Annotated in this window: 106 protein-coding genes and 1 pseudogene (2 of these 107 running past the window's edge); 60 read left to right on the top strand and 47 right to left on the bottom strand. The window is 59.4% G+C overall.

Features of this window, described 5'->3' with window-relative positions; all coding sequences use genetic code 11:
* Window positions 1–1,857: the 5' portion of a DUF6600 domain-containing protein gene (locus DES53_RS07985; protein ID WP_170156943.1), read on the bottom strand. 69 nt of this gene lie to the left of the window's left edge; the window shows 1,857 of its 1,926 coding nt (coding positions 1–1,857); it begins with the start codon at window positions 1,855–1,857; its stop codon lies off the left edge, out of view.
* Window positions 1,858–2,270: 413 nt separating this feature from the next.
* Between DES53_RS07985 and DES53_RS07975 the strand changes: the two genes are divergently transcribed.
* Window positions 2,271–2,747, top strand: coding sequence for a hypothetical protein (locus DES53_RS07975; RefSeq protein ID WP_113957698.1), 477 nt, complete (start codon window positions 2,271–2,273; stop codon window positions 2,745–2,747).
* A gap of 12 nt (window positions 2,748–2,759) precedes the next feature.
* Here DES53_RS07975 and DES53_RS07970 read toward each other — a convergent pair whose 3' ends face one another.
* From DES53_RS07970 to DES53_RS07960, 3 genes are read right to left on the bottom strand one after another with little or no spacing between them, the layout of a single operon-like run.
* Complete coding sequence (locus tag DES53_RS07970; protein ID WP_113957697.1) at window positions 2,760–3,722, bottom strand: acetyl-CoA carboxylase carboxyltransferase subunit alpha; 963 nt, start codon at window positions 3,720–3,722, stop codon at window positions 2,760–2,762.
* A gap of 43 nt (window positions 3,723–3,765) precedes the next feature.
* Window positions 3,766–4,731: a LysM peptidoglycan-binding domain-containing protein gene (locus DES53_RS07965; RefSeq protein ID WP_113957696.1), complete on the bottom strand. Its 966-nt coding sequence runs from the start codon at window positions 4,729–4,731 to the stop codon at window positions 3,766–3,768.
* 17 nt (window positions 4,732–4,748) lie between these two features.
* Entirely contained in the window at window positions 4,749–5,246 is a 498-nt protein-coding gene (locus DES53_RS07960) for a hypothetical protein (RefSeq protein WP_245958117.1), read from the bottom strand.
* Window positions 5,247–5,419: 173 nt separating this feature from the next.
* On the opposite strand from DES53_RS07960, the gene DES53_RS07955 reads away from it, so the two are divergent.
* A complete protein-coding gene (locus DES53_RS07955) occupies window positions 5,420–6,367 on the top strand; it encodes an AEC family transporter (protein ID WP_113957694.1) in 948 nt (315 codons plus the stop codon).
* A 544-nt stretch (window positions 6,368–6,911) separates the two neighbouring features.
* Here the strand turns inward: DES53_RS07955 and DES53_RS07950 are convergent.
* Complete coding sequence (locus DES53_RS07950; protein ID WP_170156942.1) at window positions 6,912–8,147, bottom strand: DUF418 domain-containing protein; 1,236 nt, start codon at window positions 8,145–8,147, stop codon at window positions 6,912–6,914.
* Window positions 8,148–8,228: 81 nt separating this feature from the next.
* Window positions 8,229–9,260 (bottom strand): sugar phosphate isomerase/epimerase family protein, encoded by a 1,032-nt coding sequence (locus DES53_RS07945; protein ID WP_113958135.1) that lies wholly within the window; start codon window positions 9,258–9,260, stop codon window positions 8,229–8,231.
* Between the two features lie 414 nt (window positions 9,261–9,674).
* Between DES53_RS07945 and DES53_RS07940 the strand changes: the two genes are divergently transcribed.
* From DES53_RS07940 to DES53_RS07900, 9 genes are all read left to right on the top strand, one after another.
* The gene (locus DES53_RS07940) at window positions 9,675–10,730 is read left to right on the top strand and encodes a polysaccharide biosynthesis protein (RefSeq protein ID WP_113957692.1); all 1,056 of its coding nucleotides are present in this window, start codon (window positions 9,675–9,677) and stop codon (window positions 10,728–10,730) included.
* Window positions 10,731–10,781: 51 nt separating this feature from the next.
* Window positions 10,782–11,612 carry a sugar nucleotide-binding protein gene (locus DES53_RS07935; RefSeq protein ID WP_147263276.1) on the top strand — a complete coding sequence of 277 codons (831 nt, stop codon included), beginning with the start codon at window positions 10,782–10,784 and terminating at the stop codon, window positions 11,610–11,612.
* On the top strand, window positions 11,609–12,802 hold the full coding sequence (gene wecB, locus DES53_RS07930) for a non-hydrolyzing UDP-N-acetylglucosamine 2-epimerase (RefSeq protein WP_113957690.1): 1,194 nt from the start codon (window positions 11,609–11,611) through the stop codon (window positions 12,800–12,802). The genes DES53_RS07935 and wecB overlap by 4 nt, the downstream gene beginning before the upstream one ends.
* On the top strand, window positions 12,799–14,100 hold the full coding sequence (locus DES53_RS07925) for a glycosyltransferase family 2 protein (protein WP_170156941.1): 1,302 nt from the start codon (window positions 12,799–12,801) through the stop codon (window positions 14,098–14,100). Before wecB ends, DES53_RS07925 begins: the two co-directional genes overlap by 4 nt.
* 115 nt (window positions 14,101–14,215) lie before the next feature.
* Entirely contained in the window at window positions 14,216–14,992 is a 777-nt protein-coding gene (locus tag DES53_RS07920; protein WP_113957688.1) for an ABC transporter ATP-binding protein, read from the top strand.
* A gap of 26 nt (window positions 14,993–15,018) precedes the next feature.
* Complete coding sequence (locus tag DES53_RS07915; protein WP_113957687.1) at window positions 15,019–16,686, top strand: hypothetical protein; 1,668 nt, start codon at window positions 15,019–15,021, stop codon at window positions 16,684–16,686.
* An 80-nt stretch (window positions 16,687–16,766) separates the two neighbouring features.
* Window positions 16,767–17,246, top strand: a complete 480-nt coding sequence (locus DES53_RS07910; protein WP_113957686.1) for a hypothetical protein — start codon at window positions 16,767–16,769, stop codon at window positions 17,244–17,246.
* Window positions 17,247–17,297: 51 nt separating this feature from the next.
* Complete coding sequence (locus tag DES53_RS07905) at window positions 17,298–17,768, top strand: hypothetical protein (RefSeq protein WP_113957685.1); 471 nt, start codon at window positions 17,298–17,300, stop codon at window positions 17,766–17,768.
* 199 nt (window positions 17,769–17,967) lie between these two features.
* Entirely contained in the window at window positions 17,968–18,516 is a 549-nt protein-coding gene (locus DES53_RS07900) for a hypothetical protein (RefSeq protein WP_147263275.1), read from the top strand.
* A 112-nt stretch (window positions 18,517–18,628) separates the two neighbouring features.
* Here the strand turns inward: DES53_RS07900 and DES53_RS07895 are convergent, their stop codons facing one another.
* Together DES53_RS07895 and dhaL are read right to left on the bottom strand one after the other, a co-directional pair.
* Entirely contained in the window at window positions 18,629–19,585 is a 957-nt protein-coding gene (locus DES53_RS07895) for a 3-hydroxy-5-phosphonooxypentane-2,4-dione thiolase (protein ID WP_113957683.1), read from the bottom strand.
* Window positions 19,586–19,672: 87 nt separating this feature from the next.
* Window positions 19,673–20,308, bottom strand: coding sequence for a dihydroxyacetone kinase subunit DhaL (gene dhaL, locus DES53_RS07890; RefSeq protein ID WP_113957682.1), 636 nt, complete (start codon window positions 20,306–20,308; stop codon window positions 19,673–19,675).
* A gap of 80 nt (window positions 20,309–20,388) precedes the next feature.
* On the opposite strand from dhaL, the gene DES53_RS07885 reads away from it, so the two are divergent.
* The 3 genes from DES53_RS07885 (at window position 20,389) to DES53_RS07875 (ending at window position 21,832) form a co-directional block, all read left to right on the top strand.
* Complete coding sequence (locus DES53_RS07885) at window positions 20,389–21,108, top strand: DUF4336 domain-containing protein (protein WP_147263274.1); 720 nt, start codon at window positions 20,389–20,391, stop codon at window positions 21,106–21,108.
* 99 nt (window positions 21,109–21,207) lie between these two features.
* Entirely contained in the window at window positions 21,208–21,486 is a 279-nt protein-coding gene (locus tag DES53_RS07880) for a hypothetical protein (protein ID WP_113957680.1), read from the top strand.
* Window positions 21,479–21,832 carry a hypothetical protein gene (locus DES53_RS07875; protein ID WP_113957679.1) on the top strand — a complete coding sequence of 118 codons (354 nt, stop codon included), beginning with the start codon at window positions 21,479–21,481 and terminating at the stop codon, window positions 21,830–21,832. Before DES53_RS07880 ends, DES53_RS07875 begins: the two co-directional genes overlap by 8 nt.
* A 212-nt stretch (window positions 21,833–22,044) precedes the next feature.
* On the opposite strand, the gene DES53_RS33835 is transcribed toward DES53_RS07875, so the two are convergent.
* From DES53_RS33835 to hisD, 4 genes are all read right to left on the bottom strand, one after another.
* On the bottom strand, window positions 22,045–22,173 hold the full coding sequence (locus DES53_RS33835; RefSeq protein ID WP_281270138.1) for a hypothetical protein: 129 nt from the start codon (window positions 22,171–22,173) through the stop codon (window positions 22,045–22,047).
* Window positions 22,174–22,263: 90 nt separating this feature from the next.
* Window positions 22,264–22,461: a CsbD family protein gene (locus tag DES53_RS33925; RefSeq protein ID WP_170156996.1), complete on the bottom strand. Its 198-nt coding sequence runs from the start codon at window positions 22,459–22,461 to the stop codon at window positions 22,264–22,266.
* A 491-nt stretch (window positions 22,462–22,952) separates the two neighbouring features.
* On the bottom strand, window positions 22,953–23,963 hold the full coding sequence (locus tag DES53_RS07865; protein ID WP_113957677.1) for a dihydroxyacetone kinase subunit DhaK: 1,011 nt from the start codon (window positions 23,961–23,963) through the stop codon (window positions 22,953–22,955).
* Between the two features lie 268 nt (window positions 23,964–24,231).
* Window positions 24,232–25,518, bottom strand: coding sequence for a histidinol dehydrogenase (gene hisD / locus DES53_RS07860; protein ID WP_113957676.1), 1,287 nt, complete (start codon window positions 25,516–25,518; stop codon window positions 24,232–24,234).
* Window positions 25,519–25,646: 128 nt separating this feature from the next.
* Between hisD and DES53_RS07855 the strand changes: the two genes are divergently transcribed.
* Window positions 25,647–26,318 (top strand): suppressor of fused domain protein, encoded by a 672-nt coding sequence (locus DES53_RS07855; RefSeq protein WP_113957675.1) that lies wholly within the window; start codon window positions 25,647–25,649, stop codon window positions 26,316–26,318.
* A gap of 9 nt (window positions 26,319–26,327) precedes the next feature.
* Here DES53_RS07855 and DES53_RS07850 read toward each other — a convergent pair whose 3' ends face one another.
* The 5 genes from DES53_RS07850 to hisC all read right to left on the bottom strand — a co-directional run bounded on the left by DES53_RS07850 (window position 26,328) and on the right by hisC (window position 33,793).
* Entirely contained in the window at window positions 26,328–27,536 is a 1,209-nt protein-coding gene (locus DES53_RS07850) for a saccharopine dehydrogenase family protein (protein ID WP_113957674.1), read from the bottom strand.
* A gap of 127 nt (window positions 27,537–27,663) precedes the next feature.
* Window positions 27,664–29,595: a biosynthetic arginine decarboxylase gene (speA, locus tag DES53_RS07845; RefSeq protein ID WP_113957673.1), complete on the bottom strand. Its 1,932-nt coding sequence runs from the start codon at window positions 29,593–29,595 to the stop codon at window positions 27,664–27,666.
* A gap of 149 nt (window positions 29,596–29,744) precedes the next feature.
* Window positions 29,745–31,118: an MFS transporter gene (locus DES53_RS07840; RefSeq protein ID WP_113957672.1), complete on the bottom strand. Its 1,374-nt coding sequence runs from the start codon at window positions 31,116–31,118 to the stop codon at window positions 29,745–29,747.
* Between the two features lie 214 nt (window positions 31,119–31,332).
* Window positions 31,333–32,685: a tRNA uridine-5-carboxymethylaminomethyl(34) synthesis GTPase MnmE gene (gene mnmE / locus DES53_RS07835; RefSeq protein ID WP_113957671.1), complete on the bottom strand. Its 1,353-nt coding sequence runs from the start codon at window positions 32,683–32,685 to the stop codon at window positions 31,333–31,335.
* 13 nt (window positions 32,686–32,698) lie between these two features.
* Window positions 32,699–33,793, bottom strand: coding sequence for a histidinol-phosphate transaminase (gene hisC, locus DES53_RS07830; protein WP_113958134.1), 1,095 nt, complete (start codon window positions 33,791–33,793; stop codon window positions 32,699–32,701).
* Window positions 33,794–34,120: 327 nt separating this feature from the next.
* Here hisC and DES53_RS07825 point away from each other — a divergent pair, with 327 nt between their 5' ends.
* On the top strand, window positions 34,121–35,143 hold the full coding sequence (locus tag DES53_RS07825; protein WP_113957670.1) for a ThuA domain-containing protein: 1,023 nt from the start codon (window positions 34,121–34,123) through the stop codon (window positions 35,141–35,143).
* Window positions 35,144–35,250: 107 nt separating this feature from the next.
* Here DES53_RS07825 and DES53_RS07820 read toward each other — a convergent pair whose 3' ends face one another.
* From DES53_RS07820 to DES53_RS07810, 3 genes are all read right to left on the bottom strand, one after another.
* Entirely contained in the window at window positions 35,251–35,595 is a 345-nt protein-coding gene (locus DES53_RS07820) for a hypothetical protein (protein WP_147263273.1), read from the bottom strand.
* 241 nt (window positions 35,596–35,836) lie between these two features.
* Window positions 35,837–37,165 carry a polysaccharide lyase 6 family protein gene (locus DES53_RS07815; protein ID WP_113957668.1) on the bottom strand — a complete coding sequence of 443 codons (1,329 nt, stop codon included), beginning with the start codon at window positions 37,163–37,165 and terminating at the stop codon, window positions 35,837–35,839.
* Window positions 37,162–38,544 carry an alkaline phosphatase family protein gene (locus DES53_RS07810; protein ID WP_113957667.1) on the bottom strand — a complete coding sequence of 461 codons (1,383 nt, stop codon included), beginning with the start codon at window positions 38,542–38,544 and terminating at the stop codon, window positions 37,162–37,164. The genes DES53_RS07815 and DES53_RS07810 overlap by 4 nt, the downstream gene beginning before the upstream one ends.
* A gap of 158 nt (window positions 38,545–38,702) precedes the next feature.
* Here DES53_RS07810 and DES53_RS07805 point away from each other — a divergent pair, with 158 nt between their 5' ends.
* The 9 genes from DES53_RS07805 (at window position 38,703) to uxaC (ending at window position 46,269) form a co-directional block, all read left to right on the top strand.
* Window positions 38,703–38,960: a GlsB/YeaQ/YmgE family stress response membrane protein gene (locus tag DES53_RS07805; RefSeq protein WP_113958133.1), complete on the top strand. Its 258-nt coding sequence runs from the start codon at window positions 38,703–38,705 to the stop codon at window positions 38,958–38,960.
* A gap of 77 nt (window positions 38,961–39,037) precedes the next feature.
* On the top strand, window positions 39,038–41,086 hold the full coding sequence (locus tag DES53_RS07800) for a sensor histidine kinase (RefSeq protein WP_113957666.1): 2,049 nt from the start codon (window positions 39,038–39,040) through the stop codon (window positions 41,084–41,086).
* 61 nt (window positions 41,087–41,147) lie between these two features.
* A complete protein-coding gene (locus tag DES53_RS07795; protein ID WP_113957665.1) occupies window positions 41,148–41,837 on the top strand; it encodes a hypothetical protein in 690 nt (229 codons plus the stop codon).
* Window positions 41,838–41,844: 7 nt separating this feature from the next.
* A complete protein-coding gene (locus DES53_RS07790) occupies window positions 41,845–42,525 on the top strand; it encodes a hypothetical protein (protein ID WP_170156940.1) in 681 nt (226 codons plus the stop codon).
* A gap of 9 nt (window positions 42,526–42,534) precedes the next feature.
* Window positions 42,535–42,783 carry a hypothetical protein gene (locus DES53_RS07785; RefSeq protein ID WP_113957663.1) on the top strand — a complete coding sequence of 83 codons (249 nt, stop codon included), beginning with the start codon at window positions 42,535–42,537 and terminating at the stop codon, window positions 42,781–42,783.
* 9 nt (window positions 42,784–42,792) lie between these two features.
* Window positions 42,793–43,230 carry a hypothetical protein gene (locus DES53_RS07780; protein ID WP_113957662.1) on the top strand — a complete coding sequence of 146 codons (438 nt, stop codon included), beginning with the start codon at window positions 42,793–42,795 and terminating at the stop codon, window positions 43,228–43,230.
* Window positions 43,227–43,925 (top strand): hypothetical protein, encoded by a 699-nt coding sequence (locus DES53_RS07775; RefSeq protein ID WP_113957661.1) that lies wholly within the window; start codon window positions 43,227–43,229, stop codon window positions 43,923–43,925. The genes DES53_RS07780 and DES53_RS07775 overlap by 4 nt, the downstream gene beginning before the upstream one ends.
* 53 nt (window positions 43,926–43,978) lie before the next feature.
* A complete protein-coding gene (locus DES53_RS07770) occupies window positions 43,979–44,695 on the top strand; it encodes a hypothetical protein (RefSeq protein ID WP_113957660.1) in 717 nt (238 codons plus the stop codon).
* A 152-nt stretch (window positions 44,696–44,847) separates the two neighbouring features.
* Entirely contained in the window at window positions 44,848–46,269 is a 1,422-nt protein-coding gene (gene uxaC / locus DES53_RS07765; RefSeq protein WP_113957659.1) for a glucuronate isomerase, read from the top strand.
* Window positions 46,270–46,334: 65 nt separating this feature from the next.
* Here uxaC and DES53_RS07760 read toward each other — a convergent pair whose 3' ends face one another.
* The 5 genes from DES53_RS07760 to DES53_RS07740 all read right to left on the bottom strand — a co-directional run bounded on the left by DES53_RS07760 (window position 46,335) and on the right by DES53_RS07740 (window position 50,277).
* Window positions 46,335–46,859, bottom strand: coding sequence for a GNAT family N-acetyltransferase (locus DES53_RS07760; RefSeq protein WP_113957658.1), 525 nt, complete (start codon window positions 46,857–46,859; stop codon window positions 46,335–46,337).
* A 38-nt stretch (window positions 46,860–46,897) separates the two neighbouring features.
* Window positions 46,898–47,422, bottom strand: a complete 525-nt coding sequence (locus DES53_RS07755; RefSeq protein ID WP_170156939.1) for a hypothetical protein — start codon at window positions 47,420–47,422, stop codon at window positions 46,898–46,900.
* 84 nt (window positions 47,423–47,506) lie between these two features.
* Window positions 47,507–48,136: a thioredoxin-like domain-containing protein gene (locus DES53_RS07750; protein WP_113958132.1), complete on the bottom strand. Its 630-nt coding sequence runs from the start codon at window positions 48,134–48,136 to the stop codon at window positions 47,507–47,509.
* A 79-nt stretch (window positions 48,137–48,215) separates the two neighbouring features.
* The gene (locus tag DES53_RS07745; protein WP_113957656.1) at window positions 48,216–48,551 is read right to left on the bottom strand and encodes a hypothetical protein; all 336 of its coding nucleotides are present in this window, start codon (window positions 48,549–48,551) and stop codon (window positions 48,216–48,218) included.
* Window positions 48,552–48,960: 409 nt separating this feature from the next.
* Window positions 48,961–50,277 carry a hypothetical protein gene (locus tag DES53_RS07740; protein WP_113957655.1) on the bottom strand — a complete coding sequence of 439 codons (1,317 nt, stop codon included), beginning with the start codon at window positions 50,275–50,277 and terminating at the stop codon, window positions 48,961–48,963.
* A 442-nt stretch (window positions 50,278–50,719) separates the two neighbouring features.
* On the opposite strand from DES53_RS07740, the gene DES53_RS07735 reads away from it, so the two are divergent.
* The 4 genes from DES53_RS07735 to DES53_RS07720 all read left to right on the top strand — a co-directional run bounded on the left by DES53_RS07735 (window position 50,720) and on the right by DES53_RS07720 (window position 56,986).
* Window positions 50,720–51,658 (top strand): D-alanyl-D-alanine carboxypeptidase family protein, encoded by a 939-nt coding sequence (locus DES53_RS07735; protein WP_113957654.1) that lies wholly within the window; start codon window positions 50,720–50,722, stop codon window positions 51,656–51,658.
* A 181-nt stretch (window positions 51,659–51,839) separates the two neighbouring features.
* Window positions 51,840–52,400: a sigma-70 family RNA polymerase sigma factor gene (locus tag DES53_RS07730; RefSeq protein WP_113958131.1), complete on the top strand. Its 561-nt coding sequence runs from the start codon at window positions 51,840–51,842 to the stop codon at window positions 52,398–52,400.
* Window positions 52,397–54,049 carry a LamG-like jellyroll fold domain-containing protein gene (locus DES53_RS07725; RefSeq protein ID WP_147263271.1) on the top strand — a complete coding sequence of 551 codons (1,653 nt, stop codon included), beginning with the start codon at window positions 52,397–52,399 and terminating at the stop codon, window positions 54,047–54,049. Before DES53_RS07730 ends, DES53_RS07725 begins: the two co-directional genes overlap by 4 nt.
* 48 nt (window positions 54,050–54,097) lie before the next feature.
* Window positions 54,098–56,986, top strand: coding sequence for a PSD1 and planctomycete cytochrome C domain-containing protein (locus tag DES53_RS07720; protein WP_113957652.1), 2,889 nt, complete (start codon window positions 54,098–54,100; stop codon window positions 56,984–56,986).
* A gap of 5 nt (window positions 56,987–56,991) precedes the next feature.
* Here DES53_RS07720 and DES53_RS07715 read toward each other — a convergent pair whose 3' ends face one another.
* Complete coding sequence (locus tag DES53_RS07715) at window positions 56,992–58,014, bottom strand: hypothetical protein (RefSeq protein ID WP_113957651.1); 1,023 nt, start codon at window positions 58,012–58,014, stop codon at window positions 56,992–56,994.
* 135 nt (window positions 58,015–58,149) lie between these two features.
* Here DES53_RS07715 and DES53_RS07710 point away from each other — a divergent pair, with 135 nt between their 5' ends.
* The 3 genes from DES53_RS07710 (at window position 58,150) to DES53_RS07700 (ending at window position 61,475) form a co-directional block, all read left to right on the top strand.
* Entirely contained in the window at window positions 58,150–58,917 is a 768-nt protein-coding gene (locus tag DES53_RS07710) for a FadR/GntR family transcriptional regulator (RefSeq protein WP_170156938.1), read from the top strand.
* A 29-nt stretch (window positions 58,918–58,946) separates the two neighbouring features.
* On the top strand, window positions 58,947–60,536 hold the full coding sequence (locus DES53_RS07705) for a glycoside hydrolase family protein (protein ID WP_113957649.1): 1,590 nt from the start codon (window positions 58,947–58,949) through the stop codon (window positions 60,534–60,536).
* Between the two features lie 150 nt (window positions 60,537–60,686).
* Window positions 60,687–61,475: a hypothetical protein gene (locus tag DES53_RS07700; RefSeq protein ID WP_113957648.1), complete on the top strand. Its 789-nt coding sequence runs from the start codon at window positions 60,687–60,689 to the stop codon at window positions 61,473–61,475.
* A gap of 21 nt (window positions 61,476–61,496) precedes the next feature.
* Here DES53_RS07700 and DES53_RS07695 read toward each other — a convergent pair whose 3' ends face one another.
* Both DES53_RS07695 and DES53_RS07690 read right to left on the bottom strand, forming a co-directional pair.
* Window positions 61,497–63,230 carry a glycosyltransferase family 4 protein gene (locus DES53_RS07695; protein WP_113957647.1) on the bottom strand — a complete coding sequence of 578 codons (1,734 nt, stop codon included), beginning with the start codon at window positions 63,228–63,230 and terminating at the stop codon, window positions 61,497–61,499.
* Window positions 63,231–63,322: 92 nt separating this feature from the next.
* Window positions 63,323–64,156 (bottom strand): helix-turn-helix transcriptional regulator, encoded by an 834-nt coding sequence (locus DES53_RS07690; protein WP_113957646.1) that lies wholly within the window; start codon window positions 64,154–64,156, stop codon window positions 63,323–63,325.
* Window positions 64,157–64,264: 108 nt separating this feature from the next.
* Here DES53_RS07690 and DES53_RS07685 point away from each other — a divergent pair, with 108 nt between their 5' ends.
* The 3 genes from DES53_RS07685 to DES53_RS07675 all read left to right on the top strand — a co-directional run bounded on the left by DES53_RS07685 (window position 64,265) and on the right by DES53_RS07675 (window position 68,217).
* Window positions 64,265–65,098, top strand: a complete 834-nt coding sequence (locus DES53_RS07685; RefSeq protein WP_245958114.1) for a sugar phosphate isomerase/epimerase family protein — start codon at window positions 64,265–64,267, stop codon at window positions 65,096–65,098.
* Between the two features lie 90 nt (window positions 65,099–65,188).
* Complete coding sequence (locus DES53_RS07680) at window positions 65,189–66,340, top strand: Gfo/Idh/MocA family protein (protein ID WP_113957645.1); 1,152 nt, start codon at window positions 65,189–65,191, stop codon at window positions 66,338–66,340.
* A gap of 92 nt (window positions 66,341–66,432) precedes the next feature.
* Window positions 66,433–68,217 carry an acyltransferase family protein gene (locus tag DES53_RS07675; RefSeq protein ID WP_113957644.1) on the top strand — a complete coding sequence of 595 codons (1,785 nt, stop codon included), beginning with the start codon at window positions 66,433–66,435 and terminating at the stop codon, window positions 68,215–68,217.
* A 40-nt stretch (window positions 68,218–68,257) separates the two neighbouring features.
* Here DES53_RS07675 and DES53_RS07670 read toward each other — a convergent pair whose 3' ends face one another.
* The 4 genes from DES53_RS07670 to DES53_RS07655 are packed head-to-tail and all read right to left on the bottom strand — an operon-like array spanning window position 68,258 to window position 70,884.
* Window positions 68,258–69,142 (bottom strand): RNA polymerase sigma-70 factor, encoded by an 885-nt coding sequence (locus tag DES53_RS07670; protein ID WP_113957643.1) that lies wholly within the window; start codon window positions 69,140–69,142, stop codon window positions 68,258–68,260.
* A 45-nt stretch (window positions 69,143–69,187) separates the two neighbouring features.
* Window positions 69,188–69,625, bottom strand: coding sequence for a DoxX family membrane protein (locus DES53_RS07665; protein ID WP_211325481.1), 438 nt, complete (start codon window positions 69,623–69,625; stop codon window positions 69,188–69,190).
* Window positions 69,612–70,037 (bottom strand): cupin domain-containing protein, encoded by a 426-nt coding sequence (locus tag DES53_RS07660; RefSeq protein WP_113957642.1) that lies wholly within the window; start codon window positions 70,035–70,037, stop codon window positions 69,612–69,614. Before DES53_RS07660 ends, DES53_RS07665 begins: the two co-directional genes overlap by 14 nt.
* Before the next feature lie 43 nt (window positions 70,038–70,080).
* Complete coding sequence (locus DES53_RS07655) at window positions 70,081–70,884, bottom strand: SDR family oxidoreductase (protein WP_113957641.1); 804 nt, start codon at window positions 70,882–70,884, stop codon at window positions 70,081–70,083.
* Between the two features lie 123 nt (window positions 70,885–71,007).
* On the opposite strand from DES53_RS07655, the gene DES53_RS07650 reads away from it, so the two are divergent.
* From DES53_RS07650 to DES53_RS07630, 5 genes are all read left to right on the top strand, one after another.
* On the top strand, window positions 71,008–71,985 hold the full coding sequence (locus tag DES53_RS07650) for a DUF72 domain-containing protein (RefSeq protein WP_113957640.1): 978 nt from the start codon (window positions 71,008–71,010) through the stop codon (window positions 71,983–71,985).
* A gap of 347 nt (window positions 71,986–72,332) precedes the next feature.
* Window positions 72,333–72,533, top strand: a complete 201-nt coding sequence (locus tag DES53_RS07645) for a hypothetical protein (RefSeq protein ID WP_113957639.1) — start codon at window positions 72,333–72,335, stop codon at window positions 72,531–72,533.
* A 62-nt stretch (window positions 72,534–72,595) separates the two neighbouring features.
* Window positions 72,596–72,958 (top strand): hypothetical protein, encoded by a 363-nt coding sequence (locus DES53_RS07640; protein ID WP_113957638.1) that lies wholly within the window; start codon window positions 72,596–72,598, stop codon window positions 72,956–72,958.
* A 217-nt stretch (window positions 72,959–73,175) separates the two neighbouring features.
* Window positions 73,176–73,469 (top strand): putative quinol monooxygenase, encoded by a 294-nt coding sequence (locus DES53_RS07635; RefSeq protein ID WP_113957637.1) that lies wholly within the window; start codon window positions 73,176–73,178, stop codon window positions 73,467–73,469.
* An 80-nt stretch (window positions 73,470–73,549) separates the two neighbouring features.
* The gene (locus DES53_RS07630; RefSeq protein WP_113957636.1) at window positions 73,550–73,897 is read left to right on the top strand and encodes a hypothetical protein; all 348 of its coding nucleotides are present in this window, start codon (window positions 73,550–73,552) and stop codon (window positions 73,895–73,897) included.
* A gap of 10 nt (window positions 73,898–73,907) precedes the next feature.
* On the opposite strand, the gene DES53_RS07625 is transcribed toward DES53_RS07630, so the two are convergent.
* The 3 genes from DES53_RS07625 to rpsN all read right to left on the bottom strand — a co-directional run bounded on the left by DES53_RS07625 (window position 73,908) and on the right by rpsN (window position 75,992).
* Complete coding sequence (locus tag DES53_RS07625; RefSeq protein WP_113957635.1) at window positions 73,908–75,356, bottom strand: hemolysin family protein; 1,449 nt, start codon at window positions 75,354–75,356, stop codon at window positions 73,908–73,910.
* A 33-nt stretch (window positions 75,357–75,389) separates the two neighbouring features.
* Entirely contained in the window at window positions 75,390–75,641 is a 252-nt protein-coding gene (locus tag DES53_RS07620) for an FmdB family zinc ribbon protein (protein ID WP_113957634.1), read from the bottom strand.
* 81 nt (window positions 75,642–75,722) lie between these two features.
* Window positions 75,723–75,992 (bottom strand): 30S ribosomal protein S14, encoded by a 270-nt coding sequence (gene rpsN / locus DES53_RS07615; RefSeq protein ID WP_113957633.1) that lies wholly within the window; start codon window positions 75,990–75,992, stop codon window positions 75,723–75,725.
* 310 nt (window positions 75,993–76,302) lie between these two features.
* On the opposite strand from rpsN, the gene DES53_RS07610 reads away from it, so the two are divergent.
* The 4 genes and pseudogenes from DES53_RS07610 (at window position 76,303) to DES53_RS07595 (ending at window position 78,917) form a co-directional block, all read left to right on the top strand.
* The gene (locus tag DES53_RS07610) at window positions 76,303–77,727 is read left to right on the top strand and encodes a class II fumarate hydratase (RefSeq protein ID WP_113957632.1); all 1,425 of its coding nucleotides are present in this window, start codon (window positions 76,303–76,305) and stop codon (window positions 77,725–77,727) included.
* Window positions 77,728–77,889: 162 nt separating this feature from the next.
* Window positions 77,890–78,198, top strand: a pseudogene (locus DES53_RS07605) (nuclear transport factor 2 family protein); the annotation flags it as partial.
* The gene (locus tag DES53_RS07600; RefSeq protein WP_113957630.1) at window positions 78,195–78,689 is read left to right on the top strand and encodes a GNAT family N-acetyltransferase; all 495 of its coding nucleotides are present in this window, start codon (window positions 78,195–78,197) and stop codon (window positions 78,687–78,689) included. The pseudogene DES53_RS07605 and the gene DES53_RS07600, both read left to right, overlap by 4 nt.
* Window positions 78,690–78,725: 36 nt before the next feature.
* Window positions 78,726–78,917 carry a hypothetical protein gene (locus DES53_RS07595; RefSeq protein ID WP_113957629.1) on the top strand — a complete coding sequence of 64 codons (192 nt, stop codon included), beginning with the start codon at window positions 78,726–78,728 and terminating at the stop codon, window positions 78,915–78,917.
* Between the two features lie 278 nt (window positions 78,918–79,195).
* On the opposite strand, the gene DES53_RS07590 is transcribed toward DES53_RS07595, so the two are convergent.
* Window positions 79,196–80,764 carry a hypothetical protein gene (locus tag DES53_RS07590; protein WP_113957628.1) on the bottom strand — a complete coding sequence of 523 codons (1,569 nt, stop codon included), beginning with the start codon at window positions 80,762–80,764 and terminating at the stop codon, window positions 79,196–79,198.
* A gap of 210 nt (window positions 80,765–80,974) precedes the next feature.
* Between DES53_RS07590 and DES53_RS07585 the strand changes: the two genes are divergently transcribed.
* A complete protein-coding gene (locus DES53_RS07585; RefSeq protein WP_113957627.1) occupies window positions 80,975–82,180 on the top strand; it encodes a molybdopterin molybdotransferase MoeA in 1,206 nt (401 codons plus the stop codon).
* Window positions 82,181–82,387: 207 nt separating this feature from the next.
* A complete protein-coding gene (locus DES53_RS07580; protein ID WP_211325479.1) occupies window positions 82,388–82,903 on the top strand; it encodes a VOC family protein in 516 nt (171 codons plus the stop codon).
* Window positions 82,904–83,147: 244 nt separating this feature from the next.
* On the opposite strand, the gene DES53_RS07575 is transcribed toward DES53_RS07580, so the two are convergent.
* Window positions 83,148–84,602, bottom strand: a complete 1,455-nt coding sequence (locus tag DES53_RS07575; RefSeq protein WP_113957626.1) for an alkaline phosphatase D family protein — start codon at window positions 84,600–84,602, stop codon at window positions 83,148–83,150.
* Window positions 84,603–84,905: 303 nt separating this feature from the next.
* Here DES53_RS07575 and DES53_RS07570 point away from each other — a divergent pair, with 303 nt between their 5' ends.
* The 6 genes from DES53_RS07570 to DES53_RS07545 all read left to right on the top strand — a co-directional run bounded on the left by DES53_RS07570 (window position 84,906) and on the right by DES53_RS07545 (window position 90,839).
* Window positions 84,906–85,397 (top strand): SRPBCC family protein, encoded by a 492-nt coding sequence (locus DES53_RS07570; protein WP_113957625.1) that lies wholly within the window; start codon window positions 84,906–84,908, stop codon window positions 85,395–85,397.
* Window positions 85,398–85,545: 148 nt separating this feature from the next.
* A complete protein-coding gene (locus DES53_RS07565; protein WP_113958127.1) occupies window positions 85,546–86,805 on the top strand; it encodes an efflux RND transporter periplasmic adaptor subunit in 1,260 nt (419 codons plus the stop codon).
* The gene (locus DES53_RS07560) at window positions 86,802–87,500 is read left to right on the top strand and encodes an ABC transporter ATP-binding protein (RefSeq protein ID WP_113957624.1); all 699 of its coding nucleotides are present in this window, start codon (window positions 86,802–86,804) and stop codon (window positions 87,498–87,500) included. The genes DES53_RS07565 and DES53_RS07560 overlap by 4 nt, the downstream gene beginning before the upstream one ends.
* A gap of 95 nt (window positions 87,501–87,595) precedes the next feature.
* Window positions 87,596–88,387: an ABC transporter permease gene (locus DES53_RS07555; RefSeq protein WP_113957623.1), complete on the top strand. Its 792-nt coding sequence runs from the start codon at window positions 87,596–87,598 to the stop codon at window positions 88,385–88,387.
* Window positions 88,388–88,457: 70 nt separating this feature from the next.
* Window positions 88,458–89,618 carry an ABC transporter permease gene (locus DES53_RS07550; RefSeq protein ID WP_113957622.1) on the top strand — a complete coding sequence of 387 codons (1,161 nt, stop codon included), beginning with the start codon at window positions 88,458–88,460 and terminating at the stop codon, window positions 89,616–89,618.
* Window positions 89,619–89,651: 33 nt separating this feature from the next.
* Complete coding sequence (locus DES53_RS07545) at window positions 89,652–90,839, top strand: ABC transporter permease (protein ID WP_113957621.1); 1,188 nt, start codon at window positions 89,652–89,654, stop codon at window positions 90,837–90,839.
* 35 nt (window positions 90,840–90,874) lie between these two features.
* Here the strand turns inward: DES53_RS07545 and DES53_RS07540 are convergent, their stop codons facing one another.
* Window positions 90,875–91,210, bottom strand: a complete 336-nt coding sequence (locus DES53_RS07540; protein ID WP_147263269.1) for a hypothetical protein — start codon at window positions 91,208–91,210, stop codon at window positions 90,875–90,877.
* A gap of 125 nt (window positions 91,211–91,335) precedes the next feature.
* On the opposite strand from DES53_RS07540, the gene DES53_RS07535 reads away from it, so the two are divergent.
* Window positions 91,336–91,881, top strand: a complete 546-nt coding sequence (locus DES53_RS07535; protein WP_113957619.1) for a GNAT family N-acetyltransferase — start codon at window positions 91,336–91,338, stop codon at window positions 91,879–91,881.
* A gap of 138 nt (window positions 91,882–92,019) precedes the next feature.
* Here DES53_RS07535 and DES53_RS07530 read toward each other — a convergent pair whose 3' ends face one another.
* From DES53_RS07530 to DES53_RS07495, 8 genes are all read right to left on the bottom strand, one after another.
* Entirely contained in the window at window positions 92,020–93,663 is a 1,644-nt protein-coding gene (locus tag DES53_RS07530; RefSeq protein WP_113957618.1) for an L-fucose/L-arabinose isomerase family protein, read from the bottom strand.
* 633 nt (window positions 93,664–94,296) lie between these two features.
* Window positions 94,297–95,253 (bottom strand): dihydrodipicolinate synthase family protein, encoded by a 957-nt coding sequence (locus DES53_RS07525; RefSeq protein WP_113957617.1) that lies wholly within the window; start codon window positions 95,251–95,253, stop codon window positions 94,297–94,299.
* 7 nt (window positions 95,254–95,260) lie between these two features.
* Window positions 95,261–96,550, bottom strand: a complete 1,290-nt coding sequence (locus tag DES53_RS07520) for an MFS transporter (RefSeq protein WP_113957616.1) — start codon at window positions 96,548–96,550, stop codon at window positions 95,261–95,263.
* Between the two features lie 41 nt (window positions 96,551–96,591).
* Window positions 96,592–98,544, bottom strand: coding sequence for an exo-alpha-sialidase (locus tag DES53_RS33440; protein ID WP_211325478.1), 1,953 nt, complete (start codon window positions 98,542–98,544; stop codon window positions 96,592–96,594).
* A gap of 366 nt (window positions 98,545–98,910) precedes the next feature.
* Window positions 98,911–100,866 carry an SUMF1/EgtB/PvdO family nonheme iron enzyme gene (locus DES53_RS07510; protein ID WP_170156937.1) on the bottom strand — a complete coding sequence of 652 codons (1,956 nt, stop codon included), beginning with the start codon at window positions 100,864–100,866 and terminating at the stop codon, window positions 98,911–98,913.
* A 146-nt stretch (window positions 100,867–101,012) separates the two neighbouring features.
* The gene (locus DES53_RS07505; protein ID WP_113957613.1) at window positions 101,013–102,089 is read right to left on the bottom strand and encodes a sialidase family protein; all 1,077 of its coding nucleotides are present in this window, start codon (window positions 102,087–102,089) and stop codon (window positions 101,013–101,015) included.
* Window positions 102,090–102,120: 31 nt separating this feature from the next.
* Window positions 102,121–104,094 (bottom strand): FG-GAP repeat domain-containing protein, encoded by a 1,974-nt coding sequence (locus DES53_RS07500; protein WP_113957612.1) that lies wholly within the window; start codon window positions 104,092–104,094, stop codon window positions 102,121–102,123.
* A gap of 85 nt (window positions 104,095–104,179) precedes the next feature.
* On the bottom strand, window positions 104,180–104,986 hold the full coding sequence (locus DES53_RS07495; RefSeq protein WP_113957611.1) for a GntR family transcriptional regulator: 807 nt from the start codon (window positions 104,984–104,986) through the stop codon (window positions 104,180–104,182).
* Window positions 104,987–105,213: 227 nt separating this feature from the next.
* Here DES53_RS07495 and DES53_RS07490 point away from each other — a divergent pair, with 227 nt between their 5' ends.
* The 7 genes from DES53_RS07490 (at window position 105,214) to DES53_RS34020 (ending at window position 112,333) form a co-directional block, all read left to right on the top strand.
* On the top strand, window positions 105,214–106,815 hold the full coding sequence (locus tag DES53_RS07490; protein ID WP_113957610.1) for a PA14 domain-containing protein: 1,602 nt from the start codon (window positions 105,214–105,216) through the stop codon (window positions 106,813–106,815).
* Between the two features lie 61 nt (window positions 106,816–106,876).
* Window positions 106,877–108,343, top strand: coding sequence for a DUF7133 domain-containing protein (locus DES53_RS07485; protein ID WP_113957609.1), 1,467 nt, complete (start codon window positions 106,877–106,879; stop codon window positions 108,341–108,343).
* A 28-nt stretch (window positions 108,344–108,371) separates the two neighbouring features.
* Window positions 108,372–108,575 carry a hypothetical protein gene (locus DES53_RS07480; RefSeq protein ID WP_113957608.1) on the top strand — a complete coding sequence of 68 codons (204 nt, stop codon included), beginning with the start codon at window positions 108,372–108,374 and terminating at the stop codon, window positions 108,573–108,575.
* 97 nt (window positions 108,576–108,672) lie between these two features.
* Window positions 108,673–109,464 (top strand): class I SAM-dependent methyltransferase, encoded by a 792-nt coding sequence (locus DES53_RS07475; RefSeq protein WP_113957607.1) that lies wholly within the window; start codon window positions 108,673–108,675, stop codon window positions 109,462–109,464.
* Window positions 109,465–109,654: 190 nt separating this feature from the next.
* Entirely contained in the window at window positions 109,655–110,188 is a 534-nt protein-coding gene (locus DES53_RS07470; protein ID WP_113958126.1) for an RNA polymerase sigma factor, read from the top strand.
* Window positions 110,189–110,209: 21 nt separating this feature from the next.
* Window positions 110,210–111,643, top strand: coding sequence for a YfbK domain-containing protein (locus DES53_RS07465; protein WP_113957606.1), 1,434 nt, complete (start codon window positions 110,210–110,212; stop codon window positions 111,641–111,643).
* Between the two features lie 228 nt (window positions 111,644–111,871).
* Window positions 111,872–112,333: an SMI1/KNR4 family protein gene (locus DES53_RS34020; protein ID WP_113957605.1), complete on the top strand. Its 462-nt coding sequence runs from the start codon at window positions 111,872–111,874 to the stop codon at window positions 112,331–112,333.
* A 48-nt stretch (window positions 112,334–112,381) separates the two neighbouring features.
* Here the strand turns inward: DES53_RS34020 and DES53_RS07455 are convergent, their stop codons facing one another.
* Window positions 112,382–113,673, bottom strand: partial view of a (Fe-S)-binding protein gene (locus tag DES53_RS07455; RefSeq protein WP_113957604.1) — the 3' portion only. The gene runs 85 nt beyond the window's last position; only the last 1,292 of its 1,377 coding nucleotides appear in the window; its start codon lies beyond the right edge, outside the window; it ends in the stop codon at window positions 112,382–112,384.

The following is a 113,673-nucleotide window of genomic DNA, read 5'->3' as shown; positions in this document are numbered from 1 at the left end:
ACCGCCAGCAGCAGCGGGATTGGAAGGTTGAGGCCTTGGAGCTTCAGGGCGCTGAATCTGCTGGGGACGCGGCGCCTCAGGACGTTCGATCTTCTGCGGACGGGCCGATTCATTGCCCTCGGGCCGGCGGCGCATCTCTTCACGCGGCTGCTCGGGTTTCCGAATCTCCGGCCGTGGCGTGGGCACCGGAGCGACCGGAGGCGCGATATTGCGCGGCGCAGGCGGCGTATCGGGCGTGCGGTCGATCTTGCGTTCCGCCTTGTCGGGCTTGGGGGTCCGATCCGGCTTCGGAATCGCGTTTTCACCAGAGCTCGTGTCCGGACGGACGGCACGTCCACGGCGATCCGGGCCTTCGCCCGGCGTCAGGTCCGGCTTGCGTTCCGTGGGAGGCGTGACCTTGCGGTTGCCCTCCGGCGGCACCCCACCGGGACGCGGCACGACGGGACTCACCGTGTTTCCCGCACCGGGACGCACGGATTCGCCTTCACGACTACCACGACGCCCTTCCGGCTTGCCGCGGTTGTCATCATCCTTCGGCTTCATCTCTGGAGGAACGCCCGGACCAGGGCCCACGGGTGGGCGATCCGCCGATTCAGGCACCCGTCCGCGGTTGGTGGAGTCTGGACCACGACGACCGTCGCGATCCTTATTTAGTTCTTCGGTGTCGCCGGGACGGCGGGGGCCGCGAGCACCGGGTGGAGTATCATCACCTGGACGTCCGGGGATACGTGCGTTCGAGCCATCTTCACCGGGACGGCGCATGCCGGGCGTGCGATCGCCGCGACCCGGGGTTTCATCTGTTCCGGGCAGAGCCTTCGGCGCGCGTCCGCCAGGGGTCACCGTACTGTCGGGTCCACGTTCGCGACCACGCGTGCCATCAGGCCCCGTGGGAGCATCCGGCGGGCCGCCACGACCGGGGCGGGTCTTTGCTTCAGCCACTTCGCGGTTCAGCTTCTCACGCACACTGCCCACCTCCTCCTGCTTGAATCCGCGCCAGCCACGGTCCACTGCGGACTTGTCGAGACGGGCTTTGATCTTGTCCGAGGGCGGTGCCTTTCGATCTGCCAGCGTCACACGCGGCGCCGCTACCACGAGAGAATCCCCCTCCTCGCGAATACGCAAGGAGCGGCGATCACGATCCAGATTGCCCGGGTCGAAGGCATCGTCACGGCGCAGGGTCATGCGACGGAGCGGCCGCTCACTGTACCGGTTGATTTCCACATAGTCCGGGCCGCCAATAAAGATGTTCCTCACGCGTACGTCCGACTGCCTGTAGGTGATGTGCGTGCAGTTGTTCGTCCACCGCACATAGTCCACATTGCGGTGCCAGGGCTCCACATATGTGCGCAGGCGAGGGGCGCCGAAATACCTGATGGCAACGAAGCTGTAGTACGCGGGACCGATGTCATAGGTAGTATCCACCGCCACGGAGAATCCCACATCTGGCTGCCATACGGCTTCTGGTGGCAGCGGTGCCCAGCCCACATACTCAGGACTGGATCGCCAGCTCACCCACGCGGGTGCCCACTCATCGCCGGGTACCCACAGCCACACCGTGCCAGCCTTCATCCATCGACCATAGTGATACGTGGCCCATCCAAAATCTTCATTCGATACCCAGGTCCAACCTGCATCCGTATAGGCCCACTGACCATCGGTGTAAGGACGCCACTCAGGGTCATCCACGGTGACGAAGGGCTGGAAACAATATCCATATCCCTCCACCTGCACCCAATCACCATAGGGAGAGAGGGCATCGTAAAAGTAATCGATATCAACGGTGGCATCCGCCCTGGCGGTCGGCATGCATGCACCGAACAGCAAAAGTGCTGTCATTAATGAGGCAAAGATTTTCATGGCTGTGATTTGGTTCGCGGGGGGTTGGACCGAAACGCGCGTCAGCAAATTCAAGGAGATGAAATTTCAGTCGCGAAATTCCTGCAAATCGCCCGACTCCCGGATGACGTTCGTCGTGCAGAATAGGAAGGAACCTGTCAGTGAATCGTTGCAATCTTGGGACACGGTTGCCTGATGATGGTGATAGCGAAACGCCTCCAATGAGACGCTTCACAGGCGTCATGAGTTCATGCCTCCGGAAGAGGCATTTTCGCGGGACACCTTGCTGATACATCATATCACTCCATAGGGTCCCAGTCTCCTGGGTTCCTCTGTGTCCCTGCTGCATCCCACGCACGCGACCTCGCGCCAGCACCCAGGACTCTGCCCCACAAAGGCATTGCACACCACACCACCTTGGACAAATTGCCCGCATGCATTCCCTCCAGCGTCACTCATCCCTTCCTCTCCTGGCCACGCTGCTCGTGACGCTTTGCTCCATTGCCACTCCCCTCCCCGCTGAGGACAAACCCGCCTTGGTGCTCGAAAACGGTGGCCTGAAAAACGTTTACCGCGTTGTCTTCCAGGAATGGGATGAGAAGAACAACTTCGCCCGTGGCGTGGTCGAGGTACAATCCCAGGACTCGGAAGAGCCCGAAATGCGCCTCCCCTTCGCCGTGGAATTGAAACCATCCAAGGACAAGAAGGTCGAGGTGCTGGAAGTGCGCAGCACCGGCTCCTATTTCTTCTTCCCGCCTGCCGAGAAGAAGGATCCCTACCCTCTCCTCACCTGGACACTCACCGGCCGCAAGTCAACCAAGCCAGTACTGAAGGCCAAGATGTGGGCCTACAACGCCGAGAAAGAAATCTGGGCGTTGGAAGAAATGGAATTTGAGAAGCCTGCGAACTAGGCTGGCACGAACTCAGCCGCGCTCCGTGAACTTGCCAAGCGCGCGGAACTTGTCGTACCGCTGCTGCAGCAGCGTATCCATCGGTGTTCCGGAGATCTCGTCCAGAGCTCCAAGGATGGCGTCCTTCAGGGACTGGGCAGCAGCCTGGTGATCATGGTGCGCACCACCCACGGGCTCACGTACGATCCCATCTACGATGCCGAGTTCCTTCAAATCCGGTGCACTGAGCTTCAACGCCTGTGCCGCCTCGGGAGCATGCTGGCGATGCTTCCACAAGATGGCCGCACAGCCTTCGGGGGAAATCACCGAGTAGTACGCATTCTCCATGATGAGCACGCGGTCGGTCACACCGATACCGAGCGCTCCACCAGAGCCGCCTTCACCGATGACCACGCTGACCATGGGCGTGCGGATTTTCATCATCTCAAGGAGATTGAAGGCGATGGCCTCAGCGATGTTACGCTCCTCGGCCCCAATGCCAGGGAAAGCTCCGGGCGTATCGATAAGACAGATGACGGGAAGGCTGAACTTCTCCGCGATGCGCATGAGGCGGAGCGCTTTGCGATACCCTTCCGGATGCGCACTGCCGAAGTTGCGAAGGAGGTTCTCCTTCGTATCGCGTCCCTTCTGCTGACCAATCAACACCACCTTGCGTCCGCCGATGGTGGCAAAGCCTGCGGGCATGGCGTTGTCATCTCCCACATGGCGGTCGCCATGCAACTCCACGAAGTCATCAAAGGCATGTTTCGCGTAGTCCAGCATATAGGGACGCTGGCCGTGGCGCGCGATTTGCACCCTCTGCCACGGGCTGAGGTTGGCGTAAGTCTCTCTTTCAAGCTGATCTACCTTCTTTTCAAGCTCATCCACCGTGGTGGTGATCTTCTGGGTATTTCGCAACTGCTGACGCCGGCGCGCTTCCTCCAGGTCTTCGCGGGCTTTCAGGAGCGGCTTTTCAAATTCCAGAGCTTGTTTCATGAGTGTCGTTCGTCAGAAGTGTGTATGGGATGCCGCCAGTCGCTCAACGTCTGATTTCAACCGGAGTCTGCTGGCGGATGATGGTGTAAAGTTCCTCGATATCTTCCCGGGGAAGGAAGAGGCCTGTAGGGGCAAGTTCGGGCAGTGCCGGTTCATCAGCGGCTGGCTGGGCGCCCTTCTTGCCGGTCTGTTTGCGGTTGCCACCCTGTTCCTTGGTGGGAGGCGCTGCCGCAGTCGTGGCGGCCGGCTGCGCGGGCTTGGCGCGCGGCAGGGAGCGAATCATAAAGTTGTTGTTCCCTTTCGTAGCTGTGAGGGACTTGTCCGCCTCCATGAAATCGGGGCTCAGGGAATCGGCAGGTTTGCCATTGTAGATGGCGGATTTGCCGGAAATCTTCAGCTCAGGGGCTGGAATGCGCATGCCAGGCGGTACTTTCACGTCAATGGCGTTGTACATCTTGAAAGGCGTACCCTTGAGCTTGAGTTGAAGCGTCTTGTCCGAGACATCGATCAAGATCTCGAAATCCAGGGGGAACACGGAGACCTTGTCGCCGGGTTGCAACCGATGGCTCTGCAGACCATTGGCGCGCAGCAGGCACTCGATGGTGGTCTGGTTCTTCGTCGCAATCGCCAGGAGCCCCTGACCCGGCTGCACGATGTAGTCGCGTCGGGCGGTGTTGTCCTCCTTGCTGAAGAGCATGTCCATGTTCATCTCCCCGATGATGCGCCGCGCTTCCGCGGCACGGGAGGAGTCTGGAAAGGTCTTCAACATTTCCGCCAGCGCAGCACGCGCTTCCGGGAAATTGTTTTCATTGAGCAGTTCGACCGCCTTGTCGAAGCGACGCACCCCAGGATCCGGCAGCGCGGTCTTCTGGGTCTGGAGCTGCTTGATCTCCTTCTGGACCTTGGTGTCATGGCCCATCACGCGGGTGTAGTACCAGTAGGCCGCCGCAATGACCGAGCCGGCAATGCCGACGGCCATGAGGAAGATGACGATTTTAAAACGGCTCATTTCCCGCAAAAAGCGCGTCAGCCCAAGAGGCCACGGCGCTTGAAGTCGAAGCGATTGATGTTGTGGGATTTCTCGACCATCTCGAACATGAATCGCAGCAGAGAGATTTCCCAGGTGTCGTCCACGCCATGAATGATGGCGCGCATCGGGTTTCCGCTGGCGCGCTGGTCGCTCAGCAGGCGGTCGCACACGACGGCGAGAGGCTCATGCACCATCTCTTCGCTCACGTCGCTGCGCTTGAACTGGAATCCGTACTTCAGGATGGCGAGGTTGGTGAGGTTCTCCTTCACCCACTGGCCGAATGCCTCCCCTTCCTGGCCGAAGCCTTCGAAGCTCCACTCGTCCAGGGCGTGGGGCTTCACGATGAGGGGCTTCTGCGCCTCGATGCGCCCCGAGCGGACGCGGGAAACGTTGGTGGAATCCATGAGCTCGGTCACCATCTGGAACTCAAACTGGGTACTTCCGAACGTGTCGATACGGCGGTCTGGCTCGTGCAGAACGCGCGTGTTTTCCATGGCGTATTGAAAGTCGAACTCTGAATGCATCAGGGCGTGGGGGTGAAAGGTAGAGGGGAAGACGGCAGAGGAAAGCGGTTTTTCACGCGGAGAAAGGCAGTTCGCACGCCCCGGGCCAAATCTGACCCACGGGGTTGACCGCCGTCGTGATACCGCTGAAATGAGGACTTTCCGTGTCTCTGTCCTTCTTTGACATCTTTCTGGAGGTTTGTGCTCCCATTTTCTTCGTGGTGGGGCTGGGATGGTTGCTGGACCGCAAGTTCCGCCTGCATCTGGAGACCCTGATCAAGTTGAACATCTACCTGCTGGTGCCGGCCTTCATCTTTGCCCGGGTGGTGGATACGGAGCTGAGTGGCGGCGAGGCGCTGCGGATTGTGGGATTCACAGTCGGGACCATTGCCACCATGTTCGTCTGCGCCACGGTGGCCTCCAAGGCGCTGCGGCTGCCGGGCCAGCAAGGGCAGGCCATGCGCCTGGCCACGATGTTCTACAATTGTGGAAACTACGGCCTGCCGCTGGTCACCCTCGCCTTTGGCCACGCCGGGGCCGCCGTACAGGTCTACGTGCTGGCCACCATGAATGTGGCCACCTTCACCGTGGGCCTCTTCCTGGCCCAGGAACGCGGGGAGAAGCCCGGCGCGCACAAGCGGGCCCTGGCCAAGATGCTGCGCCAGCCCACCCTCTACGCGCTCGCCGCTGGCGTGATCACCCGGGCCAGCGGCTGGCAGGTGCAACAGATCAATTTCCTCTGGCAGCCGCTGGACCTCCTGCAGTCCGCGCTGGTGGGGATCGCGCTTTTCACCCTGGGGGTGCAGATGTCCCAGACCAAGCCCGCCCCCTTCGCAGCGCCGCTGTGGAGTGCGCTGGGCATTCGCCTCGTGCTGGCACCGATGCTGGCGCTGGGATTGACGATGCTGTTCGGCTTCCCCAAATCCGTTTCTGCTGCCCTGGTGCTGGTGGCTGGCGCGCCCACGGCGGTGAATACCGCGCTGCTGGCGCATGAGTTTGGCGGGGACACGTCGTTTGCGACGTCAGCGGTGTATTACAGCACGCTCTTCAGCATGGTGACGACGACGGTGAACTTGATGCTGCTGAGGATGTGGATTGGGCCGCTGGGGTAGAAAGCACGCAGCTTCCAGCTTCCCAAAGGGACGAGATTTTGTCGAAGTCCTCAATCGAATAACATTCTCCAATCAAATCCAACCGGGTCTTTCGCAGGTGTCGCAGGAACTTTGTGATCACGTCCTTCTCGATGGCGGTGCATTGTTGCCTGAACTCTGAGTCCCCCCAAAGTTTGTTCAGCAAGCCAACACCAGCCCAGCCAGAATGCACCTGGCAAGGCGTGCGAAGCACGAAATCGACGAGCGTTGGGAAAAGATATTTCATGCCATCCGGCAGCAATTCCGAGAGTGGATCCATGCCTGATACAAACTCCTTTATCGGAAGCGTTACCGGAATGTGCGCATGAAACAGCCTGTCATAGTCCATGCACTCTGGATCTCCATCCGCCACTGTGAAGACTTTGGGCCGAGCTGCCGAGCCAAAAACGGACTCTATTTCCTTTCTGATGCTGGCATCATCTGGAGCCAATTCCATTCATCCAAGTATAGCTCACCTGACAGATGGGGCGCAAACAAAAGCGAGAATGGCTCTCCAGGGCTGTTCCTATACAGCTTGTTTGCCGTAGGTGAGTCTCCGCCAGAGCCATTCGACTGGTCCGAAACGATGGTGCTGCAGCCAGTAGTGACTGAGGCGAAGCTGGCAGAGATACACCAGGATGCCGAGCAAAGTAGCTGTCACGGTGTTCAGCTTTCCAAACAGTCCGAAGCCGTATCCGTAAAAGAGGAAGGAGAAAATTAAGGACTGCGTCAGGTAGTTCGTGACCGCCATGCGACCAGCGGCAGCGAAATAGACACGCCACGCACCCACCGGATGACGCTGTAGGTACAGGAGCATGGCAGACCCATACGCGAGAGCGAGCGGCACTTGGGCGAGGATGCTGCATATCCAAATGTATCTGCCTAGATCCAGTTGGGCAGCTTGGGCGAGCACATCCACAAGAGTGGCGCAGATCCCCACCCCACCACCGCCGATCACCATGCCCCACAACAATCGGTTCCGCGTCCCGGGATGCTGCACTACACCCGAACGCCATGCCGCCATGCCCAGAAGCATGAGGCCAGCCGTGGGAACAAACTGCAGGAAAATCGCAATGGACAAAAAGTAAGGCACCATCAGGAACCGAAACCCCACCAACGCCGCATAAACCGGATGCGCGTACCATTCCGCGAAAGCCTCGATCGGCTCCCGCCACATTTCCTTGTCCATGGCTCCACTGCTGGTCATGCCAAAAAGCACCGGCAGGGCGAGAAGCAGCAGGATGCCAAAGGATACCAGCACCTTGGGTGAAGCCTTCACAAAGAGCAATAATGCGAAGCCACACATGGCATAGAGCATCAGCACATCCCCATCCCAGAGCAGGAGGTAGTGCAGCACACCAAAACAAAGCAGCACAAGCAGGCGCCGCAGGAGGAACCACACCGGCCTGCGTCCACGCGCACGAGCCCTGTCATACTGCACCGCCACTCCCACGCCAAAGAGCAGGGTGAACAGAGCCATCGCCTTTCCCGAGATGAAAATCTCCCGCACGTAGTCCGCCACCATGTTGGCAATGCCCGGATGCGTGTGAAAAGTGAAGTAGTACTCGAATATGCACACACGGAATCCCACGACGAGATTCACCAGCAACACTCCGAAAAGAGCGACGCCACGAATCACATCGAGTGCGGAGTAGCGCTCAACGACAGCCACAGGTGCAAACGTGGCAGCTGAAGAGGCCGGTGGTGGCACAGCGGTCTCTTCAGGTATGGAAGCTTGGGTTGGTGGATCGAGAGGGCTCAACGTTTGCAGGTCTTAAAAAACCCACAGCACCTTTCGATGCTGTGGGTTCACAAGTATTTGCAGTGAAGACTACCGCAACTCTCAGCTCCAGCCGTGGGCTTCACGCACTTCGATCATCTTCTTGAGGATGGTGTTCCAGGTCTGCTGTGTTTCGAGCACGGCGTTCGGGAACATGCACCCATCCCAGCAGATGTGCTGGATGCCGCGGCTGGGGGCGTCCTTGAGCCAGTAGCCGGCACACTTCACGATATCGAGCTTGCCATTGGGATCGTCCGCCTGGCAGTGCTTGCCCGTCTTGTCGTGGGAGCCCGCGCCGTGCACGGTGCCGTCGTTCTGGGCGACGTGGAAGTCGATGGTCCAGGGGCGGAGCGCATCGGTCATCTTTTCGTAAGCGGCGTAGAACTCAGCTTCGCTGTAGCCTTCCTTCAGCAGGGCGTGCTCAGGAGCATTGTAGCCCAGAGTGTAAAGGTAGGTGTGGGCGAGGTCGGCCTGGAAGCCAAGCGACTCCGGCATGCCCACGCCTTCGAGCACGTCCAGCATGTCCTTCCACGAGTGCATGCCGGCCCAGCAGATTTCGCCTTCGGCAGCAAGGCGCTCACCGTGGTCGGCGGCAATCTTGGCGGCCTTCTTGAAGGTATCCACGATACGCGCGGTGTTCTTCGGGGCGTCTTCGCGCCACTTGTTCACGCCGAACTCGGCGGAGTCGATGCGGATGACGCCGTACTTGCGCACGCCGTGTTTGTTGAACACGCCCGCGATGCGGCAGGCCATCTTGACCGCGCTCAGGAACTTTTCCTGGGCGGCGTCATCTCCCATGGCGGAATCACCCACGGTGCCCGGCCACACCGGGGCCACGAGGGAGCCAACGGCAAACCCCTTGCTCGCGATGAGGTCGGCGATTTTTTTCAACTCATCGTCACTCGCCTCAGGATTGGTGTGCGGGAGGAAGAGGAAGTAGTCAATGCCCTCGAACTTCTGGCCGTTCACCTCAGCCTTGGCCGTGAGTTCGAGCATGCGCTCCAGGCTGATCGGCGGCTCCTGGCCTTCGCCATCGCCTTTTCCGACGAGTCCGGGCCACATTGCATTGTGAAGTTTGGGAAGCGGATGCGCCATGATGGTGTTGAGTTGGGTGTCTTGGATTTCGAGTTCGAATAGAGGAAGCGAAAAGCGTCCGTGACAGGAGCGGAACTCCCGGAAACGGCAGGCGCCCATTCAAGGCCGCACGCCTGCCGGACGCAATCAGAAAGTGCATGTCTCCTTCTGTCCGGTCTCCTTTCCTCCCCATCCCCCGATTCCTGCCAGAAGGCGGCTGTGAGGAAGAGGCCACGCCATCCACCGACGAACCCGCTGGACTAGCGGCCAACTTCATCTTGCCACCTTGGGACAATCGAGATATGACCGACGCCGTTTGCAAGAAGAGGTCACACCATCTCCATGTTGTTGTTGTCCTGCGCTCTTGCAGATGACGGCCATCCGTGGGAGGTAGAGCCGACACCCACTTTTTGCACGCGCACAGCCCCCCTGCACATGGCAAAACAAGAAGTCAGCTTTCAGGACAAGACCCTCCTCATCACAGGGGGCACCGGCTCCTTTGGCAATGCGGTGGTGCGGCGTTTCCTCAAGGAAGGAGTCGCTGAGATCCGCATCTTCAGTCGCGACGAAAAGAAGCAGGAGGACATGCGGGTCGAGTACCGCGATCCCCGCCTCAAGTTTTATCTCGGGGACGTGCGTGACTTCAACAGCATCTCCGGCGCCATGCGCGGGGTGCACATGGTCTTCTGCGCAGCGGCCCTGAAGCAGGTGCCCTCGTGCGAGTTCCACCCCATGGAGGCGGTGTACACGAATGTGCTGGGCACGGAAAACACACTGAACGCCGCCATCCACCACGGCGTGGAACACGTGATCGTGCTCAGTACGGACAAGGCCGTGTATCCCATCAACGCCATGGGCATGTCCAAGGCGCTCATGGAAAAGGTGGCCGCGGCGAAATCACGTGACCTGCCTCCAGCTGCCACGACAATCTGCATCACGCGCTATGGCAACGTGATGGCATCACGCGGTTCGGTCATCCCCCTTTTCGTGCAGCAAATCAAGGCAGGACAACCTTTGACCATCACGGACCCGGAGATGACGCGGTACATGATGTCCCTGGAGGATGCCGTGGATCTCGTGCTCTACGCGTTCAGACATGGCAGGGGCGGTGACACGCTTGTGCAGAAGGCGCCTGCCGTCACGATCGGCCAACTGGCGACCGCCTTGAAGTCCATCTTCAAATCCACCAGCCCCATCACGATCATCGGCACCCGCCACGGGGAAAAGAAACATGAGGCCCTCCTGACCCGTGAAGAGATGATCCGGGCTGAGGATCGTGCGGGGTACTATCGCATTCCCTCGGATGCGCGGGACCTCAACTACGCGATCTACACAGATATGGGTGAGCACGCCGTGACCGGGGCTGCGGACTACACTTCGGAAAACACCCGGCGTCTCAGTGACAGCGAACTCGTGGACCTGCTGATGAGCCTGGAATTTATTCAGAATGAGCTGCGCACCATCGCGGATCTGGAGACGCGGGCAGGTTAAAGCTACGTGGCGTATGGCGCGTTCATCAAGCAACCCAGGAGCAATACCAGCGTGAGCGGCATCTTCGTACTTGGCCACCGTGGCATGTTGGGTCATTTGCTGGTGGCATGTCTTCAGGACGCGGGCTTTCACGTGGTCACCAGTGAACATCGGTACACCGGCGCAGCGGATGATCTGCTCTTGGATGCGGTGCGCGAGTCTGGGTGTCCCTGGGTCATCAATGCCTTGGGCGCCATTCCGCAAAAGGAGGAGGATGCGCAGGTCCTCTTCCGTGCGAATACACAGTTCCCGCTTCATCTGCTGCACGCTCTGCGTGATGGACAGCGGATGATTCACGCGAGCACGGACTGTGTATTCGCAGGCACGAGGGGCCAATACCGCACGAATGACTCCACCGACGCAAAGGACGCCTATGGCCTCTCCAAGATGCTCGGCGAAGCAGTGGCCATGGATCCGCGTGTCTACTGTCTGCGCACGTCCCTCATCGGACCGGACCTGGGAAGCGGATGGGGGCTGCTGGCCTGGTTCCTGCAACAACAGGGCACGGTAAACGGGTTTACCAATCACCGGTGGAATGGCGTCACCACGCTCGAATGGGCCAGGACCGCCATGGAAATCATCCAGGGCACGACGTCCTTGTCCCCCGGGGTGACGCAGCTGGGTACTGCGGAGAGCGTGAGCAAGTTTGAGTTGCTCTCACTCATTGCCGAAGTATGGGCCGTGGAGAAAGAACTGCGCCCGACTGCAGCGCCCCAGAGCATCAATCGCACTCTTGTGCCGGATCTGGTGCGCCCTCCGCTCCGGGAACAATTGCTGGAACTGCGGCAGTGGATACTGTCCCACCACCACGACCAGCCACGCCAGAACCAACGACGACCATGAGTGAAAGCGCACGCGCACGATTGAAGGTGATGACCGTGGTAGGCACCCGCCCGGAAATCATCCGGATGAGCAGGGTCATTCCAGTGCTGGACAGCGTGGCGGATCACGTGCTGGTGCATACCGGACAGAATTTTGACTACGAGCTCAACGGCATCTTTTTCGATCAGCTTGAGATTCGCAGGCCGGACATCCTCCTGGAAGTAGCCGGCGCGACTGCCGCGGAGTCCATCGCCAACACCATCCTGAAAGTCGATGCCGTGCTGGAAGAGGAGAAACCCGAGGCGCTGCTCGTTCTTGGGGATACCAACAGCGCGCTGTGCGTGATTCCCGCCAAGCGAAGGAGAATCCCCATCTTCCACATGGAGGCGGGCAATCGTTGCTTCGACCAGCGCGTGCCGGAGGAAATCAACCGGCGGATTGTGGATCACGTCAGTGACATGAATCTCTGCTACACGGAGCACGCACGGCGGAATCTGCTTCGCGAAGGGCTTCCGGAGGATCGGGTGATCAAGACCGGCTCTCCGATGAAGGAGGTGCTGGATCATCACGCTGCGAAAATCCGCTCCTCAGACATCCTTTCGCGTCTGGGACTGGAGCGCGAGCGCTACTTCGTGGTCAGCATCCATCGGGAGGAGAATGTGGATGACCCGGGAAACCTCACGTCCCTTGCCCAGGCCCTGGGCTCCCTGGCGGAGGAGTTTCAGTTTCCCATGATCGTCTCCCTGCATCCTCGAACCAGAAAACGGATGGAGGCGGGTGGGCATACACTGCATCCACTGCTGCGCACCATGCCTCCTCTCGGATTTCCAGACTACGTGGCGCTGCAGTGCGGAGCATACTGCACGCTCTCCGACAGTGGAACCATCACCGAAGAATCCGCCTTGATGGGCTTCCCGGCCGTGACGCTTCGCGAGGCCCATGAGCGTCCGGAAGGCATGGACGAAGGCGTGCTGGTGATGAGCGGTCTTTGCGAACGTCGCATACGCCAGGCGGTGGCCATCACCGTGGCTCAACACCGCTCGGGTTCCAGACCGAGGGTACCGGCAGATTATCTCGTGGAGCAAGTTTCGTGGAAGGTGGCTAAAATCATCTGTGGATACACGGATTACGTCCGGCGGGTGGTATGGCACGCACGGGAAGCCAACGGTCATGCGGAAGCTCCGGAGAACAGCAAGCCGGCCCGGGTATGATTTCCTTCGTCACCGCCTACTACAATCGGAAGACCCTCTTTATCCGCACGCTGGAAAGCATTCTCTGGCATGGAGGGCCGGAGTTTGAGTTTGTCGTGGTGGATGACGGAAGTCGGGAGGAGGAACGCATCGAGGATCTCGTGGAGCGCTTTCCCTTCCTCCGGGTCTACCGGCTCGATCCTGGGCGGAAGTGGTACATGAATCCCTGCATTCCCTTCAACTTTGCGATTCGTCAGGCGAAGGGAGATGCCATCGTGCTGCAAAACCCGGAGTGCCTCCATGTGGGACCCATTCTCCGCCACGTGCATGAGCACCTGCGCAAGGGGGTGTACCTCACTTATGCATGCTACGCCCTGAGCGAGGCAGACACACTTTCCCTGCATGGAGACGCCTCCCAAGTGCAGGCGCAGGCAGGCTCCTTCACTTTCCTTGATAGCGTGCCCGTGGAGATGGCAGGCGAAGGCTGGTACAATCATTCGCGCATTGTCCCCAATGGATATCACTACTGCAATGCCATCACCCGCCACGACCTTGAGGCGCTGGGTGGGTTTGACGAGCGGTATGCGCTGGGATTTGCCTATGACGACGTGGAACTGTTTCACCGGATCCGCATGTCCGGTCTGGAGGTGCGGCACGTGGACAAGCCCTCTGTCCTTCACCAGTACCACTATGTGAACAAACGGGCCGACGTGCCGTGGGACAAATTCCGTCGCAACGAAACGGTCTACCGCCAACTCTCCGAGCCGTCTCCGTGTGTGAACATCAATGGTTCCAACTGGGGGGATCCCTATGACGCCATCCCCAAGGCGGCAAACGAAGCGCTGGACGAGCTTCTGGAAGCCACCGCAAAAATTCAAATCCATCTCGCTGAGGAGAAGCGCCTCCGGGACCACGCCATGCGCCTCGAGTCTCTGTTGACTTCATCCGGTGAGAGCACGGCCGTGTTGCGGGAGGCTGCTCAGGGAGCTTTGCATGTTGTCCGGCGCGTGAAACGGTCGCCCGTCAGCCGTTGGGCATGGCGCAGCCGCCATCAACGTGAACTCCAGCGGATCGCGAAGTGGATGAAGAAGGCCGCCGTGCGCGAATCCCGCCGCAAGTATGAAGAAAGCGGGGACATGTACCTCAAGTCCCTGCGCGCGGCATCCACCCTCCTGTCCGCTGTATCCGCCCGGGTGTGGTGGTGGAAAGGCGACGCCCAGCGATCCGCGAGGAAGATGGAAGCACAGACAAAGGCCCTCGATTCGTGGTGGCAATCCGAAATCGCAAAGTATGCAGCCGCCCAGCAAGTGCAGCAGTAGCATGCTGGGTGGAGACTCTGATTGGGTAAGGGCACGCCATTCTGGCTCCTGCCGATGACTCCGAAGTTGAGGCTGGGGTTGCACCCACGGTAAAACCCGCGCATCGTACTCGCGCATGATCTCCATTCGCGGACTCACCAAGCGTTTCGGCCCGCAGACGGCGGTGGAGGATCTCACCATGGAGGTGCCGCCCGGCATCATCGTGGGACTTTTGGGGCCGAATGGCGCAGGGAAAACCACCACGCTGAAGATGCTCACCGGCATGCTGAAGCCGGATGCGGGCACAGCGATCATCTGCGGTGTGGACGTAGCCGCGGACCCCATCGGAGCAAAGCGGCTGCTGGGATTCGTCCCGGACTCGGGCGCCGTGTACGAGGCGCTCACCGGCCTGGAGTTTCTCCTGATGGTCGGCGCCTTGTATGGTATCTCTGAGCAAGAAGCAAAGCCGCGCATCCGCCAGTTCCTTGATTTTTTCGAGCTCGATTGGAACACTCTTGAGACAAAGCTGCTAGGTGCCTACTCCAAAGGCATGAAGCGCAAGGTGGTGATCACCGCCGCGCTGCTGCACAACCCGCGCGTCGTCTTCCTGGATGAACCTCTGGACGGCCTCGACGCAAACGCCGCGGTTGGCTTCAAGGCACTGCTGGAGACGCTGGCGCGCGAGGGCAAGACCATCGTCTACAGCTCGCATATTCTCGATGTCGTCGAGCGCGTGTGCAATCGCGTGGCCATCATGGTGCAAGGCAGGCTTCTGGTTGAGGGCGATCCCGGCGCCCTGGTACGTGAGCACCAGGCGGGAACACTGGAGCATCTCTTCACACAGCTCACGGGTCTCACGCATCTCGAGGCGCGGGCGCAGGATTTTGCCAAGCAACTCATGGTGAAACACTGAGCAGAAAAAGAAAACCCACGCCGCTCATGCACGATCGCGCCACCAGCCCCGCGCTGTTCGATTCTCCGGCGAAGGTTCTTTCCACGGAGGCGGTGCTGCGACGCCTCTTCTGGAAGCTGCTTTTTCGAGGACGCGCCGCGCAGCACGCTGCCTCCCACCAGGCGCGGAAGCACATGGGACTCGGGATTTCGATGTTGCTGTTCGGAGTGTTCGGCGCCGTGCCCGCCGTGCTCGCTCCCACGCTGGAGACATTCACCTTCGCCAGCGTGCTGCACGCCTGGACGCTCATGTTCGCCAGCCTGACTCTGGCAGCGAATGCAGGCACCATGCTCTTCATGAAGGAGGAGGCGGAAATCCTTCTTCACCGACCGGTGACACCACGGCAGCTCCTGCGGGCGAAGATTGCCGTGCTCGTATGTTTCGCTCTGCTGCTCGCACTTTCCCTGAATGCGATTGGCATGGTGGCAGGACTGTGGAGCAAGGGTGCGACGTATGCCTTCATTCCGGCACACTTCGTTTCTACGGTGCTGCTCATGGTCTTCTGCTCCGCCTGCATCGTGCTGGTGTACAACCTGTGTCTGAAATGGATGGGGCGCGAGCGGCTGGACAACGTGCTGGCGGGCCTGCAATCCCTGCTCGCCGTGGTGATGGTGGTGGGTGCCCAGATCCTGCCACGCGCACTGGGCATGAAGGACCTCACGAGCATCGAAGCCTTCAGCCCATGGGCACTGGCACTCCCGCCAGTCTGGTTCGGCGCGCTCGACTCCGTAGTGTCAGGCTCCGGTGCTTCACCGCGATTGCTCATCGCGGCAGGCACGGGGCTCGCAGCGACAGCACTGGTGAGTTGGTTCGCCTTTGGCGTGCTGGGCTCCGCGTATGGGAAGGGCTTGATGGCGCTCAATGAAATGGCAAACCCGGTGGAGTCCGCCACACAGCCACGCGGCAAACGTCTCAAGCAGCTGCTCAATCTCCCGCTGCTCCGCTGGTGGCTGCGGGACACTACGGAGAAGCAGGCTTTCATGCTCACCACCGCCTACATGTTCCGCGACCGCGAGATGAAGCTGCGACTGTATCCGGGCATCGCCCCTCTGCTGGTGATGCCTTTCATCATGGTGCTGACTTCCAGCAGCGGAGACCGTACGGAGAGGTTTTCCTGGCTGCAGGCCTTCATGGCCTGCTACATGGGCATCATCCCCCTGCAGGCCATGCTCCTGCTGCAGCGCTCCGAGCACTGGCGGGCCACAGCCTTGTTTCACATCGCCCCCCTCTCCCACTGGGCCCCTCTGTTCCACGGCACAAGAAAAGCGGTGCTGGCGCTGCTCACGCTGCCCATGCTGGTGCTGCAGAGTGCGGTGATGGCCGTCATCCAGAAGTCTCCGGTACCACTAGTGATGATGCTGCCCGCGCTCTTTTTCCTTCCCACGTTCTCCCTCACTCCCGCCCTCATGGGCACCTGGCTCCCGCTTGCGAAACCTCCCGAAGAACAGCGCGATCCCAGCATGGGATGCGTGCTCATGCTCGCCGTCACGCTGGTCTCAGCCTTCATCGGTGTCGCATCGTGGTGGACATGGAAGGAGGGGTGGTTCTGGGCATTTCTCGTTGGAGAAGCGCTGGTGATGAGCGGAGCGTTTTACATGCTGAACAGTGTCATTCGCAGGACTCCGTGGGAGGGGCGGGAGACGGAGGGTAACTAGCGCTCGCGTTCGGAAAAGGTTTCCAAATCGTAAACGCATCGAGCGTTGCGTGGTGCAAAGCTCGTGTTAAACACGCCACCATGATGATCAGCGTGAACTTGTGCCGCCGTGGTTTTGTGAAAAGTGCTTCGCTAGCCCTTGCAACGCTGCTTTGCATCTCCCTGCAAGCTGAAGACAAGAAAAAGCCCACTGAACAACCAGCAGCCGCGCCAGACTTCACAGGAGACTGGAACTTCCAAACCAAAGAGAGCGGTTTCGGTTTCGACCTCGTGCAGACCGGCGACAAGATTGAAGGTTATCACAACTCCGTGGTCGGCGGTGGCCGGCGTGTGGATACGGTCTTGAAGGAATTTGGCAGCCCGCCTTCCATCACTGGCACCGTGGTGAATGGCGTGGCCTCGGTAAAATTCAAGAGCGGCTACGGCGATGGCGAAGGTGAAGCCGAGATGAAAATCGTGAAAGGCAAGCTGGAGTGGAAGATCAAGAACTCGACCGGCCAGCACTACTTCCCAGAGGAATGTGTGCTCACGAAACAAAAACCCAGGGCGAAAAAGAACTAGCTCGACACGAAATACGCGTCGTGGTGGAATCGATCCAATAAGGGCACGGCAATGCACGCGAATTTCCGCAGGGATTTCTTCTTCTGGCTGGGTGTGCTGATACTTCCGGTGTTCTGGTCGTGGTTCACCCTTGGGCCAAAACACTCGAAACTCAGCAGGGGTCTGGCCTTCGGTTGGCTGGCAGGATTCACCGTTGTAGTCGTGCTGACATGGCCCGAAATGGTGGGGCACTACCAGTTTGCGCTGGCCAATCTTCAATTCATCTCGATCGCAGTGGGAGGGGGCTTGTTCGCTTGGTTGGTGCTAAGACATATCTACCACACGGGATGCCCATCGTTCATCGACATTGTCGTCTTTTGCTGGGTGGTCGCGGTCTTTACCGGCTCCCCGGCATCCGAACAAGCCTTGGAAAATTTCTGCCAGCAACCACTGGGCTTCGCGCATGCCATGGCGATCCTGGTCCCTGCCTTGTTGCACTTCACACTGGCGCCAGTGCAGAGGGAACTGGGCGATTCTGCTTAGCCATGCTGCCATGACCCCGGCACTCATTCTCACTCCGCGCGACCGCCGCAGTGCTGCGTTCTTCTGGCTGGGAGTCGGTGTATTCCCGGTATTCTGGTCGTGGTTCACATTGGAAAAGCGTTTCGCGAAGTGGCAGCGATACCTTGCTCTTGGCTGGCTGCTGGTGGTCGCATGTGCGTTTGCAACTACCCTGCCACAGATGTCCGAGCGCTACTTCTTGATGTCGCTGGGGCTTCCCGTCATTTGTCACGAGCTTGCGTTCTGGCTCTGGATCTGGCTGGTGTTGCGGATTGTTCCACTCCATCAGCTCCTCTCCCTTTTTGTCGTCCTGATCACACCCATTGCTCAAGTGCGATCTCTTTACTGCCCAGTTGCTGCGACCATCCCTTCCCAGGACTTTTCGCTCTATTGGGCATTCATGCCGCTGATTCCTGCGCTGTTGCACCTGGCTGTGGAGCCAGCCCGCGCCGGTCTAAAACGACTCGACCAGACGCCCATGAACATCCGGCTGTTCTGGATCTTCACCGCGGCTCTTCCCGCTTTTTTTGTGTGGTTCACCATCTGCAGATACTTCACAAGAAGGGAGCGCGTCATTGCCTGGTCGTGGGCCGCAATCCACACGACATTTTTCCTCGTGGTCTACCCACATGCCGTGTTCTTGAGTCCGCTCTCTGTCTTGATGGCTTTTGTGGCCCTCCAGCAATGGTGGTCGGAGCGGTCCAAGGCAGACTCAGATGACAGTGCCTGATGATGGCAGGTCACGGAGTGCCTCAAGGTTCAATTCTCCAAAGAAGAGAGCCGCCCCAAACGAGGCGGCTCTTCATTCAAGTAACTCTTAACCTGTATCTCTAGCGCGAGGCTTAGCGCTTGCCCTTGAGGTCCTGGTACTTCTGGTAGCCCTGCTCGGGGGTGAGGCCTTCGTGCACGACGCCGCGCACGGCCTGCATCATGGCGATGGGATCATCGCTCTGGAAGATGTTGCGGCCCATGTCCACACCGTTCGCGCCCTGCTGGATGGCGTTGTAGCTCATCTTCAGTGCGTCGAGTTCGGGAAGCTTCTTGCCACCGGCGATGACGATCGGCACAGGGCAGCAGCTCGTGATGGTTTCGAAGCCTTCTTCCGTGTAGTAGCACTTCACGACGTTCGCGCCGAGTTCCGCCATGATGCGGGTGGCGAGGCGGAAGTACTGCGCATTGCGAGCCATGGCGCGGCCGACGGCCACGACGCCCATGACGCCGATGCCATAGCGGCTGGCGGCATCCACGAGGTCCGTCATGTTCTTCAGAGACTGGCGCTCATAGGCGCTGCCCACGAAGACCTGCACGGCGAGGATGGAGGCATTGAGACGGATGGCTTCCTCGATGTTGAGCGCGGTGCTCTCGTTGGAGAGAGGCTCAAAGCCGGGGCGCTGAAGCTTGAACTTCTTGTCGCCGACTTCGCCTTCCCACTCTTCCATGGGGCTCACCATGCTGGTGCCGCCGCTGGCGCGGAGGGCGATGGCCTTCGTGGTGGAGGCGGGGATCACGCTGCGCTGGATGCCGCGGGTAAGCATGAGGCAGTCCGCATACGGCTCCAGCGGAAGGATGGTCTGGTCCACGCGCTCAAGACCCGTGGTGGGCCCCTGGAAGTAGCCGTGGTCAAAGGCGAGCATCACGGTGCGGCCATCCTTGGGATTGAAAACCTTGCTGAGACGGTTCTTGAGACCCCAGTCATACTGGTGGGAGCCCTTGAGGAAGAAGCCGGGGGCCTCCTGCGGGATGTCGGTGAAATATTCCTTCTCCTTCTTGTCGGAGGCGCTGGTCTGGATGTCTGCCATGGATGCTTTGTGGTTTGGGTGTTCTGGGGAGACGAAAATAGAGGCTGGTAGTCCGATTAGGACAAGGGACTGGGCGGAACAGGGAGACTACGCGGTGATGTAGTCCTTCATCGCATTGATGATGACGGTCACGGACATGGCGCCGGCATCGGGGAAACCAATCGCGGCTTCGCCAAGGGTCTTGGCGCGGCCAAATTTCGCGACGAGGGCTTTGCTGGCTTCCAAGCCACCTTCCGCGGCTGCGGCTACCGCAGTGATGGCTTCGGGGAGAGCATCGCCAGCGACTTCAGCAGCCTTTACGGCGGCAGGTTCCATCGCATCCACCACGGTCTTGTCACCGACAGCGGCGCCGCCACGGGACTTCACGCCGTCCACTCCGGCCTGTAGGAAGGCGGCGAGGGCTGCGGCATCGAAGGTTTCCTTGCCTGCGAGGGCCTTGCCACCATTGCGGAAGAAGGTGCCAAAGATGGCCCCGCTCGCGCCACCCATGCTGCTCATCATGGCCATGCCCACGGTGGAGAAAGCTTTTTCAACGCTATCGGGCTCAGCGGCATTCAGCTTTTCCTTGGCAGCGGTCATGCCGCGCTGCATGCCGAGACCGTGGTCACCGTCACCGAGATTGCGGTCGGCTTCGGAAAGCTGGGGCTCGGCGGCGATGATGCGCTCGCAGGCCAGCAGCAGCATGGCTTTCACGTCTTCTTTGGAGAGGGAAGTCTTGGGCATAAAACGGGGCGGATTACATGGAGACAGGCGGGCCTTTGTCAAACGGCAAGGTGAATAGCGCAGGGTCTCCGGATTTACCCTTGGCAAATTTCCAGACCCGTCGTTTCGTGCGGACCATGCAGCAGGTCGCGGAGAATCTCTGGGTGGCGCGCTATCCCATGAAGCTTTTGGGAGCGAATCTTGGTCGCACGGTTACCATCATCCGCATCGGGGGGCAGGTGGTGATCCATTCCACGGCCCCCTTCAGCGCGGCGGATGCGGCAGCGATCCGAGAACTGGGCACGCCCGCCTGGATGGTGGAAGGCGCGACCATTCACGACACCTATACCGTGCAGGGACGCGCCGTCTTCCCTGAAGCGGACATGTATTTGCCACCGGGATTCCCTGACACTGGAGGCGGAGTGGCACCGAAGCCGCTGACACAACCGCCTGCGGAGTGGCACGGGCTACTGGAGGTACTGCCCATCGCTGGCATGCCAGGGTTGAACGAGTATGTCTTCCTGCACGTTCCAAGCCGCACCCTCATTGTGGCGGACCTGGTGTTCAACGTGCCCACCACCGCCGGCGCCTGGGTGCGCCTGCTGCTGAAGCTTGCCTCCGGCCTTCAGGGTGGGCCGGGTGTGAGCCGCATCTTCCTCAAAGAAGTGAAGGACGAGGCGGCCTTCAAGCAGTCGCTCACGAAAATGATGCAGTGGGACTTCGAACGCGTGATCGTGGGCCATGGCGACATCATCGAGCGCGGGGGCAAGGAAACGCTGGCCCGGCTCTTCCGGGAGAAGGGGCTGCTGCCTTCCGGGTAGCGCGGCAAAGGCGTATCCACACGAACACGGCATGGGACGCGATTCCACGAGAGGCCCCGCAGTTTCCTCGATTCACCTTCAAGCCGGATACCTGCCATCATGAGCCAAGAGACGCCAGCCAAACCGCTCGGAGACTTCGTCCACGACATCCTGCACGAAGCAGAGACAATGGCTCGGCGCGAACCCGCGAAAGCAGTCGCGGTGGCTTTTGGCATCGGACTTCTCTTCCATGTGCTGCCAAAGCGCTTCATCGTCTCTGCGGCCACCAGCACGGCGCTCACCCTTTTGAAACCCGCTCTGCTCACCTTCGGCATCATGAAGGCGGCGGAACTGGTGCTCGCATCCTCCCAATCCAAGCCCCAAACCGGTCATGAGTGATTCCCTTGAACCAGTTCCGCCCGTTCCGCACATTCCCTCTCCTCACGATGTGCCGCCCCCCTCGACGCTGAAGCAGGTGGAGAACATGATTCGCGAGCATCCTGTGGCCACCATCCTCACAATCGTGGGCGTGGGTTGCGCCGTGGGTATCGTGCTCAAGGAACTGCTCACCCCCCCACCTCCGCCGAAGAGCAAGGCACTGCGGCTGCTGGAGGACATCCAGGCACGGCTGGCGCATCTCACGGAGCGACCTGCCTACAGGAAGGCTAGCCACCTCGCAGAAGATGGTGTGGATGCGGTGAAGCGCGGATTGCATTCGCTGGAGAAAAGATGGGCTGGCCGATGAGAGGAGGTTGGACTTTCCAGTCCGACAGTGGGCGTTAGGCTTTCCAGCCTGACGTGGCGAAAGGACCGTGGCGGATCGCGATACCCTTCCGTCAGACCGGAGGTCTAACGTCCGCTGTCAGGCGAGGACGCCTAACCTCCTTAAAGAAAAAGCTGGCAGATTTGAAGTCTGCCAGCTTTTGTTTTTCGAACTCATGTCGTCGTCGAAGCTACTCACGTGCAACCGCGCAGCAGGAAGATGACAAAGAGCACAGATGCAGGCACGCCCATCAGCCAGAGGATGATGTAGCCAATCTTGCCTTTCGGTTCGAAACGACCAGGGGGTGGTTCAGGGGTTTTCATGGTTTGGTCGGGTGAGGGTTTGGCGAAATGGGACTCTCCATCGCGTATCCGGCCGGAGCGCCGGGTCACGCAGCGAACTCCGAATCCCGCTTAGAGTTCATCGATAATCCGGTCGATTTCCTCGCGAGTCTTCCCGAGGCGTTGCTGGAGACGGCCATACAGCTCGTCTTCCTTGCCTTCCTGGTAGAGGAGGTCGTCGTCTGTCAGTTCGGCGAATTTTTGCTTCAGCTTGCCCTTGGTTTCATTCCAGCTTCCCTTCGCCTTGAGCTTGGAAGGTGAAGCAGTCAGAGTCTCGTTCACTTTCTCCTGACGTTCGGCAGCAGCTTCACGAGCCTCTTCTCGGGCCTCCCGGACTTCTTCACGAGCCTCTTCACGGGCTTCGCGAGCCTGCTCACGGGGACTTTCTTTGCAAGCGGCAAGGCCGAGCATCAATGCCGGGGCAATCAACAGCAGTCGTGTTTTCATGTTGTGGAGTTGGTTTTGTGAGAACGCCTGTGGCGCTCTCATCTCCACTAAGGGCATGATTTGGGCCAGACACCCAAAACCAAGCGCAACACGCTGACATCAAACGCCTTATGAAAACACCGGCCATTTCCATGCACCATGCACACCGTTGCATGGTGCATGGGTTTTTCACATAACAGTGCAATGTTCCCGGTGACTGTGGCGCTTCCGCGTAAGTCCCTCAGCTCACAACAAAAACGGGGCCTGTAAGGGGCCCCGCTTTGGGTAAATGGCCCACCGTTGCAGCGGCAGGCGTTGAACTCTTGTCCCAATGCTTAAAGCTTGGTATATCCCACGCTCTCGCAGGGAAGGTCCCAGAGGGCCTTCAGCTCGGCATCGAGCTTGGTGATGCTGAAGGACACGCCGGCCATTTCCTGGCAGGTCACGATGTTGTCCACGATGGTCTGGTGCACCTTGAGCCCGCGCTTCTCGAGGATGGGCTTCGCCGCGCGCAGAAGGATGAGCAACTCCATCATGTGGGTGCTGCCAAGGCTGTTCACGAAGAACACGATCTCGTCACCTGCGTTCAGCGGAAGGTCGTCGGCAAAGATGAGGTCGAGGATCTTGGGAGCGAGTTCATCTGCCGTGCACATGGGGATGAGGCCCACGCCCTTCTCACCGTGGATGCCCATGCCGAGGCCGATGACGTCATCTGCGAGTTCGAAGGTCGGCTGGCCGGTGGCGGGAATGCTGCCTGGCTTGGTGGAGACGCCGACGGTGCGGGTGTTGTCCACGGCCTTCTGGGCGATGCGGGCAAGCTCATCGAGTGAAGCGGCTTTGGTAGCAGCAGCGCCAGCGAGCTTCACCACCGGCACGAGACCAGCAACACCACGGCGGTTGTGCTTGGCATCCGGGGGCGCGGAAGCCACGTCATCATTGATGATCACGGTCTTCACCTCGATGCCTTCCTCGACCGCGAGTTCCGCGCCGATGTCGAAGTTCATCACGTCCCCGGCGTAGTTGCCGTAGAGATAGAGCACGCCCTTGCCACGGTTCACCGCCTGGGTCGCTTCGAGCACGATGTCAGGGGAAGGAGCCGCAAAGATGTCGCCAATCGCGGCGCCGTCCGCCATGCCCTTGCCCACGAGACCGTGGTAAATCGGCTCATGACCAGCGCCACCGCCGATGAGCAGCGCGGGCGCATCCGGGCGCAGATCGTTCATGACGATGGAACGCGTACCGACTTTGCGGGCCTTGCCATCATAGGCGAGCACCAGGCCTTCGAAGAGTTCGTCGGCACACTTGAGGGGGTCGTTGATGATCTTCTTGGCGGAATTGGAGCTCATGACGGTGTGTAAGGAAGGGTGGTGCTTCTGGTTGCTGCTGCGGTGGCGAAATGCGCCCGCCGTTTTAACGGGGGCGACGGGAGTTGTCAAAATGAAGTGCGCCAGTGTGATCCGCACACTCCATTGTGCGGTCAGGGACGTTGCTTCACGCCTGATACCGCTGCCTGCTGGCGCATTTGCAAAACGGGGTGGGCTTGGAGCTTCAAGGAACGCGCAGGCGTGACCGCACAACGGAGTGTGCGGACCACCAATATGGCGAACCACTTCTCTAGATCGATCTCACACTCACGGAATTCCCGTGCGCGTCCAGCCCTTCGATCTCGCTGAAGATGCGGACCACGGACTCGGATTTCGCGCAGGCTTCCTTGGAAAGGCGGACCATGCTGGTGCGGCGCTGGAACATGTCCACCGTGAGACCAGGGAAGGACTTCCCTGCCCCGCCGGTCGGCAAGGTGTGGCTGGGACCAGCGAGGAAGTCGCCGACAGCCACGGGTGAGTAGTTGCCCAGGAAGATGGCGCCTGCGGTGCGGATGAGTGGCAGGATGTCCTGCTCGCGCTCGGTGATGAGGCTCAAGTGCTCGGGAGCGTAGTTGTTCACGATTTCCGCGCCCTCTTCGAGCGTGGGCACCAGCATGAGGAAGCATTCCTTGTCCAGCACACTGCGCACCATGTCCTGACGGGAGAGCTTGGCCCCCTGTGTTTCGACTTCCTTCAGCACGGCTTCGAGCAGGGCGGCGTCATCCGTGAGGAATCCGGCACCGCTGTCCTTGCCGTGCTCGGCCTGGGCGAGCAGGTCTGCGGCGATGAAGGCCGGATTCGCGCTCTTGTCCGCGAGAACGAGCACTTCACTCGGTCCGGGAAGCAGGTCGACGGAGACAACGCCGAAGGCCTGGCGCTTCGCTTCCACCACGTAGCTGTTGCCGGGGCCGAAGATCTTCGTCACAGGCTTGATGGTCTCCGTGCCGAAGGCCATGGCGGCAATCGCCTGTGAGCCACCGACGCGATAGATTTCCGTCGCCCCCGCCAGCCGCAGTGCGGCGAGCAGATTGGGATTCACCTGGCCTTCCTTGCCGCAGGGTGAGCACACGACGATTTCCGGAACTCCTGCCGCAGCGGCAATGGCCACGGTCATGATGGCCGTGCTCACCAATGGTGCGGTGCCGCCGGGGACGTACACGCCCACACGCTCGAAGGGGTGGAACACCTCGCCTACTTCAGCGCCCTGTTCATTGGTCATGGACCAAGCTTTGCGCATCGACTGCTGGGCAAAGGTCTGCACGTTGCGCTTCGAAGCCTCCATGGCCTCGCGCACGCGGGGTTCGAGCGCATCGATGGCAAGCTCCGCGTCGGCGATGGGAATGGCCAGGGTGTCAGGAGTGAGATCCGCGCCGTCGAATTTCTTCGTCAGTTCCAGCAGCGCGGCGTCGCCACGCTCGCGGATGTCCTTGATGACGGATGACACCACCTCCCGTACGCGGTCAGACGCTTCGGCACGGCGGTCAAGGCGTCGTGATTCGTTGGCGTATTCGGCGTCGGTGTAGCGGATGATTCTCATGGAGGGTGACCTTCGAGGGGTAAGAACGAAGGGGTCGGCACGCTACATGGGATGCCAGAGTTTTCAAATGGTGTAGCGCAGTCGACTTGACTATTGCCAAACGGCCGGTCCTGTCTCTACCTCATTGCATGTCAACGAACGAGAGCTGGGAAGGCTGGTTTGAACGCATTTGGGAACACCGGGAGGATGTCCTCTATCCCAGGCTCTTCGGCGACGTGAACCAAGGCATCTACCCCATTCCCTTCTCTCGCCTAGAAAAGGCTAACCTGAAGGATCCGCGATGGTCCACCTGCGGGGTATTCAAATTTGCCCCGACCAAGCAACGTGAAAGCTGGCTCTATGTTAGCTCAGGCCTTTCCAACGCGTGGTTTGATGATCTCCCCAATCCCGATGGCATCTCTGGTTTCGGATGTGAGTTCACCTTTGAGACAGATGTCGACGCCGATTGGCCCATCCAGCGTTTGCACCAACTCATGGTGCATGAACTTGGCCTTCAGCTCGGACGCCTTGGGGAGAAACCGCCGATGGAATACTTCGACAGGATTCCTCTGGGGAGCGCCATTGATTGGGAGAAGAGCGAACTTACGCACGTCGTTCTCTCGTCCCCAACTGGGTACGACGCGGAGTTCCAGCAAGAAAGTGGGAGTGCCCTTTTTCTTGCTGTCACAGGCATCTCCGCACTGGAACGAGACTATGCCAAGAAGCATGGCAGTCAGGCACTCATTGAGCTGCTGCGAGCAGTCAATGCACATCCGGTGACCCATGCAGGGAGGTCAACCATTGACCTCCCCTCAAGCTGAAGGTCGACTCTACTCCCCCGGCAGCGGCTCGGTCGGCCAGGTTTCCACCCAGGGCAGACCGTACTTATTGAGGTCTTCCATGAAGGGATCCGGGTTGAGCTGCTCCACGTTCCAGACGCCGGGCTGACGGTACTCGGAGGGATTGGTGAGAAGCTGGCGGGCAGCAATCATGGCGGGCACACCGGTGGTGTAGCTCACGCCCTGGCTGTTCGTCTCGGCATAGCAGTCCTCGTGGTCCTTGATGTTGTACACGTAGTAGCGCTTGAACTTGCCGTCCTTGCCGGTGCCTTCGATCCAGTTGCCGATGCAGGTCTTGCCCTTGGTATCGGGGCCGAGGGTGCCGGGCTCGGGAAGCAGGGTCTTGAGGAACTCGATCGGGATGATTTCCACACCCTTGTGCACCACGGGGTCGATGCGGGTCATGCCCACGTTCACCAGCACCTCCATGTGCTTGATGTAGTTGTCGCCAAAGGTCATCCAAAAGCGGGCGCGACGGATATCGAAGTGCTTCACCAGCGACTCCAGTTCCTCATGGTACAGGCAGTAGATGTTCTTCGGGCCGATGCCATCCGGGAAGTCGAAGCTGCGCTTGATCTCAAGAGGCTTCGTTTCGACCCACTTGCCATCCTGCCAGTAGCGTCCGTTTGCAGTGACTTCGCGGAGGTTGATTTCGGGATTGAAGTTCGTGGCGAAGGCCTTGCCGTGGTCGCCGGCGTTGCAGTCGATGATGTCCAGCGTGTCGATCTTGCTGAAGTGGTGCTTCATCGCGTACGCGGTGTACACGTTCGTCACACCGGGGTCGAAGCCGCAACCGAGCAGCGCGGTGAGACCAGCGGCCTTGAACTTCTCCTGATACGCCCACTGCCAGTGGTACTCGAACTTGGCGACATCGCGCGGCTCGTAGTTCGCGGTGTCGATGTAGTGCACGCCTGCTTCGAGGCACGCGTCCATGATGGTGAGGTCCTGGTACGGGAGCGCGACGTTGATCACCACTTCCGGTTTGAACTCCTTCAGCAGCTTTACGAGTTCGGGAACATTGTCCGCGTCCACCGCAGCGGTCTGGATGGGGCGCTTCAGTTCAGCGGCGATGGCGTCGCACTTGGACTTGGTGCGGCTGGCCAGCATGATCTCGCCAAACACTTCCGGAAGCTGTGCGCACTTGTGGACGACGACGCGGCCTACGCCGCCGGCTCCGATGATGAGGACTCTGTGGGACATGGAGGAGAAAGTGAAAAGTTAAATGGGAAAAGTCAAAAGGGAGGATTCATGGGGAGCGGTCCCCGCCACCCATCATGCAGAGGATGATGGGTTTGGGAGACAAAGCCTTGGTGACAGAATCGTCAGATCAGCTCTCGAAGTACGTATAGCCGCGCAGGCCCTCTTCGTAGGCTTCCATGATTTCGAAGCGCTCGCGGGCGGAGATGTGCTTCTTCACCACGGCTTCCTCCGCGAGCACGCGGAAGCGGCGGATGAGTTCCTTGGGTTCGTATTCCACGTACGTGAGCACTTCGGAGACGGTGTCGCCTTCCAGCTCGCGCGTGTACTTGAGACGACCGCCTTCGATGCGGACGCTGACCACGTTCGTATCACCCAGCAGGTTGTGCAGGTCACCGAGGGTTTCCTGATAGGCTCCCACCAGGAAGATGCCGAGCATGTAGTCTTCACCCTCGATCTTGATATCGTGCAGCGGGAGGGTGCTGTGGATGTCCTGGGAGTGGATGAAGCGATCCATCTTGCCATCCGAGTCACAGGTGATGTCGCTCAGCACCACGGGGCGGGTCGGCTTCTCACCGAGACGGTGAATGGGCATCACCGGGAAGAGCTGGTCGATGGCCCAGGAGTCCGGCAGGCTCTGGAAGACGGAGAAGTTCCCGTAGTAGTAGTCCGTCTTCACGGCCTCCAGGCGATCCATCTGGTCGGAGGTATGACCGGCCTCCTGCATCTTGCTGGAGACCCAGGTCAGGATCTCCCAGTAGAGTTCCTCGCCCATGGAGCGCTGGCGCAGGGTGATCTTACCCGAGTTGAACTCGGAGCGGATCTTCTCGCGGTAGTACACCGCGTCATTGTAGATTTCCTGGATGTACTCCCGGGAGGGATTGGCGCCGTTTCCGAGAGCCTTCGCACGGAGATCAAAAATGTTCTTCAGCAGCGCCGGTGGCTTCTTTGGCAGACGCTTGATGCCAGAGGCCTCGTAGCGGTTGATGTCCAGCACGTTGATCACCAGCACGGAGTAGTAGGCCACGACGGCTCGGCCCGATTCCGTGATGATGTCCGGGTGCTCCACACCGGCCTCGTCCGTGACTTCACTGATGGCTTCGATGACGTCCGCGCAGTATTCCTTCGTGCCGTAGTCACTGCTGCCTTCAGAGCCGCTCTTCAGGCCATCGTAGCTGATGGCGAGACCACCGCCAAGGTCCAGGATGCCCATCTTGGCGCCTTCCTGCACAAGGCCTACATAGACGCGCGCGCCTTCCACGGCGGCATTACGAATGGCGCGAATGCTGGGAATCTGCGAGCCCTGGTGGTAGTGGAGCATGCGCAGGCAGTGGAGCATGCCGCAGTCACGCAGCTTATCCACGGCTGCCATGACCTGGGAAATGTTCAGGCCGAAGACGCTCTTCTCCCCACCGCTTTCGCTCCAGTGACCGGCACTCTCGGTGGTAAGGCGGATGCGCACGCCGAGGGCGGGCTCGATGCCGAGCTTCTTGCTGCGCTCCAGGATGAGGTCCAGCTCGCTGGGCATTTCCAGCACCATGAGCACCTGGATGCCCATCTTCCGGGCGTACAGGGCGAGGTCGATGAACTCTTCGTCCTTGTACCCGTTGCAGACGATGTAGGCCTCCGGATCCTGCATGTAGGCCAGGGCGGCGATGAGTTCCGGTTTGCTGCCGGCCTCGAGGCCGTAGTGATACTTGCGGCCGTACTTGGTCACCTCCTCAATGACCTCCTGCTGCTGGTTGACCTTGATGGGATAGACGCCGCGGTACTTCCCGCGGTAGGCCGCCTCACGAATGGCGGTGGCAAAGCCTTCGTTCAGTTCCTCGATGCGCCAGCGCAGGAGATCGCCGAAGCGAATGAGCACCGGCAGCTGCATGCCGCGCTCCTTCATGCCACGCACGATGTCCGGAATGCTGACCGCCTTCGTCTTATTGCCATCGCGAAGGTGTACGACGACCTCTCCTTTGGCGGAGATGTCAAAGTATTGGTTCCCCCATTCGCGAATGCCGTACGTTTCGGCGGATTCCGCGATGGACCAGTCAGGGGCTTTTTTTCTCATGCTCAGGGGAAGGGCGCGTAGGGATGATCAAATCACTGAGCGCCGATAGTGAGCACGTTTTACGGGAATGAAAAGTGAAGTTTCATGAAGAAAGGGCCCGCGCTTGCAGCGACGGCACCGTGGGGCCTGCCCTGTTCCGGTGAGATCTCCTAATCGGGCGCCTTTTCGCGCTTCCCGATTCCCATGAAGAAAAGGATAATCGCCGAGCAGAGCATCGAGCCGCTGAGGTACCAGAGGCCTACATCGTAGGAGCCAGTCATCTCACGCGCCTTCCCCATGACAAAAGATCCCATGAAACCACCGAGGTTTCCGACGGAATTGATCAGGCCAATGCTGCTGGCCGCGGCCGCCTCCACAAGGAAAAGGCTCGGCAGGGACCAGAAGGCGGGCATGTACCCCTTGAACCCAGCGAAGGCCACCATCATGAGACCTACGGTGATCCACACGTTGCCCTTGAGAAATGGCAGGGAGCAGACGGCACAAGCGCCAATGACCAGCGGAACCACGGCGTGGAAGCGGCGCTCATTGAAATGGTCCGAGCTCCATCCGCACGCGAGCTGGGCCACGAGAGCCACCATGGGCGGGAGAATGATGAAAAGCATGAGTGGCTTGATATCCATGCTGTACCACTCCTTGATGATGGACGGCATGAAGAACTCCATGCCGTAGCTGCAACTCACCACGCAGAAATAGGCCAGGGTGAGAAGCAACACCTTGGGATGACGGAAAGCCTCCATGATGCCCATGCGCTTTTTGCCACCTCGCATTTCCATTCGCTCGCGCTCCAACTCGCTCTCCAAGGCCTGGCGCTCCTGCGGTGTGAGCCACGCCGCCTGGTGCGGCTTGTCCGTCAGGAAGAAGAGGACAATGAAACCCAAAATGATGGCTGGAAGTGCCCAGATGATGAAAACCCACTGCCAGCCCGCGAGCCCCATGAAATCCGGTATGGTGACGAGGGCTCCATCCACCTCCCGAGACGTACCAACAGGCAAGATCAGACGCGCGACGAGGGGATTGATCACCTGCGCCGCCGGGGTCGCTACCAGAAAGAGGGACAGCGCGCGAGCACGGTCACGACGAGGAAACCAATGGGTGAGATACACAATCACACCCGGGAAAAAACCAGCCTCTGCCAAGCCAAGCAAAAACCGCACCCAGTAAAACTGGGTCGGAGAGGTGACAAAAGCTGTGAGACCGGCCATGAGCCCCCAAGAGACCATGATGCGGCAGATCCACTTCCGTGCACTCCAACGCTCCACCATGAGACTCCCAGGTATCTCCAGCAGAAAATAACCCACAAAGAAGAGTGCCGCTCCCAGTCCATACACGGCTTCATCGAACCATGGATGGTCATACCTCATGTTCAGCTTCGCCACCGCCACGTTGTTACGGTCGATGTAGGCGATGAGATAGCTGACAAAGAGGATGGGAAGCAACCGCCTGAAGGCCTTCTTGCGAGCGCTGTCGAGCGGGGACAATTCAGGTTTGATCGTCGGGTCGGGAGTAGAGGCTGAGGATGCCATGCGGGGTAAAGGGAAGCGCAAACAACGACTCTTGAGAAGCACTCCTTGCGGAAGCTGCAAGGAAAGTAGTCCGCCGAGCCTCGGCGGTCATGGGACGCGACTCCCGAATTGCGCTTCCCAAGATGAACTCGCCCGTTCCGAGTTGGAGTCCTGCTGCCAAGAGCTTTTCACCCTCCTGACCGCCGAAGCTCGGCGGACTACTTTCTTACCTCCGTCACTTCCCAATGCAGAATGTGCTGAAGATGGCACCCAGCACTTCCTCCACGTCCACGCGGCCGGTGACTTCGCCAATGGCCTGCATGGCTTCGCGCACGTGAAGCGCGACAAACTCGGTGCCAGTGCTGGCACGGAAGGTCTCGGCGGCTTCTCTCAGGGCGGCAGAGGCTCGCTCAAAGCAGGACTTGTGACGGGCGTTGATGGCGACAAGCTGCGCATTTCCGGATGCCGCGCTGCTCCACACCGCATCGCGCATGGCATTGCGAAGTGCTTCCACGCCCAGGGCGCTGGAACACGAAAGCGCCACGGAAGACACCTCACTCCACGAATCATGCGTGCCGAGGTCTGCCTTGTTCAAGATGAGCACATGCGCCTTCTCACGGCCAGCGGGCACAGGAACGCGATGCGCCTCAGCCTGCGGCTTGCTTCCATCGACCACTTCGAGAATCACATCCGCCTGGGAGAGTTCCTTGCGCGTACGCTCCATGCCGTGCTGCTCAATGAAATCGCTCGTATGCTGGCGAAGGCCCGCGGTATCCACCAGACGGAAAGGCAGGCCATGGATGTGCAGCATTTCTTCAATGGTGTCCCGCGTGGTGCCTGCCTGCGGACTCACGATGGCACGCTCAAACCCGGTGAGGAGATTGAGCAACGAAGACTTGCCCACATTGGGTTCACCGCAGATCACGGTACGCGCGCCACTGCGCAGGATGCGCCCGTGCTCGGCGGTCTCCAATAGGGAACGCAGCGTGGTTTGCAACGCCTCCATGCGTTTCAGCATGGCATCTCCCGTGTCCGGATCGATGTCCTCCTCCGGAAAATCAATGTAGGCTTCCAGGTGCGCGAGCAGATGAATGAGATCCTCACGCATCTGCTCGGCGGTGTGACCGAGTCTTCCTTCGAGTTGTTGCGAAGCCGCCTGAAGTGCAAGCTCGCTCTGGGCGTGGATGAGATCCATCACCGCCTCTGCCTGGGTGAGGTCCAGCTTGCCATTCAAGAAGGCACGCTGGGTGAACTCTCCCGGCTCGGCGGCGCGAGCGCCACTTGCGAGCAACAGCTCATAGATCCGCCGCGTGACGAGGATTCCGCCGTGGCAGGAGATTTCCACCATGTCCTCGCCCGTATAGCTCGCAGGACCACGGAAGACGGTGAGCAGCACCGAGTCCACTGTGGCATCACTCACATCCACGATGCGGCCCAGATGCTGCACGCGCGACGGCAACTCTGCCACGGGAGCTTTCCCGCGGAAGATGCTGTCCCCCACCCTCACGGCCTCCGTGCCAGAGACGCGCAGCACGCTGATCGCCGCCTCGCCAAAGGCGGTGCTGATGGCGGCGATGGTGTCTGTCATGAACAGGCGGCCGTTACTTGCCGAGGATGCCGCGCAGCGTGGCGATGCAACGCTTGTTCTGCTCCATGGTGCCCACCGAGATGCGCACCCAGTCGGGCAGCTTGTACTCCGCCATGGCACGGACGATGACGCCCTTGTCCAGCATCTTCTGGAAAACGGCATCACCATCCCCCACCTGCACGAGCACGAAGTTCGCGTGACTCTTCACGAATGGCAGGCCCATCGCAGCGAACTCCTGCTCGAAGTAGGTTCGGCCCTCGTCCGTGATCTGCTTGGTGCGATTCTGGTGCTCATCATCCAGCAGGCCTGCGACCGCGCCCGCTTGCGCGATGGCGTTTGCATTGAAGGGCTGCCGGGTTTTGTGCAGCACCGCGATGAGTTCCTCAGGGCCGACGCCGTAGCCAATGCGCAAACCGGCGAGGCCTTGAATCTTCGAGAAGGTGCGAAGCAGGATGACGTTCCGCCCTTCGCGGACGAACTTCATCGTGTCCTGAGGCTCGTTCACGAACTCGTAGTATGCTTCATCAATCACCACCACCACGTGATCCGGCACCTTGTCCATGAAGCGCTCCAGCGCCTCCATGGTCACCATGGTACCGGTGGGGTTGTTGGGATTTGCGATGAAGAGTTCCTTCGTCTGGGGCGTGATGGCCGCCAGCATGGCATCCAGGTCGTGGACGAAGCCGGGGTCCGGCACTTCGATGGTCTGCGCGCCGAAGAGGGTCGCCATTAGCTTGTACACCACGAAGGCGTGCTCGGCGGTAATGATGTTGTCACCAGGCTTGAGGAAAGCGTGGCCGATGAACTCGATGATTTCGTTGGAGCCATTGCCCAGCACGATCTGGCCGATGCCCACTCCGAACTTCTTCGCGAGGGCGTCGCGCAGCTTGAATCCAAAGCCGTCCGGATAGATGTGCGCCTGGGTCATGGCCTGGACCATGGCTTCCATGGCCTTCGGCGAGGGGCCGAGGGGGTTCTCATTGGAGGCCATCTTGATGATGTCCTCCGGCTTCAGGCCGCGCTCACGGGCCAGCTCCTCGATGGGCTTCCCGGGCTTGTAGGAGACGAGGTCTTTGAGTTGAGGGTTGGCGTGGTTCCAGACGTTCATGTGAACGTCTTCCATCCGCGAGGATGGGCGAATTTGCAAGGGCGCGCCGCCTGCTCAACGCGATAGGCGGGAGGCGCGGAAAGGGATTAGCCGCAAAAAAACGCAAAAGTCTCAAAAATGGAAGAAGCGGACTATGTGATCACACGGCATGGGCGGCCACGCGGTATTGGATGCTGCAAGCTCATTCCTCTTGTGCTTTTTGCGTTTTTTTGCGGCTAACCTTTCAGGCAGTTTCATCGCGCTTGATGTCCAGAAATGCCTTCCCTGCGTTATCACCCCGCTGCTAGAGTTTTCTTCCACGTCCGTTTGTTGATTCACCATTCCCTCATGAAACTTCGCACCCTCTTCACCACTGCCCTCCTGTGCGCCACGGCTGCGGTCGTCGCGCCGGCTCAAGTCACCCTCGAAGGAAAGGACGGTCCCGGCAAAGGGAAGAAGGTCGTCCTGCTCGCAGGCGATGAAGAATACCGCTCGGAGGAAGTGATGCCCATGCTGGCGAAGATACTCGCGGAGAAGCATGGCTTCACCTGCACGGTGGTGTGGAGCATCGACCCGGCCACGGGTGAAATCGAGCCGAAGAACTCGAGCAACCTTCCCGGCATGGAGGCGCTGGACCAGGCGGATCTGTGCATCATGCTCTGGCGCTTCCGCGCCCCGACGGATGAGCTGATGAAGCATTTCGCGGACTATTACCTCGCGGGCAAGCCCATCATCGCCCTGCGCACCAGCACGCATGCCTTCAACTATCCAAAGGACTCCAAGTCTCCGTACGCGAAATACGGCTGGACCAGTCCCGAGTGGAAAGGTGGCTTTGGCAAGAATGTGCTGGGCGAAACCTGGGTCACCCACTGGGGCAAGCACAAGTCCGAGGCGACCAAAGGAGTGATTGAAGAAGCAGCAAAGAGCGACCCCATCCTGCGCGGTGTGACGAATCTCTTCGGTGACAGCGATGTGTATGAAGCCTATCCCCCGGCCGATGCCAAGATTCTCGTACGTGGCCAGGTGCTCTCGGGCATGACAGCAGACACCGCACCCGCTGCCTACTCAAAAAAGCGCGCCACGGACAAAGCGGAACAAGATGTGAACTCACCCATGATGCCGGTGATCTGGACCCGTGAGTACAAGAACGAAGCTGGCAAGACAAACAAGATCCTCACCAGCACCCTGGGCGCCGCCACCGATCTCAAGAACGAAGACCTGCGCCGCGTGGTGGTCAATGCCGCCTACGCCTTCACCGGGCTCGAAGTACCCGAGAAGGCGAATGTGGAAATCATCGGCGACTACGCTGCCACGATGTATGGCTTCGGCACGAATGTGAAAGGCAAGAAGCCAGCGGACTATGTGAAGTAGGCCGCCACGTCATCAAAGTCATTTTCAAAAAAAAGAGGCGGCACCCGGAGGTGCCGCCTTTTGCATTTCCAGCTCGGTACGATTCGATCGTTATAGCCGCATCACCGTTAGAAGATGCGGAAGTAGAAGCCACCGCGCGGGTAGGAATACCGGTACGGGTCGTAGTAGTACGGGCGACCGTAATAGTAAGGCCTGTAGTACGGGCGGTAGTAGTTGTGGTGATGGTGGTGGTGGCCACGGTATCGGTAGCCGGAATGACGGTGGCTGTGGTGGCGGTGGCGATGCTTGCGCTTCACCAACTGGGCATCAGAAGAGTCGCCGTTAAAGAGCAGCGTCTGTCCCTGAGCCGGGGCACCGTTGAATTCCGCCGTACGCGTTTGCAGCGTGTCTGCTGTCGCCGGCAGGGCGAATGCAGAGAGCATCGTGCACAAGGCGATTACTGGCAGTTTCATGGTTCAAGGGGGTTTGGTTTCCGCAAGCTGCGATGTGCTCCGTCACCATGACGGCAGACTGTGGCTTGCTTATCAATTCGACGATCAGATCTCGCACCCCATTCGACCCGTGCGTGACTTCATCCACATTTCCGGGCTGAATAATCCCATGACCTTATTGATGAGAAAAATTGCATCATGCATGGATGCAATCTTCTCGCTTAATCGTGCATCAGGGCCACCCCTACATTGCGAATTGCACCTACTTTCCCAAAGCAGAAATCCATTTCACACCCACTTCAGCACGAGGCAGAGGCCCTGCGACAGCGGTTGGATGTGACGCCTGTCCATCTGTCATGACGATTCCATCATTGGGCGGCAGGCCTGTCTCTCCTCCACCAACCCGGTTGCCAGTCCATTTCACTGCCGCTGCGGTCTCCACCAATTCGATGGCCTTGTCTCCCCGGGTCTGAATGGTGTTCTGTGCAAAGGTGCACTCCGGCGGCATGAGCGCCTGCACATCTTCATCCGCATAACCAATGATGATGCTGTGCTTGCAATCGAGAATGGAATTGCCTGTGATCTTCGCCGCCTTCACCTGGAGGTAGCCATTGGCAGGCGAGTCCTTGATGCCGTTCATGACGCAGATTGCCGTACGGGCGCCATCGCCCTCCAGTCCCTGAAGATGATTCCCCACGACAGCGTGGTGCTCGCCAATCACCCGGATGCCGCCGGTGAATTTGCGGTGCCTGCCATCAAACCAATTGTTCATGACCAGACAGCGATTCCCGTGACGAAGCGTAAGCGTCCCCTGGCACTCGATGAAGGTGTTGCCGGAGTATTCGTTACCGCACGATTTGTTGGAGATGCATTCCACTTCGCCGTCGCATTTCTCAAAGAGATTGCCTTTCACCACACAGGCGGCGTCCTGCATGGACGTATCACTGTCTCCCAGGCGGATGATCTCCCCTCCGTTCTTTCCCAGCTTCGGGCGGGGACCGAAGTAGTTGCCCATGATCTCATGCTTCGGAGGTTCCCCCTCCTTCTCCGGCAGCCAGGCGACCAGCAGTGTTCCCTTGCTCGTCTTTCCCTCAAAGTGGCAGCGCTCCACCTTGTGACCCACTCCGTAGAGCGAGACCCACTTCCGTTCCTTGCTATCCTTGGTCTCCGAGTCCTGGGTGATGGCACAGTCACGGAGCGTGCAGTCGTTTGCCAGCTTCTTCGAGTCTTCGCGGAACATCACCACATCCCACTTCAGAGGGAAACAATTGTGAAACCAGAGTCCCTCCACGACGAGATGGTTGCCTGAGAGCCTCAGACTGCTATCACCGGTAAACTTCACCGTGCCAGGCGTTGCCGCTCGGAGCGTGATGGGTTGGGCTTTGCTGGCCGCTCCCCTGAGTACAAGCGCGACATCCTTCCACTCGCCTGCCTCAAGCAGGATGGCATCTCCCGGCTTGGCAGCGCTCACCGCAGCGTCGAAGGCAGCGACATCGTTTGCTGCAATGCGAGACTCAGCGGCGGTGACGTTTCCACCCACTTGGAGTGACAGGCCGATAACCGCGAGCGACAGAAGGTGCCGCGCTCTCACTTCAGCACCTCCGTGAGCACGCGACCGTCCGCACCCTTGATTTCGACGCCGAGTAGCTTCGCCATGGTGGGAGCCACATCGATGTTGGCCATCTTGTCAATAATCACCCCTTTCTTGATGCCCGCGCCGCTGATTACGAAGCTTGCATCCATCAGTGGGTTTGCCGGGGAGTAGCCATGCGCCCCCTTGGGCGCATCTGCGGCAACCACCAACTCATCGCCACCGACGTCGCCACCGATGACGTATCCATCCTTGGGGGAGAGAATCAGGTCTGGCATGCGCGGGTCCTTGGCTGCTGTCTCCAGACCATACTTGGCGAAGTCCTTCTCTTCAATCACCTCCTCGATGCCTTCGAGCGCTGCGAGCTTCGGAGTCAGGTCTTTCAACAGGGCATCACGATTCGCCTGGTCCAGGATGTAGATGTACGCCACCCCTTGGGCGTGGCACCACACGCGACGCTCGGTGACTTTGTTTCCCAAGGCGGCCTTGATGAGTCCTTCCTTTTTGAGCAGCACATTCGGCTGAATGCGCTTCTTGTAGGTGATGAAGCCATGGTCCGCTGTCACGACGAAGGTCGTCTTGTCCTTGAGACCGGCGTCCTCCACCGCCTCCACCACCTGGCGAATGCGGTTGTCTGAGTCATTGATGGCCCAGTAGGCTTCGGGAGTCTTGCTGCCGTAGCCATGCTGCAGACCATCCACGCTCATGTAGTGCAGGCACATGAGTTTGGGTTTGTGCTTGCGAATGATGTGGCAGGCGAGATTGGCGTACAGCCAGTCGCGCATGGGTTTGCCAGCGGTCCCGGCCTTGCACCACTCATTCTGTTTCTCGAAGGGGATGCCCGCTTCACGACACTCTGCCAACAGTGAAGGCGTGCTGTATTGCTCGAAGGTCGCCTGGTCGAAAACATCAGGAATGGTCCAGTCCCAGGACTTGGCGCCACGGGAGGCAGGCCAGCAGATGCCAGCCGTACTCATCCCGGCATCATGGACCACGTCATAGATGGTGGGTGTCTTGACGATCTCATCCTTGTTGAAAACGGGGTCTGGGATGTAAGCCACCACCTTCTGCTCTTTGCGATCGAAGAAGTCATTGCCTATCACGCCGTGCTTCCCTGCATGCACACCCGTGACAAGAGTGGTGTGGTTCGGCCAGGTGACGGTGGGCAGGGAGGTGGTCATGTGCTTCGCGCGAGCCCCCTCTGCGGCCAGGCGCCGGATGGTCGGCATCTCCGCCTTCGGGTCTTCGAAGTAGTAGTGGGCCAGGCCGTCCACACTGATGAGAATGACGTGCCTGTCCGAGTCGGCACCAGATGAAGAATGGGAAAACCCGAGAACGACGGCACCAATGGCAAGGAGGAGGGAGAGGCGGCGATGCATGCTTCCTCCGAATACGGGGCTGACAGCACCGCACTTACAGCCTCCCCCTCCCACAAAAGGAGAACTTCACGTGATGAGGCCATGTAAAACACGCGAAACGATTCAACGTGGGACCGGATGTCCGGTCAGAGCATGCGATAACCTTATCTACTCCCATGATGGAATTCCTCTGGACACTAATCATCGGCCTCGTCGTCGGGGTCATTGCCAAGTTCCTCACTCCCGGACGCGATCCTGGAGGCTGTATCATCACGATGCTGCTCGGCATCGCGGGCGCGTTTGTCGCGGGCTTCCTCGGACGGCAACTCGGGTGGTATGCGCCCAATGAACCGGCGGGCTTCATCGCCTCCGTCGTGGGTGCGATTCTCATCCTTCTGGTCTTTCGCCTGTTCGCCGGGAAGAAGAGCTCGAGCTAGGCCGCTTCGGCGGTGCCAGTCATCGCACTACCCAGGTGTGGCAGCTTGTGCTTTGGTGGGATAAGAGTTGTCCCACCATGCCCCTGTCTTCGCCAGATTGTCCGCAGGCTCACCGCCGCTGCGCCTCCCTCCACAGGGCGTTGCTCGCGGGTGTCGTGGCTGTGGCAGTACTCTTTGCGCAGCAGGCGGCCGCCCAGACACTCACCACGGCACGCGACATTGCCGCGCATGTGACGCCAAAGGACGGTGACCCAGCAGCGGTTTCTCTGGATGCGGTCGTGACCTTCCTGGACCCGGGGAACACCATCTTCCTCCAGGATGATACCGGTGTGACCTTCATTCGGGCAGCCAAGTCCAATCCGCGACCGGCCATTGGCACGCGCCTTCGGGTAAGCGGAGTCACTCACAACGGCCTGATCATTGGAGGCATCAAGCCTGAAACCATCGAGTTTCTTGGACGGTATGAGCCGCCTCCAGCACCGAAAGAGATCACGCAGGATGACCTGGCCTCCGGAAGGTACCACTACCACTACGTGACCCTCTCCGGAGTCGGACGCTCACTCCATCGGGTGGGAGAAAACGCCTTCACCCTGCGGCTGCTCACCGGCGCGAAGGTGGTGGAGGTACGGTTCGATGAAGTCCCCACGGAACTCCCGCCCTGGGTGGACGCGGAGCTGCGCATCCGGGGTCTCGCCGCAGGTGACATCAATGACCGGCGGGAGCTGGTAGCGCCATACATCCGCGTGCGCAGCATCGACGATGTGGAACTCATCAAATCTGCACCGCCTGAGGCCTTCGAGTCACCACCGATACCGCTGCCCGAGTTGCAACGCGCGATCTCACGGGCCCACCGTGTGAAGGTACAAGGCGTGGCGCTCAGTGCGCCCTTGGCGGGAGGACTTTTCCTAAGGCAAGGCGACGAGAGCGTCTTTGTGCAGACGGATGACACGGGTATCAAGGCTGGTGACGTGGTGGAGGCGCTGGGATTCCCCGAGATGGGCGTCTTCAGCGCTCATCTTACCGAGGCCGAGTGTCGCGTGGTGGGCACTGAAGCGGTGCCTGCACCGACGCCGGAGAATCCTGGTGGCCTGCAGGATGGGCGTGATGCGGAATTGATCACTCTGGAGGTGCAGGTCGCACAGCGCACCGACCGTGACCACACTACGGAGCTGGTGACGCAAACAGGGCCGGTGAGCATCAACGTCACCTCCCCCACCCTTCTGCCACGTGAGGTGCAAAGCGGAGCGCTGCTGCGCCTGACAGGCCTTGCACGAGTGACTGCAACGCGCAGTGACGGCTATCGCGCCAAGCCCACCGCATACCGCCTGTGGCTGCGTGATGCGCGAGATGTGGTGATACTGCAGAGCACCCCGTGGTGGAACTCCGAGCGGATCGGGCTCGCCTTCGGCGGAGCCATGACGCTGGCACTGCTCGCCTTGATCTGGATCGCCCTGCTGCGCCGCCAGGTGTCGCGACAGCTCACAGTGATCGAAGCCAAGGCCCAGCGCGAAGCCATCATGGAAGAACGCCAGCGCATCGCCCGGGAGTTTCATGACACACTGGAGCAGGAGCTCGCAGGGCTGTCCCTGCGGCTGGATGCCGCCCTGCCACGGGTGGCGGATGCGAAGGCTCATGACCTGCTCGACCAGCAGCGCCGTTTGCTCGGGCGATTGCAAACGGACACACGGGACTTCGTGTGGGATCTGCGTGATGCCTCACGACAAGACGCACCGCTGGATGCCTCACTCCGCTCACTGGTGGAACACCTGCAGGTGAATACCACCGTCCCGCTCAAGTTCGAGAGCGACGTCACGGATCTGAAAGTACCGCCTCTCGTACAACACCACCTGCTGCGCATCACTCGTGAAGCGGTGAATAATGCGCTGAAGTATGCGCAGGCTCGAAGTGTCCGTGTCCAGCTCTCCAGAGATGAAGCTGTAGAGACGCTTGCGCTCACCATTTCCGATGACGGCAAGGGATTCGACCTGACTGCAGCCCAGGCAATGGATGGTCACTTTGGCATTCGCGGCATGCAGGAGCGGGCCCGGAAGATTAGCGCGGAGCTGGAGGTGAGCAGCAGACCCGGAGAAGGAGCAAGTGTGCGGGTAAATGTGAATGGAGTGTGAATTGTATGTGAAGGCCCGGTTCCGCCTTGTTCAGCAAAAGGTTTTCTGATGCCATGGAGGCATGCAAGGCAGGTCGAGATTTACCAAGGTGGAGTATGGCGTGGGATTGCTGGCAGTGACGCTGCTGGGAACGGTGGCATGTGACCGAATTTCCGAGCGAAGCCAGATCACCAAGGGCATCTCAAACTGCCGCCAGATCCTGGTGGCATTGCGCATCTATGCCTCGGACCACAACGGCAAGTATCCCGACGCCCACATCAATGGGACAAAGACGGCCAACGCAGCGTTTCGCCAGCTCTTTGAGGAGCAAATCCTCGACAACGAAGCGATCTTCGGGTGTCCGCCCAGTCCTTTCGAGCCCGATGGCAAGATCGAAGACGCCTATATCGGACCTCAGTCCACGAAGTATGGGAAGGCAGTGCAGGCTGGCGAGAATCACTGGGCCATGACCGCAGGGCTGAATGACTCCTCGGCAGGGGCCATTCCCGTGGTTTATGAAAATCCGGTAAACGCCACATGGCCTCCCAAATGGAATGCTGATGTGGAAGAGAAACCCGTCCGTGGTCGCACGTGGAAGAATAACACCGTCATCATCGGAACGAATGACACTGCCGTGGCTTCGCAACCCATGGCTGCCAAGAGTGGCGCAGCCGTGGGGTTGAAGCCCGATGCCTCCAGCGGGAAGGATGCCTTCGAGGCGGCCATCAACCCGACGACCTTCCCGAAGGGTGAGGTGCTGGATGTGGAGTAAGAGCCCCATGAAATCGAAAGCATCGTGCATGCCAGTCATTTTCGGCCTTTTGGTGCCTGCGCTCATCGTCCTGCGGCTTGCTCCCAGCCCTGCAGAAATCATGGAGAAGAACCGTATCCAGGAAGGCGTGTCCAATTGCAGGAGAATCATCTCCGCACTGCGCGCCTATGCCGCGGACCATGGTGGAGACTATCCGGACAAATCTCTGGCAAATCCGCGAGGCTCGAACGAAGTCTTCCGCATCCTGTTCAAGGAGGACATCGTCACCAACGAACGGATCTTTGGCTGCCCCCTCAGTCCATTCGTGCCTGATGGCAACATTGGTGATGACGCCAACCACGCTGAGGCCTTGAAAGCAGGAGAGAATCACTGGGCGATGACAGCCGGTCTCGATGACAGTGCCACCGGATACGCGCCGCTGGTGTACGAGAATCCCGCCATCGCCACCTGGCCACCTGCGTGGAATCTGGACGCCCGAGGGACACCTACGCGAGGCCGCTCATGGAGAGGCGGGGTCATCTTGGGTTCGAATGACTCGAGTGTCTCGCTTCATCCATTGGCATTGAAGAAAGGAACGGAAGTGCCCTTGAGGAAGCACTTCGGCACAGACACGGAAGAGAAGGACTCCTTTGAAGTGACCATGGATCCCGCAACGCTCACGGAAAGTGCGGTGCTGGATGTGGATTAAACAAACCCGATGTTCGAAGAACCTCCTCGCTCAAAGAATCCCTGGTGGTCCATCTTCCGCAATACGGTGGCCTTGGTTGCCTTTGTCCTGGTCGCCAGCCAGTTCATTCCCCGGTGTGGGCAAATCAGCGCACGAGGCAACCTTACCAAGGGCATTCAGAATTGCCGTCACGTGATCAATGCTCTGCGCACCTATGCCGCCGATCATAACGGCAATTATCCGTACGCAGCGATGGCTGACCCGCAGAGCTCGAATTAAGTTTTTCGGGTGCTGGTTCAGGAGAAGATCGTCGATAACGAATCGACTTTCGGTAGTCCTGTCAGCCGCTTTGTTCCCGATGGAAACATCGGAGAAGGACCTCAGTTTGCCCATGCCGTCGAAGCAGGAGAGAATCACTGGGCGATGACGGAGGGACTTTCGGATAGTGCCCCGGGCGAGATTCCGCTGGTCTTTGAGAATCCGGCCAAGGCGACCTGGCCCCCCGTGTGGAACCCCGACGCTCAGGGGACCGGTGTGCGCGGTCGGTCATGGAGCAAGGGCGTCATCATTGGAATGAATGACAGCTCGGTTTCGCTTCGACCACTGGAAACGATGAAAGGGACGGCAGTGCCTCTGAAGAAGGTGCATGGGAAGGACCTTTTCGAGGCAGCGATAGACCCAACCGCCTTTCCGACGGGTGAGATCCTAGATATTGAAGAAAAATGAGTGATGTCATAAAACCGAACCGCTCTCGCTTTGGCTGCCTGCACATTCTGGTGGTCCTGACTGCGGCCTGCCTGCTCGCATCCATGTTCATTCCCACCTTTGGACGCATTTCGAAGAGGGGTAACATCACGATTGGCATCTCGAATTGCCGTCAGATCATTACCGCACTGAGAATGTACTCATCGGATCACGGAGGAAAGTATCCGGATGCCGCCCTGGCCAATCCGCAAAGCTCCAATGAGGTCTTCCGAATTCTGTTCCAGAAGAACATCATCGACAATGAGTTGATGTTGGGCTGCCCCATGAGCCAGTTTGTTCCTGACGGAGACATTGGCAAAGCACCAAGCTTCAAGCAAGCCGTCGAAGCCGGAGAAAACCACTGGGCCATGACGAGCGGACTGTCCGATAGTGCTTCAGGAAGCATTCCGTTGGTGTTTGAAAATCCGGTCATCGCCACCTGGTCACCAAAGTGGAATGTCGATGCCAAAGGAACAAAAACGCGGGGAAGGTCCTGGAGCAGTGGTGTCATCGTAGGGATGAACGACAGCAGCGTGGGGATCCAGCCTCTGGACTCCAAGTCTGGGACAGCAGTGCCACTGAAGGACATGGGCGAAGGCACAAATCTCTTTACCCAGCATGGAGATTCGTCCGTCTCTACGGGGTTCACAATTCTGGACGTGGAAGTGAAGCCCTGAAGAACTGCCAGCCGGAATTTGGCTCCCAAACTCAACAGCAATCCAAAAGACGAATGAGAGAAGGACCGACCACGAGCAGAAAACGGGTGCTCACCTGGCCGGAGATGGTGGCCGGAATCGTGGCGTTCCTTCTGCTCATCTTTCTGATCTTGCTGGCGCTTCCCCTGGTAATCCGCAGTCCACACAACAAGATGGACAAGGGCATTTCCAACTGCCGCCAGATCATCACAGCATTGCGCATCTATTCTTCCGACCATGATGGCAAATATCCTGATTCCTTCTTGAAGAACCCTCGCAGTTCCAATGAAGTCTTCCGGGAACTGTTCAAGGAAGGCATCTTCGACGATGAGAGTGAGCACATCTTTGGCTGCCCGGTGAGCCCCTTTATTCCTGATGGGAAGGTTGGAGCGGCACCCGACTTCCAGCAGGCGCTCGAAGCCGGCGAGAATCACTGGGCCATGACGGCGGGACTATCCGATAGTGCTTCTGGAAGCGTTCCTCTTGTTTATGAAAACCCAGTCGTCACGGCATGGTCGCCCATGTGGAACCCTGACGCGAAGGGAACTGAGACACGCGGGCGAGCCTGGTCCTCGGGTATCATTATCGGGATGAACGACAGCAGTGTGGGAATCCAACCTCTGGACTCCAAGTCTGGGACAGCAGTGCCAATGAAGGACATGGGCGAAGGCACAAATCTCTTTACCCAGCATGGTGAAGTGGGCACGGCTTCCGGGGAATGGAGGGTCCTGGACGTGGAAGTAAAGCCGTAGAATGCAGCCGGTCCCGTCTGCGGGACCGGCGCTCCCAGGGCTGCTGGGTGTGGCAGGTCACCGTGAAAGCAGGTGCGTTCCGGAGGTTCGAGACTGGCTTCTGAAGCACCCCACCCCTTGACCCCGCACCGGGCACGCGCTTAGCTGGCGGCATGTCTCTGATTCACGACGACTTCCTCCTCACGACCAAGGCTGCGCGGCGGCTCTACCATGAGTATGCCGAGAATGAGCCGATCTACGACTACCACACCCACCTGCCGGTGGATGAGATGGCGCGGGACCAGAAGTTTGAGACCATCGCGCACATCTGGCTGGGCGGGGACCACTACAAGTGGCGCGCCATGCGTGCCAACGGCATCCCGGAGAGCCACGTGACAGGCAATGCGCCGTGGAAGGAAAAGTTCCTCGCCTTTGCCAAGACGGTACCGCACACGCTGCGCAATCCTCTCTACCACTGGACGGCTCTGGAGCTGAAACGCTTCTTTGGCATCGATGAGCCGCTGAACGAAAAGACGGCAGAGAGCATCTGGAACCGCTGCAATGAGCAACTCGCCACACCGGAATACTCCTGCCGGAATCTGCTTTCCCGCTCGAACGTGCGCGTGGTGTGCTCCACGGATGACCCCACGGACACGCTGGAGCATCACCAGGCAGTGGCGAAGCTCAGCGACTTCCCCGTGAAAGTGTATCCCACGTTCCGCCCGGATGCCGGCATGCGTCTGGAAGATGTGCCCGCGTGGAATACGTGGGTGGACAAGCTCGCTGGCATCACGGGACAGGCATGCGATACGCTCGACTCCTTCCTGCAGGGCATCCGCCAGCGGCATGACTTTTTCCACTCCATCGGCGGACGTCTCAGCGACCATGGTCTCACGAACATGGACACGGAAACGGCGACAGATGCCGAGGCGAAGTCCATCTTCGACCAGGCACGCGCGGGCAAGGCTCTCTCGGCCGAGGCCATCACGCGCTTCCGCTCCTACCTGATGCTGTACTTTGGCCAGCTCGATGCGGAGAAAGGCTGGACGAAGCAGCTCCACCTCGGGGCGCTGCGCAATACAAATGCCCGTCTCTTCAAGAGCTTGGGCCGCGACATCGGCTGCGACTCGATTGATGATCCCTCGCATGCGCAGGGTCTACGCTTCTATCTGGATACGCTGGAGCAGCGCGGTCACCTGCCCAAGGTGGTGCTCTACAATCTGCACCCGAAGGACAACTACATCTTCTCCACCATCATCGGGAACTATCAGGGCAATGAGAACGGCGTCGCAGGGCGCCTGCAGTTCGGCAGCGGCTGGTGGTTCCTCGACTGCCTGGAAGGCATGGAGTGGCAGATCAATGCGCTGAGTTCCACCGGACTGCTCAGCCACTTCGTGGGCATGCTCACGGATTCACGCAGCTTCCTCTCCCCTCCCCGTCACGAGTACTTCCGCCGCATCCTGTGCAACCTCATTGGTCGCGACATGGAGAATGGCCTCGTGCCGGACGACTACGAGTTGGTGGGCGGCATGGTGAAGCGCATCTGCTACGCGAACGCCCATGCCTACTTCGGCATGGATGTGGCGAGAGGGTGAGGAAGCGAGCGCGCTGAGCGATGGTTGAGCCGTGGTTTGCAATGGATGAGCGTGGTTGTTGAAGATCATGCTTCCTTCATCGGAATCACCAGCTCGACCATCTGCGCTTTTTTGAGGAAGATGTTGAACGACATGCCGTCAGAAGGGCGCACGAAGGAGCGAGCGACTTGGTAGCCGAGGCGCTCGCAAACTTTCCCAGCCCTCTGATTGAAGCTCGCGACCGTCGTCCGAAAGAGCGTGGGAGAAAATCTCCCCATGGCATAGTTCATCGCTGCGGCGATGACATGCTGCCCTAGGCCTTTTCCGGTAAGGTCTGGACGCAATCCTCCACCGAGGTCCAGCGCCTCTCCCTCGTAGCTACCACCTGGCACTTGGGCATCCGGGCCGAAGCAACGGAACGCGATCAGGTCATCGTCCTCATTGAGGACTGCTACGTAGTGCAGGTCGGGGCGGAGCAATTCCTTGATGGCTGCGTGCTGATCCTCCGGCTGGAGACTGTACATGCTGTAGGGAGGCGCGTACCGCCATGAAAGCAGCGCCTCGGCATGCACTTCCTGAAACGGACAGAAGCGAAGCTCCGCGCAAAGCATGAGTCACAGTCCACCCGTTGGAGGATGATGTCGGGGCATCACGGCACGCGGAAGACCTTCCCTGTCGTGGGGTCCTTGGCCATCGAGCCGGATCTCATGCCGGAGACATCGAGTTCACGATAGGGCGGATAGGGGCTCTTCGCGCGACCGGGAGTATTCGTCCTTGTGCCGTAGGGCACCGTGGTGGGGTCAATCTTGGGAGCAGGAGCAGGAGGTGGCGATGGTGCTGGGGATGGCTCGGCATCGGCAGCGCCCTCGTCAGGAGGCATGGTTCCCTCGCTCTCCGGAGACTCTACTGCATAGTCAGGGTCCACTTCACGCAAGTACTGCGTGCGACCGCGACGGTGGCGCTGATAGTCGAATTCGTAGTTTCTGTCCCCTCTGCCCCGTCCGAAGTAGTAGTCAGGCTCTGGTGGAGGTGGCGGCACACCATCGTAGTGATACGGAGGCGGAACATCTGGAGGCGGTGGTGGTCCGCCGTAGTGCTCCGGTGGCGGGACGTAAACACAGCTGCCCAGCAGTGTCGCCAGGGCCAGGCCGAAGAGGGGTTTGTAACTTGCCATGAAGAGAGTCTTCGACCGGGTCACGCGGCGAATCATTCAATCACCTGAGTTTCCATGCAGAACGCCTGTGTGTGCCATGCCTTCTCAGCGGGCAGGTGTGGTACTGGTGCTGGTGCTCTTGAAGCGATCCAGCGCGCTCCCACTCGAACCACTGGCTGCGGCCCCTGCTGCGGGATTGTCCTTCAACGTCTTCTCAATATCCTCGAGTACCTTGCGTGGGCCTACATAGTTGCCGTCCACGTAGGAGTCGGAGAGCACCTTTCCTGTCTCGTCGATGAGAACGAGGCACGGGATGCCACGACCAGAGTATTTCGTCACGGCGGATGAGGCGGAGTCCTTCTTCTTGTCGAAGGCGAGAGCCGGCCATTCCATGTCGTCTGCCTTCATGTACTCAGCCATGTCCTTGGCGGAGCGGTCGCTGCTGACAAAGATGAGCTCGAAGTGTGGGTTCTTGGACTTGTTCCGCTTGTACCACTTGACCAGGTCCGGGGTGAAGGCGCGGCAGGGGCCGCACCAGGAGGCGGAGTAGTAGATGGCGACGTACTTCGCGTCTTTCAGCGCAGCAGCGTCAAAGGTCTCAACGTTTTTCCCCTTGGACTTGACCAGGGAGTCTTTGACAGCGGGATACACCGTGTTTTCGGCACGGAGCGCGGGAGCAAAGGCGAGCACCAGCGCGAAGGCCAGTCCGGCAACGGTGAAGTGCGAAGTCTTCATGGCCTCATCATGAAGGCATGCCACGCGATGCACAAGCCATTTTTGGCATATGCAAAGAGAGAATCAGGAGCAGCTGCAATTACTGTACCATCCCAGCAAAGCTGACTGCGCTCGCGAGCTTCTCCGGCAGCTTCACCGTGGGCTCAGGCTCGAATTTCTGGATGGCCTTCTGCAGCCACTCACGGGAGCAGGTGATGTCCTTCAGCGTGATGTAGACGCCATCCTCCTTCTTCGCGAGCACGTACTGACCCACCTGAAAGTCGATGGGTGACACCTCCCCCAGCAGTTCCACCGTGGCCGTGACGGTCTTGGCCTTGATGTCGAGGTGCAACTGCGTGATGCTGCCAATGTCTGCCAGCATGTGGTTCACGGCCATTTTCACACCGGCACTGATGGCGTTGTCAAAGATGCTCATTGAAGGATGGAAGAAGGGAAGGCTGGGAGAATGATGGAAAGGACGCGTTGCTTCACCCAGAATCGCGGCCCGCACAAGCGGTTGATGCGGAGAGGTGGGAAATCTCCGTGTCCTTGCCTGCCGACCACCTGCTTCTTTACCTCAAGACGCGGAGTCGTGCGTAGCCTATACTTCATGCTTGGACCTGACGCGCTCCCCCAGCTTCCGGAATTCGCGCGAGCCGACGGAAGAAGCTTGAAAACAGGAACACGGCAAAAGGCAAAGAGCCACATCAGCAGGAGTAAGGCGGCCCATCTTACGCGAAGCACCAGCCAATCAAAAGCGCTAGATGCTCCCGATGAGTGATGGAGTGCCACCTGAGTGCTTGGCGGTCTGAAAAGGTGATGTCGGTGCTGATGGTCATCGCATTCTACTCCGCATGTTTCTTATCAGCGCTGGAAGCAATTCGGGTTCCTTTCGCATCGAGCAAGACTGTAGGATATGGAAATGGTGCAGACTCATCCTCATACAACAGTTCGCCGGTTTTCGCATTGAGGTAGAAGCTGGTAAAGGAGGAGCGAAAGCTGGCAGGGGGGAGAGAAAAGGGGTCTTGGGGCACTTCGGGATGGGTCAACTGCTCCTTTTCATCAATGATTGCTTGGGCCCAGTGGCGCAGTTCCGCTTCCTTGGGAGCAGCCCCGCGTGTCTGTTTCAACCACTTCTCCAGTTCAGGGGTATTCCAATGAAGGCGATCGCCAGTGATGCGCAGGCGAATTCCGGTAGCGCCATGCTTAAACCTCTCCGCGACGAAGGGATGTCGCAATACGGAGGAAAATGCCTCCTCAATTTCCTGAGGAGTAATCGTGACTTCAATGTCTCCCTTCTTTGATAACGGGAAGACGGCCTCAACCATGCTATCCCGTCCATAGTCCTTCTTGGGCGTCAGGTTTGCGTCCCAGTTCGTTCCGTGGAACCACACTCCGCTGGTATACCAGTCGTCAGCACTGATTTCCGAGGCTGTGAAATGCTGCTCATACACTGCTCTCCGGGGCCATGTGCGATACAGGGCTTCACCTCTTTCCTGCTCTGCCTTCCGCTCAGCATCCCAGATTTCACGCCGACTCCTGGCGCCAGGATCAGTTTCGGTGGCAAGGATATTGCCCGTCGCCAGGTCGAAACGGTAGGCCGTCTTGTCGATCATCACGAGGTGAAAATAGTCTCCCTGGAGGTAGTCACTCTGAAGGAAGCTCCCTGGAAACAATTCTGTGCTGATGCCATTAGGGACGGTCTGCTGTTCGGGCCGCCACTCATAGTGGCTCGCGGAGAACTCTATGCGATGCGGTTGTTTGACAAGGTCACGCACCTCGTAAGATTTCAGAAGTTTGCCGCGGTCATAGAACGCAACGGCCACGTCGTCGAATTTTTCACTGATGGTAGGCCACACTCCCATGCGCACGAGGTACCGTCCATCATCGGACAGGAAGACCTCAGATGCGTACCAGCCTTCAGTGCGCCACAGCTCCACGAACTCGCCGTTTTCATCAAGCTCGTAGGCCACGCCCCATGCCTCCTTCTCCTTCACAGGTCTGTTGTTCTCATAGTGCCACTTCTCCGGTATCATTTTGAAGAAGCAGCGCCCACCCTGTGCTGTCGTTACATGGCGAAATTCAGGGGCAGGTTGATCTGCCACTGCGAAGGGAGCTGCGCAGAAAAGGAACAGCAGAGTGCAGGCCGCGGCAATTTTCATGGGGGGGGGCCAGGATCAAAGCCAAAACCCGGAAGACTGTCCACCGTTTTGCACATCGCATTGTTGCGAGTGGGCACCTCGTCTGGCTGCCACGTTTCTCAGGCATGATATGTTCACACCTGAATTTTCCACTGTGAACATTCCTTTTCCTTCTCACCCCGAACCCGGGTGCTGAGGGCAATATATATACACACTCCCCTAAAGGAGAGTGTGTATATATACTTCATTACCCTTCAGATCAGTACCTCCCTCCGGTCGGCAGCCGGGCCGGGTTCTCCAAAGGGTGTGAAGATTTACTCTTCTCGTGAGCCAGGGCACCGTGGTGAAATTTTTGGAAGTTCGGCGTCATTTCCGCTCGACGCAGCTGGCCACGGGTGTGCAGTCACCAGCAATCTGTATTGCCATCTGACGCACCATCGTCTTGGTTAGCCGCATCCCTTCCATGAAGTTCCCTCTGCCTGCGCTGCTGCTCGCCACTTGTCTTCTGATGGCCTTCTCCCCCACCCTCACGCTATTTGCTGCCGAGGATCTGGCGACGCCGCCCATCACCACGGCAAAGGCATGGGTGATTGCGGATGGGAATACTGGCGAGGTGCTGGCATCCCACCAGCCCGATGAGAAGCTGAAGTCCGCGAGCACGACGAAAGCCATGTGCGCTCACGTGGTGCTGGGGCTCGCGAAGAAGGACCCCGCGGTGCTGGATGAAATGGTGACCATCTCCAAGCTCGCGGATGCGACGGCAGGCTCGACTGCGGGTGTGAAGGCTGGCGAGAAGATCTCGGTGCGTGATGGCCTGCGAGGTCTGATGCTGCCCTCCGGCAATGACATGGGGAATGCGTTTGCAGAGCATTTCCATGCGCGCCTGCAACCACCCGGAAAGGAGACGCCGGACAGCGTGAAGACACCCGGCTTCCGCACGCGCTGCAATTTCATCGCGGAGATGAACCGTGAAGCCATCCGCCTGGGGATGAAGAACACGGTGTACCGCCAGTCCTATGGTGACGGTGGTGAGGACAAGGACCCCACCACCACGGCGCGCGACCTCGTCATCCTGGCGATCGCCGCGATGAAGGATCCCGCATTTGCTGAGGTTGTGAAGACCCAGAAGTACACCGGCAAGGTCCTGCTCCCGGGGAGCACAACAAAGACCCGCGACATCACCTGGGAAAACTCGAATCAACTGCTCAAGCTTGGCGGCTATGACGGCGTGAAGACCGGCATGACGAATCAAGCTGGGTACTGCCTCATCGCCCGGGGCGAGCAGAATGGCATGCCACTCATCGTCACCATCCTCGGCGCGCCCTCGGAGGAAGTACGGTATGCGGAGGTGCGGAATCTCTTCCGGTGGTGGTGGAGTTCCGGTAGGACGGTGCGACAGTAAGCAGTGCGACGGTGGAAATCATCTGTCGTATAATCTTATCATTCAACGAGTTGTACGCTTTAGAAGAACGTTGCGTGCTCTACCCCGCACGCCAAACAACCACTGCCCCGGTAGCACCGTCCTACCGGACTCCCACGCGATTTGTCGTCCAAAATCGCCCCCACCGGTGGTACACTGGGGCATGCCCGAAGACACTCCTCCCACTCCCCGCATCGAGGCCCCGCCGGAGACCTACGAGGCGTTTGTGCGTCTCTTCGTGGCGCATGAGGGGCGGTTGCGCGGGTTCCTGAGAAGTCTGCTGCCTGACTGGGACGATGTGGATGAGGTGATGCAGGAGACCAGCATCGTGGCCTGGCGGAAGTTTGACCAGTTCGACATGGGCACAAACTTCATGGCGTGGGCAGCAGCGATTGCGCGTTTCGAATCGCTCAAGCACTTGCGCCGCATGTCGCGCGACAGGCTCGTCTTCAATGACGACATCCTCGACCTGCTGGCCGAAGAGTCCCTTGAAGAAACGGACAACCTGGAGGCGCATCGCCTTGCCCTCTGCAAGTGCCTGGAAAAACTCGACCCCCGCCAGAAGGAGCTGCTGCATCTGGCGTATCAGCCCGGCGTGAAATTTCATGAGGTGGCAGAGAAGGCGGGCAAGAGCGCCCAGGCCTTCTACAAGACAATCCAGCGTCTCCGTGCGGCGCTGCTGGAGTGCGCGGAGAAGCACATGCGCAAGGAGGCTCACGCGTGAAGAATCAAAGCAGGACAGACTTCCTCATCGCCGGCTGGCTCAATCAGAGCCTGACGAAGGAGGAGTTTGCGGAGCTGGAACTCGTGCTCCGCAACGAACCCGACGTGCGCAAGAAGCTGCGCCGGGAGGTGAATCTCGACTCGCTGTTGCGTGAACAAGCCGGTGTGGCGGCACTGAATGCGTGGCAACCGGAAGGTGCCCGGAATCGGAATGCCACGAAACGGCGTATCGCGGCATGGGTGCCCTGGGCGGCCGCGGCAGCGCTGGCGGTGCTGGGTATCGCGACCTTTGCCCTCTTGAGTGACAACAGCAACGGTGGTGAACAAACCTTCCAGGTACTGCAGGGCGATAGCATTGCGCCCACGACGGTGGCGGCCACCGCAGAGGAGACGGATCGCGGTTGTGCGATCATCACCAATCAATGGAACACGGAATGGCTGGACAACCCCCCACCCATGCGTGCAGGCGATACGCTGAACGCAGGTCGCTTTGAGCTGGGATGTGGTCTGGCGCAGATTGAGTTCTTCAGCGGAGCACAGCTCCTGCTGGAGGGACCTGCCGTGCTGGAGATCGTGTCACCGTGGGAAGCTGTCTGCACGGATGGAAAAGCCCGCGTGCGCGTGCCACCGCCAGCACAGGGATTCCGGCTGCTGACACCTGGCATGAAGCTGGTGGACCTAGGAACGGAGTTCGGTGTGCATGTGGACAGCGCGAAGGGTGAAGGCGAGGTGCATGTGTTCGAAGGTGAAGTGGAAGCCCATCCTGAAACGGGCAAGATGGTGAGCCTCACGGAGGGCATGGGCCTGAAACGCATGGGAGCGCTCTACTCCCCCATGGATGCGGCCCCGGCGGACTTCGCCAGCATTGATGACCTGAAGGATCTCGCGGGTAAGATGGCGCGCATCCGCTATGACGAATGGGATCAATGGTCCCAAGTGACCCGTAGGGATCCGCGACTGGTGGCGTGCTACTTGTTCCGCCATTGGCACGATTGGGACCGCCTCGTGAACAACGCCGCCGGCAATGACAAGTCCCGCAATGGTGGCGCGGTGGGCGCGCGGTGGACTCAAGGTCGCTGGCCGATGAAGGATGCCCTGGAATTCAAGCGTCCAGGTGATCGTGTGCGCATGAAACTGGATGGCGAATATGAGGCGCTAACCTTCGCCTGCTGGGTGAAGGTGGATGGACTCGATCGCAAATACAACGCGCTGCTGCTCACGGATGGCTACGAGACCGGCGAGCCACACTGGCAGATTCTGGAAGATGGCCGGATGATGTTCTCCATCGCATATCCGGACGAGAAGACTCCTGAAAAGAAGGTGAACCAAATCTACTACTCACCGGTGGTCTTCACGAAGACGAACCTCGGCCGGTGGCACCAGCTGGTGGTGACGTATGACAACTGCAGCGGTGAATCCGTGCAGTTCGTGGATGGCCGCGAAGTGAGCCGCGAGATTTCTCCGCTCTACCAGCCCGGTCGCAAGATTGTCTACGGCGCGTGCGAGATGGGCAACTGGGGGCTGCCGACGAAGGAGCATCAGTTCCCCGTGCGCAATCTCAATGGATGCCTGGATGAATTTCTCATCTACAGCGTGGCTCTGGATCCCTCGGTAGTTCGCCAGATGTTTGAGATCGGAAAGCCGCAATGATTGCGGCAGTGCCTTCGTTACAGGGCGCATCAGACAAGCACTCCAGCCATGATTCCGAGATCCACGGCTTTCCTCCTTCATGTCACCGCACTGGGCTTCGCTCTCCCTGCGGGCGCCGCCACCACTGAGGAGGCGGAGAAGCACTACGCGCAGAAGGTGCTGCCACTCTTCAAGGAGAAATGCCTCGCCTGCCACGGAGAGGATCCGAAGAAGATCAAGGGCGGCCTGGACATGCGCACCCGTGAAGCCATGCTCTCCGGTGGAGACAGCGGTGAGGCCACGCTCGTGCCCAAGGAACCGGAGAAGAGTCTGCTCATGAAGGTGGTCACGCGAGAAGACGAAGATCTCGCGATGCCACCCAAGGAGAATGACAAGCTCAGCGCGGAGCAAATCGAGGTGGTGCGCAAGTGGATTGCCGATGGGGCTCCATGGCCAGATGAGAAGAAGCTGGCGACCTTGCAGAAGCACGCGTGGGAATCCGCCGATGGCGTGCCCATGCAGACGAGTGGCGGACTCTCCGCAGACTGGACAAATCGCCGCTACAAGCCTGAGGACCTCTGGGCGTACCAACCGCTGAAGATTTCAAATCTCGAGCGTAGCGAGGTGCATCCGGTGGATGGGTTCATCAATGCGAAGATGAAGGTGCTGGGCGTCACGCCGGCGCCGCCTGCGGAGCGGAGGACGCTGATTCGGCGAGCCTCGTTTGACTTGCTGGGCCTGCCGCCGTCGCCGGAGGAGGTGGAGGCTTTTGTGAAGGATCCTCTGCCCGAGAAGGAAGCCTTTGCCAAGGTGGTGGAGCGTCTGCTGGCAAGCCCCCACTATGGCGAGCACTGGGGCCGGCACTGGCTGGATGTGGCACGCTATGCGGATTCCTCCGGCTTCGCCAATGACTACGAGCGGGGCAATGCGTGGCGGTATCGCGACTATGTGATTCGCGCAATCAACGCGGACAAGCCATACGATCAATTCATCCTGGAGCAGATTGCGGGAGACGAGATCGCAGAGCGGAACAAAGATGCAGCATCCGGAGAACTGTACATCGCCCCCGGCTTCCTGCGCATGGGTCCGTGGGAGCTTACCGGCATGGAAGTCGCCAAAGTGGCCCGCCAGCGTTTCCTTGATGACGTGACGGACATCGTAGGTCAGGCCTTCATGGGACACACGCTGCAATGCGCGCGGTGCCATGATCACAAATTCGATCCCATCCCCACCCGTGACTACTATGCGATGCAAGCTTGCTTCTCCACCACGCAACTTGTGGAGCGTGCGGCGCCGTTCCTGCCAGCGGAGAACGTGCAGGGCTTTGAGGAAATCAAAACACTGCGTCTGCGTGAGCAGGAGCATCTGGCGACGCTGGCCCGACTGAGTGAGAAGTCCACGGCGGCCGCTCGACAATGGTATGCGGAGAAGAAGCTCGACTCCGCGCCCTTCGAGAAGGCACTGGCTGAGGTGAAGAACCCATCGGCTGTGGAAGCCCCGGGCAACAACAAGAAGGGCAAGGCCAAACGCCAGCGCGGCGGCTATGACGAGGCTCGCAACAAGCTGATGCAGCAGGGCCTTCCCGAAGACCAGCTGCCACCTCGGCACGCCGGGTTCACCACGGAAGACTACGGCATGGATCGTGTGGCTCGCAAAGGTCTGGAGCGCTTGAAGTGGGAAATGGAAAGGTATGAGCCCATTGCCTTCAGTGTCTACAGCGGCCGCACCCCTGACATGAAGTCCGTTTCCGCGCCGCTGCGCATGCCACCCCATCGCATGACCACTGGTGAACTGGAAGAGACCAGCATCCTCGGAGGTGGCGACCCTTTCTCACCCAAGGAAAAGGTGGCGCCCGGCGTGCTCTCTGCCGCCGCGGAGTCATGGGGGCATCGCACCGCCATCACCAGCGACATTTCCGGGAGACGCCTGGAACTCGCCCAGTGGATCGCCTCCCCGCAGAACGCACTCACCTCCCGCACCATGGTGAACCGCATCTGGCAGTGGCACTTTGGCAAGGCTATCGCAGGCAATCCGAACAACTTCGGTGGCACCGGAAAGAAGCCCACGCATCCGGAGATGCTTGACTGGCTCGCGGGTGAATTCGTGGCGAAGGGATGGTCCATCAAAACGATGCATCGCCTCATCATGTCCAGCGATGCTTATCGCCGCAGTTCGCAGCACCCAGATCGGGAGTTGCTTGCCAGGAAGGATCCTGAAGGCATGAGCTATGCCGCCTTCCTGCCGCGACGCCTGCGTGCGGAAGAATTGCGCGACAGCATGCTGTCTGCCTCGGGAGAACTGAATCCGGCCATGGGAGGCATTCCCGTGCGCCCGGAGATCAATCTGGAAGCGGCGCTGCAGCCACGCCAGGTGATGGGCACTTTTGCCTCCGCATGGCAGCCCAATCCCCTGCCCCAGCAGCGTCATCGCCGCAGCATCTATGTGCTGAAGATTCGCGGCCTCGCGGATCCGTTCATGGAAGTCTTCAACGAGCCTTCACCGGAATTCTCCTGCGAGGCACGCGATGCCAGCAACGTGACGCCGCAGGTCTTCAGCCTTTTCAACAGCGAGGCGACCTATGACCGTGCGGTGGCTCTCGCTTTGCGCACACTGAAGGAGACTCAGGGAGACCGCAAGGCGGCACTGCAACGCACCTGCCTGCTCACGACTGGCACGACGCCGGATGAAGCTCGCATGGCCCTGCTGCTCGCTCACTGGGAGCAGATGACTGCGAAACACACAAATACCACGTTGGCCCCGAGCACCCGCCCGAAGGAAATCATCCGTGAAGCAGTGGAAGAGAACACCGGGGAGAAGTTTTCCTTCTCCGAGCGTCTGCATGTGTATGAGAACTTCGTGCCGGACAAGAAGATGAGCAATGTGGATGCCAACACACGAGGTCTGGCTGAGCTCTGCCTCGTACTGCTGAACTCAAATGAGTTCGCGTATGTGTATTGAGGGGCTCACCCCTCATGCTCCGCCGAGATAAGCAGCCAGTCGTCATCCATGCTTTCGTGAATGCGCGGCACCACGTTGCCATCGTCATCGAGAGCTGAGAGGATGTTCAGCTTCGGCGGGATGTAGCCGCTGGCGATGCAGAGGAACTGGTAGAGCAGGCTTCGCTTCGGTGTGTAGGGCTGGTTGTGCCAGAAGTAGCGGCGGTCCTCTTCCTTGGATTGGTGCAGCTCGCGTTCGAGGAGTCTGCGCTCGCTCTCCTGGTGGAATCGCATGTGATCCAGCACGCCCCCGCGCAAAGCACCCAGTTCCCCGCTGTTTGCGCACCAATGGGAGACTCGCTGCCAGCGCTGGAAATCGGGACCGGATTCGTCCGCAGGCTTCGCATCGGCCAGCAGGGTTGGGATGAGCACTTCGTAGAAATCCGGGCGCTTGAAGTCCAGAGCCTCCCAACCGAAGCCGTCAAACATGTTCCTGCCACCGACAATGTTGCCGTACCACTGGCTGGGGATGCCCTGCGGATTCTCCTTGAAGCCTGCGGACTTCAGCGCGCGTTTCTCGGCCTCGGAGAGAGCATTGAGTTCAGGAAAGAGGTCGAAGCGGATGGGCGGACTGACCATCAAGACAGGCTTCTGCTGCTGGCGCGCGACAATGACTTCGTGCACCGTGCCCACGCTGTACGTGTTGGTGGGGACGAAGGCGATGACGAAGTCCGAGAGGTCTGTCATGCGCAGGTCGATGTGCACCGTCTCCCAGAAGTCCCGCTCAAACTGCACACGGGTGGCGGCATTCGTCCAGAAGTCGGCCTCATACTGCTCCTTGTTGGGCAACACGCCCTCCTGGCCATAGTTTTCATGGCCTCGAATGGCGGGCTTGTTCCACGGATCCAGCACGCGAATATGGAAGGCCTTGAGGATGGGAGTGAGCAGCGCGCGCCAGCCGAAGTATTTCTCAATCACCCTGGACCCCACGAAGTCCATGGGGCCGGAGAGGTAGCAGCGGGTCTTTTCGAGGATGTTACTGGCGGGCATCCACTGCTCTAGCACCGGCTCGTGTACTGGGCAATCCAGGATGCGGTGATGAGCGCGACCCCTGAGCGAATGCCCCACCGCACGCGATTTTAATGAAAGTTCTTTGGTCCTACCAATGTACTTTTGGCCATGGTGATGAAGAAGCTCAAACCGGTGGAATACCAACCTCTGAGTCGTCAGGTGCTGCGCAGCCTGCTGGAGAACATCTCCGCGCGGGGACTCGGCCCCGAGGACAAGCTGCCTACAGAGCGTGAACTGGCAAATGACCTTGGTGTGGGACGGAACACGGTGCGCGAGGCGCTGAAATCACTGGAGATGATCGGTGCTCTGGAGCGGCGGCCCAAGAGGGGCTCTGTCATACAGGCGGTGGACCTCTCCCTGCTGGGGGAAGTGACCCAGGCTCTGTGGCTGCGCACGGATGAGGATGCGAGTGAAATGTATGAAGCACGGCGCACCATCGAGCTGGGGGTGCTGCGGCTCGCAGCGGCCAATGCCACGGAGGAGGATTTCCTGCGCATGGAGGAAGCGAATGAGCAGATGGAGCGCGATCACAAACAAGGATTTGCCCCGACCGAAGCCGATGCTGCCTTTCACCAGGCGCTCCTCGGAGCGAGCCACAATCGGTTCCTCATCCAGTTTGGCAGGCTGCTGGAGGAATTCTTCCGGAATGTGCGCCAACGCTACCGGCACGATGCCGCCGTGGCCAGGCGCACGCTGGATGAGCACCGGCAAATCGTCACTGCCTTGCGTCGCGGGCGAGTGGCGCAGGCTGAGCGTCTGATGGAAGCGCACCTCGATCCGCATCGGCAGCCACCAACTCCGGGAGCCAAGTCAAAGAAGGCAACCACTGCCGGTGCCGCTTCAGGCAAGGCTCGCAGGAAGCGCGCTGCCACGAACCGATAGACCACCACCACCTCAGAACCCAAAACCAAATGACACGCATCTCCTCCCTGCTCTGTCTGCTGCTCACTGCGGGCGCTCTTCACACGGCGCGCGCCGATGAACAGGTGTTCTTTCCTTTCGACGACGAGTCGATTCCCTGGAAGCACAACCTGCACGTGGATCTCGTGCAGGGCGAAAAGCATCCGGAGAACCCCGTGCTGCGCACAGGGCCGGAGGGTTCGCCCGATTTCGGCCATGCTGTCCTCTACGGCACCGTGCTGCATGACGGGAAGAAATTCCGCATGTGGTACCTCGGCATGATGCAGCGGAAGATTGAGAAGTACCAGGCTCCGGGATGGTGGAGGCCCATGTGCTACGCAGAGAGCACGGATGGCGTTCACTGGACGAAGCCCGAACTCAATCTCGTGGATCTCAATGGAAACAAGAAAAACAACATCTGCCTCATCGAAGGTGAGCCCTACTCGCTCACGCGGGTGAATGACTTTCTGACCGTGCTCTATGAACCCGAGGATCCGAATCCCGAACGCCGCTACAAATGTGCGTACATCGCACATCCCCCCTTCGAAGATGTGCGTGGCGGGCGCACACCGATTGGTCCCAATGAGTCCCGCTGGGGTGCCTTTGTCTGTGCGACGAGTGCAGACGGCCTGACGTGGAAAGTCGTGGGCGATCGCCCCATGAACAGCGCCGGCGAGCGGTTCGAGGTGAGCGGCCTCTATCGCTTCGGCAATTTCTACTATGCCACCGGACAACTCATCTCGCCGTGGACGTGGCACATGGATGGACGTGACATTGGCCGCGTGATGCTCGCCTACCGCTCACCTGATTTCGAACACTGGTCCCAGGCGAAGGCCACGTCATTCATGCGGCCCATCCAGTATGCGACTCATGAGAAGCCGCTTGAAGGTTCGCAGACGCACATGGGCGCCGGCATCTGGAATCGCGGCAATGTGCTCGTGGGCTTCTACGGCATGTGGCAGCACGGTCCGAAGGAGCGGCCCAAGGACAAGAATTACTTCTGGGGCATGCGCATGAGCCTTGGCATGATTGTGAGCAATGACGGCATCCGCTTCCGCGAGCCTGTGACGGACTTTGCCATGATTCCCCGTGGAGAAGAAGGCAAGGACTGGGACTGCATCTCCCTGTTGCAAGGCCATGCCTTTGCCAACGTGGGAGACAAAACCTACGTGTGGTATTCCCACTGGGACAATGAAGGCCAGTTCCGCAACATGGAGGTCGGCCTCGCCACCTGGCGGCGGGATGGATTTGGACATTTCACCCAGCACGTGCCTGCGACCGCCGCTCATTGTGTCACCAAGACCATTGCAGTCTCAGATGAAGCGCAGCCGGTGCACATCAATGTAGCTGGCGTGACATCAGAGTCCCCCATCACCGTGGAAGTGCTCGATGATCACGATCGTCCCCTGCCCGACTACTCCGGCGCGAACGCCGCTGTCATCTCTGAGGAGTCCCTGCATGGCGCCGTCACCTGGCCGAAGCTGAAGAGCAATGCATTGCCGAAGGGCAAGGCTGTCGCGCTGAGGCTCAATTTCCCAGCGAACAGCAAGGCAAAAATGTATGCATTGTACGTAGGACGCGCAAAACCGGCAGCACCCTAGCCGCCAGTCGTCTCCCGGTGATCGCTGCTCAGCGGAGCTGACCCAGCTTTCACCGGCCGTGGCAGGATGCAGTCTTTTGTCCCCATGCGGATGATTGACTTTTTGTGCTATTGCGGCGCTATTGAAGGAAGGTTTACCCACTTTCCTTCAGTGTCTCTCCTCCCATCTCCAACGGTCTTTGTTTTCAGTCACCCCAATCACGAACTGGCGGTCTACGGACTGGTCCAGCGCGTGAAGCCCTGGATGATTTTCCTGACGGATGGCGGCGGTGAAGACCGGGTGGAGCAGACTCGTCAGGGCCTTGCGAGAATCGGCCTCCTCGACCGCGCCCTGTTTCTGAACCACGCCGAGAAGGAATTCTACACCCGGCTGCTGCAGCGGGATGTCGCCTACTTCCAGGGCGTGGCAGACCAAGTGCGCGAAATCTTGAGAGAGAAGGGACCGGCCTGCGTGTGCTCGGATGCGATGGAGTTCTACAATCCTGTGCATGATCTGGCGATTCCCATCACGCGCTCCGCGCTCGCCGGCCTGAGCGGATGGACCCACTACGAGGTCCCCCTGGTACACCAAGTTCCCACCCGTGATGCGTCAGAGACGTATCTGGTGCAGCGCCTGCCCGTGGTGCTGCAGGATGGGTCAAAGGTGCATGCACTGAACGATGCTGAACTCGAGGCCAAGGTCTCTGCACGAGATGGAGTATACACCATCCTGGCGGATCAGTTCGGCACTGCGCTCACGGATCTCTCACGCGATCACCTGGGACATGAAGTCCTCGGCGAAACTCCTGCCAGTGGCATGCGTGAACCAGGCGCCGCCTACGTGCTGCGCTATGAATGGCGCGCGCACCTGCTGCTGGAGGAAGGCACCATCCGCGAAGCCATCACACTCGATGGTCATTTCCGTCCTGTGGCGGAAGGATTGCTCAGCCGGGCGGCCTGAAGCTTCACCTCCTTTGCCTGCCTAGGAGCGCCCTGCCGAGATCAGCCGGATCACTTCCATGAAGCGTGCGTGAATTTTTGCGGTGCCGAAGTGCTCACGAACATGCTGCCATGCCAGGGCTCCGAGTGTGATGCGCAGTTCCGGCTCCTGGACCAGCCTGTGCCATGCTGCAGCGTGAAGCGCGGGATCGAGCGACTCAAACAGAAGCTGGCCCGGCCCCGCGTGCTCCGTCTTACCGCCGCATTGATATCCCAGAATCGGCTTCCCAAACCAGCCTGCCTCAAAGATGGGAATGCAGGCCGCCTCGGACTCACTCATGGTGAGCAAGGCATCGCAGTGCCTCAGCCATGATGCCACCTGAGTGCGGTTCACTTCCGAAGTGAAGGTCACCATGCCTGCAAGCGCGTGTTCGTCGACCAATAGCTCCAGCTCCTGGATGTACCGCTCATGCAACGCATTCCGCGCTCCCACGAAATGCATGCTGATGCCGTCACCATAGGCGCGACGATAGTGTGCGAGAGCCGCCAGGCAGTGATGCAGCCCTTTGGAAGGCAACTGGCGACCGAGGACGAGAATTTTCAAAGACGCGCTGCTGCGCAGAAGCTCTACAGGAACGGGTCCCAATTGCAGCTCATCAAGTTTCTCCAAATCATGAAGAAACGGCAGATGCAACAGTTTCTCTGGAGGAGCTCCGCAGGCAAGCAGATCGCCCAGCGCTGAAAATGCGGGAGCGGTGAGATGCGTGGCGTGCGGAATGAGATCTGTCGTCTCGAACCGGCCTGCAATGGTCGGCTCGAGGTAGCCGGCAGGATACTTCAGGAACGTCTCTGACTTCGAAACATTGTGGTAGCGGAGCATCTTGCACCGCGCACGGCTGTGCTGCATGAGCCGCTTCCCATAGTCCCACGAAGTGCCGTGGTGGAGAATGAGGATGCCATTCTCCTCACGCACCTGCGCCGTGAGATCATCCAACGACGAGATGTGCTGAAGAAAGGACTCGTGCACCTCCTCCGCAGCAAGGTGTACGCGAAAGCCGGATTGCCTCAGGAGCCTGGCCATGGACAGCATCTCCTCGCTGGTCGGATCGAAGGGGCGGAAGAACTTCACGGCCAGCAGCACCGAGGACGGCGCGACCGAATAGGATGCAGCTCCAATCTGCGGGGACACATCATGGGAAAAGGGCGGCAACTCGGCCAGCGGCGGATGGCACCATCCGGCTCCCTGATGGGGACTCCTCTGCTTTGGCATTCCATCATCGTCATCAGCCGCAGCAACCTTCGCCCCACTTCCCGTACTGAGCCGGGCTACCTGGGCGGAAAGTTCGCGTGAATCACCGGGGGCCGCGAGCACACCGCTGGTGCGTAATTCCACCCGCACCTCCCTGCCCAAGTAGGGCCGGAGGTCGATTTCGGCGGACTGCCATTCAAAGGTGAGCTGCAGCGCTTTCACCTCGTTGCCCTGCACGAGAACGGTGAGCACATTTTGCACCACACCACTGCGAACCTCGATGTTGAGCGAAGGTGCGCCAACCTTCAACAGGAAGTCCGCACGCGTGCTCATCCACCGGATGCGTCTTCCGTCCGGCAGTGTTTCCAGCAGGTGGAAGCCCCTCACTTCGTGGTCAAAAGCGCTGGATTGAAGGTCGACGTACGAGGTTACCTGTTTCTCGCGACTGGCCGTCCACAGAACCTCACGACGCAACTGCCGCACCGCCTCCGGAAGGCTGTTGCTACTGCTGTTTGTTGCCTGATCCATCAAAGCTGCGTGTGGAAAGAAACCGCATAGTTGGCAAAGCCACAGGTCTGGCGCAAGTGGAAGGAGCAATTCCACACTCTCTCCCTGATGAACTACACGCCAAGCTCACGAGGATTTCGCTTCCACTCGCTGGGACTCACTCCGGTCTGTTGGCGGAACCAACGCGCGAAGTAGTTCGCGTCGAGTATGCCGATCTTCTCCCCCACCTCCTGAATGGTCAGATCCTCGGCCAGCAAGGCCACAGCGCGCTTCAGCCGTGTGCGAGAACGCAGCTGTCCCAGAGTGAGGCCACACTCGGTGCGCAGCAATCGATTGAGGTGATCATGCTGGTAGCCCGTGTGCTTGGAGATTTCTTCCAGGCTCACTTCGGCACCATCCTTCGACTCCAGCAGACGCTCCACACGTTTCGAGATGGAGAAATGTCGGGACGTGCTGAAACGATTCACCGGCGTGAGCCAGCCGATGGCCTTGAGCGCCATGTCCAGCACATCCAGCACCACGGCCGCCACGCGGAAGCTCATCTCACGCCGCTCAATCTGCTGATGGCGGAAGAGCGTGCTCAGACGCGCCTTGGTTTCGGCAAGCTGGTCCGCAGTAAGTTGATCGCAGGTGTGGGACACGCCCCGGCCCGTTCCCATTTCCACATCCAGCACCAGGCACAGCGGCGGTCGCGTCGCGTGCTGCTCAAAAGCGTGGGGTTTACCCGGAGGAATGTGAATCACCGTCCCCGGTCCCGCAGTGAAGAGTGTGCCCTCCACTCGCTGCTGGCCTCGTCCGTTCAGGTAGATGAGCACCTGGTCATGCTCATGGGAGTGCTCATTCCAACGTGCCTCGGGAAGATGCCGGTTCAGGCGCAGGCGCAGGATCTTGATGCCCGGCATTTGGAGATTGAGGTCCTGGATGAGTAGAGGACGGTAGTTCTTCATGCGGAGGCGTTCGGCTTAGTCTGCTATAGCACGAACAAACGGGAATGTCGAATTTGTGCTACTGAGTACGATCGCGTTCTACAGGCAGTCCATTAAGCTTGCTATATCATGAAGCCGCCCACACCGCTGTCCCGCTTCTGCATTCATACCATGACGACCAAGCCCTGGTCCCTGGAAGAGTGCGCCAAACACTACCCCACCGCGGGGGCCACCGGCATCACTGTCTGGCGGCAGCACCTGCAGGGTCAGGAGCCGCAAAAGGCAGGCGCCATGCTTCGTGATGCGGGTCTGGAGATTGTGAGCCTGTGCCGTGGTGGTTTCTTTCCCGGTCCCACATCGACACGTCGGGCGGCTGCGATTGACGACAACCTGCGAGCCATCGAAGAAGCACATGCGCTCGGCGCGCCACTGATCGTGCTGGTGTGTGGCGCCGTACCGGGACAACCCTTGGAGGAGTCTCGAAAGCAGATCGCGGATGGCATCGCCCGGGTGCTGCCTGTCGCGGTGCAGGCAGGAGTGAAGCTCGCCATCGAGCCGCTGCATCCCATGTATGCGGACGACCGCTCCGCAATCAACACCACAAAACAGGCCAATGACGTGTGTGACGCCCTCGGTTCTCCTGAAGGGCTGGGCATTGCCGTGGATGTCTACCACGTGTGGTGGGATGACGCTCTGGAGGCAAACATCAAGCACACCGCGGAGAAGAACCGCCTCTTCGCCTTCCACGCATGCGACTGGAAGACACCCACGACAGACATTTTGAACGACCGCGGTCTCATGGGAGAAGGCTGCATCCCGATTCGCAAGATCAAGGGCTGGGTGGAAGAAGCGGGCTTCACCGGACACAACGAGGTGGAGATCTTTTCCACGCGGTACTGGGGCATGGATCAGGGAGAATACCTTGGAATGATTGCCCAGGCATACCAGGAGCATGTTCACTGACGCGGGACGCCGCGGTCAGAGCATCCATCGAGAGACATCACACCCTATCACTCACTCGTTCGCACAACCTTTCATCCTCATTTATCACGCATGGAAACACGTAGAATCGGCATCATCATGAACGGCGTCACGGGACGCATGGGCACGAACCAGCACCTCATCCGCTCCATCCTAGCCATCATGCAACAGGGCGGCCTGAAGGTGAATGATGACCTCACCATCATGCCGGATCCGATTCTCACTGGTCGCAATGAGGACAAGCTGCGTGCACTCGCCCAAAAGCACGGAGTGGCGAAGTACACCACAGACCTCGATGCCGCACTGGCGGATCCCTCCTACGAAATCTTCTTCGACGCCTCCGGCACCCTCCAGCGCGCCGGCTTCGTGGAAAAGGCGGTGAAGGCGGGCAAGGCCATCTACTGCGAAAAGCCCACGGCGGTGGAAACTGCCGAGGCCATCCGTCTCGCCAAGGTATGCGAAGATGCAGGAGTGAAGAACGGCGTGGTGCAGGACAAGCTCTGGCTCCCGGGCATTCGCAAGTTCAAGGTGCTGCGCGACCAGGGATTCTTCGGCAAGATTCTCAGTGTGCGTGGTGAGTTCGGCTACTGGGTCTTCACTGGTCTGGATGAAGACCAGCCTGCTCAGCGCCCTTCGTGGAACTACCGCAAGGAAGACGGTGGCGGCATCATCGTGGACATGCTGTGCCACTGGCGCTACGTGGTGGACAATCTCTTCGGTGAAGTGAAGTCCGTGAGTTGCCTGGGCGCCACCCACATCCCAGAGCGCCGTGATGAACGGGGCAAGGTGTACCCCTGCACCTCAGATGATGCGTGCTATGCCACCTTCGAAACGGATGCTGGGGTGATCTGCCAGTTCAACAGCTCCTGGACCGTCCGCGTGCGTCGCGATGATCTTTTCACCATGCAGGTGGATGGCACGCACGGCTCCGCGATCGTAGGCCTGCGCAAGTGCTGGGTGCAGGCGCAGGGCACGACGCCCCGCCCCGTGTGGAATCCTGATATTGAGCAGCCCATCAATTTCTTCAATGGCTGGCAGGAAGTGCCCGATGCCACCACCTATGACAACGCCTTCAAGATCCAGTGGGAGCTGTTCCTGAAACACGTGGTCACGGACGCCCCCTTCCGCTGGACACTGCGCGAGGGTGCGAAGGGTGTGCAGCTCGCGGAGGCAGGTCTTGAGTCTTGGGAGAAGCGGAAGTGGATTGACCTCCCAGCGCTATAGCCCTCACGAGAAACGTGCAAAGTGCCTGCCAGGCTCAGGTGTTTTCTGCATGTCTCTGAAATCTGAATTTGCGATTAAAGCCACAGGCGTGCATGGAAAATGTTTCCATCGCGCCTGTGGTGCCTTCTAACTCTCAGCCCCACCCTCTTTCGCCCCCTGCTTCCTCATCGCTGTGGAAGCGGGTTGCCCTCGGTTGCTTCCTGGTCCTGGCTGCGCTCATCCTCACGCAGGACCTCACGGGCCGACTGATTGGGAAAAAACATCAGGTTAAACTCGCACCCGCGAGTCCGACGATGCCGGAGATGGCGAAGCCTCGCTACCCCTCGGGCATGCCCCAGGAGACACACCTGCTGCGTCAGGTTCAAATACGGGAAGACGGTAGGCAGCTTCGTGGCCCCTACCGCACCATGCAGGACACGCGGAGTGCCGGCCCCGGAAGCTACATGTTGGGCGACAAAACCTTCTGGGTAGTGCCCTTCAAGACTGAAGGAGACAAGCCTGCCGCGCGTCCACGCTACGAAGTCTGGATCCCCAAACCTGTGCCACATTGGCTGCGCTGGCCGGTGTATCTGGGACTCATCCTGCTCCTGAAGCCCAAGGTGCGGCAGTACTACCAGAACCATCCACTGGGGACCAACAAACTGCCCTATCTGGAGGCACTGCGGGGCATCGCGTGTCTGGTGGTGGTGGTGACCCATTTTGTCTGGCTCTTCTACCGGGAGATCAACCTTCCCATCGTGGAGGGCAAGACCTGGTATGATTTCGTCGCGCTGCACCGGAATGTGCCTTTCGCCTCACTGCTGAATGCCGGCGGCTTCGCCGTGGACACGTTCTTTGTCCTGAGTGGTTTTGTCCTGTTCCTTCCCTTCGCGGGAGCCACTCGGGTGGATGTCCGTCGCATTCTGGAGGCCATTGTGCGTCGTCCCGTGCGACTGCTCGGCGTGATGGCCCTCGTGATGCTGGCCGTCTGGCTTCTCCGGCAGAGCGGCATCTACTTTGAGAACAGTCACGTGCCGCCCAAGCATTGGACAGGCTTCCTGGGAGATTTGTTGATTCCGTACAGCACGGCCTCAGACTACTGCGGTGTCTTCTGGACGATCCGGTACGAGTTGTGGGGATCGTTCTTGATCTATGGATTCGCCTTGCTGCTGGGAGGAAGGTCTTTTCGCTGGTTCGCCTATCCCATCCTCATCTGGCTGCTAAGGTGGGATGGTTATGCGGGATTCGTTTTTGGAGCACTCCTCGCAGATCTTTTCAAAAGCTACACCCTGCCCACCTCATGGAACTGGGTGAAGGTGTGTGCACCCGCCCTGTTCACGGTGGGGTTGCTCATCGGCCTGCAGATGGATCACGACCACCTGCAGCAAGGTTTTGATGCCTGGCTCAGCCAATACATCCCGAATCTTCAACTTCTCTTTCCAAGCCGCAAACAGGGTCTGGTGGGTGCGGTGCTGGTGGTCTCAGCCCTGCTGCTTTCGCCCTGGCTGCAGCGCCGGCTTACGCATCCCTGGCTGAACTCTCTGGGTCGCCAATCTTACGCAGTCTACGGCGTGCACAACGTGATCATCTATGTGTTCTCGTGCTGGCTGCTCCTGGCCCTGGTACCGCTCGAAGCAGCCACTACCTGGTATATCCTGCCGAATGGCGGCTGGTATCATGTGGCGGTGCTGATTACCTTCGTGACCTATCTGGTTGCCACTTGGGGTGTCGCGCTGGCGGTGACGGCATTCGTAGACGAGCCTTGTATCCGGATTGCACAACGCTTCGGGAAATGGGTTGTCCGCAGGAAGGAAGTTCCACTTTCCACGACCGATTCCACCAGGGAAAAATCTACAATGACAACAGTGACAAGCGCAGTGGGAAGTCCAGACCGCTGAATCCCGGAAACACTTGGCAGCAACGCCACCCCACCGAGCTTCACCCACCGCCGGTGCCCTGCTCCCATGCTCCGGCAAGATGCCGAAGCTTCTCGGGATTCAACACAAAATACACCTTCTGCACGCGAAGATGATCGATATCGAAGGCAAAGGCGCCATAAATATCCCCCTGCGCTCGCAAAATCGCTCCCGCACGTCCATTCACTGTGGCAGCACGCCATTCGGTATCCTCCGGCAATCTTGGCCAGATGCCAGCCAGGAAGCGGCTCACGTGGTCGGCACTGCAAATAGGTCGACCCGCCGCCCTCACACGCCCACCTCCATCGCTATACAGGGTGGCGTCTTCTGTAAGCATGGATAGGAGTTCCTCAATCCGCCCCGTGTCCGCCGCGCGGAAGAACTGCTCCACCAGACGCTGCGCCTGCGCATTGGGTGTCAGGTTCGACTGGGGCCGTGCTTGAAGCTGGGCCTTTGCCCGGCGGACAATCTGTCGGCAATTCACCTCGCTCTTTCCAACGATGGCTGCGGTGTCCGCATAGTCGTAGTCGAAGACTTCGCGCAGGAGAAACGTGGCACGCTCCACCGGATCGAGCGACTCCAGCATCATCATGAAGGCCATGGTGAGCGAGTCCGACACAGCCGCGGCCTTGTCCGGCTCATTGCCACTTGCCTGCATCAGGGGCTCCGGCAGCCAGACGCCGTAGTACTCCTCGCGCTCACGGCGAGCCGAGCGCAGTTGATCAATGCACAGACGCGTCATGGTGGAGACCAGCCATGACTTGGGTGAATCGATGGCAGATGCATCTTGCTTTTGCCATCGAATCCAGACCTCCTGAACCATGTCCTCCGCTTCAGAAACACGACCCAGCATCCGGTAGGCAATACCGAAGAGGGTCTTGCGATGCTCTGTGAAGACTTCAAGCATGAGAGTCCAAGAGGACATCCAGACCCGGTCTTGTCCAGCGGCGGCTCATGATTTCATCGCACCCAATGCAAAGGCTGCCGCGGCCGCGGTGAACACCGAATAGTTCAGCGGCGCCTTCACCCCGAGCGCGAGTGTCATGGCCAATGCAAAGCTCAGCAGAAGCAACGCACTGCCGTATGCAGCGAGCCGGGTTTGCCAACCCGTCAACAGCCACAAAGCGAGGATGACTTCCGCTGCTGTCGCAAGAACGGCAGCCACTGACACAAGCCCCTTTGGCAGGAAGAAGAGCAGCGTCCCTGTGTAGTCCACAAACGGCTGCCACGATCCCCAACCCACATTGGGAGCTCCAGCAGGCCCGGTGAGACCGAAACGATCCGCCACCGCGGAGAGAAAGGCCGCTGCGAGGCTGACTCGCAGCGACCATTCGACCAAGGTGCTCACGGAGCGCGACTTCCCTTGCAGCATGGATTCAGTGTTTTCCATGACCTTCCAACGGTGTGGACAGCGGCGCTCCTTTGGGATTCACCACGAAAGCAATCACCACCGTGACGTTCGTGGCATCTGGATTCCTTGCTACCATGTGATAGCTGCCTGGCGGCTCAAAGAAGGTGTCACCGGCCTTCAGCTTGAGCAATGGCTCGTCCTTCAACTGAAACTCCAGCGAACCACGCTCCACATATCCGGTCACCATGCCGGGATGCACATGCGGAGGTGCTGAAGCGCCGGGCTGAAGCTCAATGCGCTTCACCAGCACTTCCTTGTCAGCGAGTTCAGGGTGGGCGCGTTTGAAAAGCTCTTTAATCTCCACGGGCTCTTTGTCCGCAGCATTCACTGCGAGAGGTGTCGTGAGGTTGAGTGCCAGCAGGGTCGCGGCAAGAAGGAGGGTTGGTTTCATAATAGTGGGGTCACTGAGTTTCGATTATCTGGTCGTGATGCATTCACTTCGCTGTGACTGCCTGGGAAGCGAGCCACTCGTCATATCTCACGCTGCCAAGCCTGGCTTCTCCCAGCGGCACCAGAGACTTGTCATCAATCTTCACACCGAAGTATGCTGCATTGGCATCCTCGATGACTTCGCGTTTGTCTCCTTGTGCAGCGAGATGTTTGCGCACGAGTGTGGCCATGCCTACACGTTCCGGTCCGGCGACATCAGAGATGCCATTTGTTGGTCCGGAAAGGGCAGCGTCAGCGACGGCCGCACTTACATCCGCCGCCGCCATGGGTTGGAAGGGCTCCGGCGTGGCGCGAATGGAGTCCCCGTTGGCAAAGGACTGCGCAATGGCGGCCACAAATTCAAAGAATTGGGTCGCACGTACAATGCTGAACGGAATACCCGACGTCTTGATGAGGTTTTCCTGGGCCAGCTTCGCACGGAAGTAGCCGCTTTCCTGAAGCCGATCCGTGCCCACCACGGAAAGGGCCACATGGTGCTTCACCCCTGCGGCAGCCTCCGCAGCGTGGATGTTGCGACCGGCTGTTTGGAAGAACTCCAACACAGCCTTCTCTTCGAACGACGGCGAGTTCGTCACATCCACGACGACCTGGGCACCATTGAGCGCGTTGGCGAGGCCTTCACCAGTGAGAATATTCACCCCTGTGGAGGGAGACGCCACAACCACGTCATGCCCCTTCTTTTGAAGAAGTCTCACCACTTCCTTTCCAATCAGTCCGGTCCCCCCGATCACCACGATCCTGAGCGCCTGTCCATCATTCCCCTTTGAGCTGTCATTTGTAGTGTTCATCACCAGTGCTGACGATCCAGCGCTCCGGCCTGTGACAGAATCCCAAAAAAACTTCGCGCCAGGGATGACGGCTCTGGAATGCGTACATCCAGCCAGCCAGCGAAGACCCGGCGATACCTTGTTATGAGCGAGATGCGCATTGGCATTTCCGGCTGGAGATACGCCCCGTGGCGGGGCGTGTTCTATCCGAAGGGATTGCCCCAGCATCGGGAACTTGAGTTTGCCTCCAGGCAGGTGAACTCCATCGAGATCAATGGGTCGTTCTATTCGCTACAGAGCCCATCGAGCTATCGAAAGTGGCATGAGGCAACTCCTGAGGGTTTCTGCTTCTCGGTGAAAGGAGCGCGATACGTCACCCACATCCTGAGACTCAAGGATGTAAAAACGCCTCTGGCAAACTTCTTCGCGTCAGGCGTGCTATATCTCGGTGAAAAGCTGGGACCGCTTCTCTGGCAGCTTCCGCCCAGCCTCAAATACGATCACGACTTGATAGAGGAATTCCTCAAGCTACTGCCAAAAGATACCGATGCCGCATCCAAACTGGCGAGGCGGCACAATGACAAGCTGAAAACTCGGGCAGTAATCAAGGCACGAGCCAACCTTCCGCTACGCCACGCCATGGAAGTGCGCCATGCGTCCTTCGAATGTGAGGATTTTGTTTCTCTACTCCGGAAATACCAAGTTGCGCTTGTAGTCGCTGACACCGCAGGCAAGTGGCCATTCATGGAAGATCCGACGACTGGCTTCATGTATCTGCGACTCCATGGCGACGAGAAACTCTACGTCAGCGGCTACACGAAATCCGCACTCCGGGAGTGGGCACGCAAAATACGGGGCTGGTCGCGGGGGAAGACGCCTGCCAAAACAAAACTAACAGCGCCTCGGCCTCGTGTTTTATCCCGAGGAAGGGATATCTTTGTCTACTTCGACAACGATGTGAAAGTCCATGCGCCGTTCGATGCCATGAATCTCGCGCACCAGCTTGGAGTATCACACGCATCCTCACCAGAGCACCCTGATGTCTTCGTCAGGGAAGAACCCCGCGAACGCTGGCCCGTCTGGGAGCTGCGCAAGGAAAGAAAGAAAACTGCACGCGACTGAAGCTTCGTGGCGGAATTTCTTTCAACTCCATCCGGCCACACTTCCAGCACGACACGATTTCCCTCCGTTGATTGTCAGAGTTCATGTGTGTGGGCCCGCTGGCGTCGGGAGCGCCAGCGGGCTTTTTTGAGAGGCGTTGATGCAGAAGGTCATCGTCCGATTGGGCGCTTTTACCTAGTACGAGGCTTTAGGTTTTCGTGAAGGCACAGAAACCATAAATGTGAAGAATTTGCCTACCAATCAAGGATTGAAAAATGCGTCACCAGCCGTCATGATAGACGTCCTTCGTCGCGCTTCTTTTGCCTGAGGTGCCGTGCGAGGGAGTCCACTTCTACGAACCGGCATTTATGAAACGGTATCGAATCAAGTATCAGGACAGCATGGCTGTGGATGTGGAGGGAGATCTGGTTTCCAAAGGTGCGGGAGTCTACTGGCTCTGCACCGCCAAGGGCCAGCCCATCCTGGCGTTTGACCTCGAAGAGGTCAGTACCGTGGAAGAACTTCCCACGGAGAACGGTGTTGAAGATAGTGAACTGGCTTTTGCCTGAGGACATCCAGAGACTTCTCTCGTCTTCCATTTTCCCTCAAGGGATCCAACCCCGAAGTGGCCATGAACTTGCCGCCGGAGATCGAGTGCTCCACCGAGCTCGCCCATTTGGAGCAGCTCCTGATGTATGAATACCACGGGCTGGAGATACACCAGCAGCGGGAAGCAGGGCGATGCTTCAGCGAAGCCATCCGTCTGCTGAATGCAGACGAAGACCTGATCACCCGCCTCGGCCGACTCTGGCCACGGGTAGAGGATGTATTCTGTGGAAGCCTCGCGCTACGCTCACGGACGGAACAACTGACCGCCGCCGGACTATTCAGTCAGGCAGAGAGTGAAGTGGAAGCAGCCTATGAAATCGCTACCGAGGCAGTGGAGGCCATTCGGGCATTCCGGCACCGCCTCCACGAGGAGGTCCGCTCCTAGCAAATTCCGGCCCGGAAAAAAAACTCAAAAAAATTGCAGTCCATCCAACCGCGCGATCCGGGAGCAGCGATGAATCCCTTGAGTGGTAAGACCACAGTGTGTTGATGTGAAAGCCCGCCGGTGTGGGAGCACCGGCGGGCGCTTTTTTTGGTAGCAGGAGGGCCATCGCCTTCCGTACGCGGCTTGACTCACCAGCCATCAGCAGCCATGGCAGAGCATGATCTCGCTCCTCGTCACTCTGGAAATCGCGCCTGACCGCGTGGATGAATTTTTGGGCTACATCAAGGAAGAAGCCGCGGACGCACGCACGAAGGAGCCCGGCTGCCGCCGCTTCGAGATCAGCCGTAGTGTGGACCGTCCCAATGTCTTCACCCTTACCGAGGCCTATGACGATCTCGCGGCCCTTGAGGCACATCGTCAGACGCCCCATTTCCTGCTCTTCCGCCAGCGCGCCGATGGAGGTCTCATCCTCAGCAAGTCCAGTGTGTGTGGTGAAGTGATCGATGGCTGACCGGCCATCACTAGGGGGTGAACCCCGGTCATCGCCATGGCGTCGTGCGATTCACTGGGTGAAACAACCCCACGACTGCCATGCATCCCCATACTGCCACAAAGTCGTCTCTGGAGCTTCTCCAACTGGAGAGGCTGTTGCGTCGCGAACCCTCCGGCCTGAATCCTGACCAACAGCAGGAGGCAAAGCACTACTTTTCCAAGACCGAAGAGTACTTGGAGGGTGAGGAAATGATCCTTCAGAAGCTGCATCACATGTGGCCGCTGGTGGAAGCCTGCTTCGGGCGCGAATTCGCAGGCGTTCCGCAGCCAGCCACGTTCAACGGAGATTCGCCCAAGCCAGCAGCGCAGAAGGCTCTGGATGCCCTTGGAGAGATACGTCAGAACCTGGCAATAGCCGAAGGGAGACAGGCGGCCACAGGGCTGTAGCTGTCACCTTTTAGTTCGATTTCGCCGTCTCTACTTCGCCCTGACCGGAGCCTGACTCCGAGCCTTCTTCGTCGTCCACCTTGGGCACACGCTTGAAGTGGAGCTGCGCGATGCGTCGCGCCTCCACTTTGGTAGCGGTGACTTCGTAGTCCTCCACGCGGAGCGTCTCGCCCTGCTTCGGGAAATGGCCGAGTGCATGGGTGACGTAGCCGCTGATGGTCGTAACCTCGTCACTCTCCAGCTCAAGATCCGTCAACTCATTGAGTTCGTAGAGGTTGAGCGTACCTTCCACGTCAAACTCGTCATCATTGATGCGGTGGAATTCGGGCTTCTCAGCGGTGTCGAACTCGTCCTGAATGTCACCCACAATCTCTTCCACGACGTTGTCGAGGGTCACAATCCCCACAGCGCCACCGTACTCGTCCACCGCAAGAGCGAGGTGAGCGTGCTTGTCGAGGAACTGCTTCAGCAGCTTGTCCACCGGCATCATCTCCGGCACGAGCAGCAGCTCACGCTTGATGCGGCGCAGGTCCTTGCCAGAGCTCCCGGGCTCCTGCATGAGCCGGAGCATGTCCTTGATGTGCACCAGGCCGATGCTATGGTCGAGGTGCCCTTCCACCAGTGGGAAGCGCGTGTGCTTGGACTCAATGGCCAGCTTGAGATTCACTTCAAAGGGCTCGTCGACATCCAGGGAAATCACGTCCTTGCGTGGCGTCATCACGTCGCGTACGTAGCGGTCATTGAGCGCCAGGGCATTCAGCACGATGCGCTTCTCCGTTTCCGTCACCTCGTCCGACTCTTCGCTGGCGGCCACGATGTGCTTGAGCTCCTCCTCAGAGTGCACGCGCTCGCTCTCGCCCACAGGGTCGATATGGAAGAGCTTCTTGAGCAGCCAGTTTGCCGTGCCGTTCAGGACAAAGATGAAGGGCTTCAGTGCCACCATGAAGATGTGCAGGGGACGGCACACCCACAGGGTGGTGGGCAGAGACTTGCGAATCGCCAGGGACTTCGGCGTCAGCTCCCCAAGCACCACGTGCAGGAATGTGATCACGGTGAAGGCAATGCCGAAGGCGATGCCGTGCACCACGTTGTCACTCTGCACACCCACCTTGAAGAGCCAGGGCTCAATCATCTGCGCCAGCAGGGGCTCACCCGCCATACCGAGGGCGATACTCGCCAGCGTGATGCCCAGCTGAGTGGCGGAAAGATACGCGTCCAGATGCTTCACCACGGACTGGGCGAACACCGCCTGCCGATTACCCTCTTCGGCTTCCGCCTGGAGCTGGCTCTCACGCACCTTCACGATGGCGAACTCCGCCGCCACGAAGAAGCCATTCAGCAGCACGAAAAACATCACCATTCCGAGCCTCCACAGGACATCCCAAGTAGTGAATTCCCACTCGCGCACCAAGGAGGAGGCGAGCAGCTGGAACGAGGCAGGGTCTGAGAGATCGGTCATGATGGGGAGGCTGGAAACAGCAGGTTCCGCGCCTCAGCGTTTTTCGTAGGAGCCATCGCAGCGCTTCTCCAGAACGGTGAAGCCGGCACTCTTGGCGTCCGAAACAGACAGGGGTTTGGTGATTTTGGGGGTATTGAACGGCTGCAGTACCTTCACCACAGGCTTCTTGCAAAGCGGACAGTGGGTCAGAGCGGGCCGGTCGAGGGGGCGGCGCAGGTCGAAGCCCTTGCGGCAGCGAGGGCAACCCTCCTCAGGTTTTTCGGCGATGTAATGGTAGGTGGGCATTTCGTCCGAAAAAGAGAAGGTGCTGCAAACGCAGCACCTTCGCAAAGTCAAATTGTGGTCACGCCCACCGGAGGTGAGACATTACCAGCTCGATTTCGTCACTCCGGGAATGAGGCCAGCAGAGGCCATTTCACGGAAGGTAAGACGGGACATTTCAAAACGGCGGATGAAAGCGCGACGGCGGCCGGAGACGCGGCAGCGGTTCACCAGACGAGTAGGGCTGGCATCGCGGGGCAGCATGGAGAGGCCCACATAGTCCTTCTTTGCCTTGAGCTCCTCACGAAGCTTGGCATATTTATCAACAGTCTTTTGTTTGCGCTTGTTGCGCTCGAGCCAGCAGGTCTTTGCCATAGAGCCGCGTAGTTTGCTGAGTTCTTCCCTGTTTGCAAGGGGAATTTTCAAAGATGTTTAAGATGCCTTAGGCATCCCCGCCCAATCGAGGGAACCTGCTGGAAACGATACAAGGGTGCGGGTGCCTCTGTTATCTTCAAGGAGGAGCCTCCGGGAGCCTAACTCCTTGACCTCCCTTTCCTCCTCGCTATCCACAACTCTCTTCTCACCAATACCATGATCGCTGGAGCCCTCATCGCCATCTTCTTCCTCGTCGCAGGAATCATCGCCTTCACGTACCTGCAGAAGGGAGCAATGTAATCAATCATCCATGAGTACCCGTCTCGAAAAAGACAGCATGGGTGAGATGCCCGTGCCTGCCGACGCCCTGTATGGCGCCTCCACGCAACGCGCTGTTCTCAATTTCCCCGTCAGCGGTCGCCCCGTCCCCTACCCCATCATTCACGCCTACGGCCTCATCAAGTGGGCAGCGGCGAAGGTGCACCATGACCTGGGCCTCCTCTCTGCAGAGCGCACCAAGCTGATCGAACAGGCCTCGCTGGAAGTGGCCGATGGCAAGCTCGACGCCCACTTCGTAGTGGACATCTACCAGACCGGCTCGGGCACGAGCACGAATATGAACGCGAACGAGGTCATCTCGAATCGCGCCTGCCAGATTGCCGGCAAGGCCATCGGCGCCAAGGACCCCGTGCACCCGAATGACCACGTGAACATGGGGCAGTCGTCCAACGACACCTTCCCCACCGCCATGCACGTGGCCGTGGCCCAGGAGCTGAACAACAAGCTCCTGCCCGCGCTCGAGAAGCTGCAGGCCGCCCTCGAAGTGAAGGCAAAGGCCTTCTGGGATGTGCTGAAGATTGGCCGCACCCACCTCATGGACGCCACTCCCGTGCGTCTGGGCCAGGAGTTCAAGGGCTTTGCCCGCCAGGCTGAGCACGGCGTGGATCGCGTGCACAAGGCGATCAAGACCATCCTTGAGCTGCCCCTCGGCGGCACAGCCGTGGGCACTGGTCTGAATTGCCACCCGGAATTCCCAGCCAAGGCCATCGCCCTGCTCGCGGAAAAGACCGGCATCCCCTTCCGCGAAGCGGCCGATCACTTCGAAGCCCAGTCGGCCAAGGACGGTCTGGTGGAAGCCAGCGGCCAGCTCAAGACGATTGCCACCAGCCTCTTCAAGATCGCCAATGACGTCCGCTGGCTCGCATCTGGACCGCAGTGCGCGATTGGTGAGATCTCCATCCCCGCCACCCAGCCCGGCAGCAGCATCATGCCCGGCAAGGTGAACCCGGTGATGTGCGAAAGCCTCATGCAGGTCTGCGCCCGTGTGATGGGCAACGACGTCACCGTGAACTGGTGCGGCGCGAACGGAAACTTCGACCTCAATGTGATGATGCCCGCCATGGGTGCGGCCATCCTGGAGAGCATCGAGCTTCTCACGAATGCCATCGGCATCTTCACCACGCGCTGCGTCGAGGGCATCGAAGCCAAGGAAGACCGCTGCAAGAACTTCATCGAGTACAGCCTCGCCATGGTGACCGGCCTGAACTCGAAGATCGGCTACGACAAGGCGGCTGTCATCGCGAAGGAAAGCGCGAAGACCGGCACACCTGTCCGCCAGCTCTGCATGGCACGCCTCGACGAACTCGGCATTACCGAAGCCGAGCTCAACGAAGCCCTTGATCCCGCCCGCATGTGCGCGCCAGATGCGAGCATGGTGGGGGCTGGTGGGGGTTGAGCCTCCATTCCTGTCTCACTGACATTTGCCAAAGAGGCGCTGGAGCATTTCGCAAACCAGCGCCTTTTTTCTGGGCTTTGCCCCCCGGCCTGCGTTAACACACCGTTCGGACAACCATGGCACCATCCCACTCACCTGAAACCGTAGTGCAACGCCAGGGACGTTGACGCCTTGATGGCGACCTATGCTGAGGACGCGCAGCACTTTGAGTATCCCTCCACATTGCTGGCCAGTGGAGCGGCGCAATTACGCGAGCGCTTCATCGCCCGATTCAGCGAGCCGAATCTGCACGCAAAGCTCATCAAGCGCCTCGTGATGGGAGAGGTCGTGATTGACCATGAAGAAGTGACCCGGACCTTTCCTGAAGGCACGGGCAGGCTCGAGTTGGTGGCGATGTATGAGGTGCGTAACGGCAGAATCACCGCAGCCCGGTTTATCTCCGGCACGAAGACTCTCGACCCCAAAGTATGACCCAAGCATCCAACTCGACACCTTCAGGCCACGTCACCTTTGCCGTCGTCTCGGCAGCCGATTTCGAAGAACTTGCTGCTCTTCGCATCGCAGCCATGAAGGCCAGTCTGGAGGCTGTCGGCCGTTTCGATCCCGAGCGGGCTCGCGAGCGACTGCGCAAGTCCTTCTACCCTGACCACACGGCCTTCATCGTTGTGGATGGACAACGCATCGGTTTCTACACCTTCCGCCCTGCTGATGAGGGCTTTCAATTGGATCACCTCTATGTCCACCCGAGTTGCCAGTCGCGGGGAATCGGTTCCGAGGTCATCCGGCATTTGCTTTCCCTCGCCGATGCCAGCCAGATGCCAGTTTCTCTCAACGCGTTGCGAGACAGCGCTTCAAACCGGTTCTACCAGCGTCACGGATTTGTGCAGACGGCCGAGGACGAGTGGGACATCTACTACACCCGGACGCCAGGTGTTTCTGGAGCCCAAGCTGGTGGCGCTTGACCGTTGATTCTTGGCTTATCTGTCGTACTTTGAATTGTGAGCTTCGCTTCACTGAAGTCTGAAATTGCCAACCTCCCACTGGAACAACGGCGGGAGTTGATGGGCTACATCGCGGCACTCAATCGCAATGACAATGGTGAGTTTCTGCGCAAGCTTGCGGTCAAGATCGATGACAAATCGCCTGAGCGGTGGTTGACCATCGAAGAAGTGGAAAAGCGTCTCAAGTAGAAGGCTGGTTCCTAGCATTTGGAATACCGGCCCTTGGTCGATATTGAGGTAATTGAGCACCTCGCGAAGTTGAAACCTTCGCTTCGCAATCGACTGATCGAGCAATTCAAACGGATTCAATCACACCCAGGCCACCACGCTGAGTATTCAGAACGCGACGACTCAGGCAGACGCATTGATGTCTGCGTCTATGAAGGAATTGCAATCCACTATTGGGAGGATTTCGCGGACCGGCACGTGAAGATTCTTGCAGTAACGTCTGCAGGCAGCTGAAACCATCACACCCCCAACAACTCCCTCGCCTCCGCCTGTCCCGCTGCAGGCCTGCCGTACTCACTCGCGGTGACACGGGCGAGAGCCACGAGATGCCTCCAGCGGAAGCTGGGGCGCGTGCGGTGGAATTCATCCCACGTGGTCTGGTAGTACTTCTCCGCATGCAGGGCGCCATCCTCGCTGACGGCATAGCGCAGCAGTGCCTGGAAGACAGGCTTCTCAGGGATGCCGAGCTGACCGCACTGGTGCACGATGGCGGCAGACTGCGCCTGAAGGTTGCCCTTGATGGCCTCGTTCAGTTCCGCCAGCAACGTGTCCTGGTCCTTTCCTTTCACGCTGCCAATCTGATACTTGGTGGGCAAGGGAGTCCATTTCAAGAAATCCCGTCCTTCCCCACTGTAACCACGATCGCGCGCCACCTGCCACGCCCCCAAGATGAGGCAGGCGTGAGCATTCCTGCCTTTGGCGATACCGGCAAGGTTACGCCACGCATGAATGGAATCCGACGCATGCACGCCAACAGAGTCGCCATGCACACTTCCCACCGGTTTGCCGGGTGATTCCCAGGCTGGGGGCCTGCCGACGTCACGTAGGACCAGTTGATTCGCTGCCAGTGAAATCGCCTCGCCAATCGCCATGGGATCAAATCCCTCCGCGATGGCGTGCGCCACAGCGCTTGCCGCCTGCTCCGCAGTGCCTTCAAAGATGGTCTTGCTAAGTTGCTCGACGTAATCATCGGTGGCGGTTCTCGTACCCGAGTCTTTCTCCAGCAGCTTATGCTCGTCCAACAGCTTGGTGAGTATGCGGCTGTGCTCCTCCCATTCCGGCTTGCGATATTTCTCAGCCTTCAAGCAGTAGTGCAGCGACTGCCGCAGCATGGTGCTCGCATTCTCCTCGCCCACCACGTCCAGCAGATCCCAGGCGCGGTAGGGCAGCACGGTGCGGTGCACCTCAGGATTCTCCTGCACACAGTAGAGCAACGCATCGAAGGCCTCCTCAGGATCCCGTGAGACCATGCGTGCCATCAGTTTTTCCGTGGCCGCCTCGTCCTTGGTCTTCATCACCTGCAGCAATTCCGTCGGTGATGCTGTCAGACCGGAAGCCTGACCATCCACCTCATGCAGCACTTCATTGCCCCGGCCGCCGTGCTCCTGGATGCGGTTTGTATTGCGATAGAGCACCTTGAAGATGGGCAGGGCCTTTTCCTTCTCGGAAGCCATGTTGCCAGACATGGAGAGCGCGGGGCTCAGGGCCATGAGCGTGTGGAAGCCTACGTAGTCCTCACCGCCGAATGTCCGCGCATTCGCCAGCACGCCTGCAGCCACGAGCTTCTTCAGTGGCACGCCTGCCTTCACCTTCTCCGCGAGAGCAGCCTGCAGGCCCGCGACAGGTGTCTCCTGCATGAAGCACACCAGAGACTCCATGTCCCCGAAGTTCAACGCTTTGGGACCGTCCGCAGCCGAAGCTGAGGGTGCAAGGCCCAACTCGCCGGCGAGAGCAGGACCAATGGTGGCGGCGATGGTTCCCTTGCCGACATTGGACAGGAACGCGCGTCGGGATTGCAGTGCATTCATACGATGACCTCCCCGTGGGTTGTGGTTGCCTGAAGTCTCCCAGTTTCCAGTTCAGGCGTCAATGGGGTTACGCCCGGAATTGCAGCCTCTTTCATCGGGAACCACACACCAACTTCAAGGCTCTTTCTCTGTCCCTGCCATTTGAGGTCGATTTGCGAACATTCGTGTATAAGAGAAGCCGCTCCACCACGCGCTCACCATTCTCCGCCCATGCTCACCGAGCAAGAAGCCCTCGAACACATCCTCTCCTCCGTCACGGCCCTTCCATCGCAGAGCGTGCCTCTTCGCGAAGGGGTTAGGAGCTATGCTGCCAGGGCGATACACGCGACCATTCCCCTCCCCGGCTTCGACAACTCAGCGATGGATGGCTATGCAGTCCGTGCAGAGGATACTCGAACCACGGAGCCCCTGCGTGTCACAGGAGCCATCGCCGCAGGTGATGTGGCCGGTGTCTCACTCGAGCCTCACACCGCCATTCGCATCTTCACCGGCGCCCCCATGCCTCCGGGGGCTGATGCCGTGATCATGCAGGAGGACGTATCCACGGATGCGGAGAAGAAATCGATCGTGTGCAAGGAACCGGTGGAACTCGGGGAGAACGTCCGCGTGCTCGGCTGCGACCTCTGTGTGGGCCAGCGCATCGTGGACAAAGGCGAGCCTCTCAATGCCGCGCGCCTCGCCGTGCTGGCATCCCAAGGGCTCACGCACGTGGACATTGCGGAAGCGCCACGCATCGCAGTCGTCACCACAGGCGATGAGCTCATCCCTCCCGGTGAACCGCTGCTTCCCGGGAAACTCTACAACTCCAATGGCATCATGCTGGAAGCGATGTTGCGGAGCGTGGGCATCTCCTCACCCATCACCTTCCATCATCTGAGGGATAACCTTGAGGAAACCGTGAGCGCATTGCGCGAGTTGACTCGACAGCATGACTTCATCATTCTCTCCGGCGGCGTGTCCGTGGGTGAGCATGACTACATCAAGCCTGCCCTCAAGGCACTGGACATTCCCGCGGAGTTCTGGCGCGTGAAGGTGAAGCCGGGCAAGCCGGTGCTCTTTGCGAAGACAGTCTCGTCCCCTCGCCCTTGTCATCTTTTCGGCCTGCCGGGCAATCCCGTGTCTTCGCATGTGACATTCCACCTCTTTGTGCGGCCTGCCCTGTTGAAAGTCCTCGGCGCCGGCAATGCCTCGCGGAGCCTGCCCCGCGTAAGTGCCACGCTCACCCGTGCCATGAAAAATCGCGGTGACCGTCCGCATTACATCCGCGGTGTTCATGAGGATGGGAAGTTCACCCCCACCGGCGTGCAACAATCTCACGCGCTCTTCAGCCTGAGCCGGGCGAATGCCTTCCTGCGCATGGATCCGGAGCAGGAGCTAGCGGAAGGCGCTACTGTTCAGGCACTCCTGTGTGACTGAGAAGCCGGTCCGGATAAGGCGGATGGTTCACGAAAGGGTGCGGCGGACATACCCGGTGGGATGCGATTCACTTGTCTGAAATGGCCCTCCAAAAAAAGATTGGGGGCGATGTCCTGCGTTCCGTCCCCTGTTCGTCATGGTCATGAACGGTGCAGTGCAACCCTCACCGAATCGCAAGCCCAATACCAACATCCCTCCAAACAAATCATGAGCTCGAAAACCGCTACCAAAGAAGCCTCCGCTACGAAGCCCGTGGATCCCGTGCCGAATGGCATGCACACCGTGACCCCGCACCTTGTTTGTGCCGGTGCCGCTGAAGCCATCGATTTCTATGTGAAAGCCTTCGGCGCTACCGACATCTGCCGCGTCCCAGGGCAGGATGGCAAGCTGATGCATGCCATGATCGGCATTGGCGACTCCCTCGTCATGCTGGTGGATGAAATGCCAGACTTCGGCATCCTGGGCCCCAAGGCCAAGGGTGGCTCATCCGTCACCATCCATCTACAGGTAAAGGATTCTGATGCCCTCTTTGACCAGGCGGTGAAGGCTGGCGCCAAGGTGGTGATGCCCATCACCGAGCAGTTCTGGGGCGATCGCTACGGCGTGGTGGAAGATCCCTGTGGCCACCAGTGGTCCATCGCCACCCACGTGCGCGACGTCTCTCCCGAAGAGTTGCAGAAGGCCGCCGCCAGTGCCTGCTGTGGAGAAAGCTGCGTGGCCTGACATGGCCTGCCCGATATGAATTGCAGACAAGGGTCTGCGTCCGAAACAAACAAGGCGCCCTCCTGCGGAAACGCGGGAGGGCGTTCTTTGTATTCGAGAAAAGGAGGTTAGGGCTTCTGCCCTGACAGTGGATGTTGGACTTTCCAGTCCGACGTTCTGATGCATCGCGGCGCCATGACGTAGGAGGTCAGGTCAGAAGACCCAACCACCACTGTCAGGCCTGAAGGCCTAACCTCCGAGCACGCTAGCTCCTGCCTGCCTTCTTCCTCTCCTGCTCCTCACGCACTTCCATGACACGCTCGCTCTTTGCAATGAGTTCGCGTCCACAGATGGCCTCCCAAGCCAAGGGCGTGGACTCAATCATCCCTTCACCTGCCTGCCACACTTCGTAGCTCACGGCAGGTATCGCTGTCGAGCAATCGATATCCAGCACGGTCCACAGCTTACCTTCGTGATGGAAGGTGAAGGTCTCTGGGGATACCAGGCTCGTGGGATTTTTCGGATTGTCGCTGCCCAAGGGACCCGAGGTGAATTCCACCCACCTGTCATGAATGTGGTACCCTGCGGAGAAGTGTCGATCCCCTGAGACGAAAATGACTCCTTCGATGCCTTCCTGCTGCATCCACGAGAGCAATGCATCGCGCTCGGTCAGGAATTTCGCCCAGCTATCCGGCTGGCTGTAGGTCTGCCACTCGCTGCCGCTGGCGATGATTTTCACCCTCGCCTTGCTGGCCTTGAGCTCGCGTTTGAGCCAGGCAAGCTGCGTAGCTCCGAGCATGGTCTTTGCAGCGCCATCTGGATCCTTGTTCGGGGTACGATGCCAGCGGACGTCGAGCATGAAGAAGCCAACACCGCTGCGCTCGAACGTGTGATAGATCGCAGGATCCTCCTTCTCCGTGATGCGCACGGGATTGGCCCAGTATTCGTGGAAGGCCTGGCGCGACTGCTCCTTGCCCACGGAGGTGGAGTCGCTGTTGTTCGGCCCGAAGTCATGGTCATCCCAGATGGCGTACACGGGGCGCTGCGCGGTGATTTCCCGGAAGCCTGCAAGCTGTCGATGCGCTGTATAGTACAAACGCTGCCGCTCCAACTCAGTGGTGTCGCCATAGTGATTGTCCCCGAGCATGAGAAAGAGGTCAAAGTTCCCACGCGCGGCGAGGTCTCCCCAAGTGGCAGCGGAGTACTCCGGAAGCCGTCCTACGCAGGAGCCGAAGGCCACCCGAATCCTGCCATGCCACACTGAAGGTGACGCAGCCACGAAGGAGGGCGCCGGCATGCTGCTCACGATGCGATCATCGAGGAGCACCTCGTAGTAGTAGCGCTTGTCCGCATGCAGATTATCCACACGCACGGAAGCTGTGCGACCGGACCTTTCATCCACGGGACCGAATGCAACCTCACGCGACTCAGACAGATCGGCATGTTCGCTCACTCGCACCTTCAAGGTGGAGGGCTTGGAAGCCTTGACCCAGATCCACGCCTCCTCATCACTCACATGCCCGAGCATGGGCCCTGCCTCAAGGCATGCCGGACCGGGAATTGGAGTCAGCGGAGGAATCTGGGGATGCGGAGGCTTGGGAGCTGAGGCAGGCTTGGGTTTGGCGTGATTCTTGTCTTTCGGGACCGGCGCCCCCGGTTCTGCCGCAAGCGTGGCAGCAGGCAAAGCGGAAGTGGCGGCGATGAATTCGCGACGTGTCATGCGTGGGACTTCTGAGGTGGTGAGGGTGAGATTTGAGCAAGAACAGTGGACAAATGGCGGAGAACTTCTACCCCACCATGGCCATCTTCCTTTCGTGGCGCGCGGTGGTTTGGACGATACCCCCCGCGTGACAGAATCGCCACATCTCCCCGTCCTTCCCGAAGAATGACTTTTTTCAGAAAAGTATCGTCGAAATGTCCCGCGAGAACTGACAGGTTCGTCATGGCAATGAAAGGCGCAACGCACGGGCGATGACGCCGAACTCAAAAACGAAAAACAAGACCTCCAGCCAATCCAACAGACATGAGCTCCACTACCGCCGCCGCCAACGAAACCATCACGGACCTCGACCTCGTCCTCAAGCGTGTACTCAACACCTCAAAGGAAAAAATCTTCAAGGCCTGGACCACTCCCGAGCTGATGAAGCAGTGGTTCGTCCCCAAACCCTGGACCCTCTCCAAAGTCGAAACGGACGTGCGCGCCGGCGGCAGAAGCCTCGTCGTGATGTGCGACCCGGAAGGCAATGAATATCCCAACAAGGGCGTTTATCTCGAAGTGGTAGAAAACGAGAAAATCGTCTTCACCGATGCCTACACGGAAGCGTGGATCCCCTCCGAGAAGCCCTTCTTCACGGGCATCATCCTGCTGGAAGACGCGAGCGATGGAAAGACGAACTACACCGCCATTGCCCGCCACTGGAAGGCAGAAGACCGCGAGGCGCATGAGAAGATGGGCTTCCACGAGGGCTGGGGCAAGTGCGCCGAGCAGCTCGAAGAGCTCTGCCAGACCCTCTAGTTGCAACGCCGGATCGTCCACCTTTTCCCCATGGGAATGCATGTCACATCGCTGACGGTGGTGCCTAGCCTTGGAATGATGCGTTCGTTTCAGATTGCATTTGATCTCAAAGGCAACGCCTTGTTAGCTGATGACTCCCCCCATTCCCATGAGTGCTGAGAAAGTGTCGCTCGATGGTCTCCGAATTGATCGCTCTGCGATGCCCAAGAAGGAGCGCCCTGCCTGGTTATTGCCCACCATCGTGATTTTGCTTGCAGTTGCAGGTGGAGTCACATGGTGGTTCATGCGTCCAAAGCCCCTCGCCGTCGAGGTGGCTGTGGCCAAGGAACAGTCATCAGGAGGCAACGGAGGATCCGCCCCGTCTCAACGTGCCGTGCTCAATGGCTCCGGCTATGTCACGGCACGCCGTATCGCCACGGTATCTGCCAAGGTCACCGGCAAGGTGATGGAAGTACTCGTGGAAGAGGGCATGAAGGTGGAACAGGGACAGATTGTCGCCCATCTTGATGCCTCCAACACCGAAGCGAGCCTTCGCCTTGCAGAAGCACAACTCGACTCTGCGCGAAAAGCCCTGGAGGAAACCAAGCCCAATGCGGTCTTCGCAGAACAGGAGCTCAAGCGTTTCCGCGAACTGGCTCAATCCAAAGCCGCCAGCCAGTCTGACCTGAACAAGGCCGATGCTGAAACCAAAGCTCTGGCTGCCAAACTCGTGCGCCAGACCGCCGACGTAGTGGTGGCGGAGCGCGAAGTCGCCCAGTGGAAGCAGCAGGTGGATGACACCATCGTCCGTGCCCCCTTCACTGGCATCGTCACTTCCAAGAATGCCCAGCCGGGCGAAATGATCTCCCCCATGTCCGCAGGCGGCAGCTTCACACGCACCGGCATCTGCACCATCGTGGACATGAACTCCCTCGAGATCGAGGTCGACGTGAGCGAAAGCTACATCAACCGGGTACAGGCTGGCCAGCCTGTCGAGGCGAAGTTGGACGCGTACTCCGATTGGAAGATTCCCGCCAAGGTGATCGCTATCATCCCCACGGCGGACCGGCAGAAAGCCACGGTGAAGGTTCGCATTGGGTTCGACAAACTGGACCCCCGCATCCTTCCCGAGATGGGTGTGAAGGTCGCCTTCCATAGTGCGCCACAGGAGCTGGCAGCCTCGCCTTCCGCGGCTGAGAAACCTCAGCGCCTGGTCATCGTACCAAAGGAAGCCGTCCATCAAGATGGCGGCAAAGATGTGGCCTGGGTCGTGAAGGATGGCCGCGTGGAACGCCGGGCCATCACGGTCAATGGCACCGATGCCGAGACCTCCACAGTCACTGCCGGCATCAATGCAGGCGAACGTCTGGTACTGAATGCACCCACCGGCCTGAAGGACGGAACGAAAGTCACGGAAAAGAAATCATGAGCACATCGAACGACATCCTCGTGGACATCAAAAGTGTCTCCAAGAACTTCAAGCGTGGCTCGGAGGAGATTCATGTCCTCTCCGGTCTGGACGTGGAAGTGAAGAAGGGCGAATTCCTCGCGCTCATGGGCCCGTCCGGCTCCGGCAAGTCCACCCTGCTCAATCTCATGGGTGGACTGGATCGCGCCACACATGGCTCGGTGACCATCGGCAGTGAGCGCATCGATCAATACTCCGACGGACAGCTCGCCGCCTGGCGCGCACGGAATGTGGGATTCGTCTTCCAGTTCTACAACCTGCTCCCGGTACTCACCGCAGAGCGCAATGTCGAACTCCCCCTGCTGTTGACCCATCTCTCCAAGGCCGACCGTAAGAAGCACGTGGAAATCGCGCTCAAAGCTGTGGGCCTCTCCCACCGCATGAAGCACTATCCCCGCACCATGTCAGGTGGTGAGCAGCAGCGCGTGGGCATTGCCCGCGCCATTGTGACTGACCCCACGATCCTCCTTTGCGACGAGCCGACCGGTGACCTTGACCGCAAGTCCGGTGATGAAATCCTGACCCTGCTGCAGACGCTGAACAAGGACCACGGCAAGACCATTGTGATGGTCACGCACGACCCGCATGCATCTGCGAGAGCCTCGCGCACGCTTCACCTCGACAAGGGTCAGCTCTCTACGGAGCCGGTGGCGTGAAGCAAGCATTGGTCAGAGGTTAGGAGTTGCAGGTTGGCAGGAGGCAACTCGTAACCGCCAACGAATCAGTCACAACTCTTGCTCCTTCCCCAAGGATGAAACTTCCCGAACTCGTCCGAAATCTGAAGCGCAAGAAATTGCGGGCAGGGTGGACGACCATGCTCTTCATGATGGCGATGCTTTCATCTGGTCCCGTGGCTTGCGACAAGGCAGGCTCCGCCCTGGGCATTGGCACAGGAGACAGCAAGCGTGTCTTCACCCGGCACAAGGTCTCGCTCATTCGAACCCTCCCCACCAGCTACGAGACTCGAATCGCCAAGATACCTGGCGTGACGCATGTGACATCGCAAACCTGGTTCGGTGGCATTTATCGGAACGACCCGAAGAACTTCTTTACCACCCTCGTGGTCGAACCTACCTCATTCTTTACGGTGTTTCCGGAGTTCAAACTTCCGTCCGTTCAAAAGGAGGAGTGGCTGAAAGTACCTCATGGAGCCATTGTGGGAGAGGAAACCGCAAAGCGGTTCGGCTGGAAAGTGGGCGACACCATCTCACTCACTTCACCCATCTGGGGTGAACCTGGGGGAAAAACCCAGTGGGACTTCCAGGTCGTCGGCATCAACACAGGAACCAAGAAGACCACAGACGTGACTTGCGTCTACATCCGCTACGACTTCTTCAACCAATCCAAGCGCCAGCACGCCAAGGATGAAGTTGGATGGTTCGTGATTCGGTGCATCGACAAAGACCAACGCCTGGCCATCTCACAAGAGATAGACAACGAGTTTTCCGGTTCACCGCATGAGACAACATCCGAACCTGAAGCTGCATCTACCGATGGCTCCACCAAACTGTTTGGTCCCGGATCCAGCGGAGGAACTCCATAAGCACACCCGGACATCCTGACGGAGCCTCTCCAACACCCTGTTTTCACTTTCGCCTCCCATCTGATCTGCCATGAAATTCCTCTCCCTCGTCTGGAGCAACCTCAAACGGAAGAAGCTGCGGACTTCGCTGACGGTCCTTTCGATCCTAGTCGCGTTTCTGCTGTACGGATTCCTGGCGTGCATCAAGGCGGCCTTCAACAGTGGTGTGAACATGGCGGATGCGGATCGCCTGGTGACCCGGCACAAGGTCTCTATCATCCAGAGCATTCCCAGCAGCTATGAGTCACGCATCACCAAGGTGCCGGGAGTCACCCTTGTAGCGCCGCAGTCATGGTTCGGCGGCATCTATCAGAATGACTCAAAAAACTTCTTCGCCACCATCGCGGTGGAGCCTGAGTCCTTCCTGGCAATGTATCCGGAGTTCGACTTGCCCGCGGAACAGAAAGCGGAATGGCTGAAGGTGCGCCATGGCGCGATTGTGGGAGAGGTCACCCTGAAACGTTTTGGCTGGAAGATTGGTGACACCATTCCTCTCACGGCACCCATTTGGGGCGAACCCAAGGGCAAGACCCATTGGGAATTTCAGATCGTGGGCGTGTACACTTCCCAGCGGAAGGGCGCGGATCTCACCTCCTTCTACTTCCGCTACGACTTCTTTGATGAAGCACGCGAGCGTGGCAAAGGTGAGATTGGCTGGTTTGGGATCCGCGTGGCGGACAAGGACAAGGCCGCATCCATCTCGAAGACCATCGACGAAGAGTTCGCAAACTCCGCCTATGAGACCAAGACGGAGCCAGAAGGCGCGATGATGGCAGGGTTTGCGGAGCAACTTGGCGACATCGGCACCATCATGTTCGCCGTGGTGAGTGCGGTGTTTTTCACCATCCTGCTGGTGGCAGGCAATACCATGACCCAATCCGTGCGTGAGCGCACCGAAGAGCTGGGGGTGCTGAAGGCCATGGGCTTCACCAACGGCCTCGTGCTGATGCTCGTGCTGCTTGAGTCCTGTGTGATCGCCCTGCTGGGAGGTCTTATTGGCCTCGGTATCGCCTGGGCCATCGGTGTGGGTGGAAGCCCTGCTCCGAGCGTGCTGCCAGTCTTTTTCCTCCCGCAGAAGGATCTCATCATTGGTGCCTGCATGGCCCTCGCTCTGGGCCTGGTGGCTGGAGCGCTCCCGGCCATCCAGGCCATGAGGCTCCAGATCGCCGTAGCACTGCGCCGCAACGGATAATCCTCCCCGGACCGACTCAACTCCCTTTTCAAGATGAACTTGCTTCAGCAAATTGTCTCCGTGGTTGGCTTCAGCATCCGCACGATCCCGGCGCGTCTGGGTGCCTCCACTTCCGCCGCGATCGGCATCGCGGGTGTAGTGGGCACCCTCGTCGGTGTGTTGTCCATAGCAGAAGGTTTCCGTCATGCCATGACGGCTTCCGGTTCTGAAGATGTGGCCATCGTCATGCGCAGTGGTGCGGATAATGAGATGACCAGCAATCTCACCAAAGACGAAGCACGACTCATCAGCGACACTCCCGGTGTGGCGCGTGCCAATGATGCCCCCCTCGCCTCCGCGGAACTCTTCGTCATCATCGACCTGCCGAAGATCACCACGGGCACTCCTGCGAATGTGCCGCTGCGTGGCGTAGAACCGACTGCCTTCGACATTCGGGGAAACATCCAGATGGTGCAGGGACGCCGCATTGAGTTCGGCAAGAATGAAATCATGGTCGGCGCCGGGGCTGCGAGGGCCTTTGGCGGATTGACCGTGGGAAATTCACTCAAGATCGGAGTGAACACCTGGGAAGTGGTCGGGATCTTCACCTCCGGCGGTGGAGCAGCCGAGTCTGAACTCTGGACGGACGCGGCCGTGCTGCAGCCCGCTTACAACCGGCCCAATGCCTTCCAGTCAGTGTATGTCCGCCTCGCCTCGGTGGGTTCGTTCTCCGAATTCAAAGACGCACTGACGACCAATCCGCAGCTCAAGATCAAGGTGCATACCTTGAAAGAATTCTACGCAGAGCAATCCACCGCCACCTCCGACTTCATCACGAGCATCGGCAAGTTCATCGCAGGGATGATGGCGCTCGGTGCTCTCTTTGGTGCGCTCAACACGATGTACAGCGCGGTATCCTCACGCACGCGGGAGATTGCCACCCTCAGAGCGCTGGGATTCGGCTCTCTCCCGGTGGTGATGTCGGTGCTGGCGGAGTCGCTCGTGCTGGCTCTCGCCGGTGGCGCTCTCGGCGCCGGGCTGGCCTGGCTGCTCTTCGATGGCTATCAAGCAGCGACCATGAACTTCCAGACTTTCAGCCAGGTGTCCTTCGCCTTCGCGGTCACCCCTACCCTGCTCATACTCGCCATCATCTGGGCGAGCGTGTTGGGCCTGCTCGGAGGCATCTTCCCTGCCATTCGTGCTGCAAGGCTCCCCATCGCCTCCGCTCTTCGCGAGACGTAAAAAATCACCGGAGGGTCTCGGAGTGACAGGGCGCGTCAGCTATCCGTGTTGATGGAAGCTGCGGCGATCCCGATGAATCCGAGAATCAGCGCGGCAGGCAGGAGGATCAGGAACAGCGGCAACAGCATCAGCCCGATGAGCGGCGCAGCGAGCGTGCAGGCGATGGCGATGGCCGAGTTCGTCGGATGCTTCAGCCAGTCCAGGGCCGGTCCCGCCACTCTGCAGAACGCCTTGAAAATAGGCGCATGCGCAACGGGTTGAAAGGCCTTGGCTTCAAGCAACATCCGTGTGCCGTCTGGGTAGCCGTCTAGAAAGGCGGGCAGCCCCGGCACCAGTCCCGCGCCCTCCACAGTTGAGGAAGTCGAGTTCATGGCAATAGCAGGTTCGTACTATCTTGTCACAATACGTTCAATGGAGGCAAGACTTATCTTTCAATCTCCGAACGCCGCCGCTGTGGACGCCACATCCCCGCTGTGCCATTCGTAGTGAGTCCTTGATGCTCATCGCTTCATCACGTCTCGACCTTGTGCCTTTCACGCTGGATTTCATGCGTGCCTCGCTCGCGCATGACACCGACCAGTGCTCATGGATCCTGGGCGCCACGGTGCCTCCGGAGTGGCCAGAACCCGATTACCGCTATGTATTGGACCTGAGAATCGGCCAGCTCGAGGCTGACCCAAACCTCCAACCCTGGCTCATGCGGGCCATGGTCGACCGCGAGACCCGCACGATGGTGGGTGACATCGGCTTTCACACGGCTCCAGCGCCCGAGTATCTACAGCCCTACTCGCCCTACGCGGTGGAGTTTGGGTTCAGCGTGTTCCCCGAGTACCGACGCAAGGGCTACGCCCGCGAAGCGGCGAAAGCCATGATGCACTGGGCCACCGACAACCATGGCGTCACCGAGTTCATCATGACCATCCGGCCAGACAACTTGCCGTCACAGGCCCTCGCCGCACAACTTGGTTTTGTGAAGATTGCATCGCACATCGATGAGATCGATGGCGAGGAGGATATTCTGGAACTACGGTTGGGAAAGTAATCCGCCGAGCTTCGGCGGTCAGGGCGTCTCCTGAATTTCCAATGACACAACAGCGTTGATGCACCCCAGAAGTTGGGTTGCTGTCATTGGTGCTTGTCACGCACCGCCGAGGCTCGGCGGACTACTTTCTTCCTCAGCTCACCATCCCTTGGTACGGGTCCGCGAGCCGCACACGTTCACCTTGATGCCGAGTTCGCGCGCGAAGGCGGCCTTGGTGAAAAGGCAATGGTCCGCTGCCTTCGCATCATTGGCATAGGCCACCTGAATGTGATTGGCCTTGTGCTTGGCCATGAGTTGATCCCGGCTCACGCCATAGGTCACCGCATGCATGATGGGCCACTGCGGCGTGGTGGCCTGCCAGCGTCGTTCGGTTTCGGCCTTCGGGAGCTCCACCACACCACCACGGCCGATGTCCATGTGCAGGGTTTCGTTCTCCACGTAGATGCGTGACCACACGATCTCGCCCGGCTTCGAGACACCACGCAAGGTGCTGCCGCCATTGGGGAAATACATCGTGGGCTGGCGGTGGCCATCGGCTCCCTTCCATCCCTTGATGAAGTGCGCCGGTGGCGCGGCGCCACTGATGAGCAGCACCCACACGTAGTCATCGCCATACTGCTCACCCCAGCGCACGTCGTGCAGCGTGGATTCCACGGGCTGCCCGAGTGCCTGATGCACGCGGCAGGTCATCAAGCCATCGAGGCCCGCGCATTCGTCCACCTCATTGAAATGGACGAGAGGCTCACCCTTGTAGAGGACATGGGTACCATCGCGGCTGGTGACCGGGGGTCGGTCGGCATTGTTGAGCGTGCCTTCCACGAGGTCACTCGCGGGAAGCAGATCCTTGAGCCCCTGCTGGTACTGGATGCCAATGGAGTCACAGCCGAAATCATCGGCGATGCGCAGGGCGGCGATGTACATCTTGCACTGCAGGAGCACCTGCTCGCGCGTGAGCTCGGTGGCGTGATCCTTGCCGAAGTGGAATTTCATTCCCTTCTTCTCCAGCCACGCGAGCACCGCATGGGCCTCGTCATCTGGAGTCTTCATGGTTTCGTAGAAGAGTGAGGACTGGCTGAGGCGTTCCTTGAAGACACCACACGCGTGCAAGGCGTGGTCCGGGATGATGGCGTTGAACATGCCCATGCAACCTTCATCGAAGATGCCGAGGATGGCCTTCTGAGAGCGCAATTCCTGCCCGAGGTGGGCGCCCAGTTTTGCGGATTGCGCGGGCACCTTTACCTTGTCCAGTTTCTTCACATGGCTGAGGTCATGCGTCACCTTGCCAGTCTTCAGCCACTGGCGCAGCTTGCTCTTGAAGAAGGCGTCCGTGAAATCCAAGCTCCACAGCGTGGAGTAGCGCACTCCGGCCTTGGTGAGGGAGCCATTGAGATTCAGCATGCCCACGAGACCAGGCCACTGGCCGGACCAATTCGCCACGGTGAGGATGGGGCCACGATGGGTGGTGAGTCCTGCCAGCACATGGTGCGAATACTGCCACACCGCCTCTGCCACAATGAGCGGCGCGTCGGGATCGATGCTGCGGAAGACTTCGATGCCCTCGCGCTGGCTGGCGATGAAGCCGTGCTTCTCATCTTCCTTGTACGGATGTGAGCGGACGAGATCGAATCCCTCTGCGGCGAGCGCTTCGCCCAGTGCCGTCTCCATGGCATGCTGCGCCGGCCAGCAGGTCTGGTTTGCGGAGAGACGGAGGTCACCGCTGGCGATGAGTTGCACGGCGGGACGGAGGGATGCGAATGGCTTTTTGCGGCTTGCTTTGGGCATGGCAGAGGAAGGTTAGAAGATGGGGCTTGGAGAAGGAGGCGGCGAGTGAGAGACGAAGGGGCCGAAAAGTCAGAATTTGGCAGAACGAACTATCGTTTTTGGAGCAGTGCGTTGGGTATCAAGGACCGGTGCGAGGCTGTTTGGGGGCCGCATCGTTGGTGGCACATGCCATGATGAGAGGGACGAGTTTGTTCACACCGAATTTGCATCGATACAATTATTGAAACAAGCGTTAAGTTGTTCGTGGTACGGTCGCCAACAATGGCATGCAAAACGAAGTGCGAACCGGTAGGCGGACACGGGTTCGTGATCGCCACGGGTTCGGGTGTCGCTCCGCGACACGATGGGTTTCTGGGGACAACCCGGCCTTGAAAGGCCAGGCTAAGATGCGGTCGTCGCTTCGCGACTGAGTTTCCGAATCGGGAGTGTCCATGTGCGCGCGATTGTGTCGATGTGCCCGTCCAGGATCATCCTGATATTGTGGGTGTAATTCACGAGGCATGACCACCAGTGGTTTGCTGTCCTTACGCAGAAAGACCCGCCTTCCCAAGCCAGCCATACTCGCGCGAGATGCTGATCCCGGTCGGTTGTGGCAGTGATACTCGGATCATGATCACGGGTGGCTTTCGTTGCTCAGGAAACGAGATTGGCTGCCGCAGGCCAGGCACGATCGCGCGTGATGCCGAACTCGGTGAGGAAGGCGCCGACACGTTCACGCTCCTGCTCGCGGAAGCGGTGGAAGGGTTCGGCCAGAAAGTCATCACAGATCCCAAGCACGCTCAGGGCGCACTTCACGCTCTTGATGAAGGCGGAGCCATAGCGGCCCACCTTGTAAACGGTGCAAGAGATGCGCATCACCTGCGCGTGCAGTTCCATCACGCGATGCACGTCGTTCCGCACCGCAGCCTCATAAAGGGCGACATAAAGACGCGGGCAGAGATTTGCTCCGCCACACACACCGCCGTGGCCGCCGAGCAGGACGCTTTCTCCCAGCAGTTCCTCCGGCCCCACCAGCAGACTCCAGTCAGGGCGCTGGGCCAGCTCGCGGACCAGTTGATGATAATACACCATATTGCCCGAGCTGTCCTTGAGCCCCACGACGCCGGGGAGCTGCATGGCGCGGCGCACGGTATCCAGCTCGAAGGTCACCTTCGTATGGCTGGGCATGTTGTAGAGGAAGACGGGCAGCGGCAGTTCCGGCACGAGGTCTTCCACGTACTCCACCAGTTCTGGCTGACCCACGGGGAAGTAATAAGGCGCGGAGAGCACCACGGCCTTCACACCCTGCTCCGCGGAGAAACGGGCCAGCTCCACGCTCTCCACGAAGGACGTGTCTGTGATTCCCACGAGCACCGGAACGCGACCCGCTACCAGCTTGCAGGTGCGCTCCACCATCTCCCGCCGCAGACGGTAGCTCAGGCTCGGCGCCTCTCCCGTGGTGCCGAGGGCAAAGATGCCATGCACTCCCCCACCCAGCATGTGCTCGACGAGCCTCTCCAGTCCGGCGACATCAAGCGTGTCGCGATCTTTGAGGGGAGTGATGATGGGCGGGATGATGCCGCGGTAGGCGGGCGAGGCTGCTTGGGTCATGAATGGGTCAGTTCTGGGAATGAGATGTCTCCGTGTCGCGCGGACGGATCATGAGCACCAACAGCGCAGACAGGACGCACACACCGGCGAAAGCGGTGAAGATGACATTGAGCGGCACATGGCGGTCGCGCATGTAGCCAAAGCTCCAGTCCGCCACGCCGCCGAACATCATGCTCACAAAATTCATGATGCCGTAGCCGGTGGCTCGCAGGTCGGGACGCACAATCTGCGAGAGGATCGGCATGTTGTTGATGTCAAAGAATCCCCAACCCATGCCAAAAAGGATGAGGCCAAAGATGGCCAGACCAAAGGAATGCATGCCGGGAGCATTCCCCACGCTGAAGAGTGCAGGCACGATTAACGCCATGCCGAGCGCGCTCACGTAGATGCGGCCACGCTGCGTGCGGCGCATCCACCTGTCCGCCAGCCATCCGGCGAAGATGGCAGAGACCAGCGCAGCGGCCTGCCAGTAGAGAGCGGCGGAGACGCCCGCCTTGCCTTGGGAGATGTTGAACTCCTTCTGCAGAATGGCGGGCATCCAATCGCGCACCACCCAGGCCGCGATGGCAGGCAAGGTGAAGTAGAGCACGAGGAGGATGAAGGAGGCATTCCCAAAGAGGAGCCGCAACGCCCTGCCCAACTTGCTGAGTTCATTCTCCTGAACGGGCTCCGCAGCAGCCGCAGCATCGCCAGTCCCGAAGCGCGACTTGTCCCTTAAGAAGATCAGAAGCGGAATGGCATACAGCACCCCGACGATACCCGTCACATCGAATGCCCAGCGCCACCCCAGGCTCGGAGCGTCCGCCACATAACCTGCAAAACCACCCACGATGACACCGCAGTAGATACCCATCTGGTGGATGCTCACCGCGCGCGAACGAGTGAGAGTGCTGTGGTAGTCCGCAATGAGTGCCAGGGCGGCAGGAATGTAGAACGCTTCGCTGATGCCCATGAGGGAGCGCGCCCACATGAGTTCCTGAAAGCTGGAAGCATGGCCCGTCCACCAGGTAATCGCCGACCACACAAAGAGACTCGTGCAAATGGTGTAGCGCTTGCTGAAACGGTCAGCGATGTACCCACCGATGGGACTGAAGAAGGCGTACACCCACTTGAACTGCGCCAGCATGTGCCCCCAGTTCTCCTCCGATCCCACCGAAGGGATGTCCTTCATCACGGACACCTTCATGGAGGCAATCATCTGCCGGTCAAGATAGTTCAGCAGCGCAACAGGAAACAGCAGAGCAACGATGATCCACGCGTAGCGAAGGGTGGAAGAAGACGGAAAGGAGGCAGTCATGAGGAAGGTGCGGAGATGATGGAGACAGCGGCGTATTCTCGTCACTCGCGCTTGGCACGGTCAACGGCAGCAGACTGGTCACCTGACTTGACCACAGGCTTGGGCTTGGTGTTTTGCTTGGGAGTCAGGGCTGCCAGCTTCGCCAATTCGTCTTCACTCAAGGCACGGTTGAAGATGGCGAGACCGCCCATGCGCCCATCAAAGAAGTTCCCCCAGGAGCCGCCACGATGCACTGCGCCCACGGTGAAGTCAGCGCCATCCGCACCGCCATCGAACAGACCATCGGGATACGGAAAGGGGTTGTACTGCTCCAGCGAGTCGAGCTTCCCATTCACAAAGACACGCGAGGCCTTGCCATCATAGCTCATGGCGAGGCACTGCCATGAATTGAACGGAATCTCCGTGGCGCCGCTGGAGTAGGTAATGCAGAACTCGTCGCCCGGTGTGGGACCTCCCACTGCGGAGACATGGCCATGGATGCGATTGGCCAGCGGATACCGCTTCATCTCATCCGCCTTCGTGCCGCGAGGCGCATTGAGGAAAAGACAGTACTGCCGCTTCTTCCGCGTCTCATCCCACACGCCGCCGATGGCCTGCCAGGAGGCCTTATCCCCGCGCTTCACCCAAGCTACCACGGTGACCTGAGCATCCTTGCCATGAATATCCAGCGCTCCCATGTCCTTGCGAGGTACCATGAGCCATTGACCTCGTTTGATGCGTGCGGCATACGGACCAAAGACACCATCCTCCACCTGAGCGACCGGGCCTTGCATTTCCTGTAGTGCATAGGCGTGGTCTCCACCCTTCGAGGCTCTGGCTTGTCCGGCGATTTCCTGGAAGTCCCAAAACGCTACGAGATTTGGAATGGCCAGTACCGTCGCGCTGTCCGCGGGTCTGGCAGGCGCGCTGATGGCGACGGGCTGCCGTGCAGGAAGCTCGCCTTTCAGCAAGCGCTCCACATCATCCAGCGAGACCTTCAGCAGCTCTGTGTTGGCCTTGGTGCGCGAGTAAGCAATGTATAAGCTGCCCTCATGCTCGATGACGTGGGGATACTGCAGCGTGGAAGGCTTGTCCTGTGGGATGCCCAGCAGAGCCATGCGGGTGAAGGTGAGGCCATCCTGTGAAACGGCGAGGTGCATCTCACGGCGGCCAATCTTGGGATTGGCATTCGAGACGAGCACGCGGAAGCCCCGGCTGGTTTGCAGGGTGAAGAGTTTGCTGGTCGCATTGGGATAGTTCGTCTTCTCCGGTGCGCTCCAGGTGTGGCCGTGATCACGGGATACCGAACGGAAAAGGCGCAGGGAGCCACCATTGTCACGAATGGCAGAGACGAGGGTCCCATCCTGCTGCTCCCACCACACGGGCTCGTCTGGGCTGAACTTGCTGGTGGCCATGGCTTCTTTGCGATCCACCACGGGAAAGGCCTGCCAGTCATTGAGCGCCTTCGTGCCACCGATGAGCATGGATACGTTAAAACGTGCATCACGGCGGGTCATCATCCACTCCCCGGTGGAGAGCCTCTGCGGGGTGAAGTTGTTGATGGCATTCTCATAGAGCACGCCTTTCTCCTTCCAAGAGTCATCCGCCTTGTTGTAGGCGAAGGCGACAAGCTTCAGGTCTTTGTCCACGCCGAAGGCGCCCTTCCCCTTGTAGCTGGCGGCGAGTGCGAGCAGTTCACCATCCCGCACCCAGAAGCCACGCGCGATGTAAGCTCGACCTTCCGCGGGCGGACCACTCAGCATCTTGGATTCGCTCCACTTCAATCCATCCTCGCTGGTGGCGTAACGCACATGTTGCGTGGGCACATCTTCTACCACCGGCCCATGGCTCCACATGCACCAGAACTTGCCATCATGGTGCAGGAGGTAATTGTGCAGTTGGAACTTCCACTGCGAGTCTGGAGCACAGACGACGGAGTGGGCGCCGCTGAGCAACGGCAGGGTGTCATATTCGATCTTTGACTCATCTCCCTCTGAGCCGGGGAGATGGAGCATGGGAGGCAGGGGCTTCGAATCCTGGGCAGGTGACGACACCCCCAGAATGAACAGAAACAATGGCAGCGACAGGCAACAACGGATGGACTTCATGAGTGCTATCGAGCCGTGTGAAATAGACTGCGCAAAAGAAAGGCGCTGGTTCTGCAATGCTGCATACCGAATTGAACAACTCCGCGACTCCTTCAGAGTCGAGTTCCCTATTGCTGCCCACCCAGGGTGTCGGTCGCCAAGGCTCCCTAACCCTGGGCTGGGCTCCTGCGCCCCTTCAGGGCGCGACCGGAGATAGCTCATGACAACGCGGTGGGTTTGTTCTGCAGGTCGAATATGCAAGGTCATTCGAATTGAATGTCACCGATAAAGCAATCAATCTGCCGGCACGGCAGGCAGCGACTTCAGCCAGGCGAGATTGAAGACGTAGTGATTCTTGCTCGTGATGAGCTGGATGTGGTCATCACGCGTCTGCGTGGCGGCGAGGTAGCCTTGGGGCTCTGCCATGGTATCACTCATCTCGAACATGCCGCGATCGATGGTGTTGAGCGTGCGTTTCTCACCACCCTTCGTGATGAGACGCCGCACCGGCCAGGTCTTGCCTTCGTCAAAGGAAAGCGCGGCAAAGAGACCGTAGCCGGTAAACTCGCCACCGGAGCTGTTCTTGAACTTCATGCCCTTGCGATTCTTCCATTCACGAATCGGGTCGGTGTAGGAGCAGAAGAGCAGAGGTCCCTCCTTCAAGCGCATAAGAACAGGACGCTGCACGGTGCTGATTGCGGGGAAATCAATCGTGTCATACGTCCATGTTTGTCCCCAGTCGCTGGTGTAGCTCACGGATGTCTTGCCTTCATATCTTGCCTGGTCCTTCACATCATCCTGGCGTCCCACGGTCATCAGCCTTCCATCAGCAAGCTGGACGATGGGTGCATGGATGCCCACATGCCGTGCACCACTGCCTCTGCGATTCTGCTTCGACTTCTCAGCAATAACTGGAGAGGCCCAGGTCTTCCCGCCATCACGGCTGATGTTAAAGGTGGTGGACGGCACGTCTGTGGTTATTACCAGGTAGCCCTCTTTCGTGCGGATGGGAGCATTTCCCCATTCGCACACCGGCAGGGTCGTCTGCGCTTTGCTCCAGGTCGCGCCGTTGTCCGTGGAAGTGCGGATGAGGTTTTCGTTCAGCCCACGTGTGAAAAAGTACAGCGTGCGATCTCCATCCCACCAGAGCTTCGGACCATGATCGTTCACATCCGGCCCATCCCAGAAGAGTGACGCAGGTTCCCATTCCTCCGAGCCGAGGCGCAAGCGACTGGCGAGGTTGTTGAGCTCCGTGCCCGGCTCATTCACGCAGGAGTACCAGATAGCCAGCAGGTCACCATTGAGACACTCCGCGATGGCGGGGCTGTGGTTGTGTCTCGTGAAGAGAGGACCATAGCTATCCGGTGGGATCTTCACGTACGGCTTCGGTCCGGAGAAGAAGGGAATGTCGACACGCGCGCGCTCAATCTTGGGGAAGCTCTGACTCACATTCGCCGCATTCAAGGCTGGAGCCGCGAGCGGGAGTGGCTTGCCTGGTGGAGGTTCGCCAAGCACCACGCGGAATCCTGTCTTATCGTTCTTCGTATCAGGCAGCCATCCACCACGGTTGGCGGAGCGGAGCAAGCGTGTCTGCACGGACTGGCTACCGCCACGAATCACGCGAAAGTCTCCATCTGCACGCCCCAGAGGATCTGTCTGCTCACTACCTTCGTAGGGGCCATACCAATCCTCACACCACTCGGCCACATTTCCGTGCATGTCATAGAGTCCCCATGCATTGGCTGGCGTCTTTCCCACGGTGAAATTGGCCGACTCTTCAATCGGCGCATACTCCGCCGGCAGCTTGCCATCCGGGAAGATGAAGCCACGCCCACCTGCATCGCGATTCCACTTGTGGAAACCCGCAGGCAACGCATCTCCCGTATGGAAGAACGTCGTCGTCCCCGCACGGCACGCGTATTCCCACTCCGCCTCGGTCGGGAGGCGGTAGGTGCGGCCTTCCTTCTTCGAAAGCCATGCGCAGAATTCCTTCGCTTCCGTCCAACTGATTCCTATGACCGCTTCGTCGTCATCGCCTTTGCCGAAGCCGGGTTTGAATTCACGATACTGTCCAAGGGTCACCTCCGTCGTACCCAGATGAAACGCCTTCGTGAGCACCACTTCATGCGCCGGCATTTCATCGTAGTCCGCATCATCGAACTTCGTCGGGTCCTTCTTTAGATTGTACTGCGACAGTGGTCCGTCCTGCCCCATGCGGAACTTGCCGGGCGCGATGTGGACCAGCTTCATGCCGATGCTATTCGTCGCCACTCCATCACTCGCAGCATCGGCCGCCCTTAGGCAAGCAGGCTCAACGAGTGCGCAAGAGGCAGCAGTCATGAATGAAACGAAGGAGACCTTCATGGGTGCAGGAGTGTGGCTTGCCATCCAGGCCTTCACTTCGGCCACTCGCCATTGATGATCGGCTTCAGCATCAGCTTCGCGGGATCAACGACCACATGCTTCACCTTCTGCCGCTTCCACGTGTAGGTGATGTGCACCAGTCCATCGCTTGTCTGGATGATGGCTGGGTAGCTGTACTCGCCGGGCTCGCTTTCCAGAACCAAGGCAGCATCCCAATTCCTGGCATCCTTTGACGCTGCCAGATTGAGCGGCGTGCGCTTGCCACCCCACTTCCCCGGGGTGCCTCCGATGTGGTTGTAGATGATGAGATGGGTACCATCCTTCAGGGTGACGGCGTCCGTGCCACTGTTGTTGTTGGGCAATGTGCCAAGCGTCATCTCCCCCCACGTCTTGCCGCCATCGGTGCTGCGTACCTCAAACACGCGGTCCTGGCGGGAGCGCCCCAGCGCGAGCAGGGTGTCATTGCCAAGACTCAAGATGCTGGGCTGGATGGCCTGAATGGTCACGCCATCGTGCACCGGTCCGATTTTCTGCCAGGTCTTGCCGAGGTCGCTACTGCGCTCGAAGTGCACAGACCATTTGCTGGGCTTCTCATGGGTCTCGTTGCTGGTGGGGCTCAGTATGTCTCCGTTGGGGAGTTGCACAGGCTTGTTCTTGATGGGGCCAAGAATCCCTTCAGGCAGCTTGCGTGCCGCGCTCCAGGTCTTGCCACCATCCATGGAGGTCTTGAGTTCGCCCCACCACTGCTCTGGATTTGGACCAACTTTGTAGAACAGCATGAGAGGGCCATCCTTAGGTTGGAAGAGCACCGGATTCCATGTGGGATGACGCGTGCCGTCGGGCTGTACGCCATTCGCCGTCTCCACACTTTCCGTCCACTTCCCCTCCACCAGACGGGAGACCCAGATGCACACATCTGGATTCTTCTCATGCGTGCCTCCGAACCAGGCAGAGACAAGACCTGTGGGAGTCTCGACAATGGTCGTCGCATGGATCTGCGGATAGGGGCCGGTGTCGTAGATGTACTCTTGTTTGAGCACAGCAGGTTCCGCTCCCTGGAGAGAGCATTGCAGGGTGCCAATGGCGAGAGTGAGAAGCAAGCGATTCATGACTGTGATGGGGCGTGCGAGTGCGAAGGGATTATTTGCTGCGAGGATTCTTCATGAAGTAGAAGCGGCCATCCTCGGCACCGCCGAGGAAGTCGGGGATCTTGTCACCATCGAAGTCCACCACGGTCGGACTCACATCATGGCCCTCGATGTTGCGTTCAGCGAGCGTGCCGGCGTTCTTCATCACCCAGTTGCCGTCCTTCTCGCCGACTTGCTTGAGGAAGTCGGCGTTGGAGGAGTTCAGCAGGAAGTCGAACTTGCCATCGCCATCCCAGTCGGTGACACAGAGCTTGCGACGTCCACTGCCGCCGGCGGTCTTGGCATTGAGCTGAAGCGGCTTGCCTGCTTCGTCCACGAAGGCACGGCGCGGAGCCTTCAGCACGAGTTTGCCATCCACCTTCGCGCGCTCGAAGAAGGCGAGGTAACCCTCCTGATCCAGCATGGCGAGATCCAGCAGACCATCCTTGTTGAAGTCATACACCGCAGGGGTGGTGCGCCACTGGGTGACCAGGTCCTTCCCCTTGGGATTCCACCACATCCAAGCGGGCTTGGGAGCAGGACCTGTCCACTCCACTTCGATCGCTTGCGGTGCGGCGAGCTTCGGCTCCTTCCGAGTGCCGACGTTCTTCAGCAGTTCCACCTTGCCCCAGATGCCATTCACGAGGATGTCCGGCAGACCATCAGCATCCCAGTCAGCGACGTTCAGCGTGGTGTAGCCCCACTTCGCCTCGGCAGGTCCCTGGATGCTGCCATTTGGTCCGGCGAGAATGCGGAAGACCTTGCCGCCCGCTTCCAGGCGTTTCGGTGCGGACCACTTGGGTACCGCGACATTTGGACCGCTCAGATTCTCGAAGAACTCGATGTAGCCTGCGGTGTTGCCGGAAACGATGTCCATGTCGCCATCGCCATCCCAGTCAACGCCCACCGGCGTGGCGAGGGCGCCGCATTTCAGCGTATCAGCTTGCTGCTGGAAGTAAGCAGGTGCCTTGAAGACGGGCACGCGCTTGTCAGAAAGCTTGCCTGTGTTCTCCATGAAGGCGACGCGGCCGTCTTCATCACCCACGATGAGATCGAGGTCGCCGTCCTTATCCCAGTCGAAGGCAACCGGCACAATCATCTCCAGGTCCATGGCGAGAGTCTTGCCATCTGCACCCTTGAGCCTCATGCCCTTCGCGTACTTCGGCTCTTTGCGTGTGCCGATGTTTTCGAAGTAGGTGAACTTGTCCAGGAACTCACCGCAGATCAGATCGAGGTCACCATCGCCATCGTAGTCCCCGAAGTTTGGCGAGGGGCAGCCGAAAGTTTCGAGTCGCTTTCCATCCGCTTCGAGGAACTGAGGTTCGGCATACGTTGGCTTCTCCGTGGTGCCGGTGTTCTTGATGAAGTAGACCCAGCCATGCAGCGGACCATTCGTCCACTTGCCCTCGGCATTCCACGCATCATCCCAGCCGTAGTAGCTCCAGTCTTCCACGGCCACGATGAGGTCGGTCACGCCATCACCATCGTAGTCCTCGTAGCGCCACTGGTTGTGGCGCATCTTGGGTCCCTTGGGCTGCTTGCCCTGGGGTTTGTGGAACTTCGCCTCCACGGAAAGTTTCACCTTCTCATCGAGGCCAGTCTTGAGAAAGTTCAGGTGCTCATGCCCAGGTGTCAGCACGCGCATGGAGCCATCCTTCGCGTAGCTCGGCATCACGTAGTGCATGGTCTTGCTCAGGCGCGGGCCGGGCTTGAAGACAGGCATCTTGTTCTTCGCCGTATCCCCCGTTACATTTTCGAAGACGTAGATGCCGTTGAACGGCTTATCTGGGCAGGAGACTATCAGGTCGTAGTCCCCGTCCCCATCCGCATCACACGGTACGGGCCATGCCCAGAGTCCCACGCCCAGGTCCACCGCCAGTCCCGGATTCTTGTATTCCAGGCGATCCAGCGCAGAGACTGCCGAGAATGAAGTGGCTGCGAGCAGCGCACACAACGAGGTGCGTAGAGAAGAGGTGTAGCGTGTCATGATGCAGAATAGGAAGAAGTAGCTGGAAATGATGCAACAGCGGTGGCTGCCTGTGACGAGGGGGAACGGGGCGTCAGGAGCGAACTCAGGCAGCTCTGGGCTTCTGTGGTTTGCGGGGACGGGCGTTGCGCTCCATGCGCTGGTACTCGCTCATCATGTCATCCGGCAGATCCAGTGGCACGGCATCCGCCTCAGCAGCAGCACGCTGCTGGTCATAGTGATCGAGCGATTCCTTCATGCTGGCGCGGATGTGCTCGGCCATCAGCGTACGAGCGACCTCTCCCTTCCCTGCATTCACCGCATCGAGAATCTGAATGTGGTAGCGGTGCGTCTCCTCGATGATGGTAAGGTCGTGCTCCTGGCGGGGCGTGGCGAAGATGCGGGCCAGCAGGCGGCTGTCCGCCACAATTTTCATCATACGACGGTTGCCCGCCGCGCGGATGAGAAGTTGGTGGAAGGCCAGATCCGCGGAGAGCAGGCGTTTCATCATCGCGGCATCGGGCACCGTCTTGCCCTTCCTGCGCAGTTCCTCCGCCACGGACTTCATCTCCCGACAGAGGGTGTCCAGCATGTGCGCATCGGCTTCGGAGAGCTTGCCTGCGGCCTGGGACACCGCGTAGGGCTCCAGAGCCTCGCGCAGTTCATAGAGTTCCACCAGGTCGCGCCGGTCGAGCGCCTTCACGCGGGTGCCGAAGCGGGGCACCTGCTCCAGCACGCCCTCCTGCTCCAGCATGCGGAAGGCCTCGCGCACCGGCGTGCGGCTGATACCCATCTCCTTGGCCACGGCCAGCTCAGAGAGCACGTCTCCAGCGGTCCACTCCCCGGCGAGGAGCTTCTTCTGGACATAGTGGTAGGCCCTGTCGCTCAGGGAATCGGTGGGTGCGTCAGACATGGGAGTGTCGGTGTAGCATATTGCTGGTATACCAGCGGTGTGCGCAAGTTAAAACGAGAACCTTTTCAGGATGCTTTCATCTTTTCGGAGAAAATTTCTTCATCCCCTCCGAAGCCCGTCCGTGCCCTCACTTGGCAGGTTTCTAACAAAACGCGTCCAAAGGTCGCATAGAAACCGCCCAAACTGTTCGTTATGTCGCACCCTTTTCGCAAAAAGTCACCTCGCCCATGAAGCAGCTCCTGCCCTCATTCCTGTGTCTGTCCGCCGCTCTCTGCCTTCACGCAGAGCCCCCGGAAATGCAGACCGTGCGCATCAATACGATGACCGCACAGATGAAGTATGATGAGAACGAGTTCACCGTGCGGCCCGGACAACCCGTGGAGGTGGTGTTTCAGAATGGCGACGACCTGCCGCACAACCTCGTCTTCTGCAAACCGGGCACCAATGTGGTGGAACTGTCCATGAAACAGATGGAGACGCCGGAACTCGCGCTCAAGCGCAACTGGCTGCCTGAGGATCCTCGCATCCTGTTTCACACAAAGATGCTGAACCCCAAGGAGCGAGAGGTCATCCGCTTCACGGCTCCGGAGAAAGCGGGCGTCTATCCTTTTGTCTGCACCTTCCCCGGCCACGCCATGACCATGAATGGCGAGATGAAGGTCATCCCGGAAGGCGAAGGACTCAAGGAGCTGAAGTTCAAGATGTACTTGGGAGACTGGAAGCAACTCCCCGACTTCTCCAAACTGACGGAGGTACATCGCGAAGGCACCATCGAGGACAACCTGATCCAGGTGAAGCTGGACGACTACAAGAACCAGTTCGGCGTGGTGTACACGGCGAAGATTCACGCTCCGCGCACGGGCAGCTACCGCTTCTTCCTCACGTCGGATGATGGCGCACGAATCCTCATCGATGGCAAAAAGGTCGTGGAATATGATGGCATCCACCCTGCCGGAAGCATCAAGAGCGCTGGTGTGAAACTCGATCAGGGTGAGCATGAGTTCCGTTTGGAGTACTTCCAGGCGGGTGGCGGCATCGAGATCTACGCTGCGTGGAAGGGCACCGACTTTGATATCACTCCCCTCTCCACCTGGCGTCCCAAGGGCTGGAAGGAAGGCGATGCGAAAAAGAAGCCAGACACACTCGGCATGCCACTCGCCGTGGGTAGCGAACCGATGATCTATCGCAACTTCATTGCTGGCGCGGGCAATCGCGGCATCGCGGTGGGCTATCCCGGCGGCATCAATATCGCCTGGAGCGCCGAGAGCATGAATCTCGCGCTGGTATGGCGCGGCGCCTTCATGGATGCGGCCCGCCACTGGAACAGCCGAGGAGGTGGTTACCAGGCACCGCTGGGCTACGATGTCCTGCGTCCCACGGGGGAGGTGACTCCCGCGTTTGCAGTCGCGGATGGCAGCAGCGGAGCCTCCTGGCCCACGTGGAACAAGGAACAGCGCTACGATGGGTATATCTGGAAGGGATACACCCTCGATTCAAAGCGCGTGCCCACCTTCCGCTATGAATGGAATGGCGTGTCCGTGGAAGACACCTTTGCCACAAACGGCACCGGCACCGGCCCGGATGCCAAGCTCACACGCACCATCAAGCTCAAGGGGAACATTCCCGCCGGCGCACTCTTCCGCCTGGCCAATGGCAAGCTACAGCAGAAGGACGGGGCCTTCCTCGTGGAAGCTCCAAAGTTCTCCCTGGATGGGAACACCTTCAACAACCAGTTCCTCGTCTCCGCGAAGGGCGCTGAGGCAAAGGGCGAGAACCTCGTGGTACCTGCCACCTCAGAAATCGTGGTCACCTACACCTGGCCGAAATAACCAGCTGCCTCTCCCACCGTCTCATTCTCCCCCGCCCTTTTCCTTCTTCTTTCTCCTCCCCATGAACTTCCGTTCCGCAGCCCTGCTCCTTCCGGCCCTGCTCGGTTTTGCTGTCGCCACGCACGCCGCCGAAGCGCCCAAGGAGTCCGACTATTACAAAATCACCACTTATGATACACCCAGGGAGACCGCCATGGAGGTGGGCTCCATCGAGCTGCTGCCTGAGGGCAAGCTGGCCCTGGGCACCCGCCGTGGCGAAATCTGGGTGGTGGACCACGCCCGCGAGGCGGACCCCAGCAAGATCAAATTCCAGCTCTTCGCCTCGGGCCTGCATGAAGTGCTGGGCCTCGCGTGGAAGGACGGCTGGCTCTACGCCACCATCCGCTATGAGATCGTGCGGCTGAAGGACCAGGACGGCGATGGACGCGCAGACATCTTTGAACCCGTGAGCGATGGCTGGGGCGTGAGCGGCGACTACCACGAGTACGCCATCGGCTCCCGCTTCGACAAGGACGACAATCTCTGGGTCACGCTCTGCCTCACGGGTTCCTTCAACAGCAACATCGACTTCCGCGGCTGGGCCCTGCGCATCACGCCCGAGGGCAAGGTCATCCCCACCTGCAGCGGCATCCGCTCCCCCGGCGGCATCGGCTTTGATGCGGACGGCGAGGTTTATTACACGGACAACCAGGGCCCCTGGCATGGCTCCTGTACCCTGCAGCATCTGGTGCCCGGCACCTTCCAGGGACATCCCGGCGGCTTCCGCTGGTATGAAAAGACTTCCCTCAAGAAACCTGTCGAGCCCAATGACAAGAGCCGCATGGTGACCGAGCGCGCCCGTATCAAGGAACTCGTGCCACCCGCCGTCTACATGGTGCACGGGAAGATTGGCAACTCCTCCAGCTTCATCGTGTGCGATGAGTCCAAGGGCAAGTTCGGCCCCTTCGAGAAGCAGCTCTTCGTCGCCGACCAGTCACACTCGAATGTCTCGCGTGTCTTCCTCGAAACGGTGAATGGCGTGAAGCAGGGTGCCGTCATCCCCTTCCGTTCAGGGTTCCAGTCCGGCCTCATCGGCGGTCGCATGGACAGCGAAGGCCGCCTCTATGTCGGTGGTTCCGATCGTGGATGGGGCGCGCGCGGTGGCAAGCCATATGATTTCGAGAAGCTGGAGTGGACCGGCAAGGTACCGTTCGAGATTCACGAAATGCATGCGAAGCCAGACGGATTCGAGCTCACCTTCACTGAACCGGTGGACCCTGCCACGGCTGGAAATCCCGCCAGCTACAGTCTTCGCGCCTTCACCTACATCTACCAGGCGGAGTACGGCAGCCCCGAGGTAGATGAGGTCCTGCCGAAGATCACCGCCGCAGAAGTGGCGAAGGACGGCAAGTCTGTGCGCCTGCGTCTCTCTCCCCTGACCAAGGGGCACATCCATGAGCTGCATCTCGATGGTGTGAAGTCGCCTGTGGGGCAACCACTGCTGCATCCGGTGGCGTATTACACCCTCAATGAAATTCCCGAAAAATAGGTCGTCGCACCGTGGCAAATCTGTCACAATGCGTGAAACCATGGCGAGCCAATCCCCCATTGACCCGGCTAAGTTCTACGAGCAATTTCTGGCTGAGCGTGAAGAGATCCTGAAACACAAATGGATCGAAAGCACGAAGGCGCAGGAAGACATCGGCTTTGAGCGAGCACTCACCGAGTGGATCTCCGAGCACCGTGAAGGCTGGCGTGATGGCCTGGCTGGTGAGAATTGAGGTTCACTGATATCTGCGAGCCTCTGCTGGGCGTGGTGAAAATAGGAATCTCGCCACTTGCGTTCAGAATTGACCCGGAGTTAGGACTGGTCCCGAGATGAGCACCGCTCCTTCCTCGGTCACCACAGCGGCGGACAGCATGATTCCGCCTCCCGAAATGGACTTCGTCGGAGGCGGCGACTTCGCGGCCATTGGCAATAGTTTCCTCCCGCTCTTCATCAAGCCCGGCGGATTGAAGCCCCATCACCGGGTGCTTGATGTGGGCTGCGGCCTGGGGCGGATGGCAATCCCCCTGACGCGCTACCTGAACGAAGAAGGTTCCTATGACGGCTTCGACATTCGCGAGGATGGTGTCAAGTGGTGCCTGGAACGCATCGCGCCGAAGCATCCGCGATTTCGCTTCAAGTTGGTAAAGCTTCACAACAGCCACTACCTGCCAGATGAAAAGGAGGACGCATCGTCCTTTCACTTTCCGTACCCCTCGCGTTCCTTCGACTTCGTCATTCTCACCTCGATATTCACACACCTGCAACCCGAGGTGACCTTGAACTACCTCGACGAAATCAACCGCGTGCTGAAGCCGGCTGGGCGGATGTTTGCCACGTTCTTCCTGTACGCGAAGGGCGCTGCGCCAAGACCCGAGCGGGTAGCATCGCATTTGACGTTTCCCCACGCCTACAAGCACTACCGCCTGCAGGTGGAGAACAATCCCGGAGCCGCCATCGCCTACCAGGAGAGCTGGGTCACGGCCCAATGCGAACGCCGTGGCCTGCAGATTCGCTGGCCCGTGCACCATGGTTTTCAAGACAACGTCATTGCAGAGAAGAAACGGGATTTGCCGCTGAAGCACCGCTGGAGACGCTGGCGTGCCCGGCTCTTGGGCCGGTGACGTGACCTCTGGCCGGGGTCCTACCCGCGATCCAGGACAAATGGGGATGGCACAAAGGCAGTTCCGGCAAGTTTTCCCCTTGCCGCGATTCTAGGGTATGCCGATACTACTTTTTGTACTGGCTGGAGGTTTTGTACGCCAACACTAATAAATGGGCCGCTAAATCGTTTCTGAGATGAGCAATGTACCCATGCCATCACAGTCAAGCGACCCGGCCGGAACGCTGGTGCGGGAAGCCCTCGCACAGCATGAGAGCAATCTCATTGGGTATGCCACCAGCATTCTGGGGGGTGACGAAAATCGTGCCCGGGATGTGGTGCAGGACACCTTCCTCAAGCTCTACCTCGCGGATCCTGATCGCGTGCGGGAGAACCTCAAAGCCTGGCTCTACGCCGTATGCCGCAATCGCGCGCTTGATGTCCTCCGCAAGGAGCACCGCCTCAGCTTCACCGACGACCAGGACACGCTCGACTGGCTTGATGAATGGCAGCCCGATCCCAGTGACGACGCCAGCCGGGAAGAGATGCTCGAGCACGTCTGGACCACGATGGAGCAGCTCCCTCCCAACCAGAAGGAAGTCCTCCGCCTCAAATTTCAACACGGCCTCAGCTACAAGGAAATCTCCGGCATCACCGGGCTCAGCGTCACGAACGTGGGCTTCCTCCTCCACACCGCCATCAAGCGCCTGCGCAAGCTCATGAACCATGCGCTGGCCGAACCTTGATCCTCTCAACCCCCATTTTCCATGAACTCCCAAGACTTCAACCCGCCTGACCTCACCGCCTATGCGATGGGTGAGCTGCCGCCCAACGAAGCGGCCCGCGTCAGGCAGCATCTGGACCAGTCGCCCGAAGCTCGCGCTGAGCTGGAGCAGATTCAGGTCATGCTGACCGCGCTGAATCAGGCCCCTCCCATTCCCGTGCGTGCCCTGCATCCGCGCCAGCGCGAAACGGTGCTCTCCATGGGTCAGGCTCCCGCCGTGCCGGCGGCCGGCGCTTCCCGCTCCTCCAGAGTGGTCCCCTTTCGCCCGCCGCAGTCCCGCGTGCCGTATGCCAGACCAGCCGCCAGTGTCGGCTGGACCGTTTTCAAGTATGCCGCGGCAGCCGCGCTCACCGTGGGTGCCTTTGTGCTTGGCCAGAAGACCTCCAATTCGTTCAGCGGAGGTTTCCTGACCCAGAGTGAGACCTCACTCAAGGACCTCGTCGATCAACCCACCGTCCAGAGGTTGGTGGCAGGCACCGTATCCGCAGAGGCGCCTGTGGAACCCGCCCCTGCAGCGGCAGCACCTGTGCCGGCTACGGTGGGCTCCCAGATCTTGGGTTCGAGCCGCGTCAGCACGCCTGCCAAGTCCGTGGTCGCCGTTGCCGCCGTGGTGGAGCGAGCCGAGCCTGTAGCTACACCTCCCGCACCTACTCATCAGAGCTCTTCCTCACTCAAGGGTTTTGCTTCAACGGCATCCTCCGCTGAGTCCCGCGTGAGCATCACCCCGAAGCTCCTGCGCAAGCCCCCCATGCCGCGTGAATTCGCCGATGTGGTGCTGGCTTCTCCAATGCCGGTCAACGTGAAGCCTGAGCCCCAGCGCAAGCCTGAGCCGCAGCCCGCCTTGCAGGTGCACTCCTGGAAGGCGGAAATCGCCTCCTGCCCCTGGGATTCCAGCCGCCGCCTGATGCGTTTCGTGGCCCAGGTTCCCGTGGAGCAGAATGGCATCCAGCATCAGGAGCAGGACTACAAGCTCGTGGCCAAGTTCGACCCCTTCCACGTACAGGCTTTCCGCCTGGTGGGTGAGAAGCACATGCCGCCGAACGCCGCCGGCACGCAGGCCACCCGCTTCGCCTGGTATGAGATTGTGCCCAATCGCAATTTCAATCCCTCAGGGGATCGTCCGGTGACCATCGGCACCATTTCGCTGGAACAGCCTCGTGGTTCGCAACCCCAGGACCTCCGCCCACTGCCCCTGGTAGACCGCGGCATCGGCTGGCAGGAAGCGCGTGAAGACTTCGCCTTTGAAACGGCCATGATCGGCTGGAGCCTCCTGCTTCAGGGCACCGAGAACATCGGCAACCTGAACTACAAGCTCGTGCTCGATCTCGCCGAACAGTACCGCGGTGAAGATCCGAAGGGCGAGCGTGCCAAGTTCATCCAGGTGGTGAAGCAGGCGCAGAGGTCGGTGGGATTGTAACTGAGAAGCTTTCCCCTTTTACACCAGGCCTCAGTTACAGGCGGTGGCTTCTTCACCTGCATACGAGCAACAGGTGGATGCCTCTGAGCATGTATTCCGTCAACGAAATGCGAATCATCGAGGCATTTCGACGGGATGCACGTGTCGAGTTGTATTGGCAGTGGTAACGGCCAATACAACACCTAATTTGCAGACCGATTAGAGCATTCCAGACGCAGACTCAATTCTATGTTTGAAGCAGTATCGAAAGGGCCCGCCTGCTGTTCCGCGGATATTGAAGAGTTCGAAAGCTTCCTCCACACCGAGCTACCTGTCGAATACAAGAATTTTCTAATGCAATTCAACGGGTGCATCCCGGCGTACAACTGCGACAGCCATCATACGCCAATCGACCTTCCGGGTGGCAAAACAATTACCGTTCATCAATTCTATTCATTGTCGAATCAATGCGAGCCTATTCGTAATCTGCATGAGGAGACAGAGAACTGCATTGGCTTTCTGCCATCCACTGCATTTCCATTCGCTCATGACTCGTTTGGAAATGTTCTTTGCCTCGAGTGTGATTCGGGGAATGTGCATTGGATACTGCTCGAAGAACGATACACGCTTGACTACATGCGTGTCTTTGACCTGGGCGTTACGTTCAAAGTCTTCCTTGAAGGCTTACAAGCTGGTCCATATTCAGAGTAACCGAGTCCGAGGCTCAACGCATCGACTCTGGGAGATCCTGCGCTTTCATTACGAGTTGCAACGGGTTGCTTCTTGGCAAAAGCGCGAGTCACCCTTCTCCCGCCGGTACGCCTCTGCCAGCAACGTCACCGGCTGCGTCACCTCACGGCACATCGCCTGCACGCGATTCTTCAATCCAAACGCCAGTTGCAGATGGCACCCCGGATTGGACGTCGCCACCGCACAAGCACCGGTCTGCTCAATGTTGCCCAGCTTGCGATCCAGCAGCTTCGCCGATTGCTCCGGCTGGGTGATGTTGTAGATGCCGGCACTGCCGCAGCACCAGTTGCTCTCGGGCAGTTCGATCACCTTCAATCCAGGAATGGCATTCAACACCGCACGCGGCTGACTCATCACCTTCTGCCCGTGGCAGAGATGGCAGGACTCGTGGTAGGTCACCTCAGGCACATGCACACCTGCCTGTGGCTTACGGAAACCGATCTGCACCAACCATTCGTGAATATCCTTCACTTTCGAATCCCAGAGCGCAGCACGCTCCGCGTACGCAGGATCATCATGCAGCAGGTGTCCGTAGTGTTTGAGATGGGAGCCGCAGCCACCGGCGTTGGTGATGATGGCGTCGAGTGTTTCCACCTCGAAGGCATCAAGCTGACGTCGCGCCAGTTCCTTCGCCAAATGCGTCGCGCCATTGTGCCCGTGCAGGGATCCGCAGCAGGACTGCACCCGTGGCGTGATCACCTCACACCCATTGGCGAGGAGCACATCCACCGTGGCACGATTCACATCCGGGAACACGAGGTCCTGCATGCAGCCCGTGAGCATACCCACGCGATAGCGATGTGTGCCTTGCGGCAGCTCGACGGTATTGATGATGGCATCCGAAAAGTCCGGAGCGATGCGTGGTGACTGGGGCTCCAGATCACGCAGACCTTTGGGAGCCAGGCGCGTGAGTCCGAACTTCCGCACAAAACTCTCCACTCCACTCTGCTGGTACCAGCGCATGAGCACTCCCACAAAGCGCAACAAGCGCGGCTTCATGAAGAGCACCTCCAGCGTGAGCCAGCGCCAGAAGTCACGCTGCCCATGGCCCGCGGCACCGGTTTTCTCGATGTCCGCTCGGGCCGTCTCGAAAAGCTCCACGTAGTTCACGCCTGCGGGGCACGCTGTCTGGCAGGCCAGGCAGCCGAGGCAGTAGTACATCTCATCCGCGAAGGACTTGCTGACCGTGGCTTCATCATCCGCGATCGCCCTCATGAGGGCGATGCGACCACGCGGGCTGTTCCGTTCCCGCTTGGTCTCCATGTAAGTTGGGCACGTCGGCAGGCACATGCCGCAGTGCA

The organism is Roseimicrobium gellanilyticum (assembly GCF_003315205.1).
Lineage (GTDB): Bacteria > Verrucomicrobiota > Verrucomicrobiia > Verrucomicrobiales > Verrucomicrobiaceae > Roseimicrobium > Roseimicrobium gellanilyticum.
This window is presented reverse-complemented; position numbering and strand designations above follow the sequence as displayed.

What these genes read in the sequence shown, in the direction of transcription:
- DES53_RS07975 (WP_113957698.1), top strand. Translation starts at nt 2,271, where the DNA reads ATGCATTCCCTCCAGCGTCACTCATCCCTTCCTCTCCTGGCCACGCTG.
- DES53_RS07970 (WP_113957697.1), bottom strand. Translation starts at nt 3,722, where the DNA reads ATGAAACAAGCTCTGGAATTTGAAAAGCCGCTCCTGAAAGCCCGCGAA.
- DES53_RS07965 (WP_113957696.1), bottom strand. Translation starts at nt 4,731, where the DNA reads ATGAGCCGTTTTAAAATCGTCATCTTCCTCATGGCCGTCGGCATTGCC.
- DES53_RS07960 (WP_245958117.1), bottom strand. Translation starts at nt 5,246, where the DNA reads ATGGAAAACACGCGCGTTCTGCACGAGCCAGACCGCCGTATCGACACG.
- DES53_RS07945 (WP_113958135.1), bottom strand. Translation starts at nt 9,260, where the DNA reads ATGGCGCATCCGCTTCCCAAACTTCACAATGCAATGTGGCCCGGACTC.
- DES53_RS07940 (WP_113957692.1), top strand. Translation starts at nt 9,675, where the DNA reads ATGGCAAAACAAGAAGTCAGCTTTCAGGACAAGACCCTCCTCATCACA.
- wecB (WP_113957690.1), top strand. Translation starts at nt 11,609, where the DNA reads ATGAGTGAAAGCGCACGCGCACGATTGAAGGTGATGACCGTGGTAGGC.
- DES53_RS07925 (WP_170156941.1), top strand. Translation starts at nt 12,799, where the DNA reads ATGATTTCCTTCGTCACCGCCTACTACAATCGGAAGACCCTCTTTATC.
- DES53_RS07920 (WP_113957688.1), top strand. Translation starts at nt 14,216, where the DNA reads ATGATCTCCATTCGCGGACTCACCAAGCGTTTCGGCCCGCAGACGGCG.
- DES53_RS07915 (WP_113957687.1), top strand. Translation starts at nt 15,019, where the DNA reads ATGCACGATCGCGCCACCAGCCCCGCGCTGTTCGATTCTCCGGCGAAG.
- DES53_RS07910 (WP_113957686.1), top strand. Translation starts at nt 16,767, where the DNA reads ATGATGATCAGCGTGAACTTGTGCCGCCGTGGTTTTGTGAAAAGTGCT.
- DES53_RS07905 (WP_113957685.1), top strand. Translation starts at nt 17,298, where the DNA reads ATGCACGCGAATTTCCGCAGGGATTTCTTCTTCTGGCTGGGTGTGCTG.
- DES53_RS07900 (WP_147263275.1), top strand. Translation starts at nt 17,968, where the DNA reads ATGTCCGAGCGCTACTTCTTGATGTCGCTGGGGCTTCCCGTCATTTGT.
- DES53_RS07895 (WP_113957683.1), bottom strand. Translation starts at nt 19,585, where the DNA reads ATGGCAGACATCCAGACCAGCGCCTCCGACAAGAAGGAGAAGGAATAT.
- dhaL (WP_113957682.1), bottom strand. Translation starts at nt 20,308, where the DNA reads ATGCCCAAGACTTCCCTCTCCAAAGAAGACGTGAAAGCCATGCTGCTG.
- DES53_RS07880 (WP_113957680.1), top strand. Translation starts at nt 21,208, where the DNA reads ATGAGCCAAGAGACGCCAGCCAAACCGCTCGGAGACTTCGTCCACGAC.
- DES53_RS07875 (WP_113957679.1), top strand. Translation starts at nt 21,479, where the DNA reads ATGAGTGATTCCCTTGAACCAGTTCCGCCCGTTCCGCACATTCCCTCT.
- DES53_RS33835 (WP_281270138.1), bottom strand. Translation starts at nt 22,173, where the DNA reads ATGAAAACCCCTGAACCACCCCCTGGTCGTTTCGAACCGAAAGGCAAG.
- DES53_RS07865 (WP_113957677.1), bottom strand. Translation starts at nt 23,963, where the DNA reads ATGAGCTCCAATTCCGCCAAGAAGATCATCAACGACCCCCTCAAGTGT.
- hisD (WP_113957676.1), bottom strand. Translation starts at nt 25,518, where the DNA reads ATGAGAATCATCCGCTACACCGACGCCGAATACGCCAACGAATCACGA.
- DES53_RS07855 (WP_113957675.1), top strand. Translation starts at nt 25,647, where the DNA reads ATGTCAACGAACGAGAGCTGGGAAGGCTGGTTTGAACGCATTTGGGAA.
- DES53_RS07850 (WP_113957674.1), bottom strand. Translation starts at nt 27,536, where the DNA reads ATGTCCCACAGAGTCCTCATCATCGGAGCCGGCGGCGTAGGCCGCGTC.
- speA (WP_113957673.1), bottom strand. Translation starts at nt 29,595, where the DNA reads ATGAGAAAAAAAGCCCCTGACTGGTCCATCGCGGAATCCGCCGAAACG.
- DES53_RS07840 (WP_113957672.1), bottom strand. Translation starts at nt 31,118, where the DNA reads ATGGCATCCTCAGCCTCTACTCCCGACCCGACGATCAAACCTGAATTG.
- mnmE (WP_113957671.1), bottom strand. Translation starts at nt 32,685, where the DNA reads ATGACAGACACCATCGCCGCCATCAGCACCGCCTTTGGCGAGGCGGCG.
- hisC (WP_113958134.1), bottom strand. Translation starts at nt 33,793, where the DNA reads ATGAACGTCTGGAACCACGCCAACCCTCAACTCAAAGACCTCGTCTCC.
- DES53_RS07825 (WP_113957670.1), top strand. Translation starts at nt 34,121, where the DNA reads ATGAAACTTCGCACCCTCTTCACCACTGCCCTCCTGTGCGCCACGGCT.
- DES53_RS07820 (WP_147263273.1), bottom strand. Translation starts at nt 35,595, where the DNA reads ATGAAACTGCCAGTAATCGCCTTGTGCACGATGCTCTCTGCATTCGCC.
- DES53_RS07810 (WP_113957667.1), bottom strand. Translation starts at nt 38,544, where the DNA reads ATGCATCGCCGCCTCTCCCTCCTCCTTGCCATTGGTGCCGTCGTTCTC.
- DES53_RS07805 (WP_113958133.1), top strand. Translation starts at nt 38,703, where the DNA reads ATGGAATTCCTCTGGACACTAATCATCGGCCTCGTCGTCGGGGTCATT.
- DES53_RS07800 (WP_113957666.1), top strand. Translation starts at nt 39,038, where the DNA reads ATGCCCCTGTCTTCGCCAGATTGTCCGCAGGCTCACCGCCGCTGCGCC.
- DES53_RS07795 (WP_113957665.1), top strand. Translation starts at nt 41,148, where the DNA reads ATGCAAGGCAGGTCGAGATTTACCAAGGTGGAGTATGGCGTGGGATTG.
- DES53_RS07790 (WP_170156940.1), top strand. Translation starts at nt 41,845, where the DNA reads ATGAAATCGAAAGCATCGTGCATGCCAGTCATTTTCGGCCTTTTGGTG.
- DES53_RS07785 (WP_113957663.1), top strand. Translation starts at nt 42,535, where the DNA reads ATGTTCGAAGAACCTCCTCGCTCAAAGAATCCCTGGTGGTCCATCTTC.
- DES53_RS07775 (WP_113957661.1), top strand. Translation starts at nt 43,227, where the DNA reads ATGAGTGATGTCATAAAACCGAACCGCTCTCGCTTTGGCTGCCTGCAC.
- DES53_RS07770 (WP_113957660.1), top strand. Translation starts at nt 43,979, where the DNA reads ATGAGAGAAGGACCGACCACGAGCAGAAAACGGGTGCTCACCTGGCCG.
- uxaC (WP_113957659.1), top strand. Translation starts at nt 44,848, where the DNA reads ATGTCTCTGATTCACGACGACTTCCTCCTCACGACCAAGGCTGCGCGG.
- DES53_RS07760 (WP_113957658.1), bottom strand. Translation starts at nt 46,859, where the DNA reads ATGCTTTGCGCGGAGCTTCGCTTCTGTCCGTTTCAGGAAGTGCATGCC.
- DES53_RS07755 (WP_170156939.1), bottom strand. Translation starts at nt 47,422, where the DNA reads ATGGCAAGTTACAAACCCCTCTTCGGCCTGGCCCTGGCGACACTGCTG.
- DES53_RS07750 (WP_113958132.1), bottom strand. Translation starts at nt 48,136, where the DNA reads ATGAAGACTTCGCACTTCACCGTTGCCGGACTGGCCTTCGCGCTGGTG.
- DES53_RS07745 (WP_113957656.1), bottom strand. Translation starts at nt 48,551, where the DNA reads ATGAGCATCTTTGACAACGCCATCAGTGCCGGTGTGAAAATGGCCGTG.
- DES53_RS07740 (WP_113957655.1), bottom strand. Translation starts at nt 50,277, where the DNA reads ATGAAAATTGCCGCGGCCTGCACTCTGCTGTTCCTTTTCTGCGCAGCT.
- DES53_RS07735 (WP_113957654.1), top strand. Translation starts at nt 50,720, where the DNA reads ATGAAGTTCCCTCTGCCTGCGCTGCTGCTCGCCACTTGTCTTCTGATG.
- DES53_RS07730 (WP_113958131.1), top strand. Translation starts at nt 51,840, where the DNA reads ATGCCCGAAGACACTCCTCCCACTCCCCGCATCGAGGCCCCGCCGGAG.
- DES53_RS07720 (WP_113957652.1), top strand. Translation starts at nt 54,098, where the DNA reads ATGATTCCGAGATCCACGGCTTTCCTCCTTCATGTCACCGCACTGGGC.
- DES53_RS07715 (WP_113957651.1), bottom strand. Translation starts at nt 58,014, where the DNA reads ATGCCCGCCAGTAACATCCTCGAAAAGACCCGCTGCTACCTCTCCGGC.
- DES53_RS07710 (WP_170156938.1), top strand. Translation starts at nt 58,150, where the DNA reads ATGAAGAAGCTCAAACCGGTGGAATACCAACCTCTGAGTCGTCAGGTG.
- DES53_RS07705 (WP_113957649.1), top strand. Translation starts at nt 58,947, where the DNA reads ATGACACGCATCTCCTCCCTGCTCTGTCTGCTGCTCACTGCGGGCGCT.
- DES53_RS07695 (WP_113957647.1), bottom strand. Translation starts at nt 63,230, where the DNA reads ATGGATCAGGCAACAAACAGCAGTAGCAACAGCCTTCCGGAGGCGGTG.
- DES53_RS07690 (WP_113957646.1), bottom strand. Translation starts at nt 64,156, where the DNA reads ATGAAGAACTACCGTCCTCTACTCATCCAGGACCTCAATCTCCAAATG.
- DES53_RS07685 (WP_245958114.1), top strand. Translation starts at nt 64,265, where the DNA reads ATGAAGCCGCCCACACCGCTGTCCCGCTTCTGCATTCATACCATGACG.
- DES53_RS07680 (WP_113957645.1), top strand. Translation starts at nt 65,189, where the DNA reads ATGGAAACACGTAGAATCGGCATCATCATGAACGGCGTCACGGGACGC.
- DES53_RS07675 (WP_113957644.1), top strand. Translation starts at nt 66,433, where the DNA reads ATGGAAAATGTTTCCATCGCGCCTGTGGTGCCTTCTAACTCTCAGCCC.
- DES53_RS07670 (WP_113957643.1), bottom strand. Translation starts at nt 69,142, where the DNA reads ATGCTTGAAGTCTTCACAGAGCATCGCAAGACCCTCTTCGGTATTGCC.
- DES53_RS07665 (WP_211325481.1), bottom strand. Translation starts at nt 69,625, where the DNA reads ATGGAAAACACTGAATCCATGCTGCAAGGGAAGTCGCGCTCCGTGAGC.
- DES53_RS07660 (WP_113957642.1), bottom strand. Translation starts at nt 70,037, where the DNA reads ATGAAACCAACCCTCCTTCTTGCCGCGACCCTGCTGGCACTCAACCTC.
- DES53_RS07655 (WP_113957641.1), bottom strand. Translation starts at nt 70,884, where the DNA reads ATGAACACTACAAATGACAGCTCAAAGGGGAATGATGGACAGGCGCTC.
- DES53_RS07650 (WP_113957640.1), top strand. Translation starts at nt 71,008, where the DNA reads ATGAGCGAGATGCGCATTGGCATTTCCGGCTGGAGATACGCCCCGTGG.
- DES53_RS07645 (WP_113957639.1), top strand. Translation starts at nt 72,333, where the DNA reads ATGAAACGGTATCGAATCAAGTATCAGGACAGCATGGCTGTGGATGTG.
- DES53_RS07640 (WP_113957638.1), top strand. Translation starts at nt 72,596, where the DNA reads ATGAACTTGCCGCCGGAGATCGAGTGCTCCACCGAGCTCGCCCATTTG.
- DES53_RS07635 (WP_113957637.1), top strand. Translation starts at nt 73,176, where the DNA reads ATGATCTCGCTCCTCGTCACTCTGGAAATCGCGCCTGACCGCGTGGAT.
- DES53_RS07630 (WP_113957636.1), top strand. Translation starts at nt 73,550, where the DNA reads ATGCATCCCCATACTGCCACAAAGTCGTCTCTGGAGCTTCTCCAACTG.
- DES53_RS07625 (WP_113957635.1), bottom strand. Translation starts at nt 75,356, where the DNA reads ATGACCGATCTCTCAGACCCTGCCTCGTTCCAGCTGCTCGCCTCCTCC.
- DES53_RS07620 (WP_113957634.1), bottom strand. Translation starts at nt 75,641, where the DNA reads ATGCCCACCTACCATTACATCGCCGAAAAACCTGAGGAGGGTTGCCCT.
- rpsN (WP_113957633.1), bottom strand. Translation starts at nt 75,992, where the DNA reads ATGGCAAAGACCTGCTGGCTCGAGCGCAACAAGCGCAAACAAAAGACT.
- DES53_RS07610 (WP_113957632.1), top strand. Translation starts at nt 76,303, where the DNA reads ATGAGTACCCGTCTCGAAAAAGACAGCATGGGTGAGATGCCCGTGCCT.
- DES53_RS07600 (WP_113957630.1), top strand. Translation starts at nt 78,195, where the DNA reads ATGACCCAAGCATCCAACTCGACACCTTCAGGCCACGTCACCTTTGCC.
- DES53_RS07590 (WP_113957628.1), bottom strand. Translation starts at nt 80,764, where the DNA reads ATGAATGCACTGCAATCCCGACGCGCGTTCCTGTCCAATGTCGGCAAG.
- DES53_RS07585 (WP_113957627.1), top strand. Translation starts at nt 80,975, where the DNA reads ATGCTCACCGAGCAAGAAGCCCTCGAACACATCCTCTCCTCCGTCACG.
- DES53_RS07580 (WP_211325479.1), top strand. Translation starts at nt 82,388, where the DNA reads ATGAGCTCGAAAACCGCTACCAAAGAAGCCTCCGCTACGAAGCCCGTG.
- DES53_RS07575 (WP_113957626.1), bottom strand. Translation starts at nt 84,602, where the DNA reads ATGACACGTCGCGAATTCATCGCCGCCACTTCCGCTTTGCCTGCTGCC.
- DES53_RS07570 (WP_113957625.1), top strand. Translation starts at nt 84,906, where the DNA reads ATGAGCTCCACTACCGCCGCCGCCAACGAAACCATCACGGACCTCGAC.
- DES53_RS07565 (WP_113958127.1), top strand. Translation starts at nt 85,546, where the DNA reads ATGAGTGCTGAGAAAGTGTCGCTCGATGGTCTCCGAATTGATCGCTCT.
- DES53_RS07560 (WP_113957624.1), top strand. Translation starts at nt 86,802, where the DNA reads ATGAGCACATCGAACGACATCCTCGTGGACATCAAAAGTGTCTCCAAG.
- DES53_RS07555 (WP_113957623.1), top strand. Translation starts at nt 87,596, where the DNA reads ATGAAACTTCCCGAACTCGTCCGAAATCTGAAGCGCAAGAAATTGCGG.
- DES53_RS07550 (WP_113957622.1), top strand. Translation starts at nt 88,458, where the DNA reads ATGAAATTCCTCTCCCTCGTCTGGAGCAACCTCAAACGGAAGAAGCTG.
- DES53_RS07545 (WP_113957621.1), top strand. Translation starts at nt 89,652, where the DNA reads ATGAACTTGCTTCAGCAAATTGTCTCCGTGGTTGGCTTCAGCATCCGC.
- DES53_RS07540 (WP_147263269.1), bottom strand. Translation starts at nt 91,210, where the DNA reads ATGAACTCGACTTCCTCAACTGTGGAGGGCGCGGGACTGGTGCCGGGG.
- DES53_RS07535 (WP_113957619.1), top strand. Translation starts at nt 91,336, where the DNA reads ATGCTCATCGCTTCATCACGTCTCGACCTTGTGCCTTTCACGCTGGAT.
- DES53_RS07530 (WP_113957618.1), bottom strand. Translation starts at nt 93,663, where the DNA reads ATGCCCAAAGCAAGCCGCAAAAAGCCATTCGCATCCCTCCGTCCCGCC.
- DES53_RS07525 (WP_113957617.1), bottom strand. Translation starts at nt 95,253, where the DNA reads ATGACCCAAGCAGCCTCGCCCGCCTACCGCGGCATCATCCCGCCCATC.
- DES53_RS07520 (WP_113957616.1), bottom strand. Translation starts at nt 96,550, where the DNA reads ATGACTGCCTCCTTTCCGTCTTCTTCCACCCTTCGCTACGCGTGGATC.
- DES53_RS33440 (WP_211325478.1), bottom strand. Translation starts at nt 98,544, where the DNA reads ATGCTCCATCTCCCCGGCTCAGAGGGAGATGAGTCAAAGATCGAATAT.
- DES53_RS07510 (WP_170156937.1), bottom strand. Translation starts at nt 100,866, where the DNA reads ATGAAGCTGGTCCACATCGCGCCCGGCAAGTTCCGCATGGGGCAGGAC.
- DES53_RS07505 (WP_113957613.1), bottom strand. Translation starts at nt 102,089, where the DNA reads ATGAATCGCTTGCTTCTCACTCTCGCCATTGGCACCCTGCAATGCTCT.
- DES53_RS07500 (WP_113957612.1), bottom strand. Translation starts at nt 104,094, where the DNA reads ATGACACGCTACACCTCTTCTCTACGCACCTCGTTGTGTGCGCTGCTC.
- DES53_RS07495 (WP_113957611.1), bottom strand. Translation starts at nt 104,986, where the DNA reads ATGTCTGACGCACCCACCGATTCCCTGAGCGACAGGGCCTACCACTAT.
- DES53_RS07490 (WP_113957610.1), top strand. Translation starts at nt 105,214, where the DNA reads ATGAAGCAGCTCCTGCCCTCATTCCTGTGTCTGTCCGCCGCTCTCTGC.
- DES53_RS07485 (WP_113957609.1), top strand. Translation starts at nt 106,877, where the DNA reads ATGAACTTCCGTTCCGCAGCCCTGCTCCTTCCGGCCCTGCTCGGTTTT.
- DES53_RS07480 (WP_113957608.1), top strand. Translation starts at nt 108,372, where the DNA reads ATGCGTGAAACCATGGCGAGCCAATCCCCCATTGACCCGGCTAAGTTC.
- DES53_RS07475 (WP_113957607.1), top strand. Translation starts at nt 108,673, where the DNA reads ATGAGCACCGCTCCTTCCTCGGTCACCACAGCGGCGGACAGCATGATT.
- DES53_RS07470 (WP_113958126.1), top strand. Translation starts at nt 109,655, where the DNA reads ATGCCATCACAGTCAAGCGACCCGGCCGGAACGCTGGTGCGGGAAGCC.
- DES53_RS07465 (WP_113957606.1), top strand. Translation starts at nt 110,210, where the DNA reads ATGAACTCCCAAGACTTCAACCCGCCTGACCTCACCGCCTATGCGATG.
- DES53_RS34020 (WP_113957605.1), top strand. Translation starts at nt 111,872, where the DNA reads ATGTTTGAAGCAGTATCGAAAGGGCCCGCCTGCTGTTCCGCGGATATT.